This is a genomic window from Streptomyces sp. NPDC014733 (assembly GCF_043083385.1).
GTDB lineage: Bacteria > Actinomycetota > Actinomycetes > Streptomycetales > Streptomycetaceae > Streptomyces.
Genome location: NZ_JBIBYO010000011.1, coordinates 111,979 through 224,825, shown reverse-complemented (window position 1 = coordinate 224,825; position 112,847 = coordinate 111,979). Strand labels below are relative to the sequence as shown.

Sequence of the window (112,847 nt, the reverse complement as noted above, 5' to 3'; positions counted from 1 at the left end):
CAGGGGTGAGCCACCGCGAATCCCGGGTGCTGCGGGTCGGCTCCCTCGCCCGCGTCGAGGGCGAGGGCGCGCTCCACCTGCGCGTACACGACGGCAGAGTCGACCGGGCCCAGCTGCGGATCTACGAACCCCCGCGGTTCTTCGAGGCGTTCCTGCGCGGCCGTTCGTACACCGAACCGCCCGACATCACCTCACGGGTGTGCGGGATCTGCCCGGTCGCGTACCAGATGAGCGCCTGCCGCGCCGTCGAGGACGCCTGCGGTGTGGTCGTCGACGGGCAGATCGAGGCGCTGCGCCGGCTGCTGTACTGCGGTGAGTGGATCGAGAGTCAGAGCCTGCACATCTACCTGCTGCACGCGCCCGACTTCCTCGGGGCGGACGGCGCGATCGGCCTCGCCCGCACCCACCGGTCCCACGTCGAACGGGGGCTGCGGCTCAAACAGGCCGGAAACGCCATCCTCGAACTGCTCGGCGGCCGCGCCATCCACCCGGTCAACGTCCGCCTCGGCGGTTTCCACCGCGCCCCGGCCGTCTCCGAGCTGCGGCCACTGGCCGAACGGCTGCGGCGGGCCCGCGACGACGCCGCCGAGACGGTGCGCTGGGTGGCGGGCTTCGAGTTCCCCGACGCCGGGTGCGACCACCAGCTGCTCGCCCTGGCCGAACCCGGCTCCTACGCCATCGCGTCGGGCACCCCGACCGTGATGGGCGCGCCGAGCGAGGCGGGGCTGCCCGCCGATTCCGCCCGGGCGCTGCCCACCCGCACCTTCCCCGTCGGCCGCTTCGGCGACCACGTCGTCGAGACGCAGGTGCCGTACTCCACCGCTCTCCACTCCGTGCTGGACGGGCGCCGCCATCTGACGGGGTCACTCGCCCGCTACGCGATCAGCGGACGGTGGCTGTCCCCGATCGCCCTTCAGGCGGCGCGGGACGCCGGGCTGGGCGACGCACGCCGCGGTGCGGTGTGCCGCAATCCGTTCCGCAGCATCGTCGTCCGCGCCGTCGAGGTGCTCCACGCGGTCGACGAGGCGCTGCGCCTCATCGACGCCTACACCCCGCCGCCCCGGCCCCATGTGGAGGTGCCCCCGCGTGCCGCCACCGGCCACGGGGCCACGGAGGCGCCGCGCGGGCTGCTGTACCACCGCTACACCCTCGACGCGCACGGCACGCTCACCGACGCGGTCCTGGTGCCGCCGACCGCGCAGAACCAAGGAGCCGTCGAGGAGGATCTGCGCCGCCTGGTGCAGGAACGCCTGGACGCCGGCGGGGCGACCGACGCCGAGCTGACCACCCTGTGCGAACGCGCCATCCGCAACCACGATCCCTGCATCTCCTGCTCCGCCCATTTCCTCGATCTGACCGTCGAGCGTGGCTGACGAGATGCCGCCGGCACCCGCCCCGGCCGTCACCGCCCGGCCCGCGCCGCGTACGGGCTCGTCGCGGCCCCTGCGCGGCAGCCGGGGCGTCCCGCACCGGCCCGCCCGGGGGAAGGCACCGCGGGGGCCGGTGCGCGCCGCGAGGGAGAATGTGAACAAGGTGATCGCCGGGGAGCGCTCCGAGGCGACCGCCGTCCCGCGGTGCGCCGGACGGGCGACCGCCGCCGGTGACACCGCCGCCGACCGCTGCCGCCACACCGCCGAGGACGAGGCGCGGCACGCCGCCGCCCTCCGGCCGGTACGCGACGGCTGCGCCGAGCACCGCGCGGCTCGCCGGCCGGCCGGCCGTGACGGTCCGCCGGCCGGTGCCCGCGCCGTACCGAGCCGAGGTGCGCCATGACCCGAAGCACGTTCACCGCCCGGCTGCGCCGGCTGGCCGCGGCGCTGGTGTCACCGCGGCTCGAACCCGTTCTCCTGGCCGTCACCGCGGCGGCGCTGGCCCTCGGCGGCATCGCCTGGTTCATGGAGGCCCGCGACCGTGCCGACCTCTTCTGGGGGCTCGGCACCCTGGCCGCGGTCGTCCCCGCCGTCGGGTGGATGATCGGCGCCCTGCGGCACGGCCGGACGGGCGTCGACCTGGTCGCCGTGCTCGCGCTCGGCGGCACCCTGGCCGTCCACGAGTACCTCGCCGGCGCGCTGATCGCGCTGATGCTCGCCACCGGCCGCACGCTGGAGGCCGCGGCCCAGCGGCGCGCCTCCCACGACCTGCACGCCCTGCTGGAGCGCGCACCGCGCTCGGCCCGGCGTCGCACCGGCGCCGGGGTGACGACGGTGCCGCTGGCGGAGGTGGCCGTCGGCGATCTGCTCGTCGTCGGTCCCGGCGAGGTCGTGCCCGTCGACGGCCGGGCGGAGAGCGCCGCCTCCCTCGACGAGTCGGTGCTCACCGGTGAGCCGCTCCAGGTCGAGCGGGCGCCGGGCGAGCCGGTGCGCAGCGGCGTGGTCAACGCCGCGGGCGCCTTCGAACTGCGCGCCACCGCCACCGAGCAGGACAGCACCTACGCCGGGATCGTACGGCTGGCCCAGCAGGCCGGTGCGGAGTCCGCGCCCGTCGTGCGGCTGGCCGACCGGTACGCGGCGTGGTTCCTGCCCCTGGCCCTCGTGGTGGCCGGGCTGGCCTGGCTGATCAGCGGGGACGCGGTCCGCGCGGTCGCCGTCCTGGTGGTCGCCACGCCCTGCCCGCTGCTGCTGGCCGCCCCGGTCGCCATCATCTCCGGCCTCTCGCGCGCCTCCCGCCTGGGCGTCGTCATCCGCGACGGCGGGGCGCTGGAGAACCTCGGCCGGGCCCGCACCCTTCTCCTGGACAAGACCGGCACCCTCACCCGCGGCCGCCCCCACCTTCTCGACGTGATCGCCGCACCCGGCGTCAAGCCCGCCGAAGTGCTCCGCCTGGCGGCCTCGGCCGACCAGTACTCGCCGCACGTCCTCGCCCGGGCCGTCGTCGAGGCAGCCCGGAGCCGCGGACTGGCGCTCTCCCTCCCGACGGACGTCACCGAGGAGCACGGCCGGGGGGCCACCGGAACCGTGGACGGGCGCCGGATCTCCGTCGGCCAGATCGACGCCGGCACGCCCCGGCCCGCCTGGGCGAAGGCGGTCGACAACCGCGCCCTGCTGGACGGCGCCGCCATCGCCTGGCTCACCGTCGACGGAGTGCCGACCGGCGCCGTCCTGCTGCGCGACCCCCTCCGCCACGACGCCCCGCGCACCCTGCGTCATCTGCGGTCGGCGGGCATCGACAGGCTGCTGATGCTCACCGGCGACCGCGCCGCGCCCGCGCACGAGGTCGCCGCCGTCCTCGGCCTCGACGGCGTACGTGCCGAACTCACCCCGGCCGACAAGGTCGCCGCCGTACGCGCCGAACGCGCGCACGCGGTCACCGTGATGGTCGGCGACGGCGTCAACGACGCCCCCGCGCTCGCCGCCGCCGACATCGGCGTCGCCATGGGCGCCCGCGGCTCCACCGCCTCCTCCGAGGCCGCCGACATCGTGCTGACCGCCGACCGCGTCGACCGTCTGGCCGACGCCGTCACCCTCGCCCAGCGGGCCCGCCGCATCGCCGTGCAGAGCGCCCTCGGCGGCATGCTGATGTCCCTGGCCGCCATGGTCGCCGCCGCCTTCGGGCAGCTCCCGCCCGCCGCCGGTGCGCTGCTCCAGGAGGGCATCGACATCGCCGTCATCCTCAACGCCCTGCGCGCCCTGCGTGTCGGCCAGGCCGCACGGCCGGCCCTCTCCCCCGCCGCCGAAGCGCTCATCCGCCGCTTCGCCGCCGAGCACGACGATCTCCAGGACGTCGTCGTCTCCGTGCGTGACGCCGCCGACCGCCTCTCCGACAGCCCCGGCCCGACCGCCCTGGGGGCGGTGGAGGAGACCCACCGGCTGCTGACGGAGCGGCTGCTGCCGCACGAGTACGCGGAGGAGCACGAGCTCTACCCCGCGCTCGCACCGACCCTCGGCGGCCCCGAGGCCACCGCCACCATGAGCCGGGCCCACACCGAGATCGAACGCCTCTCCCGCCGCATCGCCACCCATCTGGAACTGGCCCACGCCGACGGGGGCCTCTCCGCCGAGCAACTCGACGACCTGCGCTCCTGCCTGTACGGCCTCCACACCGTCCTGCGCCTGCACTTCGCCCAGGAGGAGGAGAACTACTTCTCCCTCGCCCCGTGACCGGGCGGTGCGGGTGTGCCGAGGATGCGGTGGACGGCCGAACCGTCGACGGTCTCGTGCTCCACCAGGAGCGCGGCCAGCTGCCGCAGCTGCTCGTGATGGTCTCTCAGCAGCCGGGAGGCCCGGCCTTCGGCCTCCGCGAGCAACCGCGCGACCTCGGCGTCGATGGCAGCCTGGGTGGCCTCGGCGAACGGGCGGGAGGACAGGCCGGGCCCACCGCCGGCGCCGAGGAACACCGAGCCGCCCTGCGGGTAGCCGACCGGGCCGAGCGCGGGCGACAGCCCGAACTCGCGGACCATCTTGGTGGCCAGCTCGGTGGCGCCGGCCAGGTCGTCGGCGGCGCCGGTGGAGCCCTGGCCGAACTCGACCAGCTCCGCGGCCCGCCCGCCCAGCCGGACGGTGAGGGTCTCGTGGAGGTAGTCCTCCCCGTACAGATGGCGTTCCACCGACGGGAGCTGTTCGGTGACGCCCAGGGTCTGTCCGGCGGGCAGGATCGTCACCTTGGCCACCGGGTCGGCGTGCGGTGACAGGGCGGCGACGAGGGCGTGCCCGGCCTCGTGGACGGCCACCGCGTGCTTCTCCTCGGGCAGCAGGACGTTGGAGCCCTCCCGGCGCCCCAGCAGGATCCGGTCGCGGGCGGCGTCGAAGTCTCCGGCGGTGAGGACCTCCCGGTCCTCACGGACGGCCACGATGGCGGCCTCGTTGGCGAGGTTCGCCAGGTCCGCCCCGGAGAAGCCCGGGGTGCCGCGGGCCACCACATCCAGGTCCGCGTCCGGGTCGAGGTGTTTGGTGCGGCAGTGCACGGCCAGGATCGCGGCCCGCTCGGCCAGGGTGGGCAACGGGATGACGACCTGCCGGTCGAAGCGGCCCGGCCGCAGCAGCGCCGGATCGAGGACCTCCGGCCGGTTGGTGGCAGCCAGCACGACGATGCCTTCGGCCGCCTCGAAGCCGTCCATCTCCGACAGCAGCTGGTTGAGCGTCTGCTCCCGCTCGTCGTTGGAGACCGCCGCCCCCGTCCCGGTCCGTCGTCCGCCCAAGGCGTCGATCTCGTCGACGAACACGATCGCGGGCGCACGCTTGCGGGCCTCGGCGAAGAGGTCCCGTACCCGGGCCGCGCCGACGCCGACGAACATCTCCACGAAGCTGGAACCGGCCACCGACAGGAACGGCACGGCCGCCTCCCCGGCGACCGCCCGGGCCAGCAGCGTCTTGCCGGTCCCCGGCGGCCCGACCATCAGCACCCCGCGCGGCGTCATCGCCCCGGCCCTGCGGTAACGCTCCGGCCGGCGCAGGAAGTCCACCACCTCGGTGATCTCGCCCTTGGCGCCCTCGTAGCCGGCGATGTCGGTGAACGTGGTGTGCGGGCGTTCGGCGTCGAACAGCTTCGCCTTGGACTTGCCCACCCCCATCGCGCCCTGTGCCTGGCCCGCGGCGCCGAGGGAGATGCGCCGCAGGAACCAGACGACGAAGAGGAACGGCGCCAGGATCACGATCCAGGACACCAGCTGTGACCCGGCCGACGTCGACGACGAGGACGGGGCGGTGGCCCGGACGGTCACCTTGTCGGCCTGCAACCGGTTCAGCAGTCCGGGGCCGGCCAACTGGACGGGGACGGTGGTGGTGTACCGGTGCCCGTCGGTCAGCGTGCCATCGGCCCGGCCGCTGTTCTGCAGCGTGACGTCCTTGATCCGGTGGGCGTCGGCGTCGGCGAGGAACTGCGAGTACGACAGGTTCACCTTCGCCGGTTCGGCGGGCTGGTGCGTCCGGGGTACGACCATCCACAGGACCACCCACAGGAGGACCGACAGGGCGACGGCCACCGGCCACATCAGGTGCCGCCACCGCGGCGGCGGCGCCGGCGCGCCAGGAGTGGGCCGGTCCCCCCGCGGGGGCGGTTGTGCCTTCCTGGTCATCGCGCTCGTCTCCTGATCTCGCCGACGGCGGAGCCCTCACCTCCAGTGTGGAGAACACCTCCCGCTACCGGGCCGAGCCGTCGGGCGGTCCCGCGCCGGGGTGCTCGGCGCCTCACCCGTCACCGCCTCTCCGCCGGCTGGCCGGTGCCCCGTACGACGACGACCGGGCAGGGGGCGTGTGCGGTGCAGTGCCGGCTGACCGAGCCCAGCAGGGCCCCGGAGAAACCACCGCGCCCCCGGCTGCCGACGACCAGCAGGTCGGCACCGCGGGCGGCGTCCAGCAACACCGCGGCGGCCGTGCCGTACGCGACAACCGTCTCCACCCTCGGCCCCGTCCTCGGGTCCACGACGCTCCCCACCGTGTCGGAGAGCGCCTGCCCCGCCGACAGCTCCAGAGTGGCCCGCAGCTCGTCGGGTGCCTCCAGCCAGCCGAGGGAACCGTAGAGCGGCGGGTATTCCCATGCCGTCACCGCGTTGACGGTGGCGTGCGTCAGCTCCGCCTGCCGCACCGCCCAGGCCAGGGCCGCCCGGGACGACTCCGATCCGTCGACGCCCACGACGATGCGGCCGTGCTCCTGTTGCCGGCTCTCCATGACGGCCTCCGCGCGACGGGTTCCGGCGGCTGCCGCCGGACCATGGGTACGCATACAGCTCTAACTCCCAGCCTCCGCCCGGGCGGCGCGTCACGCAGGGGCCGAACCGCCCCGAGCCGCCGCCGAACGGCCCTGCCGGCCGCTCGCCCGGCCGTCGCCAGGGGCCTCGTGGGGCAGGGGGCGGAAGCGGGTGCAGGACACTGATCGCGGCCCGGGCCGGCGGCGATCGGTCGTCCGCGGACGGCTCCCCGCCGACGAGGGCCGCCCGCGGCGCCGCGGCAGGGCCGTCACGGGGCTTCCTCCTCCGGGATCACCGCCACGGGACAGGCCACGTGGTGCATCGCGGCGTGCGCGACGTGCCCCACGCGGGGGAGGAAGAAGGCATGGTGGCGGCGGCCGACCATCAGGAGGACGGCCCCGGGGGCGCTGTGCACCAGGGCGCGGGCGGGGCTCTGCGCCCGCACCGTCATCCGCAGCGCCACCCCGGGGTAGCGCTCCTGCCAGGGCATCAGGCGCTCCCGCAGGGACGCTTCGCCTTCCTCGACGATCTCCTCTGCCACCGAGAGGTCGATCGCCCAGGGGGCGTAGGCGCTGGCGGGCAGGGAACGCCCCTGCACCGCGTGCAGCGGCAGGCCCCGGCGCGCCGCCGCGTCGAAGGCGAAGGAGAGCAGGGCGTCGCAGGGGCCCTTGAGCCCCATGCCGACGACGAGGTGCGGGCCCGGGGCCGGCGCGGCCGCCCCCTCGGTCCCGGGGACGGCGGGCTGCCCGGACCAGCCCTCGCGGACCAGGACGACGGGGCGCTCCGCCCGGCCGACCACCTCCAGGCTGATGTCGCCGAGGACATAACTCTCCCAGGCCATGAGGGCCCGGGAGCCGAGGACGAGCATCCGCGACCCCGCCGCCGCGCCCAGCAGCGCCGGCACCACTTCGGCTCGTACCAGGTCGTCGATGACCCGCACCCGCGGGCGGTGCGCGCGCGCCTGCTGCCGTGCGTGGTCCACGAGGCGCTGCGCGTCGGCGTTCCGCCCGGGTGTCAGTGGGGTGCCGGGCTCTTCGGCGGCCGGCGGGGGCCAGGCGTGCAGGAGGCGCAGCACGGCGTGCCGCCGGTCCGCTTCCTCCGCGGCCCATCGGGCCGCCGCCAGGCTCTCGGGGGTGCCGTCGATCCCCGCGGTGATCACTTCTGGCTCCATGGCCTCCTCCCCCGGGGTGGGGCGGTCCGGCCCGGCGTCAGGGGGTGTCGGGGGGCCGCGCCCGGGTGGCGCGGATCCGCCGGCCGGTGATCCGGTCCGGTTCGAGGACGATCCACTGGGGGCGCTCGCCCACCCAGGGGGCGGAGCGGGCGACCGTCCCCAGCCAGCGGGCATCGGTGTCGCTCGTGACCGTCCGGGCGGGCCCGACGGCCAGGACGCTCCAGCCCTCGCTGAACGCGTCGTCGATGTGGTCGACCTCCAGCGCGGCCCGGCCGCCGGCCGCCGCGGCCGGGCCGGACCCCGGTGCGGTGCGGAACGCGATCTTGTCGCCGGTGACGGTGTAGTTCACGGGGAAGATCGCCGGGCTCCCGTCGACGGTGACCGCGATTCTGCCGACGCCGTGCGTCGAGAGACGTGCCCAGCATTCGGTGGTGCTCAGCGCCAGCACCTCGGGGCGTGCAGCGGCCTCGGCGAGTCCCGGCGGCAGTTCCACGGTCCGTCCCGCGAGTTCGGCGACCGTGGTGTCCAGCGCGTCGGCGAGGCGCAGCAGGAAGGCGATGCCCGGCCGGGCATCGCTCTCCTCCACGTAGCGGAGATAGCCCGGGGAGGCCGCTGCCCGGGTGGCCACCTCCTCACGGGTCAGCGCCAGTTGCTGGCGGCGGGCCCTCGTGCGCCGTCCGAGGTCGCTCCCGGCCGGGGGCGGCGCCGGGCCGGACCCACGCTCCTGAGCGGTCATGGCGCATGTCCTTTCACGGGGCGCGTGCCGTCCGTACGTCCGCCGTTCCCGGCCCGGTCGTGCGGCGGCGCCGCGCGGCTCGGCCTTGGGTGCGCCGGTCCGGGGCGGATGGCTGCCTTCCCGCCCAGCCTCCGGCAGTCCGCCGGTGCGGCGCATGGGCCGGTCGGTCCCCACCTGGGGCGCGAACGGGCCCATCCGCCCCTCCTCGCATCCCGCGGGGCGAGCGCAGACTGGAGGCCGGAGCCGCCGGCTCCGATGCGTGGGCCGCCGCCTCGACCTGGAGAAGACCATGCCCGCCAGCCACCACATCGTCAGCGACGTCATGTCCCACACCGCCATCGCCATCGGCCGCGACGCGCCCTACAAGGAGATCGTCGCGTGCCTGGCCCAGTGGAAGGTGAGTGCGCTCCCCGTCCTGGAGGGGGAAGGGCGTGTCGTGGGGGTGGTGTCCGAGGCGGATCTGCTGGCGAAGGAGGAGTTCTTGGACGATCAACGCCGCGCGGAGGCGTTCGGGGAGGCGGCCAAGGCCGGTGCCGTGTGCGCGGATCAGCTCATGTCCAGTCCGGCCGTGACCGTGCATCCGGACGCGACGCTCGCCGAGGCGGCGCGGATCATGGCCCGGCGGCGGGTGAAGCGGCTGCCGGTCGTGAACGACGTCGGCATGCTGGAGGGCGTCGTCAGCCGGAGCGACCTGCTCAAGGTGTTCCTCCGCGACGACCTGGAGATCGAGGCGGAGATCCGCCACGCCGTCCTCGGCGAGCCCGGCGCGCCCGCGGGGCTGGATGTCACCGTGACGGAGGGCGTGGCGACCCTGCACGGGACGCCGGTCGACCGTGCTCTCCTGCCGCTGCTGACCCGTGCCGTGCGGGCCGTGGAGGGCGTCGTGGACGTCCGCACGGACCTCGGCGCCGGGCCCGGCGGCACCCGCGGCGGCTGATCCGGTCGGGCCCGTACCGCGCGCGGCGGGCTTCGCGGCGCCGTCCCCCGCGGCGCAAGAGCCGGCCGGCCCCCGGGAAGGGTCTCTCGGGCCCTCCGGCACGGTGTCGCCGCGTGCGACGGTGGAGGGCGGCGCGGCTTCCGGAAGGAGGTGGACACGTGGCCGGGACAACCGCCGGGAGCCCCGGTCCGGTGCGGCCGGCGCTGCTCAGTTTCCTGGGTGGCGTGGGAACGGTCACCGGAAGCAAGTTCCTCGTGGAGAGCGACCGCACCCGTCTCCTGGTCGACTGCGGTCTCTTCCAGGGGGTGGCGGATCTGCGGCGCCGCAACTGGGAACGGCTGGCCCGGGACGCCTCCGACATCCGTGCCGTGGTGCTCACCCATGCGCATCTGGACCACTGCGGCTACCTGCCGCGTCTGGTCCGGCACGGCTTCCGGGGCCCGATCCTCAGCAGCGCCGCCACCGCCCGGCTCGCCGGGATCGTGCTGCGCGACAGCGCACGGCTCCAGATGGAGGCCGCGCGCCACGCCAACCGGCACGGCTGGTCCAAGCACCGCCCCGCCAAACCGCTGTACGACGATGCCGACGTCGAGAAGACGCTGGCCTTCTTCGACCCGGTCCCGGTCGGCGCGGACGTGGAGATCATGACCGGCACCACGGTGACGCTCCACCACGGCGGGCACATCCTCGGCTCGGCGTGGGCCCGCCTCACCCTGGAAGACGGCCACACCCTGGCCACCTCCGGGGACCTCGGCCGGCCCGGGCATCCGCTGCTGCGGCCGCCGGAACCGTTCTCGGGCGCCGATGTGCTGCTCATGGAGTCCACCTACGGCAACCGCCACCACGACCAGCGGTCCGCGCGGTCGGCGTTCGCCGCCGTGATCGCCCGGACCGTCGCCCGGGGCGGCACCGTCGTCATCCCCGCCTTCGCGATCGACCGCACCGAAGTCGTCCTGCACGAACTCGCCCGGCTGCGGGACTCCGGCGTCCTGCCCCGCTCGGTCCCCGTGTTCGTGGACAGCCCCATGGCGCTCGCCGCACTCGATGTGTACCGCGACGCGGTACGCGAAGGGTCTCCGGAGCTGCGGCCCGAGATCGTGGCGCGGGGCGGTGCGGACCTCGGCCCGGCGCCGTTCCTCGCGGCCCGCACCGTCCAGGAATCCATCGACATCAACAGCGTGCGCGGCCCCGCCGTCATCGTCTCCTCGGCCGGTATGGCCACCGGCGGCCGCGTCCTGCACCATCTGCGCCGCCGCCTCCCCGATCCCCGCGACGCCGTGGTCGTCGTCGGCTTCGCCGCGGCCGGGACCCGGGCCCGGGACCTGGTGGACGGGGCCCGGGTCCTGAAGATGTTCGGCGAGTACGTCCCCGTACGGGCCGAGGTCGCCAACGTGCCCCACTTCTCGGCCCATGCCGACGCCGGGCAGATCATCGACTGGCTGCGCGGCGCCCCTGCCCCGCACACCACCTACCTCGTCCACGGCGAACCGGACGCCTCCGCGGCCCTGCGCGACCGTATCGACGACGAGTTGGGCTGGACCGCCGTCGTGCCCCGCTCGGGGGAGGCCGTGCTGGTCCGCTGACGGGCGGGCCCCCGGCCCCCGCGGTGCGCGGAAAGGCCGTCGCGGCCCGCCCCGTTCCTGGTGGTGGGCCCCTTCAGGTCCCCTCTCCCCGGTCGGTGGGGCCGGCTCGCTTCACCGGGACGGTCCGCACGGTCGTGGACTTCTCGTCGGGCATCGGGACGCGGATGGTGAGAATGCCGTCCGCGTACGAGGCGTCGACCTCGGCCGCGGGGATCGTGACCGGCAGCCGCAGGGACCTGCGGAAGGATCCGTAGCGGAATTCCGAGTGCTCCTTGTCCTCCTGACTCTCGCTGTGCTCGGCGCGCACCGTGATGAGGTTGTCGTCGACGGTGATGTCGATGTCCTTCTCCGGGTCCATCCCCGGCAGTTCGGCGCGGAGTACGTAGGTGCCGCCGTCGTTGGTCACCTCCACCGGGATGGAGTGGGCAGCCGTCCCGGGGCGCCACCCGGGCAGTCCCGGGAACTCGCGGTTGAACCAGTCGTTGAAGTCGGGGAAGAGGCTGTGCCTCCGTTCCACCTTGTCTCCGGTCATCGTTTTGCTCCTGTGGGTGCCTGATGTCCTGATGTTCTGATGCGTAGGTCCGGGTACCGGCGCAGAGCGCGTCCGGCCGGTCCGGTCAGCGGCAGATCTCCTCGACGAAGTGGCCCACCTGCTTCTCCGGCAGGTGCCGGGCGATGTCCGCCTCGCTGATCATGCCGACCAGGCGGTGGTCGTCGATCACCGGTACGCGGCGGATCCGGTGGTCCTCCATGGTCCGGAGCACCTGCTCGCACTCGGTGTCCGCGTCGATGGTGACCGGCTTCCCCTGAGCGAGGTGTCCGGCGGTCATCCGGTGCGGGTCCTTCCCCTTGGCCAGGCACTTCACCACGATGTCCCGATCGGTGACGATGCCGTGGAGCCGGTCGTCCGGGCCGCAGATGGGCAGCGCTCCGACGTCCAGTTCGCTCATCCGGACGGCGGCGTCCGCCAATGTGTCGTCCTCCTTCACGCAGGTCGCACCGGTGTGCATGATCTCCCGTGCGGTCGTCATGGCCATGTCCTCCTTTTTTCCGTTCCCCCGTGCTTGTCCCAGGTCGGTCCGCGCCGTCAGAGGGGGCCCGGAGCGACCCGGACGGTCTGCACCCGCCGCCAGGGGCGCGCGGGGACCCGGCGGGCTCCGGACCGTGGGGGAAGCCGGTCTCCCGCCGCCCCTCGCGGCGTCCGGGCCGGTGGTTCGCGCGTGGTGTCGGCGCGGCGTCGTCGCTCGCGGCTCATGGTTCCTCCCTGTCCGGTCCGGCGCCGCCGGGGAGCTCCGCCTCCGCCCGGGCCACGTACCGTTTGACCGCCGCGAAGCTGTCCGGGGCCACCGAGACGGAGTCCAGTCCCGCCCGGACGAGGAGCGCGGTGAACGCCGGGTCGTCGCTGGGCCGCTGGCCGCACAGGCCGACCGGGCGGCCGGCCGCGTGGGCGCGGGCGGCGAGCGTCTCGATGCTGCGGACGACGGCCGGGTCGCTCTCGTCGAAGGTGGCGGCGAGCGCCTCGGAGTCGCGGTCGATGCCCAGGGTGAGCTGGGTGAGGTCGTTGCTGCCGATGGAGAATCCGTCGAAGCGCTCGGCGAATTCCTCCGCCAGGATGATGTTGGCGGGGATCTCCGCCATGACGTAGACACGCAGCCCGTTCCGGCCCCGCACGAGGCCCTCCTCGGCCATCACCGCGCATACCCGGTCGGCCTCGCCGAGAGTGCGGCAGAAGGGGATCATCACCACGACGTTGGTGAGTCCCATGCCGTCGCGCACCCGGCGCAACGCCCGGCATTCGAGGGCGAAGCCCTCGCGGTAGCCGTCGCTGTGGTAGCGGCTCGCGCCACGCCACCCGATCATGGGGTTGGCCTCGTCGGGTTCGAAGGGCCTGCCGCCGAGGAGCTTGGCGTACTCGTTGGTCTTGAAGTCACTGGTGCGGACGACGACGGGGGCCGGCCACCGGGAGGCGGCGATGCGGGCGATGCCGCGGGCGAGCCCTTCGACGAAGTACGCGCCGCGGTCGGGGTACCCCTCGGTCATCCGGTCGATGGTCCGCCGGGTGTCGCGGTCGACGCGTTCCGGGTGGAGCAGCGCCATCGGGTGGACCTTCACCTGGTGGGCGACGATGAACTCCAGCCGGGCGAGCCCCACGCCGTCGGCCGGCAGCCGCCACCAGCGGAACGCGGCGGAAGGGTCGGCCAGGTTGAGCATGACGCGCGTACGGGTGGCGGGGAGTTCCGCGAGGTCGGTCAGCGTCTCCTCGTAGGGCAGCAGCCCTTCCAGGACGCGGCCGCCGGTGCCTTCGGCGCAGGAGACGGTCACCGGGGTGCCGTCGGTCAGGACCCGGGTGCCGTTGCCGGTGCCGACCACGGCGGGGACGCCCAACTCGCGGCTGACGATGGCGGCGTGCGAGGTGCGGCCCCCGTGGTCGGTGACGATGGCGGCGGCCCGCTTCATGACCGGTTCCCAGTCCGGGTCGGTGACCCCGGTGACCAGGACTCCGCCCCGGGGGAAGCGGTCGAGGTCGACGGGGGCGCCGAGGGCGACCACCGGGCCCTGGCCGATCGACTCCCCGACGGCGACGCCCACCACGAGGGGTTCGCCCGGGGGGACCGTGAGCCGGCGGCGGGTCAGGGTCGTGGTGCGGCTGCGGCCCTGGACCGTCTCGGGGCGTGCCTGGACGATCCAGAGTTCTCCGGTGAGTCCGTCCTTGGCCCATTCGATGTCCATCGGCGAGCCGTAGTGGTCCTCGATGGCCGCGGCCCATCCGCCGAGCGTACGGACCTCCGTGTCGTCGAGCACCCGGCGGCCGCGTTCCTCGGCCGGTGTGTCGACGGTGCGGGTCAGCCCGGTGTCCGCGTAGACGGTCTTGAGCCGCTTGCCGCCGATCCGTACATCGATCACCGGGTCGAGAGCCGGGTCCTTCATGCTCGGTTTGAACAGCGTGTACTCGTCGGGGTCGACCCGGCCGCCGACGACGGTTTCGCCCAGGCCCCAGGCGGCGCTCACCACGATCACCTCGGGGAAGCCGCTCTCGGGGTCGAGGGTGAAGACGACCCCGGCGCCGGCGAGGTCGGAGCGGACCATGAGCTGGACGCCGACGGACAGCGCGACGGCAAGGTGGTCGAAGCCCATCCGCTCGCGGTAGTCGAGGGCCCGGTCGGTGAAGAGGGAGGCGTAACAGCGGGTGCACGCCTCCAGGAGCCGGTCGGCGCCGCGGACGTTGAGGTACGTCTCCTGCTGCCCGGCGAAACTGGCCTCGGGCAGGTCCTCCGCGGTCGCACTGCTGCGGACGGCCACCTCCGGCGCGGTCCGGCCGGTCTCCTCGGCGAGCCGGTCGTAGGCGGTGAGCACGGCGTCGCGGAGCGGTGCGGGCAGGGGCCGGCCGAGAAACGCGGCGCGGAGGGCCGCCCCGACCTCGTCGAGCGGGGCGCCCGCGTGCAGGCGGTCGATCTGCTCGGCCACCCGGGATCGCAGCTCCCCCGTGCCGAGCAGTTCCCGGTAGGCGTCGGCGGTGGTGGCGAACCCCGGCGGGACGCGGACCCCCGCCGCCCGGAGGTGGCGCGTCAGCTCTCCCAGCGAGGCGTTCTTACCCCCGACGCGTGCGGTGTCGTGCCGGTCCAGTTCGGTGAACGGTACGACGTGGTGCCCGGGTTCCATGGTGTCCTCCCCAGCGTCGGTTCCGGAGCAGGCGTCCGCGGTCGAGCGGTGCGGGGCGGCGCGGTGGGCGGAGCGCAGCTCTGTCAGAGGGGTCGCACCCGGCCGGCGCCGGCGTGGCGCAGCGCCCGGTGGGTCACTGCGCCGAGCCCCGTTCCGCCGCGGTCGTCGCTCTGTCGTGCCCCGAGGTGCGGCGGAAGTCCCTGCCGGACGGCTTCGTCCGTCGTCCGGTCCGCGGCCGAAGGCTCGCGTCGGAGCCGTCGTCCCCCACCACCACGGGAGCTGCCATCGTCCCCACCGCCTTCCGGTTGACGAGGTGGCCTGCTGCCACACTCACGCCGGGAGCGGCGCCCCGGTAGGGCCGATCGGTCCCGGGCGCCTCCCGCCCGGGTACCCGCCCGTGCCTCTCGCAGAAATGCGGTCCGTGCGGCTCTTCGGTCCGTGTCAGAAGGTCCGTGTCAGAAGGGAGGAAGGGCCCATCCGCCTTCGCGGATCCTGATTGCGCGGTGCGCGGCGGTGCCGTTGCTCCGCGTCCTCATGGGGTCCTTCCTCGTCCCCAGACAATCGCGCCCGTCCGGGAAAGCGCCAGGGCCGGTCGGGCACCTCGTGCGGCCGTTCGGCCTCTCACCGCCGGGACCGTACGGGGCCACGCGAGGCGGACCGCGAGGCGAGGACGCCGTCCTGCCGGTCACCGCCCTTGTGCGACGGCCTTCCTCCCGTGCGGCGGGAAGTGCTGGACGTGCGCGTCCGGCCCTGGGAACACCAGCGTGACCCGGCCCGTGTCCGACCAGCGGACGTCATAGGGCGGGGTGCCATCGGCATGGTGCAGCCCGATGATTTCGCCGTCGCGCCCCTCGTCCCCGACGGTGGCGCCGCCCACGACCAGCCGGTCGCCGACGCGTGCCCACACCCCCGCGCGGTGCTCGTCGGAAGGGTGTTCCGTCCGGGGCCGGGCCATGGCTCTCTCCTCCCGGGTGAGCGGCCGGCCGTGACGGTCGCCCTGGCCGCCGCCCCTCCACCCTGCGGCCCCGCCGGCCGCTCCGACAGGGGCCAACGGTCCCGGGGCGGGACCGTTCGGCACCGCCGGCGGGCCCGTCGCGCCCCACCGGCTGCCCGGACGCTACGGGTGGGGGACCACGGCCACCGGGGCCGGGCAGTGGTGGAGGACGGCGTGGGCGACGTGCCCGATGTGCGGCATGTGGGGCCAGGGGGTGCGGCTGCGCCTGCCGACGACGAGGAGCGCGGCGTGCGCCGAGGCGTCCAGCAGGTGCTGCGCGGGTCGTCCGACGAGCGCCTGCGCGGTGACCTCGACCGTGGGGTACCGCTCCCGCCAGGGCCGGAGCGTCTCGTCGACCACTGCCCTCTCCCCCGCGGGCGCCTGTCCGCCGAAGCCGGGTCCACCGCCGTACCGGTGCTGCGGGAGCGGTGTCCAGCCGTGCACCACGAGGAGCGGGGCGGAGCGCAGCGCCGCGGCGTCGAAGGCGAAGCCGATCACTTCGGCACCGGGCCGGCTGAGGTCCAGGCCGAGAACCACGGCGCCGGGGCCGTCGCTCGTGGCCGGTGCCGACGGCATCCCGTGGTCGTCGACGCGCACGAGGACCACGGGACGTGTCGCGTGGGCGACGGTGGCCATGCCGACCGAGCCGAGCAGGAAGCCTCTGGTGCCGCCCACCCCGGCCGTGCCGATCACCAGCAGTGCGGCGTCGGCGGCCGCCCGGCACAGCACCTCCGGGGGTGGGCCTATGACGCGTTCGGCGGTGATCTCCAGGCCCGGGTGGCGCCGCCGGAGGCGATGAGTGACCTCTTGTGGCACGCCCTGCGACCATCTGCGGGCGGCGTCCGGCCCCTCCGGGCCGGCATGGGCGTAGGGCTGCCATTCCCAGGCGTGCACGAGCCACAGGGGCGCATCCCTCAGCAGCGCTTCACGGGCGGCCCATTCCGCGGCGGCGAGTCCGGCCGGCGCTCCGTTCACCCCGGCGGCCACAGGACGGTTCATGCCCTCCTCCTGACGACGCACGGGCGCCGCGCTGCGTCGGCGCTCCCTCGAAAGCCACGGCACCGCGTTCCTCCGCCGTGCGGAGGGCCACGCCACCGCGCATCGAGCATGGCCCGGTGGGGGGCCGCCGCGGTAGGGCCGCTCGGCCCTTGCGCCGTCCGTCCGGCCCGGACGGCGGGCGCGGGGTGCGATCAACCGTGCGGGACGACGGCGACCGGGCACCGCGCGTGGTGGACGGCGGCCTGGACCACGGCCCCCGGGCCCCGTGGCAGGTGATGTCTGCGGTGGCCGACGACCAGCAGGCAGGCGCCCTCGGCCGCCCGCACGACCGTCGTGGAACGGCCCTCCGTGCCGAGGCACACGGCCACCTCCACGTGCGGGTACCTCTTCCGCCAGGGGTACAGCACGTCGTCGAGGCGCCTGCGCGCGGACCGCGCGTCCGCCTCGGCCGGGTCGTGGTCCGTGCCCCGCGGCGGGGCCGGAGGCGGCAGGCTCAGCCCGTGGACGACCCGCAGCGGCGCGCCCCGCGCCGCGGCGGCGTCGAAGGCGAAGGCGAGTACGGAATCGCACGGGCCGCGAAGCTTCAGCGCGACCACGACCGGCGCCGCCGCTGCCGGGGGCGCGCCCTGCCCGTGGGAGGCGGCGGCACGTACCAGGACCAGCGGGCCTTCGGCGCGTGCCATGACGGGCGCGCTGACGCCGCCCAGGAAGAAGCTCTCGTCGGGGTAGAGGCCCTGCGAGCCGAGTACGGTCACCGTCGACTCCGCGGTGGCGCGCAGCAGCGCGCTGCGGGCGTCGTCGGCGACCAGCTCGCCGACGACACGGAGGTCCGGGTGGTCCGCCCGCAGTTCGGTGCGCACGGTCCGGACGAGGCGGCTCGCCGGCTGGTTGTGCTCCTTCTCCGCGGGCACCTGGGTCGGTTCCGGCGCCAGCATGGGCCAGGCGTGGAGCAGGCGCAGGGGGCAGCCGCGCCGTTCGGCCTCCTCGGCGGCCCAGTGGGCGGCGGAGAGAGCGGCGGGTGAGCCGTCGAGCCCCACGGTGACGACGGGTTCCATCGTTCCCTCCTTCCTGCCACGAGGTCCCGCAGCGGGGCGCACATCCGGATGCTGCCGCCTGTCGAGGCCCGTACCGGGCGTGACGGAGGCGACCGGGGCCCGGTCGGTGGCGGAACCGGCGTGGCTCCGCCACCGGGAGAGGGCCATCCGCCTCCAGGAAAGGGCGGCCGCCCGCCACGGCGCCAGGGCCGGTCGGTCCCTGTCCGAGGCCCGACGGCCTCCGGGCGGGCCTCGGTGCCGGCCCGCCCCGTACACCGGCGGCGGGTCACGGTGGTGGCCGCGGCCGCCACATACGGTGCAGGCCGAGCGCCGTGAAGGCGGGGACCTTGACCAGGTCGGCGACGAGCGCGCCCGCGGCCACCACGGTGAGCGCGAGGACGGCGGACGCGGCGGGCAGGGGCGCCATGAGGGTGCCGGTCAGCGCCAGGACGAGCGCGGCGGCGATGTCACCGGCGGACGCGGCCAGCACCCACCGGCCGGGGCGGCTCGTCCAGGCGTGGCGGCGGCTGCGTACCAGGAGGAGGCCGGCCTGGCTGGAGACGACCAGGGTGAGGAAGGCCAAGGTCCGCAGGTGGCTCGGGTCCAGCCGCGGCCACACGTCCCGGCCGGTCCACAGCAGCCCCACCGATACGGCCAGGAGCGGTCCGGCGACGACGAGCGCCCCGGTGACCGTCGCGCGGACACTCCAGCGGTCGGGGCGGCGGGAGTGGTCGGCCCGGTCGGTGGTGATGGCCATGCTGACCACGTCGTTGCCCAGCAGGAGCAGCACCATCAGCAGCGGGGTGAACACGAACTGCCGCCAGGCGAACACACCGATGGCCAGCAGCAGCGGCACCTCGATCTTCTTGACGGACACGTTCAACGCGTAGGTCAGCAGCCGCTGGTGGATCCGGCGGCTCTCCCGGACCAGGTCGACGATGCCGTCCAGGCCCTGCCGGGTCAGCACCGCCCCGGCGGCGGACTTGGCCACGTCGGTGGCGCCGGCCACCGCGATGCCGACCTCGGCCTGCCGCAGCGCGGGGGCGTCGTTGACGCCGTCGCCGGTCATCCCCACCGTGTGCCCGGCGGCCTGCAGCCGCTGGACCAAGTGGTGCTTGTCCTCCGGAAGGACCTCGGCAACCGCCGCGACCCGGGTCTCGTCGGCCCCGCCGCTCCGCAGGTCCCGGGCGCGTGCGGTGGGACCGTGCAGACCGATCCGGTCGGCGATCGCGGCTGCGGTGGCGGCCCCGTCGCCGGTGAGCATCACCACCCGCACGCCGAGCCCGGTCAGCCGGGCGATCAGGGCCGGCGCGTCCGGGCGGGGCGGGTCGGTCAACGCCACCAGTCCGGCGGGGCGCCACCGGTCCCCCGGTGGCCGGGTGGCGACGGCGAGCACCCGGGCCCCGGCAGCGGCCAGGCGCTCCACCCGGGGGTCGACCGGCAGCCCGACCAGTCCGGCGATGGCCCGCGGGGCTCCCTTGGCCACGCGCAGCGGGCCGCCTTCGGTGTGCACGGTGGCCTCGGACCGCCGGGTGACCGGGTCGAACGGCACCACGTCCGCGCGTCGGCTCCCGGGCAGGCCGTGTGCGGCGGCGGCGCGCAGGATGGCCAGGTCGATCGGGTCCTGCGTGGCCGCGTCACACGCGCCCGCGGCCAGCCGCAGCACATCGGTGCCCGTGGGGGCGGCGGGAGGCCGGGCGGCGACCTCGGCGACGGTGAGCCGGTTCTCGGTGAGCGTGCCGGTCTTGTCCACGCACAGCACGTCCATGCCGGCGGCCTCCTGGACGGCCGACAACCGGGTGGTCAGGATGCCCCGTCCGGCCAGGTGCTGCGCCCCCAGCGTGCCCGCCAGCGCGAACGCGGCGGGCAGCGCCACCGGTACCGAGGCCAGCAGCAACACCATCGCGTAGGAGAGCACGTCCTGGCCGGACCCGCCGGTGGCGGCCAGGTAGCCGGAACCGGCGGCGGCGAGGACGAGGTCGACGGCGATGAAGACCCGGACCATGCGGAGCACCACGGCGGCCAGGTGGTCGGCCGACCGGGCCGTTCCCACCAGCTCCGCGGTACGGCCGAAGTAGGTGCGGGCGCCGGTGGCGACGACCTCACCGGTGGCCTCGCCCCGCACCACCGTGGCCCCGGAGTACGCCGTCGCGCCCGGCCCGCACTCCTCCGGTACCGCTTCACCGGTCAGGGTCGACCGGTCCATCAGCACGTTCCCCTCCACGAGCCGCAGATCCGCGGGGACGAGGTCACCCGCCCGCACATGGGCCAGGTCGCCGGGGACCAGTTCCGCCGCCGGCCGCAGCGCCCACACGCCGTCCCGGCACACCCTCGCGTCGACGGCCAGCCGGCGCCGCAGCAGCGCCACCGCGGACCGCGCCCGCCCTTCCTGCACCAGGCTCAACGCGGCGTTCAGCACCAGTACCGTCGCCACGATCGCCGCGTCCGGCCACTTCCCCAGCGCGACCTCCAGGACGAAGGTGGCCTCCAGCATCCACGGCACCGGGGCCCACAGCTTCCGCGCCGCCCGCGCCGCCAGGCCCACCTTCCGTTCCGGAACCGTGTTCGGCCCCACCTCGGCCAGCAGCGCCGCCGCCCGCCGGGACGACAGGCCACCACCCGCGCTCCCGTGCGGTACGGACGCCTCGTCCGGGCAGCGGTCCGCGGCCGCACCGCGGCCGGCACCGGCACCCGGCGGCGCGGCCGACGCCCCCGCGGGCGGATCGGGCCCCGCGCCCCGGCGGGACGCGCCTCGCGGGCGACGCGCACGGCCCTCCATCCCTCCGTCCTCCCGCCGTGGCGGCGGCGCCCGGCGTCCGCCGCTACGGGGCCGGAGAGCCGGCCGCCCAGGCGACGGCGTCGTCGAGGGCGTCGTAGCCGAACCGCCGCACCTCGGCCCGGACGAAGTGGTTCGCGAACTGGGGCATCAGGGCCGCGACCTTGCCGTCGGCCGCCAGCGCGATCTTCCTGACCTTGCGGTGGTGGTCGCGGATGAACCGCACATGACGGATCAGACCGCTGAGGTTCTCCCAGCCGGGAAACTCCCGCACATGGACCACGACACCGGCCAGTTCGGGATGCGTCCCCAGCCAGGTGTCCACGGTCAGGGCGAGGGCGTCGAAGTCCTGGGCGCGCAGCGGCGGTCCGACCTCGACCACGAGGACGTCGGACTCGGTCAGCCGGTGGGAGATGCCGGGCCCCTCGGGCAGCGACGCCAGCCAGCGCAGGGCCTCGTCGCGCTCCTGGCATCCGAAGACGCGCACCGGGCAGGGCGCCAGAAAACTCGACAGCCGGGTGGACTCCCGGATCCAGCCCGCGTCGGTGACGACCGCGCACCCTTCGAACAACCGCATGGCCCCCATGCCGACCTTGAGGTCCTCCCAGGCGGCTCCGGGGGTGAAGGAGGTGAACTCGGGGCCGATCTCGCACAGCAGCCGGATACGGCGGCCCTCGCGCCGCGCGTCGTCGATGAGCGGCTCGACCACAGTCCGGTAGTCGTCCTTCGACACGGTGCCGATCGCTTTCACCGCGTCGACGCCGTCAGGTACGTCCGTGGCTCTCTCCAGCATGGTCTTCCCCTCTCCGAACCCGGTCGACGCGCGGTCCGAGCGGAGGCCGACGCGCGGCCCGGTGAGCACTGATTCGATTTTTCCAGAAAACCCCTTTCCGGGCACTTGAGGGCGGCACGGACAGGCGCTAAACGTGCGGCGGCGGAGGGGGATCCGGAGCCCCGGGCCGGTCGGGGTGGAGCGTCACGCCGATCCAGCAGGCCCAGCCGACCGGCTGGAGCGCCCAGAAGCTGAGGGCCCGGTACAGCAGCGTCGCGGCGATCGCCGACCCCGGCGCCAGGCCGGACCACACGAGCAGCACGGACAGGCTCGCCTCGATCACACCGAGGCTGCCGGGCGTCAGGCGCAGGCTGCCGGGGATCTGCGTGAGCCCGTACGCGAGCAGGATCCCGTGCCAGGGCACGCCGACGCCCAGTGCCCACAGGCAGGCGATCAGGCAGGCCACGTCGAACAGCCAGTTCAGGAGCGCGAACACGGCAGGGCGCAGCCACGTCCGGGGGCCGGGCCGCAGGCTCCGGATCTGCTCCGCCACCCGCGCCAGGGCCCGCTCGGCCCGGTCCACCCGTGCGGACCGCCGTCCGGCCCGGTCCCAGCACCGCCGCAGCGCCGCCCGGAAGCCCGCGAGGCGGGACAGGACGAGCAGCACCAGGCCGACCAGCAGGGCCAGCCCCAGGAGGTCGGCCACCGGGCGCAGCACCGCCGCGGCCCCGGTGGCACCCAGGGTTGCCAGACCGACCACGATCACGATGCCCAGGCCGAGCGCCGAGAGCGCCCCGGCGCAGACCAGTACCGCGGCTGCCAGGGCCGGGTCGACCCCCCGTCGGTGCAGCTGCCGGAACGTCCAGGCGCCGGCGAGGGCGGCCCCGCCCGGCAACGCTCCCGCCACGGCGTTGGCCGCCACGACGATCACCCCGGTCCGCCGCAGGCTCCACCGCACCCCGCCCGCCCGGAGCAGCCGGCGCGGCACGGCCGCGAAGCACGCCATCGACAGGGCCTCGGCCGCCACGGCAACCATCAGCTGCGGGACGCGCACCCGGGCGATGAGGGCGAACGCCTGCGCCAGCTCGTGCCGCCGCCAGACGCCCGCCACTACCGCGGCCGCCAGCAGCAGGACGGCTCCGCACCAGGTCAGCAGGGTCGGCCGACCGAGCAGGCCCGCGTGGTTCCGCCCGGCGCCCGACCACCGTTCAGCCACTTTCCGTCACCACCGGCGGCGGGTGCCCGGGGCGCTTCCGGTCACGGCCGGGCCCGGAACGTCAGCCCCACCTCGGGGCGGAGGGACTCGGCCAGCCCGCGGTCGAAGGGGTCGGTGCCGGGGGTGAGCACCGACGCGGCGGCGACGGCCACGCCCAGCGCGCAGGCGCTGACCGGATCGTCGCCCGCGGCCAGCCGTACGGTGAGCGCGGCCACCATGGTGTCCCCGGCCCCGGCGTCGCTGATCAGGTTCCCCGGCAGCGGCGGTGCCCGCAGTTCGGTGTGGCCGTGCCGGGTCGAGCAGAGGGCGCCCAGTTCACCGATGGTGGTGACGGCGATCTCGGCGGCGCCCGCGGTGAGCAGTTGCTCGTTGACGGCCAGGGCGTCGTCGAAGCCGCGGACGGGCCGGCCGAGGAGCGAGGCGGCCTCGGAGCGGTTGCACCGGAAGAGGAAGACGCCTTCCGCCAGCGCCGGCCGCAGCGCCGGGCCCGAGGTGTCCAGCACCAGCCGGGCTCCGGCCGTCCCGACGCGGCGGGCGACGGCCGCGTAGAAGTCGTCGGGCAGACCGCCGGGCAGGCTGCCGCTGGCCACGACGTACCCGCTGGCGCCGACCGCCTGCTCCAGCACGTCCAGGCACCGTTGCGCCTCCTGGTCGTCGAGGCGCGGGCCGGGCGGGACGATGTGATGGCTGCGGCGCGACGCGGTCTCGAAGAGGACGAGGGCTTCGCGGGTCTCCCCCTCGATGCCGACCGGGATGTGGGCGATGCCCTCCTCGTCCAGCAGTCTGTTCAGGCGGCGGCCGACCTCGCGGCCGGCGGTGTGGACGGCGGTTGCCCGTCCCCCGAGCCGTGTCACGCCGCGGGCGACGTTGATGCCCCCGCCCCCCGCGGTCACCGACCGGACCCGGGCGCGGTTCTTGCCGACGTCGGCTAGGTGGTCGACGTCCCAGCACATGTCGACCGTGGGGTTCATCGTCAGGGTGAGAACGGGGCCGGTCGCGGCCGGGTCCGCTGCCGGCGCGGTCATCGCCGTGGCACCGCCCGGCCCGTGACGGCCCGTGCCCGGCACACCGTCCCGGGGCCGCTCGTCCTCCACCCGGTCACGGGGGCGGCGGCGGAAGCGCGCCCGGTGAGCGCCGGGCGGCCGATGCTGCCGAGCCCGTCGAGGGCAACCCGGGCGGCCATGGTTCGCTCCCCACGTTCTCGGCCGGACCGCGGGCGACGCGCCCCGGCCCGCCTTCGACGCTAGCCCTTCCGGCGATCCGACGCATGTCGTCGGGCCCCCGCGCGTACGGCCGTGCGGCGGGGCGGCGGGCGCCGGGTGCCGTCGGCCGCGGTGGCGCCCGCGGCGTCCCCGGCGGCAGGCCGGATCGCCCTCAGTGGGCGGGCCGTTCGGTGATCCAGCGGGCCGCGGCCAGGCCGGAGACCGCGGTGAGGACGGCGGCGGCGACGACCGTGGCGTTCAGTCCGAGGGTGTCGGCGAGGACGCCGGCGAGGAGGGCACCGGCGGCGTAGCCGATGTCGCGCCAGAAGCGGTACGTGCCCAGGGCGTTCGCGCGCCAGGCGGGGTGGGCGTGGTCGGAGACGGAGGCGATGAGGGCCGGGTAGACCATGGCGGTGCCCAGCCCCAGGGCGACGGCGGAGAGGAGGCCGGCCGGCAGGGGCCGCTCCAGCAGGGCCAGGGCGAGGACGAAGCCCGCTGCCTGGACGAACATGCCGGTGACGATGAGGGGCTTGCGGCCGATCCGGTCGGACAGGTGCCCCGTGGGGATCTGTCCGAGTCCCCACAGGATCGGGTAGAGGCCCTTGATCAGCCCGACGGCGGCGAGGCCGAGTCCGTGATCGGTGAAGAGCAGCGGGAAGACGCCCCAGGTGAGGCCGTCGTTCAGATTGTTGACCAGGCCCGCCTGGCCGGCGCCGCGCAGGGAGCGGTGGTGCCAGGAGGTGCGGATGAACGTGGCCTTCAGGCCGGTGTCCTCGCCGGTGGGCAGCGGCGTGGTGTGGTGGGCGAGTTCGAGGGCGGCATGGGCGGCGGTGTCGCGGACGGCCAGGGCGAGTGCGAGACCGGCGACGACGAAGACGACGCCGATGAGTTCGGGGGCGGGGCGCAGGCCGTAGCCGGTGGCGAGGTAGCCGGTGGCCAGGGCGGTGGCGCCGACCGCGGTGTAGCCGGCGGCCTCGTTCAGGCCCGTGGCCAGACCGCGCCGGGCGGGGCCGACGAGGTCGATCTTCATGTTGACCGTCATCGACCAGGCCAGGCCCTGGTTGAGGCCGAGCAGCACGTTGGCGGCGACGATCCAGCCCCAGGACGGCGCCCAGGCGAGGACGAAGGGGACGGGGACGCCCGACAGCCAGCCGGCGAGAAGGAGCTGCTTGCGGCGGAAGCGGGCGCTCAGGGCGCCGGCGGCGAGGTTGGTCAGGGCCTTGGTGAGACCGAACGCGATGATGAACGAGAAGACCGCCAGACCGCTGGTCAGACCGTAGACATCGGTGCCGAGGAGCGGAACGGTGGTGCGCTCCAGACCGACGAGGGCGCCGACACAGACGTTGACGACGACGAGCAGGGTGAACTGCGGCCAGTTCTCCCGCAGGCCGAGCCGGACGGCGGGCGGCGCTTGGCTGGTGGTCGGGGTCATCTGCGGTCGTCCTTGCGCGTACGGGTTCGGTCTGCTGCCCGTGGCGGGCGGGCCCGGCCCTGCGGAGGAGGCGGGTGGCGGGCGGCCGGGCCGCCGGCGCAGCGCCTCACCGGTCGGGACCGGGGAGGACCGGCCCCTCGGCCCGGGTGAGGGACGCGCCTGGCGGCGGCCCGGCGTCGCGGGTGTCCACGGCTGCGGGTCAGCGGTTGCGCAGTCCGGCCAGCGCGGTGTCGAGGTCGGCCCGGCTGGGCCGGTTCCAGGGCAGCTTGGCGAGCATGGCGGCCATACCGCAGGTGTTGGTCAGCGCGGAGAAGACCAGACCGGCGGCGATACCGGCGGACAGCAGCTGGAAGGCCGGGTGGACGACCAGGCCCAGGAGCAGGCCGAGCAGCACGACGGAGCCGGCGGTCAGACGGACCTGGCGTTCCATGCCCCAGGACGCCTTGGTGCTGCAGGCGGCGCCCTGGGGGTGGTCCAGTTCGTGGCCCTGGGCGGCCCAGGCGCCGGTGCCGCCGGCGAGGGTGGCGGTGCGGATGCCCTTGTCGGCCAGCTGCCGGCAGGCGTTCTCGGAGCGGGCGCCGGAGGCGCAGACGACGAGGACCTCGCCGCGTGCGGCGGCGGTGCGGATGTCGGGCAGCGCGCGGTCGAGCTGGTCGAGGGGGATGTTGAGGGCGCCGGGGAGGTGGCCGCCGGCGTACTCGCCGGGGGTGCGGACGTCGATGACGGTGAGCTCGTGCAGACGGGCCTTGGCCTGGCGGGGGTCGAGGGAGGTGGGAGTGGTCATGACTGGTGTCGTCCTTGTTTCGGTACTGCCGGTCGGGGTTCTTCGTCCCCGTCGGGGGTGGGGGTGAGGAGGGGCGTGGAGCCTGGTCGTGCGTCGCGGCTGCCGCGCCCGGGCCGACGTGGTCAGAGGACCGCGTCGACGAGCATGAAGGCGGCGACGGCGAGCAGGACGTAGGCGAAGAGCCGCTGGAGGGTGTTGCCCTTGAGCTTCTTCGCCTGGCGTTTGCCGTCCCAGGCGCCCAGGACGGCCGCTGCGGTGAACGGTGCGACGGCCGCCCAGTCGAGGTGCGTGCCGGTGCCGGCTCTGGCGCCGAGCGCGGCCAGCGAGTTGACCGTGATGACCAGCAGGCTGGTGCCGACGGCCCGCCGCATGGGCAGGCTCAGCACGCCGACGAGCGCCGGTACGGCGAGGAAGCCGCCCCCCACGCCCAGGAGGCCGGTCACCGTGCCGAGCCCGGCGCCGGCGCCGCCGGCCTTGCCCGGGTGCACCGTGCCGGTGCTCTCGGCGCGGGCGGGCCGCAGCATGTACAGGGCGGCGACCGCGGCGACGATCGCGAAGGCGACGGTGAGCACGCTCTGGGGCACATGGCCCGCGACGGTCCCGGCGAGCATCGCGGGGACGACGCCCGCCGCCGCGAACAGCAGACCGGTCCGCCAGGCCACGTTGCCGTCCCTGGCGTGCCCGACGAGCGCCGTGACGGAGGTCAGGGTGACGATGAACAGGCTGGCGGTGGTCGCCTGTGCCGGGGTGAAGCCGAGCAGGTAGATCAGGGCCGGTACGGCCAGGACGCTGCCGCCTCCGCCGAGGCCGCCCAGGGCCAGGCCGACGACGGCACCGGCGACGAGCGCGAGGATCAGGGTGGTCATGCTATGGAGCCGTGGTTCCCGCGTGCGTCGACGACCGGGTGCCCCGCGGCGGCCCAGTCCTTCATGCCGCCGATGACGTCCACCGCGCTCTCGCCGCGGTCGGCGAGCAGGCGGGCGGCCTTCCGGGAACGGTTGCCGCTGCGGCAGATCACCGCCAGCGGCCGCCCCCGGACGGGCTCCGGCAGGGCCGCCCCCGAGGTCAGTCCGGAAAGCGGCGCGAACACGGCGCCGGGCGCGTGCCCGGCATCCCATTCGCCCTGCTCACGTACGTCCAGCAGGACGGCCGGGGCGTCCGCGCCCCGGGTGAGCCGGTGGGCGTCGTCGGCGGTGACACGGTCCTGACCGTGGTGGAAGGGGGACATCACACAACCTCTCGTACGAAGGGTGGGGGCGTTCGGGCGGCCGGTCAGCGGGAGACGAGGGTCAGCCCGGCATCGGCGGCGGAGTCGAACCCGTCGTCGACGGCCACCACGTCACGCCCCGCGGCGTCGAGGAGCGAGGCGGCGATACCGGCGCGCATGCCACCGGCGCAGTGCACCCACACCGTGCCCGCCGGGACCTCGCCGAGCCGCTTGTGCAGCTGGTGGACCGGGATGTGCACGGAGCCCTCGATGTGCCCGGCGGCCCGCTCGGATTCACGGCGGACGTCCAGGACGACGATGCCGTCCATGTCCTGCTCGGCCAGGCCGGCGAAGGTCGAGCGCGGGAAGGAGGCCAGGGAGGCGCCTTGGGCCACCCACTCCTGCGGCGCTCCGGTCGCGGCGGCCGCGGGCCGGTCGATGCCGACGCGCACCAACTCCCGCTGGGCTGAGGCCAGTTGCTCGGCGGATTCGGCGAGCAGGGTCACCGGCTTGCCCCACGGGATCAGCCACGCCAGGTAGGTGGCGATCTTGCCGTCGGCCTCGAAGTTGAACGATCCGGCGACGTGCCCCTCGGCGAAGGCGATCCGGTTGCGCAGGTCCACGACCCACTCACCGGCCGCGAGCCGGGCGGCGATCTCGTCCGCGTCCGCGACGGCCGGGGGCGTCAGGTCCACCGGCGCGGGGCCGCTCGCGTTGGCCGGGCCCATGTGCGCGTAGTACGCGGGGACGTCCTCCAGTCCGGCGAGCAGCTGGGCGACGAAGGAGTCCACGTCCGTGGTCAGCGCCGCGTTGGCGCCCTTCTCCCTGCCGATGGTGGTGGCGTCCCCCTCGGCCTGCGCCGAGGAGCAGAAGCTGCCGAAGCCGTGCGTGGGCAGCACGGACGTCTCGTCCGGGAGCTGGGCGGCGAGGCGGTGGGCGGAGGCGTGCTGGGCACGGGCCAGCTCCTCGGTCAGGCGGGGCTCCACCAGGTCCGGGCGGCCCACCGTGCCGATCAGCAGCGACCCGCCGGTGAACGCGGCCACCGGCATCCCCTGCTCCCGCAGCACGTACGAGGTGTGGTGGGGGGTGTGCCCCGGGGTGGCCATCGCCCGCAGCTCCAGTCCGTCATCGACCGTGACCGTGTCGCCGTCGGCCACCGGCACCCGCGCGAACGACACACGCGCTCCGGCCGGCACCAGATAGGCGGCGCCCGTCAGCCGGGCCAGCTCCAGACCGCCGGTGACGTAGTCGTTGTGGAGGTGAGTCTCCACCACGTGGGTGATCCGCACCCCGCGCCGGGCGGCGACCGCCAGGACCTGGTCGACGTCGCGCGGCGGGTCCACCGCCACGGCCGCCCGCTCGCCCCCGGCGAGGTAGTGGCGGTTGCCCAGTCCGCCGAGCTCGATGGTGTCGATGAAGAACACGGAGAGGCTCCCTTCCTGAAATTACCCCCCTGGGTATGCAACCGACCGTAACAGGTACCCCAGGGGGTATTCAACGTGCCCGTCGCCACACCCGGCACACCCACACACACCCGCAACCACCGGACCGCGGGAGCCGCCCCGGAACGACATCGCCCCGGGGCACCCTCCAAGACACCAGGACACCGTCCGGCAGGCCCTCCCATACCCACAGGGGTATAGAGTCCTCCAGGCGTGACGGCAGTGCGGTGGCGGGCGGCGGAGCGGAGCGGCGATGAGGCGTTCGGGGACACACCTCGCTGCCCGGGTCGCGCTCGCCCTGCTCGTGGTGGTGACGGCATGGCTGTGCACGGGCCGGCCCACCGCTCCGGACGGGGCCGCCCCCGCGGTCTTCGCGCCGATGGGGCCCGCCGCCGAGCGGGCCGGCCACCTCGCGGACGGTCACACCCGGTCGGTGATCGTGCCGGACCGGCCCGCCCCGCAGCCCTGCGCCAAGAAGGCGATCACCGAAGCGGCCACGTCCCGGGCCGGGGTCTCGGCGGCTTCAGCGGTCCGCGCGCCCGTCACGACGGCCGGCGCCCTGGCCGCCCCTCCGCCCCGTGAGCTCCTGCCTCCGGCATCCGCGGGGCCCTCGCCGCCGGTCCCCCGCGCCGCCCTCTCCGTTCTCCGGGTATAGGCCGATCCACCGATCGCCCCCTTCCCACCTCGCAGAACGGAGCCTTTCCATGCCTTCTTCCCGTTCCTTCCGCGGGGCGGTCGCCGCCCTGCGGAGCTGGACCGCACGCCGGTGGGCGGCCGCCCTGAGCGGCGCCCTCGCCACGGCGGTGGTGACCGGCGTGCCGACGGCGGTCCTGCCGACGCCGTGGTTCTCCCGCTCGGTGCCGGTGCAGTGGTGGAACTATCCCGTGTGGGTGGTCACCGCTGCGCTGGCCGGCGTGGTGCTGGCGACGTACGTGGCGACAGCCCCAACGACCCGGCCCGCGGACCCGCCGGCCGGCCGCCGCCTCGGCTATTTCGGCGGCGCGCTGTCGTTCCTCGCCATCGGCTGCCCCGTATGCAACAAAGTGGTCCTTCTGCTGGTCGGCACCTCCGGCGCCCTGAGCTACTGGGCGCCGCTGCAGCCCCTGGTCGCCGTGGCGTCCGTCGTGCTGCTGGCCGAGGCCGCACTGCGCAGGCTCGCCACCGAAGCGGCCTGCCCCGTCCCGGCCGGCTGACCGCTGCCGGCCGGCCCTCCCCCGTCGCGGAGGCGGGGCGGCGCGGGCGCCTCACAGTGGCAGGAAGGACCAGCCTTCGTGCTGGCGCCGGACCAGGTGCCAGACGGCGGCCGGGACGACGCCGACGCCCTCCGCCAGGTCGTCGGCCGTCAGGCCCCGGCCGCTCAGGGTGTTCGCGCAGGCCAGGAAGCGCACACCGGCCTCCCGCAGCGTGGCGACGGTCCCGGCGTGCGGACCGTCGGCCAGGACGAGGCCGATACCGTCGCCGGAGCAGACCGCCTCCACCTCCAGCGGCAGATCCGCCGCCCTCAGCAGATTGCCGATCGCCCGCGGCGCCCGGTCCACCGCGGGGACCGCCACCACGGCCCGTACCACCTGCTGCGCAGTCATCAGCGTGCCCTCCCGGGAATACGATCATGGAACGCGCCCTCACCCTACCCTTGGGGCGACGGAGGCAGCCGGGTGCCGCGGGGCAGCCGATCAGGGCCCTGGCGCAGCCGGCCGGCCATCGCACGATGGGCGGCGACCTTCTGGACCAGGCCGTAGGCCAGGGCGGCGAGGAGCACGCCCGGCTCCGCGGACAGCAGGGTGGCCGCCAGTACGGAGCTGACGCCGACATTGCTCATACCGCAGGCGAGCGTCACGGTGGCGGCGGCTTCGGGGGGCAGCCGCAGCAGGCGCGCCGCCCGGTGCCCGACCTGGAAGGCCAGCAGACACGCCGCACCGGCGCTGCCGACGGCCAGCAGCGCGGGCACCACCGACGCCGCGGTCAGCAGCGGAAGGGCCGCGGCGGCGTTGACGTAGGTCAGCGCGAGAACGGCGACCATCGCCACCAGCGGCGCCGCCGCGAGCACCCGTCGGCCGACCGTCCGCGGGCCGATCCCCCGGCAGACGATTCCTGCGGCGCACGGCAGCATCACCGTGCCGGCCAGCAGACCGCGGGCGCTCCCCGCCACGGCGTCGCGGAAGGGTGGGAGGCCGCCGTCCAGCAGGCCGGTCGCGTCGAGAAGACCGACGGTGGCGGGCAGGGTCAGCGGACTGAGCAGTGCGGAGCACACCACGATACTGATCATGGCGGCGCCGTCGCCGTTCCCCCTTCCGATCCACACGGTGGCGCCGGCGGCGACCGGGGCGGTGGTGACCAGGACGAGCGCCACGGGCACGAAGTGCGCGGCGCGGGTGGCGCCGGTCGCCGCCAGAAGCGCGGCGGCAGCCGCCACCACCACGAAAGGCGTGGCCAGGTGGGCCACGAGCCCGCCGACGAGGACGGTGGGACGGCGCAGGCCGGCGGCCAGCCGCTGCGGTGTCACCTGGTAGGCCGCCGCGAAGAGGATCGTCACGAGCAGGGCCGCGGGCAGCCCGGCGCGCACACCGGCGAGCTGCACCCCGGCGTCGCGCAGAGCGTTCCCGGGGCCCGGCACGAGGAGAGCGGCCGCGTAGCTGACGAGGGAGGCCCGGCCCAGACGCGCATGGAGCCAGGCGGAGAGTCGGGGCAGGAGAGGTTCTGCGGTTTTCATGGAGGTTTCCCGGCTGGAGAACTGGAAGAGCTGGGCAGCGGCTGCCGCACGGCACGGCCGCGCGGCCCCGGACGGCGACGCGGCGTGACACCCCGGGCAGGGGCCCGCCGGTCGCGAGAAGGCCCGGAGGCCGAAGGAAGAAGTGAGGCCGGACGACTGCGCGCTCCCCCTACGTCCGCGAGGAGAGCCCCCCGGGGACCGCGTGCCGCGCCGGCCGTCAGGTCGCCGCGGTTCTACACCTGCATGCGCTCGTGCCGGGCGGTTCGCCCGTTCTCACCGGGAGCCCGGAGGGGGTCCGGCGGCGGGGAGCCCGGTGCCACCGGGCGGGGCCGGACCGCCTCCTCCGGGACAGCCGGCTGCGGCGCCCGAGGGGCCGGCCGCTCGGACGGGGACGGCTCCGCGACGGCGGCCACGTGTTCCGGGCAGCCCCGTGGCGACACCTCGGCACGACTGCCCGGGGCATCGGCACTCACGGGCACGGCGAAGGCCGCGACGTGGCCGGTCTGCGGCGCCGATCCCACGAGATGGCGCATCGCCGGGCAACCGCCGAGCGCCGCGGTCAGGACGGCACCCATGACGAGCAAGGCCCACAGCGCCCTCGCCCGACGTCCCCGCACCTCTGCCGCCTTCACCCGAATCCGCCGCATATACAGCTTCGGTCACGCTACCGGCACCGTGTGCCGATTTGAGGGACGGCACGGCCGAGCACGGACGGCAACCTCCGGCGGGCCGGGCGGCGCCCGGCCCACAGCTCCCAGCCCTGTACGGGGACAGCCGACGCCATCAGGGGACGCCGCATTCAGATACCCCCGCCGGTATTTGACAGCGACGACCGCACCCCTTTACCGTCGATGACGCAATACCCCAGGGGGTATCAGGACCCCACCTGGCCGCGCCGGACGAAGCGACGGCGCAAGATCTCGACCGCACCCCGGAACGCCGGCACTCCCGCCGCTGCCGCACGGCATCGGCATCGGCATCGGCGCACAGTCAACTCCCTGGCGGCCGCCCGGCCCCACCGCCCCGCCCACCCCCGAGTGGGCCGCATCAGGACCCCACAGATACCCCCCGAGGTATACCGCCACTCGTTACGGAGGTTTCCGTGTTCTTCTCCCAGTACTACCTCGAGTGCCTCTCCCAGGCGTCGTACATGATCGCCGACGAGACCACCGGCCAGGCCGTGGTCGTCGACCCCCGCCGGGACGTGTCCGAGTACCTCGCCGACGCCGAGGCCCGCGGCTTCACCGTGGTCGGCGTCATCAACACCCACTTCCACGCGGACTTCGTCGCCGGACATCTGGAGATGGCCGCCCGCACCGGCGCCTGGATCGGCTACGGACGGCGCGCCGAGACCGAGTACGCGATCCGCGAGCTGGCCGAGGGCGACACGATCAGCCTCGGTGACGTCACCCTGAAGATCATGGAGACGCCCGGGCACACCCCCGAGTCGATCAGCGTGCTGGTCCACGAGCACGGCGACGACGCCGTCCCCTATGCCGTGCTCACCGGCGACGCCCTCTTCATCGGCGATGTGGGCCGCCCCGACCTGCTGGCCTCCGTCGGCGTCAGCGCCGCCGACCTCGGCGCGATGCTGCACGACAGCGTCCAGAACAAGCTGATGAGCCTGCCCGACGAGGTGCGGGTCTTCCCCGCCCACGGCGCCGGCTCCTCCTGCGGCAAGAACCTGTCGGCCGAACGGCAGTCCACGATCGGCGAGCAGCGCACCGCCAACTACGCGTGCGCCCCGATGAGCCAGGAGGACTTCGTCGCCCTCGTCACCGCCGGTCAGTCGGCGGCTCCCGGCTACTTCGCCTACGACGCGGAACTCAACCGCAAGGACCGCGAGCTGTTCGACCCGGCGGCCGCGCCGCGGGCACTGACGGCCGAGGAGTTCACGGCGCTGGGGGCGGCGGGTGCGGTGGTGGTCGACGCCCGGGATCCGCAGGAGTTCGCCGCCGGCCATCTGCGCGGGGCGATCAACGTGCCCGCCGACGGCCGGTTCGCCGAGCAGGCCGGCACCGTCCTGCCGCTCGGCGCGGAGCTGCTGGTGGTGGCGCCGGAGGGCCGCGAGGAGGAGATCGTCACCCGGCTCGCCCGGATCGGCTTCGACCGTGCGGCCGGTTACCTGGACTCCCCCGAGGACGCGATGGCCGCGATGGCCGACGAGGTCGCCCCCGCCAGCCGTCTGACCGCCGCCCAGCTGCGTACGGAGCTGGCGGGCGACAACCCGCCGGTCGTGATCGACGTCCGCAACTGCGGTGAGCGTGGCGAGGCGGGGTTCATCGAGGGAGCCCTGCACCTCGCGCTCGGCGAACTCCCCGGCCGGCTGGACGAGATCCCGCGCGAGGCGCCGCTGGTCCTGCACTGCGCGGGCGGCCACCGCTCCTCCATCGCCGCCAGCCTGCTGCGCCACAAGGGTTTCGGGGATGTCTCCGACGTCCTCGGCGGCTACGCCGCATGGGCCCTGCTGAACACGCCCACAGCCGTCTGACCGGCCGGCCCGGGCGGTGACGGGCCAGGGCCGGCCGGCGAAGACCGCGGCCCCCGGCACCCCGTGCCCTCGCGGATCCGTGTCACCACGGCGGATACGCGAGGGCACGGGGAATGCCACCCGCCCCGCCGCAACCCACCGCTGCCTCCCGGGCCCCCGGCGGCCTGCGGCTTCCGGCCTGCCGGCGACAGCACGCTCTCGGTGGCGCTGAAGGCCGTCTCCGCGCGCGTCGGGTCGCCACCGCATCCCCCTCCACGCCGGACCTCCGCTCCTGTCGCCGTCAGGACACCGTCACATCAGGCACTCGTGGGCTCGTCGGGCGGTACGCGGAGGGCGCCGGGGGTCAGAACGGCGCGCGCCAGGTTGCGTATCAGGGTGATCTCGGGGTGGTCGTGGTTCTGGGCGAACCACGTCAGTGCCATCGTGCACGGCGGCAGGTCGACGACGTCCCGGTAGCGGATGCCGGGGCGCGGATAGAAGGTGCGGGCGGACGCGGGCAGGAAGCCGATAACCTTTCCGAGGGCGACCTGCGCCAACACCTCCTCCACGTCGACCGCCAGCGGGCCGAAGGAGAGGGGAGTGCCGTCCGGGCGCGGATCGATGGCCCAGAAGTCCCGCCACACGCGGGGAGATTCATCCGGCATCGTCACCATGGAGCGCGCGGAGAGGTCGTCCAGGACGATGCGCTCCTTGTCGACCAGGGGGTCGTCGGCCGGGAGGCAGACGACCCGGGGTTCTTCGACGAGGTGCTGGACACGGATGCCGGGAGGAGCGGGCGGACGCAGGAAGGCCACGTCCACCTCGCCGCTGACGAGCGCCTCGTACTGGTTGGCGAAGTTGAGGCTGCGCATCTCGATGGTCAGGCCCGGATGGCGGGTCTGCAGCCCGTCGATGATGGCCCGGGTCTGCGGCATCGAGGGCTCCGCGGTGAGGGTCCCGATGACGACCCTTCCCTCGACCTCCCGAGCACGGACCCGCGCGGTGCGTCGCAGCCCGTCCATGGCCTCCGCGACGGCGCGGGCTTCGGGCAGCAGGGCCTCACCGGACGGTGTGAGCGTCACCGTGCGCGTCGTACGGCTGAGCAACCGCAGGCCGATTCGCTGTTCCAGGGCCCGGATCTGCTGGCTGAGGGCCGACTGCGTCATGAACAACCGGGCCGCCGCGCGCCGGAAATGCAGCTCCTCCGCGAGCGTCACGAACAGCCGTAGCTGATGGACACTGGGCTCCGCACGACCACACCGATCGCTTCCCACAGGCCAACACCCCCTGAATTACCGCCTGGTGGGCACCTGCTGCAACGCTCCGCGCCCATCTTCCACACCCTGTCACACGTGTCGTGCGCATCTCACCTCCCTGCCACGGGACGGGAGGCGACCGAGGTGCTTCACGTCACCTGCCTTCCGCACGACGCCGCGCCCGCCGGCCGTGCTCTCCGCCCCCGGTTCCGGCATCGCCGGACGGTGGGCGCCCTCGGGGTGCGTCCGGCCGACGGTTAGCCTGGGCCGTCAGCAAAGATCACGGAAGGGCTGAGCACATGGCAGACATCGTGGAGACGGCGGCGCGGAAGGTCTTCGAGCGCTACGACATCGACGGGGACGGTCAGGTCACCGCGGAGGAATACCGCAAGGTCGTCGCGGAGTTGGAGGGCTCGGAGATCACCGAGGCGCAGGCGCAGGAGCTGATCGACTCCCTCGACACCGACGGCGACCGCAAGATGTCGTTCGAGGAGTTCTGGGCAGCCATGAATGGCTGACGCACCCGGGTCCGGCACGCGAACGTGCCGGACCCGGTTCGCCGTCCCGCCGATCCGGGGCGATCGGCCGAGGGCGTCTCAGCGCGGCCCGCGCGCCTCGACGCATACGCCCCGTGCCGTCGTTCCGTCCGGCCAGGTCCACCCGGCGACCAGGAGTCCGGACGGCTCCTGCCCGGCGTCCGCGGACCGGAGGACGCGGCGGAGATGGAGGTCCGACCCGTTGTCCGGCCCGTCACCGTGCACGGTGACCGTCGGGTCGGGCACGTCGCTCAGGCTCTGGTGCTGCGGTACCGCCTCACCGCGCAGGAGCGCACCCAACTGCGCCTGCACCACCGGGTCGTGGACGCCGTCGTAGATCCACCGGGTGCCGAGCACCCCGTGCTCGGAGGTGCCGATCAGCGCCTCGTCCGGGGCGCCCTCCAGCGCCGCGGCGCGGTAGCCCATCGGCACCAGATACGCCGTCGGCTCCTGCGCGGTGGCGTCCACCACGATCATGAACTCGATTCCGACCTCACCCTCCGGGTCGTCCAGCCGGAACCCACCGGCCTTGACCAGTTCGGGCGCCGCCGCGTCGCCCGCGTACCAGCTCTGCTTCGGCAGCCACTCGGTGAGCAGCTCCACCTTGGTGGGCGTCATGGTGGTGTGGTGGATGAAGGCCATGCGAGCAAGCTCCCTCACGCGTAGATCCGGGCCCGTTCTCGAACGGGATGGCTCGAACCTATAGGAACAACTGTGCTGACGTGGGCATCTGACGGCCCCGGCCGCCTTCCTCGCCGTGCGACCGGCGCGCCCGTCACACCAGGGCGTTCTTCCTGAACCGGGTGATCCACGCGGAGGTGGCCTCCAGCCCGCCGAACGTATAGAAGTGGACCTTCACGGCGCCGTGGCGTGCGGGGTCGTAGCCGTCGGCCAGGGTGTGCAGGAAGGTGTCCGGTCCCGCGGTGCCCATGAGGTTGGTGAGGGACAGGCCGTACTTCCTGGCGACGGAGGCGCTGGTTCCCACGCCGAAGCGGGCCGCGTAGCCCATGAGGCGTCGCACACCGGCAGGGCCGGGGACGCCGATGCGTACGGGCAGGGTGATGCCCTCGTCGCGGACGCGTTCGATCCAGGCCAGCACCGGCTCGGCGGCGAAGCCGAACTGGGTGATGACGCTGCCGTCGAGACCCTGCGCGGCTATCGCGGCGCTCTTGTCGCGCAGCGCGCTCCACAGCGCCTCGGGGGCGATGGACGGGTGGCCTTCCGGATAGCCGCTGATGCCGATGTGCCGCACACCGTACGCGGCCGGCAGGCCGGACTCGATCAGGGAGAGCGAGTCGGGATAGGGGCCCTGAGGGCTTGCCGGGTCGCCGCCCACGGCGAAGACCTCCGCCCCGGTGGCATCGGAGCGCAGCCCGGCGAGGAACTCCTCGAAGTCGGCCCGGGAGCCGAGGCGGCGGGCCGAGAGGTGCGGGACCGGGCGGAAGCCGAGGCGTTTCACGGCGCGGGCGGCGGCGAGCCGCATCCGCAGATCCTCGTTGCCGAGGTAGGTCACATTGATCCGTGTCCCGGGCGGGACGAGCGGTGCGGCCGCCTCCAGGTTCGGTATGTCCTTGCCGGTCATCTCCAGGGAGAAGTCGTCCAGCAGCGACGCACTCACCGACGGCGAGGCTGAGCAGAGGGGGTTCATCGTGCTCCTCATGGGGCGGGGCGCGCAGGTCAGGCGTCACGACGGTACTCGGTGCGGGCGCCGGCTGAACGGGTGGGCCGCACGGCGGCGGGCACTCCCCCGCGACGTCGGCGGGTGCGCCCGGACGTGAGCGCGTCCGGGCGCACCCGCGGGGCGGTCCGGCCCCAGAACGCGGCGCGGACGCGGTCCGTCAGGCCCCTGATCCGCTTGCTTGGAGTGCACTCCAAGGTCATAGCGTTGAGACGGCTGAACCGAACGCCCAACACGTCGACGCATCATCCCGCACGACCAACTGGAAGGCGACAAGTGGCAGACAGCCAATTCACCACGCATGCAGAACTTTTCGATCTGTGTGGAAAGCGCGCGCTCGTCACCGGCGGCACCCGAGGCATCGGAATGATGATCGCGCGTGGCCTTCTCCAGGCGGGCGCCCGCGTGGTCATCAGCTCACGCGACGCAGAAGCGTGCGCCCAAGCGCAGGAACAGCTGTCCACATTCGGTGAGGTGCGGGCCATCCCCGCCGACCTGTCCCGCCACGACGAGTGCCGGCGGCTGTCCGACCTCGTCACCGCCGACTCGGAGCGTCTCGACATCCTCGTCAACAACGCGGGCGCCATGTGGGACGAGCCGCTGGCGACGTTCCCGGACGCGGCCTGGGACACGGTCGTCGACCTCAACCTGAAAGCGCCGTTCTGGCTGGTCCAGGCACTGCTGCCCGCACTTCGCAGGGCGGGCACCGCCGACGATCCCGCGCGGATCATCAACATCGGCAGCATCGCCGCCATCCACATCCCCCAGCGGCCCAACTATTCGTACTCCAGCAGCAAGGCCGCGCTGCATCAACTCACCAGAGTGCTCGCCAAGGAACTGGGACCGCAGCACGTCGCCGTGAACGCCGTGGCGCCGGGACCGTTCCCGTCGACGATGATGGCAGCAACCCTCGATGAGTTCGGCGAGGCGATCGCGGCGTCGGCCCCACTGCGCCGGATCGGCCGCGACGACGACATGGCGGGTGTCGCCGTGTTCCTCGCCAGCCGGGCAGGCGCATACCTCACAGGCACCGTGATCCCCGTCGACGGCGGCATCGCCACAACCGCGTAGGCCGGCCAGGGCCTGTTCGCGAAAGTTGATCTTGATCGTTGGTGATCACGTACCCCCTGGCGTGATGTGCCGGAACGCCACGGGCCGTGGGACCGGGCCTACGCCGGTTCCTTCGGGGAGCGCCGGGCGAATGCGGGGGCGTGCTCCGGGCGGGGGCCCCAGGCGACCAGGCGGGACGGGAGTTGGCGGAACCCGGGGAGGTGCCGGGCGGCCAGGACCACCGAGGTGGGCGGGCCGATCCGGCGGCCGGTGAGGACCGGGGCGAAGAAGCCGTTGTGCAGCATCAGCTGGACGCGCTGCATGATCACCGTGGGGCGCAGCCGCCGCCGTTGGACCTTCGCCAGGTCGGCGGTGGTCAACCGGCCCGTGCGCAGCGGTCCGGCGAGCAGTGCGGCCGCCGCGACCGCGTCCTGGACGGCGAGGTTGATGCCCACTCCCCCGGCGGGGGACATCGCGTGGGCGGCGTCACCGATGAACAGCAGGCCGTCGGTGTACCAGCGCGGGAGCCGGTTGAGCCGGACGTCGAGGAGATGGACGTCGTCCATGCTCGCCAGCCGGTCGACGCGGTCCGCGTACTGCGGCATCAGACGGGCGATCCGCGACCGGAAGCGTTCGATGCCTTCGCCGCGCAGCCGGGCGTCCGCGCCCTTCGTCGTGAAATAGGCGATCTGGAAGTAGTCGTTCCTGGTCAGGCTCAGGGCGAACTCGCCGGGCCGGAACGCGGGGATCAGCCGGGGCTCCTGGGCCTGCTCCTCGACGTGCCGGGGCAGCCGGAGCCACCAGGTGTCGAACGGGACCGGGAACTCGCGGGGCTCCAGACCGGCTTCCCGGCGCAGCGCGGAGTTACGGCCGTCGGCGGCGACGGTGAGGTCGGCGCGGATCTCGCCCTCTTCGCCGTCCCGGGTGCGGTGGCGGACGCCGACGACCTTGCCGCCCTCCCGGATCAGTCCCGTCGCCGCCGTGTCCATCCGCAGGGTGAACGTCGGCTCCTGCCGGGCTTCCTCGGCCAGCAGGTTGAGCAGGTCCCACTGCGGGATCATCGCGATGTAGTTGTACGGCGCGGGCAGGCCCTCGAAGTCGGTCAGCCGTACCTCGCTGCCGTCCCGCGTGGGCACCTCCATGTTGCCCAGCTTGCTCTGCGGCAGCGCGGCGAGCTTCCGGCCCAGGCCCAGTTCGTCCATCAACCGCACGGTGGAGGCGTGGACCGTGTCGCCGCGGAAGTCGCGCAGGAAGTCACCGTGCTTCTCCAGCACGGTCACCTCGATCCCGGCCCGTGCCAGCAGCAGGCCCAGCATCATTCCGGCCGGTCCGCCCCCGGAGATGACGACGCTCATGGCCCTCTCCCCTCACTCCGATCACCACGGATGAAACCCTCATATACAGAGTCTTTGGAACGGCCTCATATGTCAAGTAGTACGATGTTTCATGTGCGGGAACGGACCATCCGGGAGCAGGACATGCGGGAACAGATGGCGGATCTGGTGGCGGTGGCCCTGGCGGCCGCCAAGGCACGGGGCCGGGACGTCGCGGATGTCCCGCTGACGGCGATCGCCGCGGAAGCCGGCGTCTCCCGCAGCACGCTGCTGCGGCGGCTGGGCGGCTCCCGGGCGGCGCTGGACGAGGCGGTCCGGGCGGCGGGGGTCGACCCCGGCGGGCGGCGGCCGGTCCGCGAGCGCGCGATCGAGGCGACGGCGCAGCTCGTCGCCGAGCGCGGCCTCGGCGCGGTGACCCTGGACGCCGTCGCGGAGCGGGCCGGATGTTCGCTCCCCAGCCTGCACACGGTCTTCGACGGCCGGGACGGTCTGCTCGGCGCCGTCTACGAGCTCCACGGCCCGCTGCCCGACCTGGAGGCGCTGGCCGCCGACCCGCCGGAGCGCCTGGAGGACACCGTGCGGGAGCTCCACAGGGCCGTGCTCACGGCGTTCCGCCGCGAGCCGCGGGTGCTCCCGGCGATCTTCGCGGACCTCTTCAGCCGACCGGGCGGGCCCGCCGCGCGGGCGATGCGGGCCTACCTGCCCCGGCTGTTCGACAGCCTCTCCCGGCTGCTGCTGCCGCACGTGGAGGCGGGCCGGGTCCGGCCGCTGCCGCTGCCGGTCCTGGTCCAGCTGCTGCTGGGCCCGCTCGTCACCCACCTCCTCCTGCGGCCCGTCCTCGAACCCACACTGGGCCCCGGCCTCCCCGGCGTGGACGAGACCTGCGAGCTCTTCGCCGAGGCGTATCTGCGCGCGGTCGCGCCGTCCGGCTGATCCCGGCCCCCGCCGGTGCGACCGCCGCGGCCCGCCGCCCGTGGGGTGGAGCCACGGCGCCGCCGCCTGCGGTCAGGGAAGCCGCACGGCCTGTCCGGCGTAGGCCAGACCGGCGCCGTAGCCGACCAGTACGGCCCATCGGCCGCGGGGAACGCTGCCCGAGGTCACCAGGCGGTCCAGGGCGAGCGGCACCGACGCGGCGCTGGTGTTGCCGGTGGAGCGGCCGTCGTCGGCCACCACGACCGTGTCGGGCACGTCGAGCGCCCGGACGACGCGGCGGATCATCTTCCAGTTGGCCTGGTGCGGGATGAACGCCGCCACGTCGTCCCAGCCGATTCCGCCGGCCGCCAGGATCTCGCGCACCGCGGCGGGAACGGTGGCGCAGGCCCAGCGGGTGACCGCCAGGCCGTCCATGTGCAGCCGCGGATGGACCCTCGCGGCGATCTCCAGCTCCAGCGGGTGCGGGCGCACCTCCAGCGCCGCCGACCGCTGCCCGCACGAACCCCAGACCACCGGTCCGACGCCCGACTCCCCCTCGGTGGCGCGCAGGACCACCGCGCCCGCGCCGTCGGCGAACAGCGGGGCGGTGACCGGATCGTCGGGGTCGATCATGTCCAGCATGCGGTCCGAGCCGATCACCAAAATCGTGTCGCAACCGCCGGCGCCGATCAGCGAACGCGCCACGTGCAGCGCGTAGCAGAACCCCGCGCAGGCGATGCTCAGGTCGAACGCGGCGACCTGGAGTCCGAGGGCCGCGGCCACCTGCGGGGCGACGGCCGGGCAGAGTTGGAGGTTGGACGAGGTGGCCACCAGGACGACGTCCACCGCGTCGGCCGGTAACTCCGCCGCGGCCAGCGCCTTCCGCGCGGCACGGGTGGCCATGGACGTCACGGACTCGTCCGGGCCCGCCACGCACCGGGACTCCACACCCGTCCGGGACAGCACCCACTCCCGCGTCACGCCCAACCGCTCCGCCACCTCCCCCGCGTCGACCGGCGCCGGCCGGTAGGAGCCCGTGGACACGATGCGGCACGGGCGCACGGCGTCGGCGCTCACGCGGTGCCGCGCTCGGCCGCGGCCAGGAATTCGAGCACCGAGCGCGGGGTGGTGAGGTCGCCGGCCTCGTCGTCGCCGATCTCGATCCGGTAGGTGTCACTGATCACCGTCACCATCTCGGCCCTTGCCAGCGAGTCCACGTCGAGTTCTTCGAAATGCCGGTCGAGCGCTTCCTCGGGAAGCCTGATCGCCTTGTCGGGGCCTGCCTTGTCGCCGTGCACCACATTCGTCAGAATCTGCTCGAATTCCTCAAGCGTCACAGCATCTCCATTCATGGTGAAGTCGGGGAGTCCAGCACGCACACAGCACGGAGGCAGGAAAAAGGAGCGAGAAGGGGGCGGGAAGGGAGGTGGAAAGGGGGAGAGGAGGAATGGCGGCTCCACCGGAATTCCGCTCTCGTGGTCGGCCACCTGCCCCGGCAGCATTGCATACATATCCTCCGCTTCGTCACCGGGGAACGGGGGGCGCAGGAAGCGTGAAGGCGGGTACGGAGCGCCGTGGGTACGCGCGGTGCGGCGGGCCGCCGGGAATGCCACCGCGCGCCTCCGGGGCGCGGATTGCGCAACGGTGCGCCGTTTGACGGTAGCCACCGGCCCGCAGGCGCTCCTCGGCCAGCGCCATCGCGGTGGGCGCCATGCCGCCCTCGGCCTCGTCCCGCCAGTGGTCGAGCGCCATCCGCAGACAGGCGATGCCGCACAGCCGCCAGGACCACCACGCGTACTCCTCCGGGCTGTCGGCCCCGTACGCGCGCCACAGCGGATCCTCGGCGGCCGAGATCTCGCGCCGGATGATGGCGGGCACCAGCTCGGCCGAGGCCCCCTGGGCGTGGTACGGGACGGGGTGGATCACGGACGGGTGCGCGGTCCCGCGGAGCGGCGCGTTCAGGTCGTTCGGCGTGTTCGGTATACGGGCCAGCCTTCCGGGCGGGCATGTGAGTGTCCGCCCCGCCCTGGCCTGGGCGCCCTCGTCATGAAGTGGGCGGGTGCGCCGAGGCCGGCGGTCACTCGGCCGGTGCGGGGGTCTTGCGCTGGTTGGCATGGAAGCGCGCCTTCTTCTCGCGGTTCCCGCACGTGTTCATCTCGCACCATCTGCGGGTGCGGCTCCGGCTGGTGTCGAAGAAGGCGGCTCGGCAGGTCGGCGAGGCGCACAAGGCCAGTCGTCCGTCCCGTTCGCCCGCGATGATGCCGATCGCGTCGGCGGCGATCACACCCAGAGCGTCTTCCACGCAAGAGGCCGAGCTGAGGTGCCAGCGCCGAGTGCCCTCGGGCGTCAGGACGGCCGTGGCCCGCCCCTGCGCGCTGCGGTCGTTGATGACCTGGACGGCCGAGGCGGGGAGGGGTTCCTGGATCGCGGCCGCGGTCAAGGTGGCGTGCAGGGATTCCCTCAGCTCCCGGGCGAGTGCGAGCTGGGCGGCGGTGCAGCCCGCCACCACGAGGCCGTTGACCGCCAGCCAGTCGACGAGCCGGTGCGGCACGGGGATGCGCTCCACCGGGTCGCCGCACCGCTCCGTCAGCGTCGCCGTGAAGCTGGTCGCCAGCACCTTGCCGAGACGGAAGTCGGGGAACCGCGTATGCATGGAACCACCTTAGCCGGTTGCGCACCGGCGCCGCGGCACGCTAGAACCGTCTTAGCCGGTTCACACCGGGATCCAGTCGGCTCCACGACCACCAGGAGGCCCCGTGCCCAGCGATGTGCACGCATACGAAGCCCGCGCCACCGACGCCGACCTCGCCGATCTGCGCGCGCGGCTGGCCGCGGCGCGGCTGCCGGAAGCCGAGACGGTCCCGCACGACGCGCCCGGCGCCCGCCGATGGGCGCAGGGCGTACCGCTCGCCGACCTCGTCGCTCTCGTCCACTACTGGCGCACCGGGTACGACTGGCGGAAGTTCGAGGCACGCCTTGACCGGATCGGCCAGTTCCGCACGACCATCGACGGGTTGGGCATCCACTTCCTGCACCGCCGGTCCCCGCGCGCGGATGCCACTCCGCTGCTCCTGACACACGGCTGGCCGGGCAGCATCGCCGAGTTCGTCGACGTGGTGGACGAGTTGGCAGAGCCGGAAAGGGCGGACGCTCCGGCGTTCCATGTCGTGGTCCCGTCGCTCCCGGGCTTCGGTTACAGCGACAGGCCGGCCACCACCGGATGGGGAACGGAAAAGACCGCGGCCGCCTGGGTGGAACTGATGGCGAGGCTCGGCTACGGCACCTTCGTCGCCCACGGCGGAGACTGGGGAGGCAATATCACCACGGTCCTCGCCGGCAGGTTCCCGGCACATGTGCTCGGCATCCACACGACGTTCGCGGAGGGACTGCCCGGGGCCGCGACGGACGGACTGACGGAAACCGAACGCAGGTGGGCCGAGGAGACCCGCCATTTCTGGCGCCACCGCGCGGCGTACGCGAAGCAGCAGGCGACCCGGCCGCAGACCATCGGCTACGCGCTCGTCGATTCACCGGTCGGACTTCTCGCCTGGATCCTCGACAAGTTCGCCGAGTGGTCGGACACGGAGGACAGCCCGTTCGAGACGATGTCCCGAGACCGCATCCTAGACAACGTCACCCTGTACTGGCTGACGCGGACCGGCGCGTCGGCGGCCCGCATCTACCACGAGAGCCACAACGCACTGGACCCCGCGCTGCGGGTCGACGTCCCGTCGGCGATCACGATGTACCCCCGCGACATCGAGAAGTATCCGCGCCCCTGGGCCCAGGAACGGTACCGGCGGATCGTCCGGTGGAACACGCCTGAAGCCGGGGGCCACTTCCCGTCGCTGGAGGTGCCCGGGTATTTCGTCGAGGATCTCCGGGAAGGTCTCGCGGCGGTGCTGGCCGCGCCTCGCTGACCGCGGCCGGACCTGAGTCCGGCCGCGCCGCGGAACAGTCAGGACAGGGCGCGGCACAGCAGGGCGGCGGGGCGGCCCTGCTGGGCGGACTTCCAGGTCATGGCGACGCCGGCGAGGTACTCGGTGTCGGCGCACTGGCCCTTGTAGTCCTTCTCGGACCAGTCGCTGCCCTGGGCGCCGCCGGTGGCGGGCCGGTTGTCGCCGCGGTCGAACCACACGCTGCGGCCCGCGGTGGGCAGCGGGGCGGCGGACGGGGCGCAGAGCAGGGAGACCATGGCGGGGCCCTTCATGCTGTAGCCGACCGCGAAGCTGTTGACCGGGCACTGGAGCTTGTCGTAGCCGACGGCCCAGTCACCCTGCTGGACGTACCGCTCGTCGTCGACCCGCTGCCAGTCGCCCGCCGCCTTGCGCGGCTCGGCGGCGTCGGTGCACAGGCCGCGGCCGTGGCCGTGGCCGAGTCCGATCAGCCGCTCGGTGTCGGGGCAGTTGCCCTTGGAGTTGCCCGGACTCCAGTCCGCCCGGGCGAGCATGGTGCGGGAGAGGTTCCAGTCGCCGTGGTCGAGGAAGACGATGTTCCAGTGGTGGACGGGGGCGATGGGGCCGCTCCTGGAGGGGGCGTTGACCAGCTTGTTCCAGTCGGTGGCCCGCCAGTCGCCGCCGTCCTCGACGCCGGTCCGCCGCCCGGACGCGTCGTACGAGAGCAGCGCCCAGTTGTCGTTGGGGGTGCCCTGGTCGTCGCTCCAGCCCACCAGCGGCCACTGCGCGAAGTCGGTGTCGTTCTTCACCAGGATGTCGGTGAAGTTGGTGAACCATGCCTTCTCCGCGGCGTCCGTGGAGCCGCGTCCGCCGGCGCCGAACTCGCTCACCCAGACCGGGGCGGTGAAGTGCTTGCCCTCCTCGGTGACGAACAGTCCCTCGTCGCGCACGACCTCGGCGAGCTTCTCGGGCGTGAAGTCCTGGTAGCGCGGGTCGTCGGTCGATCCCGGGCCGCTGCCCGCACCGCTGTTGGCCGGGCCGGTGTAGCCGTAGAAGTGCACCGCGTAGACGAGCTTGCCGGAGTCGATGAGGGTGTGGGAGAGGGTGCGGACCGGCTTGAGGTCCGGGCGCTGGTGCGGGAGGCCGTTGGCGGGGATGCCCTGCCAGTTGATGCCCTCCATGATGATCAGCATGTCGGGGTCGGCCTGGAGGATCCTGTTGCCGGCCCGTTCGAAGGCGGTGTACTCGTCGTGGTCGTCGCCCAGGCCCCAGTTGGCGTCGTCCCAGATGTCGCGGCGTACCTCGTTGCGCAGGTCGGCGCCGACCACGCGCTTGTTGTTCCGGTAGCGCTCGGTCATGAACACCCAGTCGTCGATCCACTGCTCGGTCGACTGGCCGCTGTTCCAGCGCTCGTTGCCGTCCAGACCGCAGCAGAAGCGGTAGCTGGTGGTGTGGTTGTTGAGGATCACCGCGAAGCCGTCGGCGGTCAGCGCCTCGATGACGGCGTCGAACACCTCCAGCGGCGTCTCCCCCTTGAGCTGCGGGTTGGCGGCGACCGCGGTGTCCGGTACCGCGTTCTTGTCGTGTACCAGGGCGTTGGCGAACGGCAGCCGGACGCTGTTGATGCCGAGGCGGTGGAAGTCGGCGAGGATCCGGGCGATCGGGGTGCGGTCCAGGCCGAGCGGGATGTTGTGCGACATCTGGTGCGCCTGGTGGTTCGCCACGTCGTCGACGTCACCGCTGCCCGTGTACGTCCCCTGCGCGCCCGCCCAGTTGCCCGACTTGAGCTTGAAGCGGTTGCCTTCGGCGTCGACGATGTACCGGCCCCGGGTGCTGAGCGGGCCGGTCCACGAGGCCGTGCGGGCGTCGCCCGGAGCCGTGGCGGGCGCGGTGTCCGGAGCGGCGACGGCTCCGGGGACGGCGACGAGCATCAGGACGGCGGCGACGAGCAGGGCCGGTATGCCGCGCGTGGCGGAGCGGACGGTGCGCATGGAGCCCTCCGGGTGGTGGGGGGGTGCGGAGCACGGCGAGGGGCATCCCACCACCCGTTGCCGGAGCGGCAGTTGGCGCATCACCGTACACGGCGGCCCGGTCGGCCGCACCACCTGCGCCGGACCTTTGACACCGCCGGTCCGGGGCGTCCCGGCCGGCGGCGGGGCGCCAGGGGCCGGTTCACCATTCCTGCGGCCGGCGCCGCATCAGCATGCTGCCCAGCCCGGCGGCGGCGGCCCGCACCTGCGTGACGTACCGCTCGGGGCGGAAGCGGCCGGTGGGCCCGGCCACGCTGATCGCAGCGACCGCCTCGTCGTCGCCGCCCGGCACCGGCGCGGCCACGCACTGGATCCCGACGGTCGACTCCTCGCGCTCGAACGCGACGCCCGTCTCGGTGATCTCCCGCAACTGGCGGCGCAGCGCGCCCGGCGCGATGAGGGTGTGCGGGGTACGCCGCTCCAGGGGGCCGGTCAGCACCTCCCGCCGCAGCGCGTCGTCGGCGTGGGCGAGCAGGGCCTTGCCGATGGCCGTGCAGTGCAGCGGCATCCGCCCTCCGGTGCGCGAGGGTGCCCTGACCTGGCGGTGTCCGCCGATCTTGGCGACGTAGACGATGTCGTGCCCCTCGCGGACGCCGAGGTGGACGGTCTCGTGGGTGCGTTCGTACAGGTCCTGGAGGAACGGCACCGCGACCTCCAGCAGGCTGCGCTCGGGCGAGGCGAGCATGCCGAGTTCGAAGAGGCCGCCGCTGGGGCGGTAGCCGCCCTCGACCCGGTCGAGCAGCCGGTTGGCGACCAGGGCCGCAGCCAGCCGGTGCACGGTCGCCTTGTGCAGGCCCGTGCGCCGTACGAGTTCGGCGAGCGGCACGGCCCGGTCGTCGGGCCGGAACGCCCGCAGAATGGTGACCGCTTTGCCGAGCACGGTGTCGAGACCGGCCGCTTCCGGGCGGGGGGCTTCCGTCATGCGCCCAGCCTAGGCGGGGCGTATCGCTGAGCGAGACGAAAGACTGGTCCACCCCACGCGACCGGGCCCAAGGTGAGGCCGTGACTGCGAACCCACCGCTCGCCTCCGCGAGCACCTCCGACAACATCGCCGCCGCGGCGGAGCGGCTCGCCGACGCCGCCGCCTCCGGTGTGCCCTGCGCGCCCGTACGCGATCTGATCGGCCGGGACGACCTGACCGCCGCGTACGCCGTGCAGGCCGACCTGACCGCACGGCGCCTCGCCCGGGGCGCCCGGGTCACCGGCCGGAAGATCGGCCTGACCTCGGAGTCCGTGCAGCGGCAGCTCGGCGTCGACCGGCCCGACTTCGGTGTCCTCTTCGACGACATGGCCCATCCGGACGGCGGCACGATTCCCGCCGGGCGGGTGCTCCAGCCCCGTGTGGAGGCGGAGATCGCGTTCGTCCTCCGCGCCGACCTGGCCACCGGCCCCCTCGACACCGCGCAGGTCCGCGACGCGATCGCGTACGGCGTCGCCGCGCTGGAGGTCTGCGGCAGCCGGATCGCCGGGTGGGACATCAGCCTCGGCGACACGGTGGCCGACAACGCCTCCTCCGGCGCCTATGTGCTCGGGGCGGACCGGCGCACCCTCGACGAGGCCGAGCCGGTGGACGCCGGGATGACGATGTGCGTGAACGGCACCGAGGTCTCCACCGGAACCGGCGCCGCCTGCCTCGGCGATCCGGTCGAGGCCCTCCGCTGGCTCGCCCGCACCGCCCGTGAGCTGGGTGCACCGCTACGCGCCGGCCAGGTCGTACTGTCCGGCGCGCTCGGCCCGATGCACGCGGTGTCGCCCGGTGACACCGTCACCGCCCGGCTGACCGGCTTCGGCGGCGTCACGGTCCGCTTCGGCGAGGGAGAAGAGGGAGAGCCGTCATGAGCAGGACGAAGGTCGCGATCATCGGGTCGGGCAACATCGGCACCGACCTGATGATCAAGGTGCTGCGCGGCGCGGAGCACCTGGAGATGGGCGCCATGGTCGGTATCGACCCCGCCTCCGACGGCCTGGCCCGGGCCGCCCGGCTCGGCGTCCCGGTCACCCACGAGGGCGTCGACGGGCTGATCGCCCTGCCCGGCTTCGACGAGATCGACATCGTCTTCGACGCGACCTCCGCCAAGGCGCACGAGGCGAACGCCGCGCGGCTCACCCCGCTGGGCAAGCGCCTGATCGACCTCACCCCGGCCGCCCTCGGGCCCTACGTCGTCCCCGCCGTCAATCTCGACGACCACCTCGACGCTCCCGACCTCAACATGGTCACCTGCGGCGGCCAGGCCACCATCCCGGTCGTCGCCGCGGTCAGCCGGGTCACGCCGGTGGCGTACGCGGAGATCGTCGCGTCGATCGCCTCGAAATCGGCGGGCCCCGGCACCCGCGCGAACATCGACGAGTTCACCGGGACCACCTCGGCCGCCATCGAGCAGATCGGTGGCGCGCGGCGGGGCAAGGCGATCATCGTCCTCAACCCCGCCGAGCCGCCGCTGATGATGCGGGACACGGTCTTCTGCCTGGTCACGGCCCCGGACCCGGATGTTCAGGAGGAGATCCGGCAGTCGGTCGTGAAGATGGCCGACGAGGTCGCCGCATACGTGCCCGGCTACCGCCTCAAGCAGCAGGTGCAGATCACCGAGATCCCCGGGAACCAGCCGGTCAGCACGCTGCTGGCCGACGGAGCAGGCGCCCGGCCCACCCACCAGGTGTCGGTCTTCCTGGAGGTCGAGGGCGCCGCACACTACCTCCCGGCCTACGCCGGGAACCTCGACATCATGACCTCCGCGGCGCTCCGGGTCGCGGAGCGCATCGCCGCAGGGAAGGCAGGCCGCTGATGGGCACCCCGATCTTCGTCCAGGACGTCACCCTGCGCGACGGTATGCACGCCGTACGCCACCGGATCACCCCGGACGACGTCACGCGCATCGTCTCCGCGCTCGACGCGGCGGGTGTGGACGCGATCGAGGTCGCGCACGGCGACGGCCTCGCCGGCGGGTCGGTCACCTACGGCCCCGGCTCGCACACCGACTGGGAGTGGATCGAGGCCGCCGCCTCGGTGCTGGAACGCGCCCGCCTGACCACACTGCTGCTGCCCGGCGTCGGCACCGTGGACGAGCTGAAGCGCGCCTACGACCTCGGGGTCCGGTCGGTCCGCGTCGCCACGCACTGCACCGAGGCCGACATCTCCGCGCAGCACATCGCCGCGGCGCGCGAACTCGGCATGGACGTCTCCGGCTTCCTGATGCTCTCCCACATGGCGCCGCCCGGGGAACTGGCCCGGCAGGCGAAGCTGATGGAGTCCTTCGGCGCGCACTGCGTCTACGTCACCGACTCCGGCGGCCGGCTCACCATGCCCGATGTGGTCGCCCGCGTCCGCGCCTACCGGGACGTGCTGGACGCCGGGACCGAGATCGGCATCCACGCGCACGAGAACCTGTCGCTGTCGGTCGCCAACTCCGTCGTCGCCGTGGAGAACGGCGTCCGGCGGGTCGACGCCTCGCTGGCCGGGCACGGCGCGGGCGCCGGCAACTGCCCGATCGAGGCGTTCATCGCGGTCGCCGACCTGTCGGACTTCACGCACGGCTGCGATCTGTTCCAGCTCCAGGACGCCGCCGACGACCTCGTCCGACCGCTCCAGGACCGCCCGGTGCGCGTCGACCGCGAGACCCTCACCCTCGGCTACGCGGGCGTCTACTCGTCGTTCCTCCGCCACGCCGAGGCGGCGTCGGCGCGGTACGGGGTGGACGTCCGCGCGATCCTCATGGAGTGCGGGCGGCGGCGTCTGGTGGGCGGCCAGGAGGACATGATCGTCGACATCGCGCTCACCCTCGCGGCCGCCGGGCGGCCCGCCTGACGCCGGGCCCGCCGGACCAGGAGACGGGCGGCGGCCGGCGGGACCGGCTCAACCGCTGCGGCCACCGGGCCGTGATCGAGCGCGCCGACGCGTTCAACCACCTGGTCACCGGCTTCCTCACGCACGGCTGACCCGGGGCCGGCCGTCTCCTGCGTCCGCACGGTGCCGCGTGCGGACGCGGGCGGGCCCCTCGGTGGTCACCCGAAGTCGCACCCCGGGTTGGGGACCTCCTGTGCGTAGGGGGCCCCGTGCGGCAGCACGTACAGGACCTCCAGCACGACGTCCGTGGTGCCGCGGTTCTCACCGATGTGCACATGGTCGGCGCCCGCCGGTTCCGTGATCTCGCTGCCCTTCGGATACACACCGTCCGAGGCGCAGGTGGAGTCGAAGTGGCTCAGCGTGCCCTGTTTGACATGGCCGTAGACGGTGCCGTCGTGGTAGTGCCATCCGGTGCCCTGACCGGGAGGAATGGTGATCTCGCGCAGGATGTAGTCCCAGTCGCCGACGGTGGTCCGGGCAATGTCCTTGGCGGTGATCACGGGGCCGCCCGGCGCCGCCTGGGCCGGACCGACGGAGAGGGAGAGAGCGACCAGCACGGCGCCGGCCGTGGCCAGACGTGACAGATTCCGCATCAATGCCCCTTCAGGGGAGATCGGTTGCTGAACGGTAGCCCGGTTCCCGGCCCGGAGTGAAGGGGCGGGGCCGGTTCGTGTCGCGTGCCCGGCGCGCGCCGCGAGCAGCGGTGGGTGCCACGGCCCGCGCCACCGGCGAGGGCGGGTTCCGATGGTAGGTGACGGCGCGACGGGGTAGGTAACGAGCCAATATCTGACTAGGCGTCAATTCTCTTCTCCTCGGAGGCCGTTATGCATCCGCGCCGCGCCTTACCGGTCCTGGCCCTCGGCCTGGCACTGCTCTGCGCCGTCCTCCCCGCGGCGGATCCGGCAGCGGCCGCGCGGGCCGCCGCCGCGCCCGGCCCGGCGGCCGTCCGGGACGCCAGCCCCACCGACCGGCCCGTCCCGTCCGGCACCGTCACCACACCCGGCGGCCGGACCTACCTCGCCGACCGGCAGGGCCGTGCGCTGCGGCTGCGCGGCCTCAACCTCGGCAAGAACGAAACGGTCACCGAGGGGGACCTCGCCCGTCTCGCGGACGACGGCTTCGGCCTGCTGCGGCTCACCATCCAGTGGGAGCGGGTCGAACCGCGCCGCGGCCGCTACGACACCCACTATCTATCGTACCTCGGAAAGGTCCTGAGCTGGGCCGACCGTTACGGGGTGCTGGTCCTCGCCGACTGGCATCAGGACGTCTACGGCCCGGCGTTCGGCCACCACGGCATCCCCGCCTGGGCCACCCGCACCGACGGACTGCCCTTCGAACCCGACCCGGACGACTGGTTCGCCGAGTACTTCCAGCCCGCCGTCCAGGCCGCCTTCACCCACCTCTACGACGACCCCGACCTGCGCGCCGCCCAAGCCGCCGCCTACGCGAAGGTCGCGGCCGCCCTGCGCGGACACCGTTCCCTGCTGGGGTACGACCTGTTCAACGAGCCCTTCGGGCCGGTCCCCGGCGATCCGGCCGACCCCGACGTCCGGATCCGCGCCTCCGCCGCCCTGGAGCGCGGCCGGCTGGCGGCGATGTACCGGCGGTTGATCGGCGCCGTCCGCTCCGCCGACCCCGACGCCTGGCTCTTCGTCGAACCCACCGTCCTCGTCGGCGAGGGCGTGCCCACCAGCCTGCCCGGCTTCACCGACCCCCGGCCCGGCGCGGACCGGCTCGGGTTCGCGCCGCACTTCTACGACACGGCCGTCGAAGCGGGGGGCGACTGGGACACCGGCAGTCACTTCATCGAGGACTACGAGGCAGCCGTCGGCACCTACCCCACCGCCCGCCGGCTGCCGGTTCTGGTCGGCGAATGGGGCCCGCCGCAGGCCCTCACCCCCGGCAACGCGGAGCTTTTCCGGCGCCAGGTGGCCTCGATGGACCGCTTCGCCGCGGGCTGGGCCCTGTGGTACGACTGCCGCGCCCCCGACGGCGGCGGCTACTGCGCCTACGCCCCCGACGGCAGCCCCGCCCCCGGGAAGCAGCCCGCCTTCGCCCCGTACGCGCCGGCCGTCGCGGGCATCCCGGGCACCGAGTCCTACGCCCCGTCCACCCGGACGTACACCCTCACCCTGACCGCCGACCGCACCACGCGGCGCGCCTGGACGCTGCTCTCCCTCCCCGCCGCCACCTTCCCCGACGGGGCGCGGATCTCCGTCACCGGCGCGGGCCCGGCGGTGGTGGTGCGCACCGGACCCGGCAGAGTCCGGCTACGGTTCCCGGCGGCCGCGCCGGGAAGCACGGTGCGGGTCACGGCGACCGCCCGCCCGGCCGCACCCGCTCCCCCGCGGACGACGGAGCAGATCAGCCCGGGAGCCGGACGCGGGTGAGCTTGTCCGGGTCGGGGGTCTCCTCCTGAGGGTGAATCCTCCTCAGGGGAGAAGACCGGGTGGCCCGTCCGGGTGGGACATCCCGCCGGTTCCCGCTGTTCGCGGTCCGCCGCTCGCCCGGCTCCCGGCCTTCGCCGTCAACCCCGTGACGGCGTCGTCGGCTGCCTTCAGCGCATCGATTTTCGGCCCAACACCCCCTTTTCGTACGGCAGTTCGTCCGTCATGGCGGGTGAGGAAGCGGATTAGGGTAAGGCTTTCATTTCTCTGAGCCGAAGGGGTTGGCGTCGTGGGGGACAGCCGGCTGGGACTGGTGATGGTCCACGGAATCATGTCCGGTCCGAAGGTGTGGGAGCCGTTGCGCGGCTTGATCGCCGCGGACCGGGATCTCGGTTTCGTCGAGCCACTGGCTTTCGAGTACGCCACCGGGCTGTTGCCGCTCCATCCGTTGCGGGTCTTTCCGTCGCTCGACACCGTCGCCGACAGCCTGAAGGAGTATCTGGCCACCGAAGCCGGCGCGTTCGACCGGCTGTTGCTGCTCACCCACAGTCAAGGGGGGCTGGTCGCCCAGCGGTATCTGGCCCGGATGCTCCAGGACGGCAGAGGCGCCGAGCTGGCGCGGATCCAGCGGCTGGTCATGATCGCCTGCCCGAGCAACGGCTCCGAGCTGCTGCTGTCGCTGCGCCGGCGCGCCCTGGGCCGGCGTCATCCGCAGGAGAAGGATCTGCGGCCGCTCAGCGATCAGGTCGGCGCGACGCTGCGGACGGTCCTGCGCGATGTCGTGCACGCCACCGAGGTCACCGAGCGGACCTGCCCGATTCCGGTGTCAGTGTACGCGGGTGAGAGCGACGGTGTGGTGTCCCGCGCCTCGGCGCAGTCGGTCTTCCCTGACGCCTCCGCCCTGCCGGGCGATCACTCCAGCATCCTCAAGGCCGACTCGCCCCGGCACCGGACCTTCACCGCGCTGCGCCGTCTCCTGCTCGCCACACCCCACGAGCCGAGCGCCTCCGGCACCGGACCGCCGAACCCGTTCCCGCCGCCGTCCACGCCGTGGACTCCCCCGGACGCGCCCGCCTCCGGCAGGGCGGAACCCGACCGGAAGCGGCGGCGCCGGACGGTCACCGTCGCCGCGGTCGCCGCCCTGGCGGTCGCCGTGCCGGTCCTGCTCTTCGCCCCCCTGCCGTGGAGGTCGACCGCCGACGGCCTCGCCCCCAGCGGCCTCAGCTCACCTGACCCCGTCCTCCCGCCCGACGACAGCACGCCTCTCGCCGAGCCCACCGATACGGGCCCTGCCGATCCGAAGCCGAAGCAGAACGGCGTCACCCCGCCCGGCAGATTCCCGGCCGGTACCGCCTTCTGGCTGGTCGACATCAACCTGGACGGCAAGGCGGATTACGTGGCGGTCGGCAAGGACCAGAAATTCCAGTTCTGGTGGAACGGCGGTATCAAAGGAAAGGACTTGCTGTACGGCGAGAAGGGGCACAACTCCTACACCCCTGATCCCGGAGCGGACGGCGACGCCCTGCGCTTCGGCGACATCGACGGGGACACCTGGCCCGACTGCCTGGTGGCCGACCGGACCGGCAGGGTGAGCGTCCGTACCTGGGTCGAGGGCGCTCCCGGCGGCGCACGCATGTGCGCGAAGAAGCGGGACGCCGTCGCCGACGTCTTCACGGAGGGCTCCACCGGGAGCAGGCTGGACATCAAGAAGACCACCCAGATCCAGTTCGCCGACCTCAACGGCGACAAGAGAGTCGACCACCTGCTGGTGGACAAGGACGGCACGGTGCAGGTCCGGTACAACCAGGGCTTCAAGACCGAGCACGGCCGGACATTCCTGGACTGGTCACCGCCGCAGCAGATCGGCTGGCCCCTCCAGAGTCCTCACCCGTTGAAATTCGCCGACATCAACGGGGACGGATATGCCGACCAGATCCTCATCACCCCCCACGGCGGGGCACGGGCCTGGATCAACAAGGGGTACGAGGCGTCGCAGCACCCCTTCGACATGGGCAGGTTCATGAAGGACACCGGCGCCCCTGCGGAGCGGATCCAGTTCGTCGACGTCGACGGGGATCACAAGGCCGATCTCGTATACATCGACCGGAAGGGCGGCGTCCACGTCCAGCTGAACACGAGTACGGAGAACGACTTCGCCACCTACCACGCCTGAGACCGCCCCGCGGCCACGCCCCCGCATGACCACGCCCCGTACCCGGCATTGGTTCGAGGCACGAAGCATCTGACGGGGAATCGCATCGGTGGGCTGTGGGTCGCGGCGCAGCCGGTGGGCGGCTTACTCAGGCGTCCGCCGCGGGCCCGTCCGGCGCGTGGCAGTCGTCGAGCAGCTTCAGGACCTGGTGTACGGCGGCGTCGGGGCCGTCCGCGCGGTGCACGGCGGCGACCGCGGTCTCCAGGTAGGGGGAATCGCCGTGCAGGGGGCGGTGGACCACGCCCGGGATGCCCAGGGTGCGTATCTGCTCCGGGGCGAGCGCCACGCACAGCCCGGCGGCGACATGGCTGAGCAGCCCCGGCAGGTCATCCGCCCGGCCGCCCGGCCGCGGGGTGAAGCCGGCCTGTGCGCAGGCGAGCGCGATCTGTTCGGAGAGCCCGGGCAGCGCGCCCGGCTTGGGCAGCGCGAACGGTTCCTCGGCGAGTTCCCGCAGGTCGAGGCAGGGTGCGGCGGTGAGCGGATGCTCTTCGGGGAGGACCGCCACCAGCCGTTCCACGCCGATCCGCCGGACGGTCAGCCGGTCCGTGCCGGTGACGGGGAGCCGGACCAGGGCGAGGTCGACCGCCCCGGCCCGGAGCCGGTCGATCAGCTCCGCGGAAGGGTGCTGTCCCAGGTGCAGCCGGAGACCGGGGAGTTCGGCGTGGGTGCGGCGCAGCAGGCGCGGCAGGAGGCCGTAGCCGAGGCTGCTGATGAACCCGAGCCGGAGTTCGCCCTCGTGTCCGGCGGCGATCCGCCGGGCCCGGTCCACGGCCGCCGCCTGCGCGTCGAGCAGCCGCCGGGCGTCCTCGGCGAACGCACGCCCGGCCGGGGTGAGCCGGACGCCGCGGGGAAGCCGGTCGAAGAGGGTGACCCCGAGGCCACGCTCCAGCCGTTGGATCGCCTGGCTGAGGGGTGGCTGCCGGATGGCGAGCCGTTCGGCGGCGCGGCCGAAGTGCTGTTCCTCGGCGAGCACGACGACCTGCTCAAGGAGGCGCTGGGTCAATTCCATAGGTCACAGAATATGGAAGGTGCCGGTAGGAAGTATTGGACGATATGGCATGCGGAGGAATTGACTGTCCATCAACGGGCCGGCGTACGAAGCCGGTCCCGGTGGAGACGGAGACATGCCATGTCAACAGGGTGGGAAGCGGACACCGGCGTCGGTCCGCTGCACGGTGTGCGGGTGGTGGAGCTGGCCGGCGTGATCATGGGCCCGTACGCGGCCCAGCAGCTCGGCGACCTCGGGGCGGACGTCATCAAGGTCGAACCGCCGACCGGTGATCTGACCCGCCACTACCCGCCGACCCGCAGCCCCGGTATGGGGGTGCTGACCCTCAACCTCAACCGCAACAAGCGCAGCGTCACCCTCGACCTCAAGACCCCCGGCGGCCGCGACGCGCTCCTCGCGCTCCTGGCGACCGCGGACATCTTCCTCACCAACGTCCGTCCGCAGGCCCTGCGCCGCCTCGGTCTGACCTACGAGGACGTCGCGGCCGTCACCTCCGGGCTGATCTACCTCAACGCCCAGGGCTTCCGCAGCGACTCCGCCCTCGGCGGCCACCCCGCCTACGACGACGTGGTCCAGGCCGCCTCCGGGCTGGTGTGGCTGAACGAGCAGGTCAGCGGCGTCCCCTCCTACGTGCCCACGGTGCTGGCCGACAAGATCTGCGGTCTGGTGATCGTGCAGTCGGTACTCGCCGCGCTCCACCACCGCGACCGCACCGGCCAGGGCCAGCACATCGAGGTGCCGATGGCCGACACCATGCTGGCCTTCAACCTCGTCGAGCACCTGGCGGCAGCGACCCTCACCCCGCCCGAGGGGCCGATCGGCTACCCGCGGGCGCTCAGCCCGCGCCGCACCGCCTCCCGCACTGCGGACGGCTGGATGTGCATCCTGCCCTACAGCGACCGCAACTGGCGGGACTTCTTCGCCCACATCGGCCGCCCCGAACTGGCCGACGACCCGCGCTTCGCCTCGTACGCCGCACGCGCCCGCAACGCCGACGCACTTTACGACCTGCTGGGCGGGTTGACGGAACGGCACACCTCGGCGGAGTGGCAGGAGTTCTGCGACACGGCCGGGATCCCCGCCGCCCCGGTGCTGAGCCTGGCGGAGGCCGCCACCAGCGCCTACGCCACCGAGGGCGATCTGCTCCAGGAGGCCGAGCACCCCACCGAGGGCGGCTACCGCCTCATCGGCCAGCCCGTGCGCTTCGGGGCCACCCCGGCCGGACTGCACCGGCACTGCCCGCACCTGGGCGAACACACCGACGAGGTACTCGCCGAGATCGGCCACCGGCCGACGGCCTGAGCCGCCGGCGGCCCGCCCTCTCCCCCACCCACGGAACGGATCGAGGACCCGTGAACGAGCAACCCCCCCTGGACGCACCGGACGCACCCGACGAGCGGGAGCCGCTGCGCATCGAGCACCGGCCGAACGGCGTCGCGGTGCTCACCTTCGACGACCCCGCCCGACGCAACCCGATGAGCGCCCGGCTGACCGCACAGTGGCGGCGCGCCATGCGGTCCCTGCGCCAGGACACCGAGCTGCGCGCCGTGGTGGTCACCGGCACCGGCCCCGCGTTCTGCTCCGGCGCCGACCTGGGAGAACTCGCCGATCAGCACGGCCGGGGGCTCACCGACGCCCGGGACCGGCTGTCGGACTTCTACCGGACCTGGCTGGCCGTCCGTGACCTGCCCGTCCCCACCGTGGCGGCGGTCAACGGCCACGCGGTGGGCGCCGGACTGGCCCTGGCCCTCGCCTGCGACCTGCGGTACGCCGCGGCCGAGGCGAAGCTCGGTGCGCCGTTCGTCCGCCTCGGTCTGCACCCGGGCATGGCCACCACCGCCCTGCTCGCGGAGGCCGTCGGCCCGGCTCGGGCCCGGGAACTGCTGCTGACCGGACGGCTGATCAGCGGCGCGCGCGCCGCCGACCTCGGCATGGTGCACGAGGCGCTCCCCGCCGATCAGGTCCTGCGGGCCGCGCTCGACGTGGCCGACGAGATCGCCGCGGCGGCCCCGCTGGCGGTCCGCCTGACCAGGAGCGGCCTGGCCCAGGGGCAGCCCACCGTCGAGCAGGCGCTGGCCTGGGAAGGGCTCGCCCAGTCGGTGACGACGACCACCGACGACTTCCGCGAAGGCGTCCGGGCCCGCCGGGAGCACCGCCGCCCGCACTTCACGGGCGCCTGACCACCACCACACACCACAGATCTCGCCAAGGAGCACCCCATGCCCCTCTCCGCCCTCGATGTCAGGGCCGTACACCTTCCCCCGAGCGTCCGGCAGTTGCGGCAGGAGGTCCGCGACTTCCTCGCCGCGGAGCGCGCCGCAGGCACCGTCCTCGGGCGGCCCGATTCCTGGCTGACCGGCTGGGACCCCGCGTTCAGCCGCCGCCTGGCCCAGCGCGGCTGGGTCGGTATGACGCTGCCGCGGGAGTACGGCGGCGGCGGGCGCAGCACTCTCGAACGCCATGTCGTACTGGAGGAGTTGCTGGCCGCCGGCGCTCCGGTCTCGGCCCACTGGGTCGCCGACCGGCAGGCCGGGCCGACGATCCTGCGCCACGGCACCGAGGCGCAGCGGAACCGCTTCCTGCCCCGGATCGCCGCCGGCAGGTGCTTCTTCTCGATCGGCATGAGTGAGCAGGAAAGCGGTTCGGATCTGGCCTCGGTCCGGACGCGGGCGGAGCGGACCGCCGACGGCTGGCGGTTGACCGGCACCAAGATGTGGACGGGCGGTGCGCACGTCAACGACTATGCGATCGTGCTCGCCCGGACCCAGGAATCGGCGGACCCCCATGCCGGGCTGAGCCAGTTCCTCGTCGATCTGCGCGATCCGCGTGTCCGGGTCGAGCCGATCCGTCTGCTCAGCGGTGAGCACACCTTCAACTCCTGCCACTTGGACGACGTCGAACTCGCCGACGACGCGTTGCTCGGTCGCCCGGGCGACGGCTGGCAGCAGGTCACCGGGGAACTGGCCCTGGAGCGCGGCGGGCCCGAGCGTTTCCTGTCCACGCTGCCGCTGCTGACCGCCCTGGTGGACCAGATCCGGCGGACCGGCGGGGCCGACCCCGCGCAGCAGGCCCGGGTGGGCCGCCTCGTCGCGCGCCTGGCGTCGCTCCGGCAGCTGTCGTCGGGGGTGGCCGCGGCGTCGGCGGCCGGCCGCCCGGCCGACGTGCAGGCGGCGCTGGTCAAGGATCTCGGGACCCGCTTCGAGGGCGAACTCGTCAACGAGGTCCGGGAGATCCTGCCGACCGCCGCCCGCTCCGACGCCACCCCCGGCAGCTTCCCCGAGCTGCTGGCCACCGCGATTCTGCACGCGCCGGGCTACACGCTGCGCGGTGGCACCAACGAGATCCTGCGCGGCATCATCACCCGAGGTCTGGAGCTGTCCCGATGAGCACCGAGTCCCCCGCCCCCGACACCGCCGCCCTGCCGCCGCTCGACACCGCCCCGGCCACCCTGGTGGCCCTGGCCCGGGACGCCGGGTACCGCGGCGCCCCGGGGCCGCTCGCCGAGACGCTGCTCGTCGCCCGGCCGCTGCTGGCCGCCGCCGGGCTCGCCGTCCCGGACGGCCCGCTGACGGTGGCGACCGGCCCGCTGGACGTGCGGTTCGCCCATGTGGACACCGACAGCAGGGTCGGCCCGTCGGGGGCGGCGGGCACCGATGACGCCCTGCGGGTCAGCGGCACGCTGCACCGGGTGCCGTGGGCCCGGGCCGCCGACGCCGCGGTCGTACTGACCGAAGGGCCGCACGGCGGTCCGGTGATCTTCGTCCTCGAAGCGGCCGAGTGGTGGCAGTCGGCGGGCGCGAACCTGGCGGGCGAGCCCCGGGACGACCTCGTGCTCCGCGAGGTGACCGTCCCCGCCGAGCGGGTCCGCCGCGTTCCGGCCGCGCTGGTCCGGGAGGCCGCGTGGCGCTCCGGGCTGGCGCGGGCCGCACTGATCGCCGGAGCGGCCCGCCGCTGTGTCGAGCTGACGGTCGCGCACACCTCCTCCCGCCGGCAGTTCGGCCGGCCGCTGAGCCGTTTCCAGGCCGTCAAGCAGGAGGAGGCGAAGCTCGTCGAGGAGGCGGCCCTGGTCACCGCGGCCGTCGAGGCGGCCGCGTCCGCCCTGGCGGCGCCGGGGTCCGCGGAGTTCCCGGCGTGGGTCGCCGCCGCGCAGGCCGCCGCCTCGGTCGCCGAGATCACCCGCATCGCCCACCAGCTGCACGGCGCGATCGGCTTCACCGAACTCAGCCCGCTCCACCTGGCCACCACCCGCCTGTGGTCCTGGCGCGACGAGGACGGTGGCGAACGGTCCTGGCAGCAGCGGATCGGCCGGTACGTGCTGGACGGCGCCGGTGAGCAGTTGTGGCCGCGGGTGACCGGCGGCTGACCGGCGCGCGAAGGCCCCACGGCTGCCGGACGCGCCGCGGGGCCTTCGCGCGCGGTCCCGGGCCGAGGCGGGCCGCCCTCCGATCATGGGCGCCCCGCCTCGGCCCGTGATCGGCAAGGTCGGCTTCCGGCCTCCGCCGCCGGATGGCCGGGCGCACAGTACAGCACGGCGCCGGAGCCCGCCGGACAAAGCCGTTCACCTGTACGAAGACATATGAAGATGTCTACCCGGACCTTTCCCGTCACCCCCGGCAAGTTACCCGTGACTTACCGGCAACGCTTGTACGGGACAGCGCCCCGACTTTTGAAGCTGGCCGAAAGGTAAGCTGCGTCGCCTCCTGTGAGGGCTGAGACTGAAGAGACACGACATCGCACTGCGGTGATGCCTGCCCCACGGGTCTTTCCTTCCGCCCGGTGGATTCGCATCGCCCGACGGAGGTAGGCGCTGTGAGTGACGGGTCCGGAATACCCCCGGAAGGCGAACAGGCGGAAGACGCCGTGCAGGAGCGGCGTCCGACGGGCGGAAGTCCGCGGGCGGCGGCATTCTTCGATGTTGACGAAACACTCATCACTGCAAAGAGCATGTTTGCATTCCTGCGTCACTGGCTGGCGCGGAACGGGGACGACGGCACGCTGTACCGGCGAAGAGCCGACGCACTGCGGGCGATGGCCGCGCGGATGCCCCGCGAGGAGGGCAACCGTCTCTACTACACCCATTTCGCGGGCGTGCCCGCCGCCGAACTCATGGCCGCCGGCCGCGAGTGGTACGCCGGGTACCGCAAGGGGCCGGACGCGTTCGTGACGGCGACCGTCCGCGCACTCGCCCGCCACCGGGCCGCGGGCGACCGCATCGTCCTGGTCTCGGGCGGCTTCGCGGCCTGCCTGGGACCGCTCGGTGCGGACTTCGGGGTGGACCTGACGCTCTGCTCGGATCCGCTGGTCGGTGAGGACGGCGCGTTCACCGGGGAGATCGGCACGGCGATGATCGGCAAGGCCAAGGCCGTCGCCGTCGAGCGGACGATCGCCGGGTTCGGCCTCGCGGCGGCGGACTGCTGGGCGTACGGGGACCACTCCAGCGATCTCGCCATGCTGTCCTCGGTGGGGCACCCGGTGGCCGTCGGCGACGACCCGGTGCTGGGTGCCCATGTCCGGCGCCACGGCGGGAGCATCCTGCCGGCGACCGGCGGACGACGGGACGGTCCCGGAAGAACGGACCCCTGATCACTTCCCCTTCACGAATTCTCCCTTGCGGAAAGGGGGAAGAAGCGTGACCACGACGTGCATCGCACGTACGGCCCTTGAAGGCACACTCCTCAGCCGTCTCCGACTTCCCGTCGCACACGGCAGGAGCCCCGCCTCACCGGTGCCGCCGGAGCGCCCTTGTCGGCCTCTCCCGGAATTCAATTGACGTACACCGTGCAACGGCGCACGGGTGTTGACGCCTGCCGGCCATGTGCTGAATGGAATTCTCGCATGTCAGAAAGTGAAACGACCACTCTCTTCATCGTCGGCGACCGTTACGACGCCTTTGCCGACCAGACATCCGCCGTTACCGTCTCCCGGTTCATCGACCAATTGCGGGCCGGTGCCTACCGGAATGCGGACGGCGGCGACACCCTGATCCTCGCCGAGGGACAAGGCGTCACCGCCTACGACTGGGACCGTATCCAGGAGGAATTGCGGCGCGGTGACGCCCCCGTGCGCACCGTGATCGAACGCAGCCCGCGGGGGCGGCTGGGCAACCACACCGAGACGCACAAACACCGCGAGAGCAACGTCCTCATCGCGGGGCTGACCCGCCGCTCCGAGACCGCCTTCCGCTCCTCGCTGCGGCTCCACAACGATCAGGAGCTGCAGCTCGATCACCAGGCGAGCCATGTCCAGGGCATGGTCGTGCTGGAGGCCGCGCGGCAGATGTATGTCGCCGTCTGCGAGCGCTACTACACCTGCCACCGTCCGGAACACCGCTACAGCCATGTCTTCGCCCGCCTGGAGACCAGCTTCCGCAACTTCCTCTTCCCGCTGGACGCCACCCTCGACTGCGAGGTGCTCCAGGCCGACCTGACCGACCCCGAGCTGCTGCTCTTCGACATCGAGGTCACCTTCCGGCAGGCGGCCCTGCACGTCGCCTCCGTACGGATGACGGGTACGGCGCTGCCCGCCGCGGTGATGGCGCGCAAGGAGCGCCGCGGTGCCGAGCGGGCCGTGCGGTACGCGCTCAAGCGGCTGCCCGCGCCACCCGAACTCGCGGTCGCCGAGTGAGCCGGCCGGCGCGACCAGCAATCCATTGCCCCGCACGCCATGAAAGGGAACGCCTGCGATGACTTCCCCCCTGCTTCTGGTGACAGAGGTACCCGTCGAAAGAGAGGCCGCCCAGGAGGCGCTCGCCGTCTGGCAGGACCGCAACCGCGCCGCCGGGGACCACGGCAGCGTGCTCTACGAGAGCACGGAGGCGCCGGCCGTCCTGGAGCTGACCCCCCTGACCGGGCTCGCCCATCTCGCCGACCGCACCGACCGCTGGCGTGAGCTGCGCACCGCACTGGCCCCGCTGGCCACGGGCGATGTCCGCCGCCAGGTACTGGAGTTCGTGGGGGCGCCGAAGCCCGCGGCCGAGGAGCTGCCGGACACGCCGTACATCCAGCTGCGCCATGTCGAGGTCAAGCCTCCGGTCCACGAGGAGTACCTGTCGTGGCGGGAGGGGACCATCTTCGCCGAGGTCCTCAAGTCCGAGCGGATCGAGACGTTCCTCGCCTACCACTCCCTGCTGAGCACGGAGCCCGGCGTCATGTTCGTCGCCGGGTTCTCCTGCCCGCCGCAGGAGTACCTGCCGACGTTCGCCTCGGAGCGCTACGCGGAGATCGCCCGGCAGGCACACCCCCGCTTCGTCACCGACGAGGGGCTCTACACCCGGATCTACCGCCGGGCGTCCGGCGGGGAGGCCCGCTGATGACACGCTCCCGGTCGTACGAGCTGAGCATGACGACGCAGGGCCCGCTCTACCCGCCGAGCGAGGTCATGAACGCCGACGGGCACTTCGTGGTCATCGGCGGGATCAACCGGGCCCTGCCCGGTGGCGGGGTGACGACCGGGTGGGGCCGCGCTCTGGTCGCCGCCGACAGTGTGCTCCCGCCCTTCGGCGCCAACGCGCCGTACCGGATCATCCGGGAACTGCCGGACGAACTCTCCGCGGAGGATGAGCAGATGGTGCTCTGCACCCTGCCGCTGCCGCTGCCGTGTTCGAACTACACGGCGGTGATGGCCCCGGAGCAGCAGCCCGATCCGTTCCACGTGGTACGTCCGAGCTATCCGTTCCACCAGGTCCCCATCCCGGACCTGCAGCCGGAGGACGGTCCGAAGGTGACCGAGCCGGTGACGCTGGGCCAGTGGGTCAAGGCGCGCGGGAGCCTGACCGTGACACTGGCGGAGCAGGACACCGCGGCGGACTTCCGCGGGGAGTTCCACGGGCTCATCCCGAACAGCCTCTACACCGTCATGGCCATCCGGCGCCGCGATCTCGACCCGGACGGCCCCTCGCACCCCAGCCCGTTCGGCGTCCCCAATGTCTTCATCGCGGACGAGGCGGGCAACGGCAGCTACCACGCCCGGCTCCCGCACCCCTTCCCGGCGCCCGACTCCCCCGCGGCCGGCAACCGGATCGTCAACTTCGTCGTCCTGTGGATGAGCTACCAGATGAACTACGGCGGCGCCGTGGGCCACCACGGTCTGGGCTCGGACATCCACGCCCAACTGCGGCTGCCCGGCCCGGGTTTCACCGAATTCGTCACCCACGCCTGACCCGGACCGGCACTCCCGAACCGGGGCTCCCCACTTCTCGCAATTCCTTCCCGTCCCTCCCGCGCGCCGGTCCCCGGGCGCGGAGCCGTCACTTCCGTACGGCCGCCCGGAATTCCGGCGGCCGTACGGGATACGGTCCGCGCCCCCGACAGACCGCCCGACGCCCCACGACGGCCGAGCCCCGGTGAATTCCGCAGCCACCCATTCATTGGAATTCCCCTGCCCGCCGTCAGGGAAAAGACGGCCTTTCGCGCTCCGCCACCCCTCTGACTGATCGGAGTTCCCCATGCCGCACGGCCTGATTCCGACGACACGAGACATACCCGGGAAAGAAAGTGCCCCCCGGCCGCAGAATGCCGCGGCCGGTCTCAGACGCCCCGTCGGGATCTTTTCGACCGGGCTCTACGTACCGCCCCGGGTGGTGACCAACGAGGAACTGACCCGGACCCTCGACACCTCCGACGCCTGGATCACCTCCCGTACCGGCATCAAGGAACGGCGTTTCCTCGAACCCGGCATGGCCACCTCGGACATGAGCATCGAGGCGGCCCGGCAGGCGCTGTCCCGCGGCGGCGTCGACCCGTCCGAGCTGGACGCCATCGTGCTGACGACGTTCACCCCGGACCAGCCGCTGCCCTCCACCGCGCTGATGGTCAAACAGGCGCTGGGCGCACACCGCGCCATCCCGCTGGACCTCACCCAGGCGGCCTGCGCCGGCGGGATCTACGCGCTGCTCGTCGCCGCCCACCTCCTGCAGAACGACTCCTACTCCCGCGTCCTGGTCATCGGCGCCGACGCCGGATCGCGCGCCACGGACCCGCAGGACCGCGGCACCCGTGTCTTCCTCGGCGACGCCGCCGGGGCGGTGCTGCTCGGCCCGGGCGCCCCCGGCTTCGGACTGCTGTCCTGGGACACCGGCGACGAACTCTCCTACGACGTGGAGATCCCGGCGGGCGGCTCCCGCCGGCCCACCAGCCAGGAGACCGCCGACGGCCGCGGCCAGTATCTGAAGATGCTGGGCAAGTCCGTGTGGAACATGGCCACCGGCAAGCTGCCGGACAGCATCAGGACGACGGCGCTGCGCGCCGGGGTCGAGCTGGACGAGGTGCGGTACTTCCTGCTGCACCAGGCGAACCTCAACATCATCAACGAGGCGATGCAGAGCCTGGGGGTGCCCGCCAACCGTGCGCCCACGACCGTCGGCCGGTTCGGCAACACGGCCGCGGCCAGCATGTTCACCGTGCTGCACGAGACCATGGCGCGCGGCGTCCGGCACGGTGACCTCCTCATGATGTCCGGGATCGGTGCCGGTTTCCTCTGGGGTTCGGCCTGCTTCCGCCACGACGGGCGGGGGTGAGCATGCTCGCCGTGTCGGCCGTGCGGACCGACGCCCGGGACCCGCTCGGCTGCCTGCACCTCGGCGAGCGGGGCGAGCCCGTGCCCGCCGAGGGCTGGACGACCGTGACGGTCCGCGCCACCGCCCTCAACCGGCACGACCTGTGGACGCTGCGCGGCGTCGGCCCGTCGTACCAGCGCATCCCGGTCGTGCTCGGCTCGGACGCGGCCGGGGTGGACGAGGAGGGCAACCCCGTCCTCGTCCACTCGGTGATCGGGGACGGCGCCCGCCGCGGGGAGGGTTCGGCCCCGCAGTGGTCCGTGCTCGGTGAGCGGCACGACGGCACGTTCGCGGAGCGGGTGGCCGTCCCCCGGGACAACCTCGTGCCCAAGCCCGCCGGCATGTCCTTCGAGGACGCCGCCTGTCTGCCCGGGGCCTGGCTGACGGCCTACCGCATGCTCTTCGACCGGGCGGCGCTGGAGCCCGGCGCGATCGTCCTGGTGCAGGGCGCGGGTGGCGGGGTCTCGACCGCCCTGACCGTGCTGGGGTCGGCCGCCGGGTACCGCGTCTGGGTGACCAGCCGCAGTGCGGAGCGCCGTGAACAGGCCGAGGCGCTCGGCGCCGAGGCGGCCTTTCCGCCGGGTGCGCGGCTGCCGTGCCGGGTCGACGCGGTGATGGAGACGGTGGGCGAGGCCACCTGGCAGCACTCGTTGCGCAGCGTCCGCGACGGTGGCCGCATCGTGGTCAGCGGCGCGACCACCGGAGCGCTGCCGCCCGCGGAGCTGACCCATGTCTTCTTCCGGGAACTGACCATCACCGGCTGCACTCTCGGCAGCCGGGACCAGCTGGCGCGGCTCTCCCGCTTCTGCGCACGGAACCGGCTCGCCCCGGTGATCGACCGGGTGCTGCCGCTGTCCCGGGCGCGCGAGGGCTTCCGGGCCCTGTCCGACGGCGCGGTCTTCGGGAAAGTCGTCCTCACCCCCTGAGAAACACACCCGGAAAGCCTGCCGAAGGGAGGCCGAACCGCTCGTCGCACAGCATTTCTCGCCACCGCCGCCTGCGCATTCCGCACTTCCCCTTTCCCTTTCGGGAACGGGCTGTCAGTCATGCGGCAAAAGCCCACTTCACGGACGGAAGACAGGGCTTGACGGTCAATTATTCACCGGTATAGCTTCCCGTTCGCGGCCGTACCGGTCATCGAATTCCTCTCCAAGGAGCGTGACTTTCCATGGCAGTTCCCTCTCGCACCAAGGAATCCGTCGAAGGATTCGTCATCGATGTGCTGGAGAAACTCGGCATCGAGCGCGACCAGATCACACTCGACGCCTCGTTCGACGACTTAGGGGTGGACTCGCTCCATGTGACGGAGCTGGGCCAGGCGGTCAACAGGGAATTCGACATCGAGGTGCACGCCGCGGATCTGGAGGAGTCCCAGAGCCTGCGGCAGGCGCTGAACGCCATTTACGCGAAGGCCGGCCTTCAGGACAGGTGAGCCATGACCGTCACACTTGCCGGTGCCGGAGCGGCACTGCCCGAGCGGGTCCTGAGCAATCACGACTTCGTTCATCTCGACACCTCCGACGAGTGGATCGTCCAGCGCACCGGCATCCGGGAACGCCGCCGGCTCGCCGAGGACGCGAGCCTCGCGGAGCTGGCCACGGACGCCTGTGACCGGGCGCTGGCGGACGCCGGTGTCGCCCCGCGCGACATCCGCCAGGTGGTGGTGGCCACCTCCACGGCCGACCGGATCAGCCCGGGCATGGCCGTCGAGGTCGCCACCCGGCTGGGCATCGACCGGCCCGCCGCCTTCGACGTCAGCGCGGGCTGCTCCGGGTTCCTGTACGCGCTGGACCACGCGGTGGCGGCGATCGAGTCGGGGCGCGCCGACCATGTCCTGGTCTGCGGCGCCGAGGCGCTGTCCCGGATCACCGATCACACCGACCGCAACACCGCGGTGCTGCTCGGGGACGGTGCGGGGGCGGTCGTCGTGTCGAGGGCGGAGGGCGGGCTGCGGCCGTCCTTCGCGCTCGGCTCCGACGGCAGGCGGATCGACCTGCTCTACGTGCAGCAGGACAAGCTGCTGCGGATGCGCGGGCGGGAGATCTTCGAGAGCGCCGTGGATCTGATGGCCGGGCACACCCAGCTGGTGCTCGAACGGACCGGTCTGGGCCCGGACGATCTCGATCTCTTCGTCGCCCATCAGGCCAACGCCCGGATCATCCATGCGGTCCGTCGGCGGCTCGGCGTCTCCGCCGACCGGGTCTTCCTCAACGTCGACAAGGTCGCCAACACCTCCTCCGCCTCCATCCCGCTGGCCCTCGCCCACGCGGGGGAACAGCAACTGCTGCATCCCGGAGCCGTGTTGGGCCTCGCCGCCTTCGGCGCGGGCCTCTCCTGGGGCGCCGGTGTCATCACCTGGAGGAGCCGAGCCGCCGCGCAGCCGCGGGAAGAGCTGTCCGCCGGCCGGGTCGCGCGGTGAACATCTCGGGCAGCGTCGCGCTGGTCACCGGCGGCACCTCCGGTCTCGGGCTGGCCACCGCGGAGCGGTTCCTGCGGGCCGGCGCCCGCGTCGTCCTCGTGAGTCCGTCGCGGGACAAGGGCCGGGCCGTCGCCGAACGGCTCGGCGACGGGGCCGTCTTCGTCGCCGCCGACGTCGGCGACGAGGCGGAGGTCGGCGCCGCGCTCGACACCGCCCAGGAACTGGGCACCCTGCGTACCGTCGTGAACTGCGCCGGCATCAGCAACGCCGTCAAGACGGTGGGCAGCCGCGGCGCGTTCCCGCTGGCGGAGTTCGCCGATGTCGTCCGGGTCAATCTGATCGGCACGTTCAACGTCATCCGGCTCTTCGCCCAGCGCGTGAGCCGGTCCGAGGAGGTCGACGGTGAGCGCGGTGTCATCATCAACACCGCCTCCGTCGCCGCCTTCGACGGGATGGCCGGCCAGGCCGCCTATGCCGCGTCCAAGGGCGGCGTCGTCGGCCTGACGCTGCCCGTCGCCCGCGATCTCGCCGCCCTGCGGATCCGGGTGGTCACCATCGCCCCCGGGCTGTTCGACACCCCGATGCTCGCGGCCGTACCGGAGACCGCCCGCACCGAACTGGGCTCCCGCACCCCGCACCCCGCCCGGCTCGGCGACCCGGCCGAGTACGCGGAGCTGGCGCTGCACATCGTCACCAACCCCATGGTGAACGGCGAAACCATCCGTCTCGACGGAGCCCTCCGCATGGCTCCCTGAGGAAGCACCGCCCTTGAGCCCCCGACACCCCAGAAAGGCACGGTCCCCCATGAGCGGGAAAGACGGCATGACCGGGAAAGACGGCATTCTGTCCGGCAAGGTGAGCCTGATCACCGGCTCCAGCAGCGGTATCGGCGCGGCCGCGGCGCGGGTCTTCGCACGCGAGGGCTCCGCCGTCGTCCTGATCGCCCGCCGCGAGGAGCGCCTGGCGGCCCTGGTCAAGGAGTTGCGGGAGACGGGCGCGGAGGCGGAGTACGTGGTGGCGGACGTGAGCCAATCCGCCGACATGCGGCGCGCCGTGGACTTCACCGTGGAGCGCTTCGGCCGGCTCGACACGGCGTTCAACAACGCGGGCTACGCCTGCGGCCGCACCCCGCTGCACCTGATGGCGGACGAGGAGTACGACCCCGTCATGGACACCAACGTCCGGGGACTCTTCAACTGCCTGCGCCCGGAGATCGCGGCGATGCTGGCGGGCGGGAACGGCGGCGCGATCGTCAACACCAGCAGCGTCGGCGGGCTGGTGGCCTCGCCGGTCGCCGCCCCGTACGTCGCCTCCAAGCATGCGGTCATCGGGCTGACCAAGGCCGCTGCCGCCGAGTACGGCGGCGAGGGGATCCGGGTGAACGCCATCGCCCCCGGCACCACGCGCAGCGAGCTGGTGGAGGCGTGGTACGCCCAGAACCCCGGAATCGAGCAGGAGCTGCACCGCACGACGCCCCAGCCGCGGACGGCGGACCCCGAGGAGACGGCCCAGGCCGCCGCGTGGCTGTGCAGCGAGCGCAGTTCCTACGTCACCGGTGTGACCCTGCCGGTCGACGGTGGTTTCACCGCGCTGTAGCACCCCCTCTTCTTCTCACCCACTTCCCGTCGTACGAAGGAGGATGTCGTGGTCGGTCGCCTCGAAGGAAAGGTGGCGGTGGTCACCGGCGGCGGTTCCGGCATCGGCAGGGCCGTCGCCGAGCGGTTCGCGGCGGAGGGCGCCGCGGTCGCCGTCTGGGATCTGAACGCGAAGGACGCCGCCGTCACGGTCGATGCGCTGCGGGAGCGTGGCGCGCGGTCCGCGGCGTATACGGTCGACGTCGCGGACAGCGCATCGGTCGGCCGCGCCGTCGAGCGCTCGCTGGCCGCGTTCGGGCAGGTGGACATCCTGGTGAACAACGCGGGCGTCTTCGACCACTATGCGCCCGTGCTCGATACCGACGAAGAGCAGTGGAACCGCGTCCTGGGCATCAACCTCACGGGGATGTTCCTGGTCACCAAGGGGCTGCTGCCCGCGCTTCTCGACGGCGGCGGAACGGTCGTCAACACCTCCTCGATCTCCGGAGTGGTGGCGGGTGGCGGCGGGATCGCGTACACCGCGTCCAAGCACGGCGTCATCGGGTTCACCCGGCAACTCGCCGCCGATTACGGCAAGCAGGGGGTGCGGGCCAACGCGATCCTGCCCGGCGCCGTGGAGACCCCGATGACACGGCCGATCCTGGAGCAGGGCGACGCCGCGATCCTCGAAACCGTCCGGAGCGTGCCCGCCCGGCGCCATGCCCAGCCGGAGGAGATCGCCCACCTCGTGCTCTTCCTCGCGAGCGACGAATCCTCGTTCGTGCACGGCTCCGGCTATGTGATCGACGGGGGCTGGACCGCTCTGTGACGCCGCGGCACCACCGGTCCCGGGGGCCGTGACCGCCACACCGCCGATAAATGGACAGGTAGCCTGAAGAGATATACTGTGCAGGCTACCTGTTCACTTGCCGAAGTGGTGATGACGGACCAATGGATCTGGCAGCGTTGGCCATGGACCTCGATTTCGCGATGCGCCTGCTGCGCGGCCGCATCCGGGCGGAGTCGGGCGTGGAAGCCGAAGGATTGTCGCGTCCCCAACTGACGGCGCTGTACCGCGTGGTGCGCGAGGGGCCGATCACCACGAGCGAACTGGCCGCCCTGGAGTACATGCGCCCCCAGTCGATGGCGCAGACCCTGACGGGGCTGGAGGAAGCCGGCCTGATACGGCGCACCCCCGATGAGAACGACGGCCGTCGCGTTCTGCTCACCGGTACGGAGCGCGGCAGCGAGCTGGTGACCGATCTGCTGGGGCTGCACGCCCGTTGGCTCAGTGCGGCGATCGCGGAAGAGCTCTCCCCCGAGGAGCAGGAGCAGCTGGCGTCGGCCGTGAAGCTGATGGGCCGCCTCGTCGACTCCACCGTCGGCCCGGTCGTGAGCATGCGGCGCCGGGGCGTCCACGGGGGTGCGCGGTGAGCAGTGAGTTAACCCGCGACAAGACCGCGGCGGCCGACGGCACGGTCCGCACACCGGGGTGGCGTCTGGTGGCCCCGCTGCTGGTGGGCTCCGCCCTCAACCCCATCAACAGCTCCATTCTCGCGACCGCGTTGGTGCCCATCGCCCGGTCGCTCCACGTGACCATCGCCGCGACCGCGGTACTGGTGTCGTCGCTCTATCTCGCCAGCGCCATCGCCCAGCCCACCATGGGCAGGCTCGCCGAGCGGTTCGGTCCCCGGCGGGTGTTCCTCGCCGGACTGTGCCTGGTCGGCGCGGGCGGCATCCTGGGCACCCTGGCCCCGAATCTGGCGACGCTGACCGTGGCCCGGGTCCTGCTCGGTATCGGTACGGCCGGGGGGTATCCCACGGCGATGATGATCGTACGGCGGTTCGCCGAGCGCCATCCGGAGGTGAAGGTCGGCGGCACGCTGGGCGCGCTGTCGGCCGCCGGGCTGGTGACCGCGGCCGTGGGCCTGCCGATCGGCGGCGCGCTGGTGGCGGTGGCCGACTGGCGGGCGACCTTCCTCGTCAATGTGCCGATGGCGCTGATCGGCATCGTGACGACCCTCTGCTGGGTCCCGGCCGACGGCGGTTCCGGTGCGCGCGCCTCGGTGTCGCTCCTCAGCGAGCTGGACCCGCCGGGCATGCTCCTGTTCGCCTCCGTGGTCACCTGCGCGCTGCTGTTCTGCGGCGATCTGACCCACCCCAACTGGCTGATGCTGACCGCGGCCCTCGTCCTGGCGGTCGCGCTGGTGCTCTGGGAGCGCCGGGCCCGGCTGCCCTTCATCGACGTCCGGATGCTCGCCCGGAACCGGCCGCTGAGCATGACCTATCTGCGCGTCGGGGCCACCCTGCTGGTGCCGTACTGCATCCTCTACGGCCTGTCCCAGTGGCTGGCGGAGAGCCGGGGAATGTCGGCCATCACGGTCAGCCTCCTGCTGTTGCCGATGTCCTTCCTGGCCTCGGTGGTCACCATCCCCTTCTCCCGGCGGCAGCTCGTCCGCGGCCCGCTGATCGCCGCGGCGGCCGCGGCGCTGGCCGGATCGCTGGCGATGGTGACGTTCAGCCATGACACCCCCCTCGTCCTGATCGCGGCGGTGACGCTGACGTTCGGCGTGACGACCGGCCTCGGCTCGGTGGGCAACCAGACCGTGCTCTACGCTCAGTCCCCCGCCGAACAGGTCGGTGTGGCCTCGGGGTTGCTGCGCACCTCCACCAATCTCGGTGCCATCATGTCCGCCGGCCTGGTGAGTCTGGCGCTCGGCAACACCGCCGGGGACGCGGGGCTGCACGTCCTGGGACTGGCGCTGGCCGGCCTCGCCACCCTGCTGTTGCTGGCCACCGTCCTCGACAAGCTGCCGGCGCACACCCGTTGACCCGGGCGCGGGTCACCGCCCGCGCCCTGGCCCCGCCCGGCGGGCCGTTTCTGTCGGGCCCGCGCCCGACGCCGGGACTGTCGCACGTCCGTAAGAGTGATCGAAAGGAAAGACCACGATGACCGACACCCTCACCTTCACGCCGCAGCGCACGGCGTTGCTGCTCATGGATCTCCAGGCGGGCATCCTCGGCCTCCTCTCCGACCCTTCCGAGTTGGTGCAGCGGGCCAAGCAGGCCCGGGAGGCGGCCGTGGCCGCCGGTATCCAGGTCGTCTATGTGCGGGTTGCCTTCACCGAGGAGGACTACAAGGGCATCTCGGAGTACAACAAGACCTTCGCCCCGGCGGCCGAACACCACCTCTTCGCGGAGGGTTCCCCCGAGACCGTCATCGCTCCCGAGGTCCAGCCCGGGCCGCAGGACAAGATCATCACCAAGACCCGGACCGGCGCGTTCAGCACGACGCATCTCGACGATTTCCTGCGGGAGCGCGGCATCGACACCATCGTGCTGGCCGGTGTCAGCACCACGGGCGTCATACTGTCCACCGTCCGTGACGCGGCCGACCGTGACTACCGGGTGATCGTGCTCTCGGACGTCTGCGCCGACCCCGACACGACCGCCCACCACACGCTGCTCGAATCGGTCTTCCCGTCGCAGGCCGATCTCCTCGACGGCAAGTCCTTCGCCGACAGCCTGGTCGCGGGCCCCGCGGAGGGAGCCGGCCCGGCGCTGTGACCGGCCCGCGTCCCCGGCCCGTGACCGATCGCCCCGCAGCTCGGCACCGTACGAGCGACGGGGGTACGCATCGGGCCTGTGCCGGAGGGCGCGGCTCGGACATGTGACGTCGGCCGGGGGTCTCACGGCCCCTGGCCGGCACCCACTCGCCGGACGTCGTCGCGCCACCCCTCTCCACCGGGACCGCTCTCGCCACCCCCGGCCCGAGGACCGGACTGGGGACCGGACTGGGCAGGCACGGCACGGCGCCGTCGGGCAGGGCACCCAACTACCGTGGAGGCGCCGCATGGCGATCCGGATCAGGATCGGTGATTACGAGCGGGTGACCGGCGACCCACTGAACCGGCACTCGATCGGCTACTTCCCCCGCATGACCGAGAGCGAAGCCTGGGAAGCCGGCCGCGGGGTGTGGCGTCTGGACCTGCGGATGGTCCGGCGCGAGCGGTACGCCCTCATCGTGGGCGAGGGCCGGGTGCGGGCCATCGCCGAGCTCACCGACGTGACCGTCCACGGGACCGACCGCGGCCGGAAGAAGGCCCTGTGGGGCACGCTCCTGACCCCCGGGCACCCGATCTACGACCATTACGTGGACCAGATCGATCCGCTGCACAACGACTCCCGCAACAGCGTCGCCTACGGCGAGCTGCCCGAGGAGGTACAGCTGCGCGCCCGGTACTGCGCCTGCGGCTGCGGGCAGCCCGCGGAGCAGAACTTCGTCCCCGGCCATGCGCTGCGCGCCATCCAGGCGCGGATACGGGAACACTTCGGCGGCTCGGCGCTCTCCTTCCTCGCCTGGCTGGACAACGAGCTCCCGGCCGAGGAGCACTCGTCCCGGCCCTGACCGGCACCCGGCCGGGGCTCCGACGGCCGCCGCCTCGACCGCCGTGCTCCCGTGCTCCGCCGCCCCTCGCCGTCGCACGCCGCCGACACGGTGTCCGTCGGCGTCCGGCCAGGTGACCCGGCGGGCGGGGCTCGACGGCTGCCGTGCCCGCCGCGGTGATGATCGCGGCAGCCGGGCCGGTATCGGTGCGGGCCCGGAGGTCGGGAGGTAGCGGTGCACATCCTGCTGATCGCGAGCGCGGTCAACAGTCTCACCCAGCGGGTCTTCGCCGAGCTGGGCGAGGAAGGCCACTCGGTGGCGGTGGAGTTGGCGCTGGGCGAGGAGTTCCTGCGGGACGCCGTGCGGCGGCACGCACCGGAGGTGATCGTCGCGCCGATGCTCACCACCGCGATCCCGCGGGACGTCTGGTCCGCGTATCCGTGTCTCGTCGTCCACCCGGGCCCGGTGGGTGACCGGGGTCCGTCGTCGCTGGACTGGGCGATCCACGAGGGCGCCCGCGACTGGGGCGTGACGGTGTTGCAGGCCGAAGCGGAGATGGACGCCGGGGACGTGTGGGCCTCCGTGCCCTGTGTGCTGCCGCCCGTCGGCAAGAGCGAGCTGTACCGGGGCGAGGTCGGCGACGCCGCCGTACAGGCGGTGCTCCTCGCGGTCCGGCGGTTCGCCTCGGGCACGTACCGGCCCCGGCGTCAGGACGGTGCCGGGCACCTCCGGCCCTACTTCGACCAGAGCCTGCGGCGGATCGACTGGGCGTCGGACCCCACCGGTACCGTTCTGCGCAAGCTGCGGACCGCGGACTCGCAGCCGGGTGTGCTGGACGCGCTCGGGGGCGCGGAGTGGTATCTGCACGGCGGCTGTGCCGAGGACACGCTGCGGGGCCGCCCGGGCGAGATCCTGGCCACCCGGGCGGGCGCGATCTGCCGGGCGACGGTGGACGGTGCGGTGTGGATCCCCGAGCTGCGGCCCCGCCGGCGCCCGGGCGGCCCGGCCACCGTCAAACTGCCGGCCGCCCGCGCGCTCGGCGAGCGGCTGCCGCCGGTGCCGGAGGTACCCGCCCCGCTCCAGGTCCCCGAGGGCCGGCGGACCTGGACGGACATCCGCTACCGGGAGGACGGCCCGGTCGGCTTCCTGTGGTTCTCCTTCCCCGGCGGCGCGATGAGCACCGACCGGTGCGAGCGGCTGCTCGCGGCGTACCGCTTCGCCTGCTCCCGGCCGACCCGCGTCCTGGTGCTCGGCGGCGGCCGGGACTTCTTCTCCAACGGCATCCATCTGCACGTGATCGAGGCGGCCGCCGACCCGGCCGCGGAGTCCTGGGCGAACATCACCGCCATGGACGACCTGGTGGAGGCGGTCCTGACCACCACCGACCGGCTGGTCGTCGCCGCGCTCGGCGGCAACGCCGCGGCGGGCGGCGCGATGCTGGCGCTGGCGGCGGACGACGTCTGGTGCCGCAGCGGCGCCCTGCTCAACCCGCACTACCGGCTGATGGGCCTGTACGGCTCCGAGTACTGGACGTACACCCTCCCCCGCCGGGTCGGCCACGGTCAGGCGGCGCGTCTGATGCGGCGCGCGCTGCCGGTGACGGCGGCGAAGGCGCTCGGCCTCGGCCTGGTGGACCGCATCGTCCGCTGCGCACCGGAGGAGTTCGGCGCCGAGGTCTCCCGCCTCGCCGCGCGGATCGCCACCTCGTCGCCGGTCCAGCGGCGCATCGAGGCCAAGAAGGCGGTGCGGGAGCGCGACGAGGCCGTCAAGCCGCTCTCCGCCTACCGTACGGAGGAGCTGACGCAGATGCGCCGCACCTTCTTCGACCCCGGCGCGCCCTACCACGCCCTGCGCGCCGATTTCGTCCGCAAGCGGCGCCCGCGGAGCAGCCCGGAGCATCTGCGGGACGCCGCGCTCCGGGGCGGCGCGCACGAGGCGGCGTACGGGCGGCCGGTGGTCGGCGGGTGAGGCCGACGCGGTGGGGCGCTCCCCCGCCGCGCTCCCCCGCCGCGCCTGCGCGCACGCGCCCGCGGCCGGTCCGGGCGACCGGTGCGGGTCCGCGAACAGTTGTCCGGGCCTGCTGTGAGCACCTGCCGGCCGCCTCGCTGTCGTCAGGGGCCCGGCGGCAGGAGCGAGCGCCCAGGTGACATCGCGTCAGATGCGCTGGACGTCGCCCTCTCCGGACGGCTGCGGGGCGCGCTCCGGGTCGGCCAGGCGGTTCTCACCGGTGGCCACGGCGCGCCGGATGCGGCGGAGGTAGACGACGCCCATCACCCCTTCGTACAGGGCGTAGACGACCCAGATCAGCGTCAGGACGCCGGAGTTGCCGCGGTGGGTCAGCACGAGGGCGAGGATGGTGGGGATGCTCAGTACCCAGACGACGCCGATGCGGGTGAGCAGGACGAAGCGGGTCAGGCCGAAACTCTCCAGGACGGCGCCGCCGACCATCGAGAACAGGAACGCCACCGCGTACATCCACACCACCCGCGACGCGGCGACCGCGGTGCCGGTCGTCGCCGCGTCGGCGCCGTCGAGGCCGAACGGGGCCAGCAGCAGCGTCGGCAGGAACACCTGGAAGCAGGCGATGACCAGGACGTATGCCGCGCCGACCGCGAACGTGGCGCGGAGCAGGGACGGGATGCGGGCGTGGCGGTGGTCGCCGAGGGCGTTGCCGGTCAGGACGGAGCAGCCGACGCCCAGGCCGACCAGCGGGATGACCGCCACGTAGTTGAGGGACAGCACGACGTTGTTGGCGGCGAGGGCGACGGGTCCGAGGACGCCGGCGATCCAGACGACGGAGGTGTGGCCCAGTTCCTCCAGCCCGCCGGAACCGCCGGCCGGGGCGCCCTTGCGCAGCCGCCGGCCGAGCAGCGCGGTGAGCGTCCGGACGCGGCCCGCCGCCAGCCGGGCGAAGCCCGCGAAGAAGGTGCGCGGCAGGCACACCAGATAGCCGGCGAGCATCACGGTGACGGCGAGGAACGTCGCGATGCCCGAGCCGCGCATGCCCAGTTCGGGCAGGCCGAAGGCGCCGAAGACCAGGCCGATGTCCAGCACCACGCCGGCGGCCTGTCCGACGAGGCCGACGGCCATCGGGACACGGGTGCGGCGAGTGCCGTTGAAGTACGACGCGAGCGCGGTGTTGACGGTCATCACCGCGCCGAACCGCACCGACCAGGCCAGGAACACCGATTCCAGCGCGGTGCTCGCGGCCGGACGGTCGCTCAGCTGCGGGATGCGGACGATCAGCGGGGTGGTGAGCAGCAGCGCCGCGGCCAGCCCGACGGCGAGGAGGACGCCCGCGGCGCCCTCGTCGGCGGCCCCGTCGCGGTCGCCGCGGCCGTGGGCCTGGGCGACGTAGGAGCGGGTGATCCCGGCGATGCCGGTGACGCACATGATGAGCGTCATACCGGTGAAGACGGCGGGCCCCGACGCCATGAGGGTGGCGTCCGAGTAGCGGGCCAGCGCGATGCGGTCGACCAGCATCATCACCAAATTGCCGGCCATGCCGAACATCAACGGCAGCGAGACCTGGATGACCTCACGGACGAGGGACGGGTCGATCCGGGCCCGGGCCGCGCTCACGCCGCGACGTCCGCGCGCGGTGCGTCCACGGTGACGGCGGAGTGCTGCATGGCCGGACATCCCTGAGGTGTGAGGACGGGACACCCCGCCGGGCCGGCCGGGGCGCGGTCGTACGCGCCGAGCGTAGAGGCAGCGTCGGGTGTCCCGGGGCGAGACGGCGGGCACGGCCGGTGGTGGCCCGGCGGCCACGGGAAAGAGGTTCGCCGCGCGGTGGCCGGCGGGGTTACGCGAAGCGGGCCGGGTCGCCCGCGCCGTGGCGGACGATCTCCGGGGTGCCGCCGGAGAAATCGATGACGGTGGTCGGTTCGGTGCCGCAGTCACCGGAGTCGACGACCGCGTCGACGACGTGGTCGAGGCGCTCCTTGATCTCCCAGCCCTGGGTCAGCGGCTCCTCCTCGTCGGGCAGCAGCAGGGTGCTGGAGAGGATCGGCTCGCCCAACTCGTCGAGGAGCGCCTGCGCGACGGTGTGGTCGGGGATGCGGACGCCGACCGTCTTCTTCTTCGGGTGCTGGAGCTGCCGCGGCACCTCGCGGGTGGCGGGGAGGATGAAGGTGTAGCTGCCGGGCGTGGCCGCCTTGAGCGCGCGGAAGACGTCGTTGTCGATCTGTACGAGCTGGCCCAGCTGCGCGAAATCGCGGCAGACGAGGGTGAAGTGGTGCCGCTCGTCGAGCTGACGGATCGACCGGATCCTGGCGATACCGTCCCGGCTGCCGATCCGGCAGCCCAGCGCGAAGCAGGAGTCGGTCGGATACGCGACGAGCCCGTCGGAGCGGATCAGATCGGCGACGGTGCCGAGGGTGCGGCGCTGCGGGTTGTCGGGATGCACATCGAAATACTTCGCCATCCGGCGAGTGTAGGGGGTGGCGGCGGGACACCGGGGCGCGGCGACCGGCCGGATCCGGCGGGCGCGGCGGGGCCGGCTCACGCCCCCGAGGGCCGGTTCACGCCCCTGCGGCGGGCCGGCCGCTCCCCGGTGCGGTCGCCGCGGCGCTCAGTGTCCGGGCGGCCTCGCCCGACCGGGCGCGTTCCGGTGCACGCCGGTCGGCGGCGCGCCGCGAGGCGGGCGGCGGTCCTACGGTGTGGGGATGGACGAGGCCGAAGCGGGATTCCCGGCGTACCGGGCGGCGCGCTGTACGAGCGTGGCGGAGCTGGACGGGGCGGTGACCGGGTGCCGGGCCTGTCCGCGGCTGGTGGCGTGGCGCGAGGAGGTCGCGGTGGTGCGGCGGGCGGCGTTCCGGGACGAGGAGTACTGGGCGCGGCCGGTGCCGGGTTTCGGTCCGGCGGACGCCTCGCTGGCGGTGATGGGACTGGCTCCGGCGGCGCACGGCGGGAACCGTACGGGGCGGATGTTCACCGGGGACGACGCCGGGGACTTCCTGTTCGCCGCGTTGTACGCCGCGGGGCTCGCCTCGCAGCCGACGGCGACGGGCCGCGGGGACGGGCTGGAGCTGTACGGCGTACGGATCACGGCGCCGGTGCACTGCGCGCCGCCGGAGAACCGGCCGACCCCGGCCGAGCGCGACACCTGCCGCCCGTGGCTGGCGGCGGAGCTGGCGCTGCTGGCGCCGGGGTTGCGGGCGGTGGTGGTGCTGGGGGCGTTCGGCTGGCAGGCGCTGTGGCCGGTGCTGGCGGCCGCGGGGTGGCGGCTGCCGCGGCCGCGGCCGGCGTTCCGGCACGGCGGGCTGGTGACGCTGCCCGGCGGGGGCGGCCGGGGCCCGCTGCACGTCCTGGGGTGCTACCACCCGAGCCGCCGCAACACCTTCACCGGGCGGCTGACCGCGCCGATGCTCACCGAGGTGCTGGAGCGGGGCGCCCGGCTGGCGCGGGGTACGGGGTGAGCGGCCGGTTCCCGGCGGCCGGTCCGTAGGCGACCGGGCGCGGTGTGCGCCGTCCGCGTGCGGAGCGCCGCGGTCCCCCTGATCCTGAAGCAGGGGCCGCCGTCCGGCGTGTGCGCGCCCGCGGTGGCCGGTATCGGATCCGACAGGCAGCATGTCGCGGCACCGTGACAGCGGAACGGACACAGATGAGCGACGGATTCATGGGCCCGGAGGGCTTCGAACCGGACCCGTTCGGCGACTTCCTGGGACGCGTCTTCGGCCGTTCGGGCGGCTCCAGCCGGGCACCGATGCAGGCGGACATCGCCCGGCTGATGAGCGCCGGCGCCCGCGACCTGGTGACCTCCGCGGCGACCTACGCCGCCGATCACGGCAGCGCGGAGCTGGGCACCGAGCATCTGCTGCGGGCCGCGCTCACCGCGGAGCCGACCCGCAGCCTGGTACGGCAGTCCGGCGCGGACCCCGATGCGCTCGCCGCGGACATCGACCGCAGCGCGGGGACGGGGCCGCAGCAGTCCCGGGTGGCGGTGACCCCGGCGGTCAAGCGGGCGCTGCTGGGCGCGCACGACATGGCGCTGGGCAGCGGCGCGTCGTACATCGGGCCGGAGCACGTACTGGAGGCGCTGGCGGCCAATCCGGACTCGGCGGCCGGGCGGATCCTGAACGTCTTCCGGATCGAGGCGCAGCACGCCGCCGAGCGGGGCGCGGCGCCGTCCCACCCGCCGCCCCCGCCGGAGCCGGGCGCCGCGCCACGGCACGAGACGCCGACGCTGGACAAGTACAGCCGCGATCTGACGGACCTGGCGCGCGCCGGGCGGATCGATCCGGTGATCGGGCGCGAGGCGGAGATCGAGCAGACCGTCGAGGTGCTGTCGCGGCGCGGCAAGAACAATCCGGTGCTGGTCGGCGACGCGGGCGTGGGCAAGACCGCGATCGTGGAGGGGCTGGCGCAGCGGATGGCCGACGGCGACGTTCCGGAGACGCTGGCGGGGCGGCGGGTGGTGTCGCTCGACATGACGGGCGTGGTCGCCGGGACGCGCTTCCGCGGCGACTTCGAGGAACGGCTGAACGCCATCATCGAGGAGGTGCGGGCGCACTCCGACTCGTTGATCGTCTTCATCGACGAGCTGCACACCGTGGTGGGCGCGGGCGGTGGTTCGGAGGGCGGCAGCATGGATGCGAGCAACATCCTCAAACCGGCGCTGGCCCGCGGTGAGCTGCACGTCATCGGCGCCACCACGCTGGAGGAGTACCGGCGGTACATCGAGAAGGACGCCGCGCTGGCCCGCCGCTTCCAGCCGCTGCTGGTGCCGGAGCCGGACGTGGCGGACGCGGTGGAGATCCTGCGGGGGCTCCAGGACCGCTACGAGGCGCACCACCAGGTGCGGTACACCGACGAGGCGCTGCTGGCGGCGGTGGAGCTGTCCGACCGGTATCTCACCGACCGGTTCCTGCCGGACAAGGCGATCGATCTGATCGACCAGGCGGGCGCCCGGGTCCGGCTGCGGTCGGGCACCAAGGCGGCGGGCGTACGGGGGATGGAGCGGGAGGTCGAGCAGCTGACGCGGGACAAGGACCAGGCGGTGGCGGCGGAGCAGTACGAGCGCGCCACCGAGCTGCGGGACCGGATCGTGGCGCTCACCGAGCAGATCGGGGCGGGCACCTCCCCGTCACCGGGCGACGACCGGATCGTGGAGGTCACCGCGGCCGACATCGCCGAGATCATCTCGCGGCAGACCGGCATCCCGGTCAGCAATCTCACCGAGGAGGAGCGCCAGCGGCTGCTGGGCCTGGAGGAGCGGCTGCGCGCGCGGGTGATCGGGCAGGACGACGCGGTGGGTGCGGTGGCGGAGGCGGTGCTGCGCTCGCGCGCGGGGCTGGCCGATCCGCAGCGGCCGATCGGCAGTTTCCTGTTCCTGGGGCCGACGGGCGTGGGCAAGACGGAGCTGGCGCGGGCGCTGGCGGAGGCGCTGTTCGGCAGCGAGGACCGGATGGTGCGGCTCGACATGAGCGAGTACCAGGAGCGGCACACGGTGAGCCGGCTGGTCGGGGCGCCGCCCGGGTACGTCGGCCACGAGGACGCGGGGCAGCTGACGGAGGCGGTGCGCCGCCATCCGTACGCGCTGGTACTGCTGGACGAGGTGGAGAAGGCGCACCCCGATGTCTTCAACATGCTGTTGCAGGTGCTGGACGACGGGCATCTCACCGATGCGCAGGGCCGGACCGTCGACTTCAAGAACACCGTCATCGTGATGACCAGCAATCTGGGGTCGGAGGCGCTCAGCGGCGGCCGGGGCACGCTCGGTTTCGGCCTGTCGGGCGGGGACGGCGACGACGGGGCGCGGGAGCGGGCGATGGCGGCGCTGCGCACGCACTTCCGGCCGGAGTTCCTGAACCGGCTCGACGAGATCATCGTGTTCCGCCAGCTCACCGACGCACAGCTGCGGGAGATCACCGCGCTGCTGCTGGATGCCACGAGCCGCCGGATGCGGGCGCAGGACATGGCCATCGAGTTCTCCCCGGAGGCGGTCGACTGGCTGACCCGGCGCGGGCACCGCCCGGAGTACGGGGCGCGGCCGTTGCGGCGGACCATCCAGCGGGAGATCGACAACGCGCTCTCCCGGCTGGTGCTCGACGGGGCGCTCTCCTCCGGCGACCGGATCCGGGTGGAGATCGAGAACGACCGTCCGGCGTTCCGCACCACGCCGGGCGGGGATGCCGCACCGGACACGGCGGCGCCGGGCGGCGGCGCCACGGCGGACGGGAGTCCCGAGGCACCGCCCGCGGGGTGAGGGACCGGCGACCGGAGTGCGGCGGGCCGGGCGCCGCGTGCGGCCCGGTCAACCTTGCCCATTTCCCTACTTCCTCCCAGTTTGTCGGTATTGCGGCCGGGTACCACTCAGGCACGGGCATGCCCCGGTACGAGCACCGGGAGGTCGTCGTGAGCGTTCTCGGTCTGACCCTGCTGGTGCTCGGCCTGGTGACCGGCATCACGGCGCTCTGGGCCGTCGGCGCCGGCCTGTCCGTCCTCGGGGCCGCACTGCACGTGGCCGAAATCCGGCGACGGGCCGTCGGCAAGCCGCGGCGCCACTACTGGTAGGCGACGGCCGGGCGCCCGGGACGCACGCGGAACGCAGCATCGGAGCACCTCATGTTCGTCATCCTCGGACTCGTCCTTCTGATCGCCGCGATCGTCGTCGGCGTCGCCGCGGTGGTCGGCAACGTCGGCGCCGGACACGAACTCCTCATGGCGTTCAAGGTGTTCGGCTACCACCTGACGGGCTCCGCGGGCGCCCTGTTCCTCTTCGGGGTGATCGTCGGCGGGGTGGCCGTACTCGGCCTCGGGCTGCTGGTGGCCGGGGCGGGCCGCTCCTCGCGCCGGGCGCGGGCCGAGCGCCACGACCGTCCGGCGGCCCCCGGCGAACCGCGCCACCGCCACCACCTCTTCGGACACCGCACCGCGCCGCACTGACCGGTGCGGAGCGCCCCCGCCGGAGTACGGACCGGGCCCCGGAAGCCCGCCCGCCCAGTGGCGGCCGCGCCACATCTCCCGTGCCGCGGGCGGGTTTTGGCCATCGATCGCGGAGAGCGCCGCGGCCCGCGGGTGGCCGCGGCGGCGGCCCGGGCGGCCCCGGCGCGGTGCGCAGCCGAAGGTCCGCAGCTCGGCGGGGTGGGCCGGGCCGGGCGGGACGGGCTGCGGCTTTGTGCCCGCCATGGTCGGGATGGGCTTGATTGTGCCAAGTTCCTTTGACATGACCGCGATGGCGGTACTTTTCTGAGGCAGTCCGCGCCGCAGCCGGGGCGGGGCCGGGACCAGCCGGCCGCCGCCGGTCCGTGCTGCGGCCGCGCGGGCGGGAGGGGCCGCGCCGCCCGACGGGCGGGCGGCCCGAATTTCGAGGGGGCTCGACTTTCATGCGTACAGCTCGGATGAAGAGACTTTCGGCCATGGGCGCGGTGTCCGTGGTGGTGGGGGTGGTGGGCGCCGCGCTCCCGGCGTCCGCGGCGTCGGCCGCCGACCGGGAGGGACACGAGGGCCGGGCCGTCGGCTGGCATCTGCGGACCGGCAAGCACACCGCGATGTGGACCGGCACCCACGTCCTGGACGACGGCAGTCACGCCCTCTGCCTGGACCTGGCGCTCTACGGCCCGGACGGCAAGGACAACGGCTACACCCGCACCGGTGCGCCCAAGCAGCTGTCCGAGGACACCAAGGCGCGGCTGGCGGAGCTGGCCTCGCGGTACGGCAAGCTGCCGGACACCGTCGAGGGCCGTAACACCTCGGCCGCCGCCGCGCTGGTCACCTGGGCGCTGGCCGCCCACGACGGCATCGACGAGAGCGGCTACAACGGCGAGAAGATCCCCTGGCAGCGGTGGCTGGACAAGGGCATGCCGAAGGGCGCGGTGGCGGGCTACGGCGGCGACGCGAAGGTGGACACGGCACCGGTCGTCGACCAGTTCAACCGGTTGCGCAAGGAGATCCTGACGGTCGACTCGGCGCCGTACACGCTGAGCGTCGAGGGGTCCGGCAAGACCTACCCCTTCGAGCGCACCCCGCAGGAGAAGGAGCTGACCGTCAAGGTCGCCCAGGGGAAGAAGCCCGCCGAGGGCGTCGCGGTGAACACCACGGAGCTGACCAACGTCGCCCGTCCGGCGCAGCCCGGCACGGTGGGCACCACCGACGCACAGGGCAAGGCGGTCTTCCGCTTCACCCCGGACAAGCCGGGCACGGACGCGGGCGCCGCGTTCGGTGCGGAGGTGTCGGTGAACTCGCCGACGTTCTGGCACACCGACCGCACCGTGCACGGCAAGCCGATGCAGCGGCTGGTGTACTTCGTGGCCGAGCGCAAGCCGCTCAAGGCGTCCGGCGAGATCCGCTTCCAGCCGCCCGCGGTCGTCATCACGGTGAAGAAGGACCGCGCCACGGGCGAGGCGGTCACCTCCCCGGCGACGTACGAGATCCGGGCGGACGACAAGGGCGCGCCGGGTGCGGTGGTCACCACCGTCACCACCGGGAAGGACGGCCGGTCCGAGGCGGTCGAGCTGCCCGCCGGGACGTACTGGGTCGTCGAGACGGAGGCGCCCGAGGGGTACCAGCTCGACAAGGAGCCGCAGAAGATCGAGGCGGTGTCCGGGGAGCGGCAGACCGTGACGGTGTGGGACAACGCGGTGCCCAGCCCGTCGCCGTCCCCGTCGGTGCCCACCACCCCGGCGACGCCGCAGCAGCCGACGCCCAACCACCCGGCGCCCGCGGGCGTCACCGGCGGGTCGCTGGCGCACACCGGCGCCGACAACACGCCGTATCTCGCGGCGGGCGCGGCGACGCTGGTCGTGGCGGGCGCCGGCGCGGTGGCGTTCGCACGGCGGCGCCGGTCGGCGGAACGCGGCTGACCTGCGGGAACGGCTGATGTGAGCCCTCTGGTGGTGGGGCGTGGTCCCGGTGGCCGCGCCCCACCACCGCGTTTCCGGGCCGCCCGCCCCGGATGCGCCTCGTCGCGCCGCGCCCCGTCGTGCCCGGACGGAGCAGCGCGTCACCCGACCGGGCCATCAACCGGGCGGTCGGCGGCGGGCCGGGTGGCGCGGGGGGCCGGAGGCTGATGACGATCGTGCGACGTCCCGTTCCACTCCGGCGGGGCGTGACCGCCGAACGCCGGGGAGACGCCGACATGAGCGCACCGCCTCGCACACCCAAGCTGCTCCATGAACTCTTCGCGGAGTTCCTCGGCACGATGATCCTCATCCTCTTCGGCTGCGGTGTGGTGGCCCAGGTCAACGCCGGTGGCGCGCTGACCGATCCCAAGGGCGGGCTCGGCGGGCACGACAGCATCGCCTGGGCCTGGGGTCTGGGCGTCACGCTCGGCGCCTACGTGGCGGCGCGGATGACCGGCGCCCACCTCAACCCGGCGGTGACGGTGGCGCTCGCCGCGTTCAAGGGCTTCTCGTGGGCGAAGGTGGTGCCGTACGCGCTGGCCCAGACGGTGGGCGCGTTCTGCGCCGCGCTGCTGGTGCGGTGGAACTACACCGAGGTCATCGCGCGGGCCGACCCGACGCACGGCATCAAGACGCAGACGATCTTCTCCACGCTGCCGGGGAACGGCTCCACGGCGGCCGGGGTCCACGAGTGGGGCGCGTTCCGGGACCAGATCATCGGCACCGCCATCCTGCTGATCCTGATCTTCGCCCTCACCGATCTGCTGAACACGCCGCCCGGCGCGAACCTGGCGCCGTTCCTCATCGGCCTGGTGGTCGTCGCGATCGGGATGGCGTTCGGGACGAACGCCGGGTACGCCATCAACCCGGCGCGCGACTTCGGGCCGCGCCTGGCCAGCTTCCTCACCGGGTACCGCAGCGCCTGGCGGGACCAGTGGGGCAACCTCTACTTCTGGGTGCCGATCGTCGCGCCGCTCTGCGGCGGTCTGCTCGGCGGAGCGGTCTACAAGTTCCTCATCGGCGACTTTCTGCGCCGCATCGCGGCCGAACCGGAGCCGCCCGGCCGCATCCCCACGGCCGACGAGACCTGAGCGCGCCGCCGTCGCGGCCGGTCAGAGCGCGGCGCGGATGGCGCGTTCGAACCCCTCGACATGGGCCGCGGCGAGAGCCGCGGCCTTCTCCGCGTCGCCGGCGACCACCGCGCGCAGCAGCGGTCCGTGCTCCCCGATGTGTCCGGCCATACCGGGCAACCGGTCGACGAAGAGGCACCACACCCGGGTGGCGAGGTTGTCGTAGTGGACCAGGGTGTCTTCCAGATACGGGTTACGGGTGGCGGCGTAGACCGCGCGGTGGGCCTGGAGGTCGAGGTGCATCAGCGCGCCGGGGGTGCGGGGCGCGGCCGGGGCGCCCTCCAGGTCGTCCATGAGGGCGGTGAGCGCGGCGCGGTGGGCGTCGGTGGCGCGGCGGGCCGCCTGTCCCGCCGCCATCGGTTCCAGCTCCCGCCGCACCTCGGAGATATGGGCGAGGTCGGTGATGTTGACCTCGGTGGCGAAGGTGCCGCGCCGCGGGTAGACGGCGATCAACCGCTCGTACTGGAGGCGCTTGAGGGCCTCACGGACGGGGGTGCGGCCGACGCCGAGGGACTGGGCGAGCTGGTCCTCGCTGATGGGGGCGCCGGGGCGGATCTCCAGCATGATCAGCCGGTCGCGGAGGGCACGGTAGGCGCGTTCGGCGAGCGAGGGCTCCCCCGCGTCGAGGAGTGACTCCGCCACCCGGTGCTGCTCCATCCGGCCCCCTTGACTGGCTCCCGATCGGTCCCCTACGTTACCGCAAGCTACTGATATATCAGTTGGTTGTCAGCTGAATTTCAGGAAGGTGTGCAGGTCAGAAGGGTCCGGCCGGGCAGCGCAGGCGCGCGGTACGGCGGGATCCCGGCCCTGTGACGCCGCCGCCCGCCCCCGCGAATCGAAGGGAACCGCCGGATGAGCACCCCCCTTCCGGAACACCCCGCGCACCTGTGGCGCACCCCTGAGCCCCGTTCCTCGTACGACGTCGTGATCGTCGGCGGCGGCGGGCACGGGCTGGCCACCGCGCACTACCTCGCGTCCGTGCACGGCATCACGGACGTCGCCGTCCTGGAGAAGGGCTGGCTGGGCGGCGGCAACATGGCACGGAACACCACGATCATCCGGTCCAACTACCTCTGGGACGAGACGACCGCCCTCTACGAGTACGCGCTGAAGCTCTGGGAGACGCTCCCCGCCGAGCTGGACTACGACGTGATGTTCAGCCAACGCGGCGTCCTCAACCTCGCGCACACCCTCCAGGACGTCCGCGACTCCGCGCGCCGGGTGGGCGCCAACCGGCTCAACGGCGTCGACTCGCACTGGCTGGAGCCCGACGAGATCGCCGAGGTCTGCCCGATCCTCAACACCTCGCCACACAGCCGCTATCCCGTACTCGGCGCCACCTACCAGCCGCGCGCCGGGATCGCCAAGCACGACCACGTCGCCTGGGCGCTGGCCCGCAGCGCGGACGCGTACGGCATCGACCTGATCCAGGGGTGCGAGGTCACCGGCTTCGTCACCGACGGCGGGCGGGTCACCGGTGTGGAGACCAACCGCGGCCGGATCCACGCCGGGCGGGTGGGGCTGACCGTCGCCGGGCACAGCAGCGTCCTCGCCGAACGGGCCGGGTTCCGGCTGCCGGTGCAGTCCCATCCGCTCCAGGCGCTCGTCTCCGAACTCCACGAACCGGTCCACCCCACGGTCGTGATGTCCAACCATGTGCACGTCTACGTCTCCCAGGCGCACAAGGGCGAACTGGTGCTGGGCGCCGGGGTCGACGGGTACAACGGCTACGGGCAGCGCGGCGCGTTCCACATCATCGAGCGGCAGATGGCCGCCGCCGTCGAGCTGTTCCCGGTCTTCGCCCGCGCGCATGTCCTGCGCACCTGGGGCGGGATCGTGGACGTCACCCCCGACGCCTCCCCCGTCATCGGCGCCACCCCGCTGGAGAACCTCTTCGTCAACTGCGGCTGGGGCACCGGCGGTTTCAAGGCCACCCCCGCCGCGGGGTGGGCCTTCGCCCACACCCTGGCGACCGGTGCGCCGCACCCGCTGAACGCGCCGTTCTCCCTCGACCGGTTCACCACCGGCGCCCTCATCGACGAACACGGCGCCGCCGCCGTGGCCCACTGAGAGGAGACCCCGTGCTCCAGCTGACCTGCCCGTGGTGCGGGCCGCGCGACGAGACCGAGTTCCACTACGGCGGCCAGGCCCATGTGGCCCGGCCCGCCGACCCGGCGGCGCTCGACGACGCGGCATGGGCCGCGTACCTCTTCTTCCGCGACAACCCCGCGGGGCCGTTCGCCGAGCGGTGGGTGCACAGCCTCGGCTGCCGCCGCTGGTTCCACGCCGTACGGGACACCGTCACCTACGCGGTGCACGCCACCTACCGCCCCGACGCACCACGGCCCGGCCTCGCCGGGCCCCGACCGGACGGAGAGAGCCGATGACCGACCGGCCCGCCCGGCTGCCGCACGGCGGCCGGATCGACCGCACCACCACCTACCGTTTCACCCTCGACGGCCGGGAGCTGACCGGCCACCCGGGCGACACGGTGGCCTCCGCGCTGCTCGCCCACGGCCTCACCGCCACCGCGCCGTCCCTCCACCGCGGCCGGCCACGCGGCATCGTGGGCGCCGGCGTCGAGGACCCCGGCACCCTCCTGCGGATCGAGGGCCCCTGCGCGGAGAGCATGCTGCCCGCCACCACCGTCGAGCTGTACGACGGGCTGCGCGCCACCACCCTCGCCGGACGCGGCCGCCTCGACCCCACGCCGGACCCCGCGGTCTACGACAAGAAGTACGTGCACACCGATGTGCTGGTCGTCGGCGCGGGTCCGGCCGGACTCGCCGCGGCGGCCGCCGCGGGCCGGGCCGGGGCTCGGGTGCTGCTGATCGAGGACCGCCCGGACACCGGCGGCGCCCTGCTCGCCACCGCGCCCGGCGACGGCCCGGAGGCTGCCGCCCTGACCTGGGCCACCGCCACCCGCGCGGCGCTGGACGCGGAACCGGAGGTCCGGGTGCTGACCCGCACCTGTGCCTTCGGCGCGTACGACGGCAACTACGTGCTGGCGCTCCAGCGGCGCACCGACCACCTCGGGGCCGCCGCGCCCGCCGGCATCTCCCGGCAGCGGCTGTGGCACATCCGGGCGCGTCAGGTGGTCCTGGCGACCGGCGCACACGAACGTCCGCTGGTCTTCGCCGACAACGACCGCCCGGGCGTGATGCTCGCCCACGCGGTGCGCACCTACCTCCACCACCACGGGGTGCTGCCCGGCCGCCGCGCCGTGGTCGCGACCACCGGCGACAGCGCGTACGCCACCGCCACGGACCTGGTCGCGGCGGGCTGCGCGATCGCCGCCGTCGCCGACTCCCGGACCGAACTCACCGCCACCGCCCGGGAGTTCCATGACCGTACCGGGGTGCCGGTGCTCACCGGCAGCGCCGTGACCGCCACGTCGGGTACCGACCGGATCGACGGGGTCACCGTCCGCCCGCTGGACGCGGCGGGCCGGCCCGCAGGCCCCGGCACCGCGCTGACCTGCGATCTGCTGGCCGTCTCGGGCGGCTGGAGCCCGGTTGTGCACCTGCACAGCCAGCGCCGGGGCGCCCTGCGCTGGGACACCGGCCGCGCCGCGTTCGTCCCCGGTGCGGCGGTGGACGGGCAACACCTGGCCGGGGCGGTGCGCGGTACGTACGACACCGCCGGCTGCCTCGCCGAGGGGGCCCGGGCCGGGGCGCTGGCCGCGTCCGCCGCGGGGCTCACGGCCGCCGTCCCGCCCCCGCACCGGCCGCAGACACCGGCGCCCGTCCGGCCACTGTGGCTGGTACCCGGTGACGGCGACGACCCGGCCGCCTGGGACACCCACTTCGTCGACCTCCAGCGGGACGTGACCGTCGCCGATCTGCACCGCGCGGCGGGCACCGGGATGCGCGGCGCCGAGCACATCAAGCGGTACACCACGCTGGGCACCGGCCACGACCAGGGCCGCACCGCCGGCGTCAACGCGCTCGGCGTGCTCGCCACGCTCCAGGGCGCGGACTCGCCCGGGGCGCTGGGCACCACCACCTACCGGGCGCCGTACACCCCGGTCGCGTTCGCCGCGCTGGCCGGGCGGGAGACCGGCGCGCTCCTCGACCCCGTGCGCCGCACCGCGATGCACGAGGGCCATGTGGCGCGCGGCGCGGTCTTCGAGGACGTCGGGCAGTGGAAGCGGCCCCGCTACTACCCGCTGCCCGGTGAGGACATGGCCGCGGCGGTGGCTCGGGAGTGCCGGGCTGCGCGGGAGGGCGTCGCCTTCATGGACGCCTCCACGCTCGGCAAGATCGAAATCCGCGGCGCGGACGCCGGGGAGTTCCTCAACCGCGTCTACACCAACGGCTTCAAGAAGCTCCGCCCCGGTCTCGCGCGCTACGGCGTGATGTGCGGGGAGGACGGCATGATCGTCGACGACGGTGTCACCCTGCGCCTCGCCGACGACCGGTACTTCATGACGACGACCACCGGCAATGCCGCCGCCGTCCTCGACCGGCTGGAGGAATGGCTCCAGACCGAGTGGCCGGAGCTGGACGTGGTCTGCACCTCCGTCACCGAACAGTGGGCCACCGTCGCCGTCGTCGGCCCGCGCTCCCGCGACGTCGTCACCCGCCTCGCGCCCGGACTCGACGTCAGCCGGGAGGGGTTCCCCTTCATGGCGGTCCGCGAAACCGTCCTCGCCTCCGGCGTCCCCGCACGGATCTGCCGGATCTCCTTCTCCGGCGAACTCGCCTACGAGATCAATGTGTCCGCGTGGTATGGGCAGGCCGTCTGGGACCAGGTCGAGGAGGCGGGCCGCCCCGAGGGCATCACCCCGTACGGCACGGAGACGATGCATGTGCTCCGCGCCGAGAAGGGGTTCCTCATCGTCGGCCAGGACACCGACGGCACCGTCACCCCGCTGGACGCCGGGATGGAGTGGGTGGTCTCCCGCCACAAGGACTTCATCGGCAAACGGTCGCTGTCGCGCCCGGACACCGCCCGCGCGGACCGCCGGCACCTCGTCGCCCTGATCCCCGCCGACCGCCGCACCCTGCTGCCGGAGGGCACCCAGATCGTCGACCGGGGCGTGCCGCTGACCCCGCAGGACGGGCCGGTGCCGATGCTCGGCCACATCACCTCGGGCTACCGCAGCCCGGCGCTCGGGCACCCCTTCGCGCTGGCGCTGCTCACCGGCGGGCGCGACCGGATCGGTGACGAGGTCGTCGCCGTCGTCGACGGCACCCCGGTGCCCGTGGTGGTGTCCTCCCCCGTCCTCTACGACCCCGAAGGGACCAGGCGTGATGGCTGATCCGACCGCACCGGGCCCCGCCGCGCTGCGCCGCGGCCCGCTGGCCCACCTCTCCGGCGCGCTGCGCGCCGCCACCGTCACCGGACCGCGCGCGGTGGCCCTGACCGAACTGCCCTGCCGCACGATGACCGCGCTGCGCGCCGCCCCGGGCGGCCCGGCCGGCGCCCGGCTGGCGAAGGCGCTGGGCGCGCCGCTGCCCACCCGGTGCGGGGAGACGGCCGGCACCGACCACGGCACCGCGCTCTGGCTGGGGCCGGACGAATGGCTGCTGGTCGCGGAGGACGGCTCACCGGCGCCGCTCGCCGCCCTGGACGGGGCGCTGGGCGACGCGCCGGGCCAGGTCGTGGACGTCTCCGCCCAGCGCACCGTCCTGGAGCTGCGCGGCCCGTCGGCCCGCGACGTCCTGGAGAAGGGGTGCGCGCCGGATCTCCATCCGCGTGCCTTCCCGCCGGGACGGGCCGTCACCACCGCCGTCGGCCAGGTCCCCCTCGTCCTGTGGCACCCCGCCGCCGGCACCTACCGCCTGCTGCCCCGCTCCTCGTTCGCCGAACATCTGGCGCACTGGCTGACGGACGCGATGGGCGAGTACGGGCTGCCGGAGGTGGACTGAGGCCGCCGGGCGGGAGCTACCCCACGTCCCTCGGCGCGGTCCGTACCGGCGGTGACTGGTCCGGCCAGGCGACCGCGTACGTGGGGTCGCCTCCGCGCCGTATCCGCACATGGCGGAGCAGCTCGCGCACGATCCCGGCGCTGCCCGATCCCCAGCCGGTGTGCGGTGCGAGGAGGCTCGGGGTGGCCCGGTGTTCGACGTGGCACCAGCGCACTCCGCGGGAGTCGCGGGTCGCGCGGGAGAGGAGGTCCGCGACGAGGCGGTGGGCGAAGCCGGGGCGGTCGTCCCGCTCGACGAGGCGGTCGCAGGCGAGCGCCAGCACCCCGGCCGTGCCGCAGCACCGCCCGCTGTTGTCCCAGAACCCGGGCCGCAGCCGACGCGGCAGACCGGACCGGGTGACGGTGGACCAGCACCGGTCGGCGAGCGCCTGCCACCGGGAATCGTCGAGGACGTCCCCGAGCAGCCGGAAGACCTGGGCGTCACCGGACGGGCCGTGGCACCAGGTCCAGGGCGCGCACCGCGGCACCGGCCGGGGTGCCGAGCTCGTCGTGGACCGCCCGGAGGACGAGCGCCATACCGGTCAGGCCGAAGTACAGGGAGGCGTTCTCCTGATGTTCGACGGCGGCCGACACGCTGCGGGCGGCGCGCACCGCGGCGTCGCCGTACCGGTCGTCGCCGAAGTGCCGCCATGCCTCCAGGAGTACGGCGATGACGCCTGCCGTCCCGAAGTAGAAGGTGGGGTCGGTCTCGTCCCCGGAGGGTGTGGCGGTCCAGGCCAGGGCGCTGTCCCCGGTCTCCCGTGCGCTGTCGAGCAACCAGCGCAGGGCGTCCGCCGCCAGCGCCTCGGCCTCGTCCACCGCCGCGCCCGTCGCATCGGTCGCATCCGTCGCCGTCATGGCGCCCCACTGTGGCAGACCGTACGGCGCGCGCCCAGACCGCTGCCGCGGGCGGTGCGCGGGACGCCTGCCGGCCGCGCGCCGCCCGCCCCGTCACTGCGTGAAGCGGATCTCCGTCTCCGGCGCGAGCCCCAGCTCGGGGCCGGTGCACGGGGCCGGCACGGTGAGCAGGATGTTGTAGTGGTTGGGGAAGTGGCAGGCGTCGAAGCCGAGGACGGTGCCGACGCGGCGGCCGCCGGCCCAGACCGTGTCGCCGCGGTCGAGGACCCCGCCACACTCCAGTTCCACGAAGCCCAGGAACCCCACCCGGTCCACCGGCCCCTCCGCCGCGGTCCCGGTGTGGTCCGTGGTGACCAACTCATGGACCTCGCCGGCCCGCACACAGCGGGAGGCGAACGGTTCCAGGGTCATCCCGCGGTCGTCACGCCGGTGCGTGAGGACCTTCACCAACCGTCCGTGCACCGGCCGCTTGCCGCCGTCCTCCGCCGGGTTCATGACCGGGCCTCCTGCCGGGCGCCGCGGGCGTAGGCGTCGGCGACGAGTTCCGCCGTGACCAGGCCGTCCGGCGCCGTCGGGCCGCCGCTCGCCCCGGCGCGGACGGACCGGGAGAACTCCCGCAGCACCCCCTCGTACTCGTGCCAGAGCGAGCCCTTGAACTCCGGGTGTCCGGCGAGCATGTCGGCGTGGTCGGTGCGGCCGTCCGCGAGCCGCACCTCGACGGTCTTCCGCTCCCCCGGGTACGACCAGTCCAGCACGATCCGGACGGCGGTACCGGCGGGCGTCTCCAGCAGGATCTGCGCCGAGCGGTCCACGCCGTGGGCGTCGAGGCGCAGGTCGGCGCCGGTGACGTGGACGTCGCCGAGGAGGAGGCGGGCGACGTCGAGGGCGTTGGGCCCGTTGTCGGCGAGGCAGCCGCCGCCGCAGCGCGCCGGGTCGAGATACCAGCGGTCCCGCCCGGCGTGCTCCTCGATCAGCTCCTCGTACCGCACCGTCAGCGAGGCGACCGGCACACCGCGGGGCAACCGGTCGCGGAGTGCGAGGACCTCGGTGTTGTAGCGGCGGTGGAAGGAGGTGAAGAGCACGGCGCCCCGCTCCCGCGCCAGGGTGACCAGGTGCCGGGCGTCCTCGACGCCGTTGGCGAGCGGCTTCTCCACGCAGACGGAACGCCCGGCGGCGAGCGCGTCGCGGCAGACGGGGAAGTGCAGGTCGTTGGGGACGTTGACGACGACGGCGGCCACGTCGGCGGTGGCCAACAACTCCCGGTGGTCGGTGTGGCGGGCGATCTGCGGCGGCAGACCGCGGTGGGTGGCGGTGTCCGGGTCGCAGACCGCGACGAGCTCCGCCTCCGGGGAGCGGTCGAGGGCGGCGAGGTAGAAGCGGGAGATGACGCCGAGGCCGATGATGCCGATGCGCAGGGGTGTCATACGGCGCCTCCGGCGGGGACGGTGTCGGGGAAGGAGAGACCGGCGGCGTCCGCGACGGCGCGGAGTTCGGCGTGGAGCGCGGGGGCCAGCGGGACGCCGTGGGCGGTGCGTGCGCGGGTGCGGCGCTGTTCGTGCCAGCCCGGGTAGCGGACCGGGTCACCGGGATCGTGCGGCGGGCAGGCCAGCAGGGCGCCGAAGAGGCCGGTGGCGGTGGTGGCGACGTCGGCCGGGGAGCGCAGCGCGGCCGGGGCGACGGCGAGCAGGAAGTAGCCGACGTCGTCGTCGGGCCGGGCGGTCGGCACCTTCCCGGCGGCGGGCTGCGGCCCCACCCCGGAGCCGGAGACCAGCGCGGACAACACCTCGACCAGCAGCCCGAGCCCGAAGCCCTTGTGGGCGCCGTGCTCCGGGTCGCCGCCCAGCCACTGCAGCTGGGCCTCACCGCGGTCGTACGCCGCGGGGTCGGTGACGGGGGCGCCGTCGGCGCCGGCGAGCCAGCCCGGCGGGATCGTTTCCCCGGCCCGGGCGGCCGCGCGGATCCGGCCGGTGGGGACGACGGTGGTGCTCATGTCGAGGGTGAACGGCGGATGGTCGCCGGCCGGGGCGGCGAGCGCGAGCGGGTTGGTGCCGAGCATCGGGGCGGCGCCGCCGGGCGGCGGGACGAGGCGCTGGTGGCCGCAGTTGGCGGTGGCCAGGCCGATCATGCCGTGCTCGACGGCGCGCAGCGCATGGAATCCGGCGCAGCCGAAGTGGGTGCCGCCGCGGACCGACACCATCCCGATGCCATGGGTACGGGCGCGTGCGGCCGCGAGGTCCATCGCCTCGGCGGCGGCCCACAGCCCGAGGCCGCGGTGTGCGTCGAGCAGGACGGCGGCGCCGGTGTCGGTGACGATCTCCGGTTCGGCGTGCGGATCGCAGCGCCCGGAGTCGAGGAGCGGGAGGTAGAGCCGGGCGAGGTTGGTCAGGCCGTGGGTGGTGAAGCCGGTGAGGTCGCCGTGGCACAGGGCCCGGGCCGCGGTGGCGGCGCGTCCGCCGGGCAGGCCCCGGGCGCGCAGCACATCGGTGGCGAAGGTGAGCAGCGGGCCGTACGGGACGCGGATCGCGTCGGCGCGGTCCTCGGTGGTGTCCGGGGCGCGGCCGGTGGCCGGTGCGGCGGGGGTCGGGGGCATGGGGGTCCTCTCGGTGTGGGGGTGGGACGGGGTCAGCGGGGCGCGCTGGGGTGGGCGCGCCGCCGGGCGGCGAAGGCGGTCAGGACACGGGCGACCTCCTCGGCGTAGCGGTCGAGGTCGGCGAGGTCGGCGAACTCCCCGTCGGCGTGGGCGTGGTTGGCGCCGAGGTCGCCGGGGCCGAGGACGGCGGTGCAGGTGTCGGGGAGGTCGGCCATCCAGATGGCGTCGCAGGTGAAGGCCGGTTCGGTGTCCGGCCAGCGGGTGAGTCCGGCGTCCTCCGTCAGCAGCTCGTCGGCCCAGGTGGCGCGGCTGTCCAGGGCCGGCAGAGCGCGTTTGTGCCAGCGGACGGAGGTGAGCGCGGCGGCGTCCTCGACGGTCCGGGCGAGGGTGGGTTCGGCGGCGGCCGAGGCCCGGAAGGCGTCGATCCCCTCCCGTACGGCCGTGTGCAGCGCGGCTTCGGCGGCGCGGGCGGTGGCACGGCTGCCGTAGGAGAGGTTCAGCAGCAGGCGGCCGGTGCCGTAGACCTTGTTGTGGCGGTCGCCGGTGTGGAGTCCGGCGACGCAGACGCCCGCGCCGGGCACCCGCCCGGGCAGCACGGTGGCGAGGTGGTGGGCGAGGTGGCCGAGGAGTGCGGTGGCGTTGTGTCCGGCGGCCGGGCAGTCGTCGACCGCGTCGACGCCGTCGACCTGGATACAGGCGGTCATCGCGGCGGTGGCGCGCGGCAGAAAGCGGTGCCGGGTCGGTTCGCAGAAGAGGTTGAGGGCACCGGTGAGCCCTTCGCGGACGAGCGGCCGGGTGCCGTAGGTGCCCATGGCGCCGCCCTCCTCGCCCGCGACCGCCTGGACGAGCACGGCGATGTCGGTGCCGACGGCCGGGTCGCGGGCCATGGCCGCGCGGATCCCGGCGAGCAGGGCGACGGCCGGGCCCTTGGCGTCGATGGCGCCGCGGCCGCGGAAGCGGGTGCCGTCGAAGGTGGCGGGCCACCAGCCACCGACGGTGTCGAGGTGCACGTTGAACATCACGGTGTCCGCCCGTGGCAGCGGCGGCCCCAGCCGCAGGACGAGCGAGGGCTGGCAGGCGAGGAAGTCGGGACGCCCGGCGGCGGCCTCGCGGACCGTCAACGGCACGTCGTCCAGGTCGAGTTCGGCCGGATCGGGCGCGGCGTGGCGCACGGTGGCCAGGCCGAGCGGGGCGGCGGCCGCGGCGTAGGCGCGTCCGGCGTCCCACAGGCGGACGCCGGTGGTGTCGCCGCCGTTCTCCAGCGGTCCGGCGGTGGGCGTGTCGAGGAGGCGGAGCAGCAGGTCGCGATCGGCGGGGCCGAGGTGGGCGGGGTAGGGGGCGGTCACGGGCGGCCGCCGCGCGCCGCCGGGGACACCGCGGGGCGGACCTCGCGCTCCACCAGGCGCTCCAGGGCCTGGCCGTACGCGGTGAACGCGGCGATGCCGTCCAGTTCGCGGTGGTCCGTGCCGTCGTGCGGGCGCAGCCGGGTGTGCGGTTCGATCGACCAGGTGCCCTGCCAGCCGCGGCGGGCCAGGGTGGTGAGGCAGGCGGCGACGCCGGACTGTCCGTGGCCGGGGAGGGTGTAGACGACATCGCCGTCCGGGCCGGCCGTGGCGTCCTTGACGTGGACGTGGGCGACGTGGTCGACGACGGCGTCGAGCAGGGTGGCGGCGTCGTAGCCGTGCGGGACGCCGTTGCCGATGTCGAAGAGCAGCCGCAGCGCGGGGCTGGCGACATGGTCGAGAAGGGCGAGCATCCGGTCGGCGCGGGTGCCGGCCCAGCCGTGGCAGTTCTCGTGCAGGAGAACGAGGCCGTGGTCCTCGGCGAGGCGGGTGAGGGTGGTCATCCGGTCGAGGACCCGGCGGCGCCACTCGTCCTCGGGGAGCCCGCCGTCGGGGTAGGACATCACGCGGACGTGGCGGGTGCCGAGGGTGGCGCAGCGGGCGGCGAGGGTCCGCAGTTCGGCGAGGTCCTGCTCTAACGGATCGGTGGCCGGGCGGCTCCAGTTGGCGATCCGGGAATCGACGCAGACGACATCGGTGTGCGTGGCGGCCAGCCGTCCGGCGAGGGCGTCGAAGGCGTCGGGCGCCAGGTCGGCGAGGGCGGTGCCGTCGACGGAGCGGAGTTCGACGGCGCCCCAGCCGAGGCCGTGGACGGCGGCGAGCTGCCCCTCGGCGTCGGATGCCGCCTCGTCGCCGATGCCCGCGTAGCGGATGCCGGGCGCGGCCCATCCGGTGCCCGGGCCCGGCTGCGGGTGGGGGGTGTGTCGGACGGACTCAGCCGGCATGACCGGCCACCTCTTTCCGGTCGGTGGTACGGGGAGGGAGCGGCGGGACCGTGGCGGCCAGCCGCCGGGCGTCGTCGAGGAGTTCGACGGTGCGGATGTGCAGGCCGAGATCGCCCGGCCCGCCGGGGAGCGCCCGCTCGTCCGGGGCGGTGCGGCCCGCGGCGTGGCGGTAGGCGCGGACCAGGCAGCGGGTGAGGGCGTCGTCGGGGAGCAGTTCCCGGGTGATGGTCGTGGGGCCGCCGCGGGGCCGGCGTTCGATGAGGAGTTGGGCGACGTCGTCGTCCTCGCTGACCGGGTAGTCACCGGTCAGGCGGGCGCGGTCGGTCTCGATGACGATGCGGCGGCGGCGGACGGGCGAGGTGAGGTCGGAGTACACCTCGCTGTGGCCGCCGGTGGCGTGGGCCAGCCGCAGCCGGGCGGTGCCCAGGCGGGGGGCGACGGCGTCGCCGAGGCGGACGTCGCTCCAGGAGGCGTCGGCGGCGCAGGCGTCGCCGAGCAGCCGCAGCAGCACCCCGACGGCGTGCGGGACCTCGACCTCGAAGGCGCTGGTGTGGCTGGATGCGGTCAGGGAGCGGCGGAAGCGGGGTTTGTGCTGGGTGACGCCGATGTGCCGGACGGCGCCGAGCGATCCGTCGCCGAGGAGTGCGGCGAGGCGGTCGGTCAGCGCGCTGTGCAGCCAGGGCGCGACGACGGTGACGTCCAGGTGGTGACGGTCGACGGCGGCACGCACCCGGTGGAGCGCGGCGCGGTCGGCGGCCAGGGGTTTCTCGACGACGAGGCGGCGGAAGCCGAGGGCCGCGGCCTCTTCCAGCACGCCGTCGCGGACGGCGGGCGGGGTGCAGAGGTGGACGACGGTGGCGTCCGGGTCGAGGAGGCGGCGGGCAGCGCGGAGGTCGGCGGCGACGGTGAGGCCGTCGGGGGCGTCGGCGGGGGTCCGGCCCGGGTCCACGCCCACGACCGGTCCCGTGGCGAAGAGCCCGGGCTCGGCGCTGCGGGCGCGGAGCAGGACCGGCAGATGAAGCCCCGTTCCGGACCTGCCGAGCCCGACGAGCAGGGTGCGCAGCACGGTGGGTGTGCCTCCTTCGTGTGTTCGGGCGCCCCGGGCGGGGACCGTTCCCTTTTCCGGCGGGCGCCGTTTTCCTGGTATGCCCTGCCCACTGTCCGTTTTCCGGCGGATTTTCCGCCGGGCGTACGGTGCGGGCCTCCGGCAGGAAGGCGGGTGGCACGTTTCCACGCCGAATCATCCGACGGAAAGGAAAACGTGTTGTCACTCCATGACGAGTCGTCACGGTACCTCTCGGTCACGCTCTCCCTCTCCCCCGGGAAAACAATTGATCACATTCGACGGACCGTGATCGCCTGTGCCGAACGGCGACCATCGTCGGCCGACTTGAGAGTGACCGCGAGCGAGACTGAGCACTTTCACCAATCTGAGTGAACCCCCTTCCGCTGCCCCCTTCGAGCGATTCCGCTCATTTAAGGTTGAGCCGAAAATCGGGGGATCGTACGGAAGTCCGTACGAAACTCGCAGCGTGAGGAGAGATGGTGGAAAGACTGGCCGTGATCGGCCTCGGTTACACGGGGCTCCCGCTGGCGCGTGAAGCGTGCGCCGCGGGGATGCGGGTCACCGGGATGGACACGAATCCGGCCGTGACGGCGACGCTGGAATCCGGCCGCTCACCGCTGCCGGACGTCACGGAAGCCGAGGTCACGGCCATGCGCGCCGCCGGCTTCCACGCCACCACCGACCCCGGCGTACTGGCCGAGGCATCCGCCGCCGTCCTCTGCGTCCCGACCCCGCTGGACGAGGCGGGCGGGCCGGATCTGACGCATGTGAAGGACGCGGCGCGGACGCTGGGCGCCCATCTGAAGCCGGGCACACTCGTCATTCTGGAATCCACCTCCTTTCCCGGCACCACGGACGGACCGGTCCGCGCGATTCTCGAAGAGTCCTCCGGCCTCACCGCAGGCCCGGATTTCTCCCTCGCCTTCTCACCGGAGCGCATCGACCCCGGAAATGACACCTTCGGCGTCCGGAACACCCCGCGCGTGGTCGGCGGTTACACCCCCGCCTGTACGGATGCCGCCCTCGCTTTCTTCCGGCGGTTGTGCGACCGCGTGGTCCGGGCCCGTTCCGCGCGTGAGGCGGAGCTGTCCAAATTGCTGGAGAACGTCTACCGCAGCGTGAATATCGCCCTGGTCAACGAAATCGCGGTGACCGCCCGCGCCTGGGGAATCGATGTCGCCAATGTCATCGACTGCGCCGCCAGCAAACCCTTCGGATTTCAGGAATTCCGCCCCGGCCCCGGCGTGGGCGGCCACTGCATTCCCGTCGACCCGGCTTATCTGACGCACTGGGCGCGCGAGATCGGCTCCCCGCTGCCGCTCGTCGAGCTGGCCCAGCGGATCAACTCCGCCATGCCGTCCCATGTCGTCCGCCGCGCCGGGCAGCTCCTGAGCGGTGTCGGCAAGGAGCTGGCCGGCTCCCGCGTCCTGCTCGTCGGTGTGACGTACAAGCGCGACAGCCGCGATCTGCGGTCCACGCCCGCCGCACCGCTCGCCCGGCTGCTGGACGAGGCCGGGGCCCGGGTGACGTACCACGATCCGCTCGCCGACGGCTGGGCCCCCGGCGGCACGGTCTGTCCCGCCGAGCCGGATCTGCACCGGGCCGCGACCACGGCGGATCTGACGATCCTGCTCCAGGACCACCGGGTGATCCCCGTCGAGGCGCTGCCCGGCTGGTCACCGCTGCTGCTCGACACCCGGGACCGGCTCCGCGGCACCACCGCCCAACCGCTCTGAGCCGGCCACGCGGGCCTGCGGGCGCTCCCGGACGGTGGTCCGCCCGGGAGCGCCCGCAGGCCGTACGCGCCCGGCGGACGTCATGTCCACCGGCCGGTGCCCAGCGGTTCGGCGGCCCGTGGACGTACCAGGCGGCGCAGTTCCAGACGGCGCACCTTGCCGGTCTCGGTACGCGGGACCTCGTCCCACTCCCGTACCAACGGCTCCGCCATCGCCGGCAGATCGCGTACCGCCACGGCCCATGCCTCCGGATCGAGCGAGCCGTCGGCGGTCACCAGCACCGGCAGCAGCTCCGGGCCCGGCACGCCCAGGACGGTGCATTCGACGACCTCGGAGAGCCGGTCCTCGATGACGTCCTCCAGTTCCACACAGCTCGCGCCGGGGACGGTGTCGACCTCCCGGTCGGTGAGGATCAGGCTGCCGGAGCGGGTGAGCACCCCGATGTCGCCGGTGTTCCACCACGGCCCGTCGGCCTTGGCCGCCCAGCGGTCCTGCTCGCCGACGTACCCCACGCACCGCGCCTTGGTCCGGGCGAGGACCAGCCCGGGCCGGCCCCGGCCCACCGGGCGCAGGGTCTGCGGGTCGACCACCCGCAGCCGGGTCCGTCCGGGCACCGGCCGTCCCAGGTCGCGGGTGGTGGGGTGGCGTTCCCCGGTGTGCTCCAGGGATTTACGGGTCAGCAGCCGGAACGTCAGCGGGCCGGTCTCGGTCTGGCCCCAGCCCTGGAGCCAGCGCGGCTGCCGGTGCCGGGAGGCCGCCAGGAAGCTGCGGACGGTCGGCGGGTGGACGGCGTCGAAGGTGGAGACGTAGAGCCGGAGGTCCTGGAGGGCGGCGCTGCGACGGGCGGCCAGATCACGCCAGGTGACGAAGGTGGCCGGAGAGGCCTCCAGCGTGGTGGGCGGGGTGCGCAGCAGCGTCTGCTCCGCCGTCCGCGGGTCGTGGTCGGCGAGGAGGACGATCGCGCGCGGCTCCAGGTGGAGCACGCTGATCGTCCAGGGCACCGCCCGGCCGTGGGTGAACGGATCGGCGGTCGCCACCGTGTCGGAGCGACGGCTGGAGAGCACCGGCACCCGGTTGCACTCGAAGTGCGCGAGGCGGTGGACGATCGTCCGGGTCGAGTGCGCCACCAGCTTCGGCAGCCCGGTCGTCCCGGAGGTGTGGTGAATGACCACGGTGTCGTCGAGCGCCCGCGAGACCACCGGCGGGACACCGTGCCCGTCGACGTCCTCGGGCGTCAGGATCTCCCCGGCGGCGGGCCCGTCGTACGGGACGCCGCCGACGACAAGGGTGCGCGCCGCGTGCGCGGTGAGATCGGTGCCGGGGCGGGCGGTGAGCGTGCTGGCCGAGGTCACCAGCAGCGCCGGGTCGAGCCGTTGCAGCAGGTCGCAGAGGGCGTCGCCGCGCAGCCGCGAGGAGAGCAGCGCCGGTACGGCGCCGAGGCGGGAGGCGGCGCAGGCCAGCAGGACGGTGTCCCAGTGGTTGGGTTTGACGACGGCCACCCGGTCGCCGGCGCGGACACCGGAGGCGGCCAGCCGCGCGGCGGTCTGCCGCACCAGGTCGGCGACCTGCTCGATGCCGTACTCCGTCGGGCCGTCCGGCGCCAGGTCGAAGGGGCGGCTCAGGTGCACGGCGGTGCGGCTGCCGCGGTCGGCCAGCAGATCGAAGAGGGTGCCGAGAGCGGGGGGTTTCACGGTGCCGTACGCACCTTTCCGAGGGGGTCGGAGGCGGGCCGGCGTCCGTGGACGGTGACCATCACCTGGGAGAGCCAGCAGTGGGCGGGGTCGGTGAGCTCCACCTGGGCGCGGGCGAGGCGTTCCTCGGTGACCGCGCCGCGGGCGAGCATCGCGGGTGCCAGGTGCTCCAGCCAGAGCGCGAACCAGCGCGCCGCGTCACCGCCGCCGCGCACCACCGCGGAGCGCCCTTCCGCGACGATGTCCACCAGCCCGGCGTCGGTGGCGAGTTGGACGTCGAGCAGTCCGCAGCGGGGGTGGTAGCCGGAGGCGCACATCACGTCGTAGGCGGCGCGTTTGACATCGCTCAGGAAGTCGTCCTGGGCGGGGTGGCTGAAGAGGGAGGCCGTGTCGGTGTCCTCCAGGACCAGATGGCCGCCGGGCTTGAGGGCGCGGTGGAGACGGTCCACGGCCTGCTGCCGGTCGCCGACGTGCTGGAGGACGAGGCGGGCGTGGATGAGGTCGAAGTGGGCCTCGGGGAGTTCGTCGGTGACGACGTCGTGGCGGTGGACGGTCACCCCGCGGCCGGTCAGCCACTTCAGACGCTCGGTGTCGAGGTCGGCGGCGACCACCTCGCCGGTCGGCCCGACCCGGTCGGCGAGCCAGGCGGCGACGGAGCCGCGCCCGGCGCCGATCTCCAGACAGGACCAGCCGGGCCCGACGCCGGTGGCGGCGAGCCGCTCCCGAGTGCCCGGGTCCCAGAGCGCCTCCCCCAGGGCGAGACGTTCCTCCTCGCGGGCGAAGGCGGTGGCGAAGACATAGCGGTCAGGGGTGGGTGTCATCGGCGGGCCCCTTCCGTGGCGAAGGCACAGACGGCGTCGGCGACGTGCTCGACCTGCGCGTCCGTCAGATGCGGGTGGACGGGCAGCGCCAGTTGCCGGGTCGCGGCGCGCTCGGCGTGCGGCCAGCGCCGCCCGGCCGGGGCGTACGGGGCGAAGGCCGGCTGCCGGGGCAGCGCCCGCGGGTAGTAGACGTGTGAGGCCACGCCGTGCTCGGCGAGGTGGTCGCGGAGCGCGTCGCGCCGCTCGGCGAGGAGCGAGTAGACGTAGTAGCAGCGACCGTTGCGGCCGGGCGGCGGGGGCAGGACCCCGGCGTCGCGCAGCGGGGCGAACCGCTCGGTGTAGTACGCGGCGATGCGGGCCCGGCGTTCGAGGCGGGCGGCGAGTCCGGGCAGCCGGTGGAGCTGGAAGGCGGCGAGGATCTCGTCGAAGCGGCTGTTGAGGCCGAGGCGCTGGTGGACGAAGCGCGGGCCCTCCTGACCGTGGTTGCGCAGCGCCCGCACGGTGCGGCCGAGCGCCGGGTCCGAGGTGAGGACGGCGCCGCCCTCCCCCGCCGTGCCGAACGTCTTGACCTGGACGAACGAGAAGACCCCGGCGTCGCCCCAGGTGCCCGCGGCGCGGCCGTCGAGGACGCCGCCCTGGGCGACGGCGGAGTCCTCGACGAGGCGGACGCCGCGGTCGTCGGCGATCTTGCGGAGCGCCGGCATGTCGGCCATCACGGAGAACATGTGGGCAGGCATCAGCGCCTTGGTGCGGGCGGTGACCGCGTCGTCCATCGCCTGGGGGTCGGCCACCATCGTCCAGGGGTCGATGTCGGCGAAGACCGGGGTGGCGCCGAGCCCCGCGACGGTGCTGGCGAGCGGTGCGCAGCCGTAGGCGGGGACGACGACCTCGTCGCCGGGGCCGATGTCCATGGCCCGCAGCACGAGGGTGAGGGCGGAGGTGCCGCTGGAGCAGGCGATGACGTCGCCCGCGCCGTACAGGGTGCGCAGCGCGTCCTCGAACGCGGCGGTGCGGGTGCCGAGGATGAACTTCTGGTCGGGCGTGGTGCCGATCTCGTGGACCAGGTCGATGAGGACCTCGCGGTCCTGCTCGAAGAGGTCCGGTGGGAAGAAGGGGATCAACGGGCGGCCCTCCCGGTGGCGAAGCGGCGGATGAGGTCACAGACCCGGTCGACGTCGTCGGTGCCCAGGTCCGGGTAGAGGGGCAGCGCGACGGTCCGCCCGCAGGCCCGTTCCGCGTGCGGGAACTGCCCCCGGCGGTACCCGAGGTGGGCGAAGCAGGGCTGGAGGTGGAGCGGGACGGGGTAGTACGTCTCGGTGCCGACGCCGTGTTCGGTGAGGTACGCGACGAGTGCGTCGCGGCGCTCCACCTCGATCAGGTAGACGTAGAAGACCGGCTCGGTGGGCACCTCGTGCGTCACGAGGGTGGGCAGGCGGAGTACGCCGGGGACGTCGCGGAGCCGTTCGGTGTAGGCGGCGGCGAGGGCGGCGCGGCGGCGGATGTCCTCGGCGAGGGCCGGGAGTTTGCCGAGGAGGACGGCGGCCTGGAGGTCGTCCATCTTGCTGTTGACGCCGATGAGATCGGTGGGGCGGTTGATGCCCGGGAAGTGGCCGAGGGTGCGGCCGTGGCGTCCGTGGTGGCGCAACGCCGCGACGGTTTCGGCGAGTTGCGGGTCGTCGGTGAGGAAGGCCCCGGCGTCGCCGAGCGCGCCGAGCGTCTTGGTCGGGAAGAAGGAGAGCACCCCGCCGGCGCCCAGCAGCCCGGCGTGGACGCCGCCCCAACGCATCCCGATCGCCTCGGCGCTGTCCTCCAGAACGGTCAGGCCGTGGCGTTCGGCGACCCGGGCCAGGCCCCCCATGTCGGCCATCTGGCAGAAGAGGTGCACCGGCATCAGCGTCCGGGTGCGCTCGGTGACGGCGGCGTCCGCGGCGGCGGGGTCGAGGCCGTAGCCGACGGGGTCGATGTCGGCGAAGACGGGCGTTCCGCCGGCGAGGGCCACGGCGGAGGCGGTGGCCATGAAGCTGAAGGCGGGGACGACGACCTCGTCGCCGGGGCGCAGTCCCATGGCGCGCAGCGCGAGGACGAGGGCGTCGGTGCCGCTGTTGACGCCGACGGCGTAGCGGGCGCCGGTCCAGGCGGCCAGTGCCTGCTCGAAGCGGCCCACTTGGCTGCCGTGGGAGAACTTGCCGTCGTCGGCCACCTCGGTGAGACGGTCGCGGATGGCGGGCCAGCGCTCCTCGAAGGAGCGGGCGTGGGTGAAGAAGGGAACCGGGCGGGGCGGGGCGTCGGGCGCCCCGGTGCGGCCGGTTGCGGTGTGGTGGTCCATGGGTCCTCGGGGTCGGTACCGGCGGGGCGGGCCGGTGGCGGGAAAGGGCCGGGCCCCGCACCCGTCGGCGAGGTGCGGGGCCCGGGGCGGGTCACAGCAGGGCGACGTCGAGCTCGCCCGCGTGGTACTTGTGCACGGCCTGGACCAGCTCCTCGACGGTCAGCCTGCCGTCGCCGTCGGCGTCGATGGCCTCGAACGCGGTCTCGGCGGTCTCCTCGGGGCTGCCGATCGCGCGGATCCAGGAGCGGAACTCCTTGGGGTCGACCTGGCCGTCGCCGTCGGTGTCGCAGAGCCCGACGATGGAGCTGATGGTCGGGCGCAGCACCTCGTTGAAGCCCTCCGCGCCGCGGTCGAGGACCTGGCGGCCGGCCAGCTCACGGAACTGGTCGAGGCCGAGCGAGCCGTCCTTGTCGATCCCGGCGTGACCGGCGAGGTAGTCCCACATGCCGAGGTAGGCCGTCAGCACGGCCTCACCGCGGTCGGAGGACGGGGCGGTGTCGAAGGCGCGGAGGATGCGCTGCGCCTCCTCGTCCCAGTCGCTGCGGTCGATACGGCCGTCGCCGTCCCGGTCCCACAGCTCGAACCGGCGCTGGAGTCGCTCTGCCTGGATGTCATTGGTCATGGGGGAATTCCTTCTCAAGAGAGGGTCACTGATAGGGCACGGGGGTGTGCACGGCTGTGCCGTGGTCGCCCCCGCGGCGGGCCGAGGCCCACAGGAGGTACAGCGCGACGACGACGGGCAGCACCAGCGTGATCAGCTGGGCGACGACGTCGGCGGGCGAGAACATCGCCAGATGGTGCAGATGGAAAAGAAGGTGCGGCACGGAGAAGACGAGTTGTGCCAGTGCGGCGGCCCGGACGAGGGGCGGTCGCGGCGCGCGGGCGGCGCAGAGCAGCACCACCGCCAGCGCCACCACGAGGGAACCGAAGTCCCGGACCAGATGCTCGTTGTACGGGGCGAACACGGCCACCCACCGGCGGCCCGGCAGCGGGAAGTTCCGGAAGAAGCTGTGGGGCAGGAAGAGCGCCCACGCGCCCGGAACTCCCTGGGCCAGGGCCGACAGGAGCAGCGCCGCCCGCATCCGTGCCGTCCGTGGGCCGGTCCGGCCCACACGCAGTGCGGGCCGGAAGGACCGGACCGCACCACGGGCTGGGAACACCAGGGTCAGGCGCCGAGCAGCGGGGCGTCCAGCTCACCGGCGTGGTAGCGGCCGACCGCGTGGACGATCTCCTGGACGGAGAGCTGTCCGTCGCCGTTGGCGTCGACGGCCTGGAAGGCGGCGTCGGCGTCGGTGTCGGCGTTGATGGCCTGCAGCCACTTCGCGAACTCGGGCGGGCTGATCTGGCCGTCGCCGTCGGTGTCGGCGAGGTGCACCATGGCGTGGATGCTGGGCTGCAGAACGCGCGCGAACCCGACCGGCCCCTCGGCGAGCACCTGCTCCTCGGCGACCTGGAGGAACTGGTCCTTCGTCAGCGTGTCGCCGGCGCCGGCCTTCTCGCTGAGGAAGTCGAACAGCATCGGGTAGGCGTGCAGCAGCAGCTGGGCGCGGGGCGAGTCGGCCGACTCGCCGAACGCCTCGACGATGCGGCGCGCCTCGTTCTCCAGGTCCGCGCGGCTGATCTGGCCGTCGTTGTCCGTGTCGTACAGGGCGAAGCGCTGCTGGAGGCGTGACTGCTGCAGGTCCTTGTTGGACATGACACTCCTTGAGGAATGAATGACGGGTGGAACGAGTGACGAAGGACGTCGGAAATGCGGCCGCGGAAGAATGACGCGGAGAACTTGCGTCGCAGGCATGACTGACGCGAGGAACGGAGTCGTGAAATACGCACGACGCCTCTGGGAAACCCACCGCTCTCACGGCGCTTCGTGCAATCCAAGAATGTCCCAGCGGGGCCGACGTATGCACCGGATGGAGCAAGGACGATCCGTACGAGTGACATCGGCGCCCGATTCCCGCCACCGGCCCATTTTTGGACAGAGGGGTAGGAGAAACGTTCTGAGCTGGCGATGGGGATTCGTCAGCCCTATCGGCAGGCCATCCGGGCAGCGCGGTCCGTCCGAAGGCGCGCCTTGAAAACGATCACCTGATCTGATGAACATGCACAACTGGCCTCTCAGTGGGTTCGGGACGTCTCATACCGTCACTTCCGATTGATATTCGGCAGGCCGATTTCGAGGCCTGCCGTGACCACGGAGAGTTCTGTGACCCACGATTCCCATGGCGCCGTAGCGATTGCGCCACCCGTCTCCTCGGGGAAATTCGCTGCTTATTGCAGACTGGCCAAACTCGACATCTTCGACTACTACCTCAGCCTCGCCGTCGCCTGGAGCCTGCTGGCCGCGCCGCTGCGCGCGGACTCCACGACCCTCGCGGTGCTCGCGCTCTTCGGCCTCGGCATGCTCTGCCTCGTCGCCGCGATGACCACGTTCGACGACGTGACCGGCCTGCGCGACGGCAGCGACGCGGCCAACTACGGCCCCGACGCGCCGCTGCGCAAGATCCGCCGCAAGCCCCTGCTGGCCGGCACGCTCACCGAACGGGAGGCGATCCGCTTCGGCTGGGCCACGGCCGCCGGGTGCGTACTGCTGTGGGGCGCGGCCGTCGCCGTCGCCCCGCACGCCCCGTGGTGGGCGGTGGCGACCGCCGCGCTCTGCCTGGTCACCTCGGTGCAGTACTCCTACGGCTTGAAGATCAGCTACCACGGCTGGCAGGAGATCTTCATGGTCGCCCTGGGCCTCGGCCTGGTGGTGGCGCCGTACGGGCTGCTCGCCGGGCGGATCACCGGCTTCGCGCTGGTCCAGGGCGCGCTGTTCGGTCTGGGGCCGCTGCTGTTCGGCGTCTACTCCAACACCAACGACCGGGCCGGCGACGCCGCGGTGGGCCGTCCGACGGTGGCGGTGCTGACCACCGAGCGCGGCAACAAGGTCTTCATCGGCGCGGTCTCCGCGGTGGAGAGCGTGCTGATCGCCGCGGCGGCCCTCACCGGCCTGGCCCCGTGGTGGTTCCCGCTGGCGATGCTCCCGGTCGTCGCGCTGCGCGTCGCCCAGTTCGTCACGGGCGTGGTCCGCGGCCGGATCCTCACCGCCCGCAAGCTCGGCACGTACACCCACCGCGTCTCGGTCGTGGCGCTGGTGGTCACCAATGTGCTGCTCGCCGCAGCGGCCGGCGGTGGGGTGTGAGCACCGCCCACGACGTCGTGGTCGTCGGTGCGGGGATATCGGGGCTGGCGGCCGCGGACACGCTGCGGCGGGCGGGCCGTTCGGTCACCGTGCTGGAGGCGGCCGACACCGTCGGCGGGCGGATGCGCACCCACCGGGCGGACGGCTATGTCATGGACACCGGCGCCGAGGTGCTGTCCGTCGCCGGATACGACGCGACCTGGCGGCTCATCCGCCGTACGGGGCCGGGCCCGGCGGAGACGACGCGGATCCCGCATCCCGTCGCCACCTGGCGCGACGGCCGGGTGCACCGCCATGTCGGCGCGCCGCGGGCGCTGCTCAGCGGCGGCGGCCTCTCGCTCCGCGGCCGCGCCTCGCTCGCCCGCTTCATGGCGACGGAGGGCCGCCGCCGGGCCGCCTACGACCCGGATCTGCCGGAGCGCACCCCGCTGGGCACCCTGACGCTGGCGGAGTACGCGCGCGGCTACCGTTCCGAGCTGCACGACTTCCTGTTCCAGCCGATCGCCGGCTGTTTCTTCGGCTGGGACACCACGCGTTCGGCCGCCGCTCCCTTCGTCACCAACATGCTGGCCTGCGGCTCGACCGCCCGCTGGCGCAGCTACACCGACGGCATGGACACCCTCGCCCGCCATCTGGCGCGCACGGTGGACGTCACCACCGGCTGCGCCGTCCACGAGGTGCTCACGGCCGCGGGCCATGCCCGGGTGGTCACGACCACCGGTACGCTCACCGCCCGCGCGGTGCTGCTCTGCGTCCCGGCACCGGTGGCGCTGCGGCTGCACGTCAACGCGCCGGAGGCGGCGGTCCCGTACCTCGCGGCCTGCGGCTACGTCCCGCGCCTGAAGGTGAGTTACACGCTCGACCGGCCGCTGGCACCGCGCGGCGGCGAGTCGGCGTACGCGGTGCTGCTGCCCGCGGCCACGGAACCGGATCTGTCGGGCGTGATGCTGGAGCACAACAAGGGCTGCGGCCGGGCCCCGGAGGGCCGTGGTCTGGTGTCGCTGATGGCGGCGCCCGAGGCGGCCCGGGAGCTGATCGATGCGCCCGAGGGCGAGATCCTGGCCCGGATCGGGGACGCCGCCGCCCGCTATCTTCCGGAGCTGCGCGCGGCCACGCTCCGTACGTTCGTGCACCGCTGGCCGCACGGTATCCCGGAGGCCACCCCGCGGGCGCTGGCGCACCGCGACGCCTTCCTCGCCCGCGACGCCGCGCCCGTCGAGTACGCCGGCGACTGGCTGATGCTCCGCCCGAGCAGCGAGGGGGCGGTGCGCTCCGCGGAGTTGGCGGCGGCGCGCGTCCTGTCACGGCTGCCGCACACGGCGCCGGCCCTGCCGGGCCGCTCCCGCTGACCCGTCGTGCGCCCGCCGCTCCGGCCCGGGGCGGGCGGACGGCGCACGCCACCGGGCCGGCCTTCCCCGTCCGCCGTCCGGCACCGCCGTGCCGGACACCACCGTCACCCTGTAAAGGACCCTCATGACCAGCACCGTCGAAGAGAACCTCGGCGAAGCCAACCCGGTCGTCCGCAACGCCTACGAGCAGCAGCTCCAGGGGTACTGGGACACCAAGACCACCGACGACATCAATCTCCTCCTCGGCGCCGAAGACGGGCTGTACCACCACCACTACGGCATCGGTGACTACGACCCGGCCGTGCTCGCGGCGCCGCCCGAGCAGCGGGAGGCGCTGATCCTGCGGGAGATGCACCGTATGGAGAACGCCGAGACGGAGCTGATCCTCGATGCGCTGGGCGACGTCCCGGCCGGTGCCCGGGGTATGGACGCCGGGTCGGGCCGCGGCGGCACCTCGTTCATGGTCGCCGAGCGGTTCGGCTGCCGGATGGACGGCGTCAACTTCTGTGCCCACCACATCGCGTTCGCGGAGCGCGTCGCCAAGGAGCGCGGCTGGGACGACCGGGTGCGGTTCCACTTCGCGAACATGCTCCAGACGCCTTTCGCGGACGGCTCGTTCGACTTCGTCGTCAGCAACGAGACGACGATGTACGTCGATCTGCACGATCTTTTCGCGGAGTTCGCTCGGCTGCTGCGGCCCGGCGGCCGGTACGTCTGCGTCACCTGGTGCCGCAACGAGACGGTCGCGGACCGCTCGGACGCCTCCCGCCGGATCGACGAGCACTATGTGAGCCGGATGCACCGGCGCGGCACGTACTTCGACGCGATGGCGGCCAACGGGCTGGTGCCGTTCCACGTCGGACGGCACACCGCCGAGGCGATCCCCTACTGGGAGCTGCGGGACCACTCGGAGCGGCGTACCGGTGTGGAGAAGCCGTTCCTGGAGGGCTACCGGGAGGGCAGCATGGACTATCTGGTGATCGGGTGTGAGCGGGTGCGCTGACCCGGTCCGGCCGGTGGGCCGGGCCCGTTCCGGCCGGCGTCGTCGCCTTGTGCGGCGGCGCCGGCCGGCGTGGTGCCAGGGGCCGGCGCGAGGGCAGTCGCGTTGACAGATAGCGGGTGGCTACCCGTTAATTGGGCCCGGTGGCGCGTGGCACCGGCCAAAGAGCAGTGGGCCGGCCGGTGGCCGGGCGTGCACCCCGATCGTGAGGGGCCTGCCGTGAGCATGTACACCACGCCCTGTCCGTGACGTAGTACCGCCGCCGGTCGGCGCCTTCCGTGGCGTCCCCCGTGCGGCCGTCGCGTCGAGCTGTTCTCCTTCGTTTTGCCGCGCCGCGGCCTGCGGGGCCGCGCCCCGTGCCGCCGCGCCGCGTTCCCGCCGGGCCGTCCCGCGTTCCTCCCGGGGCGCCGGTCTCCGTCTCCGCGGCCGAAGCCGCCCGTATTTCCCGGAGTCATATCCGTATGTCCTCGTCCTTCCACCTTTCCGTCATCGAGGAGTTCCGTGCCCACGGCGGACGCGTCGGTGGCCCCTTCGAGGGTGGCGATCTGCTGCTGTTGACGACCACCGGCGCCCGCTCGGGGCTGCCCCGGACGACGCCGCTCGGCTACGTCCGGCACGGCGGCGCGCTCCTGGTCGTCGCCTCGAATCTCGGTGCGCCGCGCCATCCGGCCTGGTACCGCAATCTGCTCGCCCGTCCCCTCGTCCGGGTCGAGGTCGGCACCCGCGCGTTCGAGGCGCTGGCGGTGCCCGCCGAGGGGCCGCGGCGGGCGGAGCTGTTCCGGGAGGTGGTGCGGGTGGCGCCCGGGTACGGCGACCATCAGGCGGCCACCGCGCGGGAACTGCCGGTGGTCGAGTTGGCGTCGGCGGAGCCCGCGGGCTGGGCGGGGCCGCGGGAGGTCCGCACCCTGGCCGACAAGATTCTTGAGGTGCACGCCTGGCTGCGCGGGCAGCTGCGGCAGGTGACGGCGGAGACCGAGGCGTATTTCACGGCACGGGAGGCGCGGCAGGGGGCCGGTGCGCCGCCGGTGCCGGGGCTCGGGTTGCAGATCCGGCAGCGGTGTCTGGCCTTCTGCCAGACGTTGCGGTTCCACCACGACGGCGAGGACGGCCATGTCTTCCCGGTCATGGCCGGCCACCATCCGGAGCTGGCGGAGGTGTTCGCGCGGCTGGGTGCGGAGCACCGGGCGATCGCCGGTGTCCAGGAGCGGCTGGCGGCGTTGCTGACCGGCGTCGGGGTGGCGGAGCCGGAAGTCTTCCGCACCGAACTGCGGCGGATGTCGGCGGAGTTGCTGGCGCATCTCGCGTACGAGGAGGAGACGGTCGTACCGCTGCTGGCGGGGGTTCCCTGGCCGCCGACGCCCGGTGGGAGGGGGTGACGGGCCCGGTGGGAGGGGGTGACGGGCCCGGCGGGAGGGGGTGGCGGCGCCCGGACCGCTGCGCGCGGTGGGCGCCGGTTTCCGGTCATTGCGGGGCGCTGTGGACTGGTCGGGGACGGCGGAGGGTACGTCGGTTCTTCAAGCAGGCGACGCAAAATCGCTGGGCAGCTGGCGCATCTGCACATATCATGCACATCATGTGCTCAACTTCTGCACCTGGGGCGTTCCACGCCCGGTCCCTGACCGAGGTGAACGCCGCCATAAGGGCGTTCATGACGGCACGGGCCGGACGGTCGCTGGGGCCCGAGGAGCAGGCCGAGTACGAGCAGCTGCTCGCGGCCTGGTCGGCCGCCGTGGCGCGGACACCGGACGCTTCCCGTACGGAGCGCCCGGCGTCCGCCCCCCTCACACCGTGACGCCCCGGGGCCGCAGGCGGGCCGCCGCGGTGCCCAAGCCGGTGGGCCCGCCGAGGCGCCGGCCGTGGGGGGCGACGGGGCGGCGCAGCTCCGCCTCGTCGTAGCGGTGGCAGCCCTCGTGCCAGATGAGGATCCCGGCGAGCCAGTGCTTCAGCTCCTCCGCGTAGCCGGTGAGCGTGGCGCGGGCCGCCGCGTCGAGGCCGAACTCGTCGAAGAGTGCCGGGAGCTCGACGGCGAGGAGATGCTCGAACTCCCGCATCCGTGAGGTCATCAGATCGTTGACGATCTCCAGCGCCTCCCGCGTCCCGCAGCCGAAGAAGTTCTCCACGACGAGGACGGCGTTGTGCACCTCGCCCTCGAACTGGATCTCCTTCTGGTACGAGAACAGGTCGTTGAGGAGCCCCGCGTAGTCCGCGGCGGCGTTCTCCATCGCCTGGACAGGCC

At 73.6% G+C, this 112,847-nt stretch carries 106 protein-coding genes (2 of these 106 only partly in view); 54 read left to right on the top strand and 52 right to left on the bottom strand.

Translation table 11 applies throughout. The annotated features are described in order from the left end of the window. The 4 genes from ACF1BH_RS23820 to ACF1BH_RS23805 form a co-directional block, all read left to right on the top strand. Positions 1-9, top strand: the final stretch of a protein-coding gene (locus tag ACF1BH_RS23820) for an oxidoreductase (RefSeq protein WP_391645331.1). Its footprint begins 801 nt before the window's first position; 9 of the gene's 810 nt are visible here — the last part of the coding sequence; its start codon lies beyond the left edge, outside the window; it ends in the stop codon at positions 7-9. Then, the gene (locus ACF1BH_RS23815; RefSeq protein ID WP_391645329.1) at positions 6-1,373 is read left to right on the top strand and encodes a Ni/Fe hydrogenase subunit alpha; all 1,368 of its coding nucleotides are present in this window, start codon (positions 6-8) and stop codon (positions 1,371-1,373) included. Before ACF1BH_RS23820 ends, ACF1BH_RS23815 begins: the two co-directional genes overlap by 4 nt. 151 nt (positions 1,374-1,524) lie before the next feature. Continuing rightward, positions 1,525-1,773 carry a hypothetical protein gene (locus ACF1BH_RS23810; protein WP_391645327.1) on the top strand — a complete coding sequence of 83 codons (249 nt, stop codon included), beginning with the start codon at positions 1,525-1,527 and terminating at the stop codon, positions 1,771-1,773. Next, positions 1,770-4,097 carry a heavy metal translocating P-type ATPase gene (locus tag ACF1BH_RS23805; RefSeq protein WP_391645325.1) on the top strand — a complete coding sequence of 776 codons (2,328 nt, stop codon included), beginning with the start codon at positions 1,770-1,772 and terminating at the stop codon, positions 4,095-4,097. Before ACF1BH_RS23810 ends, ACF1BH_RS23805 begins: the two co-directional genes overlap by 4 nt. Here ACF1BH_RS23805 and ftsH read toward each other — a convergent pair. The 4 genes from ftsH to ACF1BH_RS23785 all read right to left on the bottom strand — a co-directional run bounded on the left by ftsH (position 4,076) and on the right by ACF1BH_RS23785 (position 8,529). Beyond that, positions 4,076-5,926 carry an ATP-dependent zinc metalloprotease FtsH gene (gene ftsH / locus ACF1BH_RS23800; protein ID WP_391645353.1) on the bottom strand — a complete coding sequence of 617 codons (1,851 nt, stop codon included), beginning with the start codon at positions 5,924-5,926 and terminating at the stop codon, positions 4,076-4,078. The two genes, ACF1BH_RS23805 and ftsH, sit on opposite strands and share 22 nt — an antisense overlap. A 203-nt stretch (positions 5,927-6,129) precedes the next feature. Continuing rightward, positions 6,130-6,603, bottom strand: a complete 474-nt coding sequence (locus tag ACF1BH_RS23795) for a universal stress protein (RefSeq protein WP_391645323.1) — start codon at positions 6,601-6,603, stop codon at positions 6,130-6,132. A 287-nt stretch (positions 6,604-6,890) separates the two neighbouring features. After that, on the bottom strand, positions 6,891-7,793 hold the full coding sequence (locus ACF1BH_RS23790; protein ID WP_391645321.1) for a universal stress protein: 903 nt from the start codon (positions 7,791-7,793) through the stop codon (positions 6,891-6,893). A 37-nt stretch (positions 7,794-7,830) separates the two neighbouring features. Then, complete coding sequence (locus tag ACF1BH_RS23785) at positions 7,831-8,529, bottom strand: helix-turn-helix domain-containing protein (RefSeq protein WP_391645319.1); 699 nt, start codon at positions 8,527-8,529, stop codon at positions 7,831-7,833. Between the two features lie 289 nt (positions 8,530-8,818). Here ACF1BH_RS23785 and ACF1BH_RS23780 point away from each other — a divergent pair, with 289 nt between their 5' ends. Both ACF1BH_RS23780 and ACF1BH_RS23775 read left to right on the top strand, forming a co-directional pair. Continuing rightward, entirely contained in the window at positions 8,819-9,466 is a 648-nt protein-coding gene (locus tag ACF1BH_RS23780) for a CBS domain-containing protein (protein ID WP_391645317.1), read from the top strand. Between the two features lie 158 nt (positions 9,467-9,624). Further along, on the top strand, positions 9,625-11,049 hold the full coding sequence (locus tag ACF1BH_RS23775) for an MBL fold metallo-hydrolase RNA specificity domain-containing protein (protein WP_391645315.1): 1,425 nt from the start codon (positions 9,625-9,627) through the stop codon (positions 11,047-11,049). Positions 11,050-11,122: 73 nt separating this feature from the next. Here ACF1BH_RS23775 and ACF1BH_RS23770 read toward each other — a convergent pair whose 3' ends face one another. The 15 genes from ACF1BH_RS23770 to ACF1BH_RS23700 all read right to left on the bottom strand — a co-directional run bounded on the left by ACF1BH_RS23770 (position 11,123) and on the right by ACF1BH_RS23700 (position 28,549). Continuing rightward, a complete protein-coding gene (locus tag ACF1BH_RS23770; protein ID WP_391645313.1) occupies positions 11,123-11,581 on the bottom strand; it encodes an Hsp20/alpha crystallin family protein in 459 nt (152 codons plus the stop codon). Between the two features lie 85 nt (positions 11,582-11,666). Next, positions 11,667-12,080 (bottom strand): CBS domain-containing protein, encoded by a 414-nt coding sequence (locus ACF1BH_RS23765; RefSeq protein ID WP_391645311.1) that lies wholly within the window; start codon positions 12,078-12,080, stop codon positions 11,667-11,669. Positions 12,081-12,300: 220 nt separating this feature from the next. Beyond that, positions 12,301-14,709, bottom strand: coding sequence for a phosphoenolpyruvate synthase (ppsA, locus tag ACF1BH_RS23760; RefSeq protein WP_391645309.1), 2,409 nt, complete (start codon positions 14,707-14,709; stop codon positions 12,301-12,303). 685 nt (positions 14,710-15,394) lie between these two features. Beyond that, positions 15,395-15,664 carry a DUF1918 domain-containing protein gene (locus tag ACF1BH_RS23755; protein WP_391645307.1) on the bottom strand — a complete coding sequence of 90 codons (270 nt, stop codon included), beginning with the start codon at positions 15,662-15,664 and terminating at the stop codon, positions 15,395-15,397. A gap of 162 nt (positions 15,665-15,826) precedes the next feature. Continuing rightward, positions 15,827-16,702 carry a universal stress protein gene (locus ACF1BH_RS23750; protein WP_391645305.1) on the bottom strand — a complete coding sequence of 292 codons (876 nt, stop codon included), beginning with the start codon at positions 16,700-16,702 and terminating at the stop codon, positions 15,827-15,829. Between the two features lie 191 nt (positions 16,703-16,893). Then, positions 16,894-17,757: a universal stress protein gene (locus tag ACF1BH_RS23745; protein ID WP_391645303.1), complete on the bottom strand. Its 864-nt coding sequence runs from the start codon at positions 17,755-17,757 to the stop codon at positions 16,894-16,896. A 265-nt stretch (positions 17,758-18,022) separates the two neighbouring features. After that, the gene (locus ACF1BH_RS23740) at positions 18,023-20,515 is read right to left on the bottom strand and encodes an HAD-IC family P-type ATPase (RefSeq protein ID WP_391645301.1); all 2,493 of its coding nucleotides are present in this window, start codon (positions 20,513-20,515) and stop codon (positions 18,023-18,025) included. 43 nt (positions 20,516-20,558) lie between these two features. Then, positions 20,559-21,305, bottom strand: a complete 747-nt coding sequence (locus tag ACF1BH_RS23735) for an STAS/SEC14 domain-containing protein (RefSeq protein WP_391645299.1) — start codon at positions 21,303-21,305, stop codon at positions 20,559-20,561. A 127-nt stretch (positions 21,306-21,432) separates the two neighbouring features. Further along, the gene (locus ACF1BH_RS23730) at positions 21,433-22,500 is read right to left on the bottom strand and encodes a YbhN family protein (protein ID WP_391645297.1); all 1,068 of its coding nucleotides are present in this window, start codon (positions 22,498-22,500) and stop codon (positions 21,433-21,435) included. Positions 22,501-22,541: 41 nt separating this feature from the next. Further along, the gene (locus ACF1BH_RS23725; protein ID WP_391645295.1) at positions 22,542-23,525 is read right to left on the bottom strand and encodes a 1-phosphofructokinase family hexose kinase; all 984 of its coding nucleotides are present in this window, start codon (positions 23,523-23,525) and stop codon (positions 22,542-22,544) included. A gap of 349 nt (positions 23,526-23,874) precedes the next feature. Next, positions 23,875-25,134, bottom strand: a complete 1,260-nt coding sequence (locus tag ACF1BH_RS23720) for an MFS transporter (protein WP_391645293.1) — start codon at positions 25,132-25,134, stop codon at positions 23,875-23,877. A 199-nt stretch (positions 25,135-25,333) separates the two neighbouring features. Further along, a complete protein-coding gene (locus ACF1BH_RS23715; RefSeq protein ID WP_391645291.1) occupies positions 25,334-25,918 on the bottom strand; it encodes a rhodanese-like domain-containing protein in 585 nt (194 codons plus the stop codon). A 122-nt stretch (positions 25,919-26,040) separates the two neighbouring features. After that, complete coding sequence (locus ACF1BH_RS23710) at positions 26,041-26,784, bottom strand: sulfite exporter TauE/SafE family protein (protein ID WP_391645289.1); 744 nt, start codon at positions 26,782-26,784, stop codon at positions 26,041-26,043. Further along, entirely contained in the window at positions 26,781-27,146 is a 366-nt protein-coding gene (locus ACF1BH_RS23705; RefSeq protein WP_391645287.1) for a rhodanese-like domain-containing protein, read from the bottom strand. Before ACF1BH_RS23705 ends, ACF1BH_RS23710 begins: the two co-directional genes overlap by 4 nt. 44 nt (positions 27,147-27,190) lie before the next feature. Then, positions 27,191-28,549, bottom strand: a complete 1,359-nt coding sequence (locus ACF1BH_RS23700; RefSeq protein WP_391645285.1) for a rhodanese-like domain-containing protein — start codon at positions 28,547-28,549, stop codon at positions 27,191-27,193. A 271-nt stretch (positions 28,550-28,820) separates the two neighbouring features. Between ACF1BH_RS23700 and ACF1BH_RS23695 the strand changes: the two genes are divergently transcribed. Then, positions 28,821-29,222: a hypothetical protein gene (locus tag ACF1BH_RS23695; RefSeq protein WP_391645283.1), complete on the top strand. Its 402-nt coding sequence runs from the start codon at positions 28,821-28,823 to the stop codon at positions 29,220-29,222. Between the two features lie 49 nt (positions 29,223-29,271). Then, the gene (locus tag ACF1BH_RS23690) at positions 29,272-29,760 is read left to right on the top strand and encodes a hypothetical protein (protein ID WP_391645281.1); all 489 of its coding nucleotides are present in this window, start codon (positions 29,272-29,274) and stop codon (positions 29,758-29,760) included. Between the two features lie 51 nt (positions 29,761-29,811). Here ACF1BH_RS23690 and ACF1BH_RS23685 read toward each other — a convergent pair whose 3' ends face one another. Further along, on the bottom strand, positions 29,812-30,150 hold the full coding sequence (locus ACF1BH_RS23685) for a DsrE family protein (RefSeq protein ID WP_391645279.1): 339 nt from the start codon (positions 30,148-30,150) through the stop codon (positions 29,812-29,814). 44 nt (positions 30,151-30,194) lie between these two features. Next, complete coding sequence (locus ACF1BH_RS23680; protein WP_391645277.1) at positions 30,195-31,277, bottom strand: sodium-dependent transporter; 1,083 nt, start codon at positions 31,275-31,277, stop codon at positions 30,195-30,197. A gap of 1,102 nt (positions 31,278-32,379) precedes the next feature. On the opposite strand from ACF1BH_RS23680, the gene ACF1BH_RS23675 reads away from it, so the two are divergent. Further along, positions 32,380-33,768 carry a rhodanese-like domain-containing protein gene (locus tag ACF1BH_RS23675; protein ID WP_391645275.1) on the top strand — a complete coding sequence of 463 codons (1,389 nt, stop codon included), beginning with the start codon at positions 32,380-32,382 and terminating at the stop codon, positions 33,766-33,768. Positions 33,769-34,064: 296 nt separating this feature from the next. Here the strand turns inward: ACF1BH_RS23675 and ACF1BH_RS23670 are convergent, their stop codons facing one another. Then, the gene (locus ACF1BH_RS23670; protein ID WP_391645273.1) at positions 34,065-35,021 is read right to left on the bottom strand and encodes a LysR family transcriptional regulator; all 957 of its coding nucleotides are present in this window, start codon (positions 35,019-35,021) and stop codon (positions 34,065-34,067) included. 281 nt (positions 35,022-35,302) lie between these two features. On the opposite strand from ACF1BH_RS23670, the gene ACF1BH_RS23665 reads away from it, so the two are divergent. After that, complete coding sequence (locus tag ACF1BH_RS23665; protein ID WP_391645271.1) at positions 35,303-35,521, top strand: EF-hand domain-containing protein; 219 nt, start codon at positions 35,303-35,305, stop codon at positions 35,519-35,521. 78 nt (positions 35,522-35,599) lie between these two features. On the opposite strand, the gene ACF1BH_RS23660 is transcribed toward ACF1BH_RS23665, so the two are convergent. Beyond that, entirely contained in the window at positions 35,600-36,181 is a 582-nt protein-coding gene (locus ACF1BH_RS23660) for a 1,4-alpha-glucan branching protein (RefSeq protein WP_391645269.1), read from the bottom strand. A 133-nt stretch (positions 36,182-36,314) separates the two neighbouring features. Further along, positions 36,315-37,187 (bottom strand): methylenetetrahydrofolate reductase, encoded by an 873-nt coding sequence (locus ACF1BH_RS23655; protein ID WP_391645267.1) that lies wholly within the window; start codon positions 37,185-37,187, stop codon positions 36,315-36,317. 306 nt (positions 37,188-37,493) lie between these two features. On the opposite strand from ACF1BH_RS23655, the gene ACF1BH_RS23650 reads away from it, so the two are divergent. Continuing rightward, entirely contained in the window at positions 37,494-38,288 is a 795-nt protein-coding gene (locus ACF1BH_RS23650) for an SDR family oxidoreductase (RefSeq protein ID WP_391645265.1), read from the top strand. Between the two features lie 98 nt (positions 38,289-38,386). Here the strand turns inward: ACF1BH_RS23650 and ACF1BH_RS23645 are convergent, their stop codons facing one another. Then, positions 38,387-39,622: an FAD-dependent oxidoreductase gene (locus tag ACF1BH_RS23645; RefSeq protein WP_391645263.1), complete on the bottom strand. Its 1,236-nt coding sequence runs from the start codon at positions 39,620-39,622 to the stop codon at positions 38,387-38,389. Positions 39,623-39,715: 93 nt separating this feature from the next. Between ACF1BH_RS23645 and ACF1BH_RS23640 the strand changes: the two genes are divergently transcribed. Then, positions 39,716-40,534: a TetR/AcrR family transcriptional regulator gene (locus ACF1BH_RS23640; RefSeq protein ID WP_391645261.1), complete on the top strand. Its 819-nt coding sequence runs from the start codon at positions 39,716-39,718 to the stop codon at positions 40,532-40,534. Between the two features lie 72 nt (positions 40,535-40,606). Here ACF1BH_RS23640 and ACF1BH_RS23635 read toward each other — a convergent pair whose 3' ends face one another. The 4 genes from ACF1BH_RS23635 to ACF1BH_RS23620 form a co-directional block, all read right to left on the bottom strand. Next, positions 40,607-41,590, bottom strand: a complete 984-nt coding sequence (locus ACF1BH_RS23635; RefSeq protein ID WP_391645259.1) for a 3-oxoacyl-ACP synthase III family protein — start codon at positions 41,588-41,590, stop codon at positions 40,607-40,609. Next, positions 41,587-41,850 carry an acyl carrier protein gene (locus ACF1BH_RS23630; protein WP_391645257.1) on the bottom strand — a complete coding sequence of 88 codons (264 nt, stop codon included), beginning with the start codon at positions 41,848-41,850 and terminating at the stop codon, positions 41,587-41,589. Before ACF1BH_RS23630 ends, ACF1BH_RS23635 begins: the two co-directional genes overlap by 4 nt. Positions 41,851-42,037: 187 nt before the next feature. After that, complete coding sequence (locus ACF1BH_RS23625) at positions 42,038-42,439, bottom strand: hypothetical protein (RefSeq protein ID WP_391645255.1); 402 nt, start codon at positions 42,437-42,439, stop codon at positions 42,038-42,040. A 151-nt stretch (positions 42,440-42,590) separates the two neighbouring features. Then, on the bottom strand, positions 42,591-43,166 hold the full coding sequence (locus ACF1BH_RS23620) for a CGNR zinc finger domain-containing protein (RefSeq protein WP_391645253.1): 576 nt from the start codon (positions 43,164-43,166) through the stop codon (positions 42,591-42,593). Between the two features lie 103 nt (positions 43,167-43,269). Between ACF1BH_RS23620 and ACF1BH_RS23615 the strand changes: the two genes are divergently transcribed. Continuing rightward, positions 43,270-44,433: an epoxide hydrolase family protein gene (locus ACF1BH_RS23615; RefSeq protein ID WP_391645251.1), complete on the top strand. Its 1,164-nt coding sequence runs from the start codon at positions 43,270-43,272 to the stop codon at positions 44,431-44,433. 38 nt (positions 44,434-44,471) lie between these two features. On the opposite strand, the gene ACF1BH_RS23610 is transcribed toward ACF1BH_RS23615, so the two are convergent. Together ACF1BH_RS23610 and ACF1BH_RS23605 are read right to left on the bottom strand one after the other, a co-directional pair. After that, a complete protein-coding gene (locus ACF1BH_RS23610; protein WP_391645249.1) occupies positions 44,472-46,400 on the bottom strand; it encodes a glycoside hydrolase family 5 protein in 1,929 nt (642 codons plus the stop codon). A gap of 181 nt (positions 46,401-46,581) precedes the next feature. Then, the gene (locus ACF1BH_RS23605) at positions 46,582-47,361 is read right to left on the bottom strand and encodes an IclR family transcriptional regulator (protein WP_391645247.1); all 780 of its coding nucleotides are present in this window, start codon (positions 47,359-47,361) and stop codon (positions 46,582-46,584) included. Between the two features lie 80 nt (positions 47,362-47,441). On the opposite strand from ACF1BH_RS23605, the gene ACF1BH_RS23600 reads away from it, so the two are divergent. The 3 genes from ACF1BH_RS23600 to dmpG are packed head-to-tail and all read left to right on the top strand — an operon-like array spanning position 47,442 to position 50,241. Then, positions 47,442-48,278 carry a 2-keto-4-pentenoate hydratase gene (locus tag ACF1BH_RS23600; protein WP_391645245.1) on the top strand — a complete coding sequence of 279 codons (837 nt, stop codon included), beginning with the start codon at positions 47,442-47,444 and terminating at the stop codon, positions 48,276-48,278. After that, entirely contained in the window at positions 48,275-49,222 is a 948-nt protein-coding gene (locus tag ACF1BH_RS23595; RefSeq protein ID WP_391645243.1) for an acetaldehyde dehydrogenase (acetylating), read from the top strand. The genes ACF1BH_RS23600 and ACF1BH_RS23595 overlap by 4 nt, the downstream gene beginning before the upstream one ends. Continuing rightward, complete coding sequence (gene dmpG, locus ACF1BH_RS23590) at positions 49,222-50,241, top strand: 4-hydroxy-2-oxovalerate aldolase (RefSeq protein WP_391645241.1); 1,020 nt, start codon at positions 49,222-49,224, stop codon at positions 50,239-50,241. The genes ACF1BH_RS23595 and dmpG overlap by 1 nt, the downstream gene beginning before the upstream one ends. Positions 50,242-50,438: 197 nt before the next feature. On the opposite strand, the gene ACF1BH_RS23585 is transcribed toward dmpG, so the two are convergent. Further along, positions 50,439-50,873: a cupin domain-containing protein gene (locus ACF1BH_RS23585; protein WP_391645239.1), complete on the bottom strand. Its 435-nt coding sequence runs from the start codon at positions 50,871-50,873 to the stop codon at positions 50,439-50,441. 231 nt (positions 50,874-51,104) lie between these two features. Between ACF1BH_RS23585 and ACF1BH_RS23580 the strand changes: the two genes are divergently transcribed. Together ACF1BH_RS23580 and ACF1BH_RS23575 are read left to right on the top strand one after the other, a co-directional pair. Further along, positions 51,105-52,670 carry a cellulase family glycosylhydrolase gene (locus tag ACF1BH_RS23580; protein WP_391645237.1) on the top strand — a complete coding sequence of 522 codons (1,566 nt, stop codon included), beginning with the start codon at positions 51,105-51,107 and terminating at the stop codon, positions 52,668-52,670. A gap of 286 nt (positions 52,671-52,956) precedes the next feature. Beyond that, on the top strand, positions 52,957-54,840 hold the full coding sequence (locus ACF1BH_RS23575) for an FG-GAP-like repeat-containing protein (protein WP_391645235.1): 1,884 nt from the start codon (positions 52,957-52,959) through the stop codon (positions 54,838-54,840). Positions 54,841-54,967: 127 nt separating this feature from the next. On the opposite strand, the gene ACF1BH_RS23570 is transcribed toward ACF1BH_RS23575, so the two are convergent. Continuing rightward, the gene (locus ACF1BH_RS23570) at positions 54,968-55,888 is read right to left on the bottom strand and encodes a LysR family transcriptional regulator (protein WP_391645233.1); all 921 of its coding nucleotides are present in this window, start codon (positions 55,886-55,888) and stop codon (positions 54,968-54,970) included. Positions 55,889-56,008: 120 nt separating this feature from the next. Here ACF1BH_RS23570 and ACF1BH_RS23565 point away from each other — a divergent pair, with 120 nt between their 5' ends. The 20 genes from ACF1BH_RS23565 to ACF1BH_RS23470 all read left to right on the top strand — a co-directional run bounded on the left by ACF1BH_RS23565 (position 56,009) and on the right by ACF1BH_RS23470 (position 75,789). Continuing rightward, entirely contained in the window at positions 56,009-57,190 is a 1,182-nt protein-coding gene (locus ACF1BH_RS23565; protein WP_391645231.1) for a CaiB/BaiF CoA transferase family protein, read from the top strand. Positions 57,191-57,240: 50 nt separating this feature from the next. Next, entirely contained in the window at positions 57,241-58,068 is an 828-nt protein-coding gene (locus ACF1BH_RS23560; RefSeq protein ID WP_391645229.1) for an enoyl-CoA hydratase/isomerase family protein, read from the top strand. A gap of 39 nt (positions 58,069-58,107) precedes the next feature. Beyond that, entirely contained in the window at positions 58,108-59,274 is a 1,167-nt protein-coding gene (locus ACF1BH_RS23555) for an acyl-CoA dehydrogenase family protein (protein WP_391645227.1), read from the top strand. Continuing rightward, positions 59,271-60,251, top strand: coding sequence for an acyl-CoA dehydrogenase family protein (locus tag ACF1BH_RS23550; RefSeq protein ID WP_391645225.1), 981 nt, complete (start codon positions 59,271-59,273; stop codon positions 60,249-60,251). The genes ACF1BH_RS23555 and ACF1BH_RS23550 overlap by 4 nt, the downstream gene beginning before the upstream one ends. A 446-nt stretch (positions 60,252-60,697) precedes the next feature. Then, the gene (locus tag ACF1BH_RS23545) at positions 60,698-61,471 is read left to right on the top strand and encodes an HAD family hydrolase (RefSeq protein WP_391645223.1); all 774 of its coding nucleotides are present in this window, start codon (positions 60,698-60,700) and stop codon (positions 61,469-61,471) included. A 252-nt stretch (positions 61,472-61,723) separates the two neighbouring features. Continuing rightward, complete coding sequence (locus ACF1BH_RS23540; RefSeq protein ID WP_391645221.1) at positions 61,724-62,512, top strand: AfsA-related hotdog domain-containing protein; 789 nt, start codon at positions 61,724-61,726, stop codon at positions 62,510-62,512. A 58-nt stretch (positions 62,513-62,570) separates the two neighbouring features. Then, the gene (locus tag ACF1BH_RS23535; protein WP_391645219.1) at positions 62,571-63,197 is read left to right on the top strand and encodes a hypothetical protein; all 627 of its coding nucleotides are present in this window, start codon (positions 62,571-62,573) and stop codon (positions 63,195-63,197) included. Continuing rightward, positions 63,197-64,045 carry a hypothetical protein gene (locus ACF1BH_RS23530; RefSeq protein ID WP_391645217.1) on the top strand — a complete coding sequence of 283 codons (849 nt, stop codon included), beginning with the start codon at positions 63,197-63,199 and terminating at the stop codon, positions 64,043-64,045. Before ACF1BH_RS23535 ends, ACF1BH_RS23530 begins: the two co-directional genes overlap by 1 nt. Positions 64,046-64,331: 286 nt before the next feature. Further along, positions 64,332-65,402, top strand: coding sequence for a 3-oxoacyl-ACP synthase III family protein (locus ACF1BH_RS23525; protein ID WP_391645215.1), 1,071 nt, complete (start codon positions 64,332-64,334; stop codon positions 65,400-65,402). 2 nt (positions 65,403-65,404) lie between these two features. Continuing rightward, on the top strand, positions 65,405-66,367 hold the full coding sequence (locus ACF1BH_RS23520) for a zinc-binding dehydrogenase (protein WP_391645351.1): 963 nt from the start codon (positions 65,405-65,407) through the stop codon (positions 66,365-66,367). A gap of 242 nt (positions 66,368-66,609) precedes the next feature. After that, the gene (locus tag ACF1BH_RS23515) at positions 66,610-66,873 is read left to right on the top strand and encodes an acyl carrier protein (protein WP_391645213.1); all 264 of its coding nucleotides are present in this window, start codon (positions 66,610-66,612) and stop codon (positions 66,871-66,873) included. A 3-nt stretch (positions 66,874-66,876) separates the two neighbouring features. After that, the gene (locus tag ACF1BH_RS23510; RefSeq protein ID WP_391645211.1) at positions 66,877-67,860 is read left to right on the top strand and encodes a beta-ketoacyl-ACP synthase III; all 984 of its coding nucleotides are present in this window, start codon (positions 66,877-66,879) and stop codon (positions 67,858-67,860) included. Further along, a complete protein-coding gene (locus tag ACF1BH_RS23505; protein ID WP_391645209.1) occupies positions 67,857-68,615 on the top strand; it encodes an SDR family NAD(P)-dependent oxidoreductase in 759 nt (252 codons plus the stop codon). The genes ACF1BH_RS23510 and ACF1BH_RS23505 overlap by 4 nt, the downstream gene beginning before the upstream one ends. Before the next feature lie 67 nt (positions 68,616-68,682). Then, a complete protein-coding gene (locus ACF1BH_RS23500) occupies positions 68,683-69,456 on the top strand; it encodes an SDR family NAD(P)-dependent oxidoreductase (RefSeq protein ID WP_391645207.1) in 774 nt (257 codons plus the stop codon). Positions 69,457-69,504: 48 nt separating this feature from the next. Beyond that, positions 69,505-70,263, top strand: coding sequence for an SDR family NAD(P)-dependent oxidoreductase (locus ACF1BH_RS23495; protein WP_391645205.1), 759 nt, complete (start codon positions 69,505-69,507; stop codon positions 70,261-70,263). 122 nt (positions 70,264-70,385) lie between these two features. After that, entirely contained in the window at positions 70,386-70,868 is a 483-nt protein-coding gene (locus ACF1BH_RS23490) for a MarR family winged helix-turn-helix transcriptional regulator (RefSeq protein ID WP_391645203.1), read from the top strand. Continuing rightward, positions 70,865-72,265 carry an MFS transporter gene (locus tag ACF1BH_RS23485; RefSeq protein WP_391645201.1) on the top strand — a complete coding sequence of 467 codons (1,401 nt, stop codon included), beginning with the start codon at positions 70,865-70,867 and terminating at the stop codon, positions 72,263-72,265. The genes ACF1BH_RS23490 and ACF1BH_RS23485 overlap by 4 nt, the downstream gene beginning before the upstream one ends. A gap of 118 nt (positions 72,266-72,383) precedes the next feature. Further along, positions 72,384-73,001 carry a cysteine hydrolase gene (locus ACF1BH_RS23480; RefSeq protein ID WP_391645199.1) on the top strand — a complete coding sequence of 206 codons (618 nt, stop codon included), beginning with the start codon at positions 72,384-72,386 and terminating at the stop codon, positions 72,999-73,001. Positions 73,002-73,287: 286 nt separating this feature from the next. After that, the gene (locus ACF1BH_RS23475; RefSeq protein WP_391645197.1) at positions 73,288-73,842 is read left to right on the top strand and encodes a hypothetical protein; all 555 of its coding nucleotides are present in this window, start codon (positions 73,288-73,290) and stop codon (positions 73,840-73,842) included. Between the two features lie 213 nt (positions 73,843-74,055). Beyond that, on the top strand, positions 74,056-75,789 hold the full coding sequence (locus tag ACF1BH_RS23470) for an enoyl-CoA hydratase-related protein (RefSeq protein WP_391645195.1): 1,734 nt from the start codon (positions 74,056-74,058) through the stop codon (positions 75,787-75,789). Positions 75,790-75,975: 186 nt separating this feature from the next. Here ACF1BH_RS23470 and ACF1BH_RS23465 read toward each other — a convergent pair whose 3' ends face one another. Both ACF1BH_RS23465 and ACF1BH_RS23460 read right to left on the bottom strand, forming a co-directional pair. Then, on the bottom strand, positions 75,976-77,403 hold the full coding sequence (locus tag ACF1BH_RS23465) for an MATE family efflux transporter (protein WP_391645193.1): 1,428 nt from the start codon (positions 77,401-77,403) through the stop codon (positions 75,976-75,978). Positions 77,404-77,626: 223 nt separating this feature from the next. Next, a complete protein-coding gene (locus ACF1BH_RS23460) occupies positions 77,627-78,247 on the bottom strand; it encodes an L-threonylcarbamoyladenylate synthase (RefSeq protein ID WP_391645191.1) in 621 nt (206 codons plus the stop codon). A gap of 241 nt (positions 78,248-78,488) precedes the next feature. Here ACF1BH_RS23460 and ACF1BH_RS23455 point away from each other — a divergent pair, with 241 nt between their 5' ends. The 6 genes from ACF1BH_RS23455 (at position 78,489) to ACF1BH_RS23430 (ending at position 85,756) form a co-directional block, all read left to right on the top strand. Beyond that, the gene (locus ACF1BH_RS23455; protein ID WP_391645189.1) at positions 78,489-79,241 is read left to right on the top strand and encodes a uracil-DNA glycosylase; all 753 of its coding nucleotides are present in this window, start codon (positions 78,489-78,491) and stop codon (positions 79,239-79,241) included. 185 nt (positions 79,242-79,426) lie between these two features. Then, positions 79,427-82,030, top strand: a complete 2,604-nt coding sequence (locus ACF1BH_RS23450) for an ATP-dependent Clp protease ATP-binding subunit (protein WP_391645186.1) — start codon at positions 79,427-79,429, stop codon at positions 82,028-82,030. Positions 82,031-82,179: 149 nt separating this feature from the next. Beyond that, on the top strand, positions 82,180-82,338 hold the full coding sequence (locus ACF1BH_RS23445; RefSeq protein WP_391645184.1) for a hypothetical protein: 159 nt from the start codon (positions 82,180-82,182) through the stop codon (positions 82,336-82,338). A gap of 51 nt (positions 82,339-82,389) precedes the next feature. Then, a complete protein-coding gene (locus ACF1BH_RS23440; RefSeq protein WP_391645182.1) occupies positions 82,390-82,710 on the top strand; it encodes a hypothetical protein in 321 nt (106 codons plus the stop codon). Between the two features lie 455 nt (positions 82,711-83,165). After that, positions 83,166-84,626: a prealbumin-like fold domain-containing protein gene (locus ACF1BH_RS23435; RefSeq protein ID WP_391645180.1), complete on the top strand. Its 1,461-nt coding sequence runs from the start codon at positions 83,166-83,168 to the stop codon at positions 84,624-84,626. A 275-nt stretch (positions 84,627-84,901) separates the two neighbouring features. Further along, positions 84,902-85,756, top strand: coding sequence for an MIP/aquaporin family protein (locus ACF1BH_RS23430; protein ID WP_391645178.1), 855 nt, complete (start codon positions 84,902-84,904; stop codon positions 85,754-85,756). Positions 85,757-85,777: 21 nt separating this feature from the next. On the opposite strand, the gene ACF1BH_RS23425 is transcribed toward ACF1BH_RS23430, so the two are convergent. Then, complete coding sequence (locus ACF1BH_RS23425; RefSeq protein ID WP_391645176.1) at positions 85,778-86,452, bottom strand: GntR family transcriptional regulator; 675 nt, start codon at positions 86,450-86,452, stop codon at positions 85,778-85,780. Positions 86,453-86,647: 195 nt separating this feature from the next. Between ACF1BH_RS23425 and ACF1BH_RS23420 the strand changes: the two genes are divergently transcribed. Genes ACF1BH_RS23420 through ACF1BH_RS23405 form a run of 4 tightly spaced genes read left to right on the top strand, consistent with a single transcriptional unit; the run spans position 86,648 to position 91,668 of the window. After that, on the top strand, positions 86,648-87,865 hold the full coding sequence (locus ACF1BH_RS23420; RefSeq protein WP_391645174.1) for a sarcosine oxidase subunit beta family protein: 1,218 nt from the start codon (positions 86,648-86,650) through the stop codon (positions 87,863-87,865). Between the two features lie 11 nt (positions 87,866-87,876). Then, positions 87,877-88,182 carry a sarcosine oxidase subunit delta gene (locus ACF1BH_RS23415; RefSeq protein ID WP_391645172.1) on the top strand — a complete coding sequence of 102 codons (306 nt, stop codon included), beginning with the start codon at positions 87,877-87,879 and terminating at the stop codon, positions 88,180-88,182. Further along, positions 88,179-91,058: a 2Fe-2S iron-sulfur cluster-binding protein gene (locus ACF1BH_RS23410; protein ID WP_391645170.1), complete on the top strand. Its 2,880-nt coding sequence runs from the start codon at positions 88,179-88,181 to the stop codon at positions 91,056-91,058. Before ACF1BH_RS23415 ends, ACF1BH_RS23410 begins: the two co-directional genes overlap by 4 nt. After that, positions 91,051-91,668 carry a sarcosine oxidase subunit gamma gene (locus ACF1BH_RS23405; protein ID WP_391645168.1) on the top strand — a complete coding sequence of 206 codons (618 nt, stop codon included), beginning with the start codon at positions 91,051-91,053 and terminating at the stop codon, positions 91,666-91,668. Before ACF1BH_RS23410 ends, ACF1BH_RS23405 begins: the two co-directional genes overlap by 8 nt. Before the next feature lie 16 nt (positions 91,669-91,684). Here the strand turns inward: ACF1BH_RS23405 and ACF1BH_RS23400 are convergent, their stop codons facing one another. The 8 genes from ACF1BH_RS23400 to ACF1BH_RS23365 all read right to left on the bottom strand — a co-directional run bounded on the left by ACF1BH_RS23400 (position 91,685) and on the right by ACF1BH_RS23365 (position 98,507). Continuing rightward, complete coding sequence (locus ACF1BH_RS23400; RefSeq protein WP_391645166.1) at positions 91,685-92,194, bottom strand: lanthionine synthetase LanC family protein; 510 nt, start codon at positions 92,192-92,194, stop codon at positions 91,685-91,687. Continuing rightward, a complete protein-coding gene (locus ACF1BH_RS23395) occupies positions 92,148-92,564 on the bottom strand; it encodes a lanthionine synthetase LanC family protein (RefSeq protein ID WP_391645164.1) in 417 nt (138 codons plus the stop codon). Before ACF1BH_RS23395 ends, ACF1BH_RS23400 begins: the two co-directional genes overlap by 47 nt. A 93-nt stretch (positions 92,565-92,657) precedes the next feature. After that, the gene (locus tag ACF1BH_RS23390; RefSeq protein WP_391645162.1) at positions 92,658-93,059 is read right to left on the bottom strand and encodes a DUF6917 domain-containing protein; all 402 of its coding nucleotides are present in this window, start codon (positions 93,057-93,059) and stop codon (positions 92,658-92,660) included. Beyond that, positions 93,056-93,988, bottom strand: coding sequence for a Gfo/Idh/MocA family protein (locus ACF1BH_RS23385; protein ID WP_391645160.1), 933 nt, complete (start codon positions 93,986-93,988; stop codon positions 93,056-93,058). Before ACF1BH_RS23385 ends, ACF1BH_RS23390 begins: the two co-directional genes overlap by 4 nt. Continuing rightward, complete coding sequence (locus ACF1BH_RS23380; protein ID WP_391645158.1) at positions 93,985-95,154, bottom strand: Ldh family oxidoreductase; 1,170 nt, start codon at positions 95,152-95,154, stop codon at positions 93,985-93,987. The genes ACF1BH_RS23385 and ACF1BH_RS23380 overlap by 4 nt, the downstream gene beginning before the upstream one ends. A gap of 32 nt (positions 95,155-95,186) precedes the next feature. Further along, positions 95,187-96,500, bottom strand: a complete 1,314-nt coding sequence (locus ACF1BH_RS23375) for a M20/M25/M40 family metallo-hydrolase (RefSeq protein ID WP_391645156.1) — start codon at positions 96,498-96,500, stop codon at positions 95,187-95,189. Beyond that, positions 96,497-97,441: a sugar phosphate isomerase/epimerase family protein gene (locus ACF1BH_RS23370; RefSeq protein ID WP_391645154.1), complete on the bottom strand. Its 945-nt coding sequence runs from the start codon at positions 97,439-97,441 to the stop codon at positions 96,497-96,499. Before ACF1BH_RS23370 ends, ACF1BH_RS23375 begins: the two co-directional genes overlap by 4 nt. After that, positions 97,431-98,507 (bottom strand): hypothetical protein, encoded by a 1,077-nt coding sequence (locus ACF1BH_RS23365; RefSeq protein ID WP_391645152.1) that lies wholly within the window; start codon positions 98,505-98,507, stop codon positions 97,431-97,433. The genes ACF1BH_RS23370 and ACF1BH_RS23365 overlap by 11 nt, the downstream gene beginning before the upstream one ends. Positions 98,508-98,983: 476 nt before the next feature. Between ACF1BH_RS23365 and ACF1BH_RS23360 the strand changes: the two genes are divergently transcribed. Beyond that, complete coding sequence (locus ACF1BH_RS23360) at positions 98,984-100,243, top strand: nucleotide sugar dehydrogenase (RefSeq protein WP_391645150.1); 1,260 nt, start codon at positions 98,984-98,986, stop codon at positions 100,241-100,243. Positions 100,244-100,323: 80 nt separating this feature from the next. Here the strand turns inward: ACF1BH_RS23360 and ACF1BH_RS23355 are convergent, their stop codons facing one another. The 7 genes from ACF1BH_RS23355 to ACF1BH_RS23325 form a co-directional block, all read right to left on the bottom strand. Then, positions 100,324-101,934 (bottom strand): class I adenylate-forming enzyme family protein, encoded by a 1,611-nt coding sequence (locus tag ACF1BH_RS23355; protein ID WP_391645148.1) that lies wholly within the window; start codon positions 101,932-101,934, stop codon positions 100,324-100,326. Then, a complete protein-coding gene (locus tag ACF1BH_RS23350) occupies positions 101,931-102,755 on the bottom strand; it encodes a methyltransferase domain-containing protein (RefSeq protein ID WP_391645146.1) in 825 nt (274 codons plus the stop codon). Before ACF1BH_RS23350 ends, ACF1BH_RS23355 begins: the two co-directional genes overlap by 4 nt. Continuing rightward, positions 102,752-103,876, bottom strand: a complete 1,125-nt coding sequence (locus tag ACF1BH_RS23345; protein WP_391645144.1) for a DegT/DnrJ/EryC1/StrS family aminotransferase — start codon at positions 103,874-103,876, stop codon at positions 102,752-102,754. The genes ACF1BH_RS23350 and ACF1BH_RS23345 overlap by 4 nt, the downstream gene beginning before the upstream one ends. Beyond that, complete coding sequence (locus ACF1BH_RS23340) at positions 103,873-105,081, bottom strand: DegT/DnrJ/EryC1/StrS family aminotransferase (protein ID WP_391645142.1); 1,209 nt, start codon at positions 105,079-105,081, stop codon at positions 103,873-103,875. The genes ACF1BH_RS23345 and ACF1BH_RS23340 overlap by 4 nt, the downstream gene beginning before the upstream one ends. Before the next feature lie 91 nt (positions 105,082-105,172). Then, entirely contained in the window at positions 105,173-105,703 is a 531-nt protein-coding gene (locus ACF1BH_RS23335) for an EF-hand domain-containing protein (protein WP_391645140.1), read from the bottom strand. Between the two features lie 25 nt (positions 105,704-105,728). Next, positions 105,729-106,163, bottom strand: coding sequence for a hypothetical protein (locus ACF1BH_RS23330; protein WP_391645138.1), 435 nt, complete (start codon positions 106,161-106,163; stop codon positions 105,729-105,731). A gap of 83 nt (positions 106,164-106,246) precedes the next feature. Next, positions 106,247-106,777: an EF-hand domain-containing protein gene (locus ACF1BH_RS23325; protein ID WP_391645136.1), complete on the bottom strand. Its 531-nt coding sequence runs from the start codon at positions 106,775-106,777 to the stop codon at positions 106,247-106,249. A gap of 507 nt (positions 106,778-107,284) precedes the next feature. On the opposite strand from ACF1BH_RS23325, the gene ACF1BH_RS23320 reads away from it, so the two are divergent. The 5 genes from ACF1BH_RS23320 to ACF1BH_RS23300 all read left to right on the top strand — a co-directional run bounded on the left by ACF1BH_RS23320 (position 107,285) and on the right by ACF1BH_RS23300 (position 112,403). Further along, positions 107,285-108,262, top strand: a complete 978-nt coding sequence (locus ACF1BH_RS23320) for a UbiA family prenyltransferase (protein ID WP_391645134.1) — start codon at positions 107,285-107,287, stop codon at positions 108,260-108,262. Next, positions 108,259-109,611 carry a protoporphyrinogen/coproporphyrinogen oxidase gene (locus tag ACF1BH_RS23315; protein ID WP_391645132.1) on the top strand — a complete coding sequence of 451 codons (1,353 nt, stop codon included), beginning with the start codon at positions 108,259-108,261 and terminating at the stop codon, positions 109,609-109,611. Before ACF1BH_RS23320 ends, ACF1BH_RS23315 begins: the two co-directional genes overlap by 4 nt. Positions 109,612-109,735: 124 nt before the next feature. After that, positions 109,736-110,614, top strand: coding sequence for an SAM-dependent methyltransferase (locus ACF1BH_RS23310; RefSeq protein WP_391645130.1), 879 nt, complete (start codon positions 109,736-109,738; stop codon positions 110,612-110,614). A 458-nt stretch (positions 110,615-111,072) separates the two neighbouring features. After that, positions 111,073-111,987: a nitroreductase/quinone reductase family protein gene (locus ACF1BH_RS23305; RefSeq protein WP_391645128.1), complete on the top strand. Its 915-nt coding sequence runs from the start codon at positions 111,073-111,075 to the stop codon at positions 111,985-111,987. A gap of 197 nt (positions 111,988-112,184) precedes the next feature. Next, positions 112,185-112,403 carry a hypothetical protein gene (locus ACF1BH_RS23300; protein WP_391645126.1) on the top strand — a complete coding sequence of 73 codons (219 nt, stop codon included), beginning with the start codon at positions 112,185-112,187 and terminating at the stop codon, positions 112,401-112,403. Here ACF1BH_RS23300 and ACF1BH_RS23295 read toward each other — a convergent pair. Then, on the bottom strand, positions 112,393-112,847 hold the 3' end of the coding sequence (locus tag ACF1BH_RS23295; RefSeq protein WP_391645124.1) for a family 2 encapsulin nanocompartment cargo protein terpene cyclase. Its footprint extends 1,795 nt past the window's final position; the window shows 455 of its 2,250 coding nt (coding positions 1,796-2,250); its start codon lies off the right edge, out of view; its stop codon occupies positions 112,393-112,395. The two genes, ACF1BH_RS23300 and ACF1BH_RS23295, sit on opposite strands and share 11 nt — an antisense overlap.

Coding starts and splice junctions, on each gene's coding strand:
- ACF1BH_RS23805 (WP_391645325.1), top strand. CDS start 1,770: ATGACCCGAAGCACGTTCACCGCCCGGCTGCGCCGGCTGGCCGCGGCG.
- ftsH (WP_391645353.1), bottom strand. CDS start 5,926: ATGTGGCCGGTGGCCGTCGCCCTGTCGGTCCTCCTGTGGGTGGTCCTG.
- ACF1BH_RS23795 (WP_391645323.1), bottom strand. CDS start 6,603: ATGGAGAGCCGGCAACAGGAGCACGGCCGCATCGTCGTGGGCGTCGAC.
- ACF1BH_RS23790 (WP_391645321.1), bottom strand. CDS start 7,793: ATGGAGCCAGAAGTGATCACCGCGGGGATCGACGGCACCCCCGAGAGC.
- ACF1BH_RS23785 (WP_391645319.1), bottom strand. CDS start 8,529: ATGACCGCTCAGGAGCGTGGGTCCGGCCCGGCGCCGCCCCCGGCCGGG.
- ACF1BH_RS23780 (WP_391645317.1), top strand. CDS start 8,819: ATGCCCGCCAGCCACCACATCGTCAGCGACGTCATGTCCCACACCGCC.
- ACF1BH_RS23770 (WP_391645313.1), bottom strand. CDS start 11,581: ATGACCGGAGACAAGGTGGAACGGAGGCACAGCCTCTTCCCCGACTTC.
- ACF1BH_RS23765 (WP_391645311.1), bottom strand. CDS start 12,080: ATGACGACCGCACGGGAGATCATGCACACCGGTGCGACCTGCGTGAAG.
- ppsA (WP_391645309.1), bottom strand. CDS start 14,709: ATGGAACCCGGGCACCACGTCGTACCGTTCACCGAACTGGACCGGCAC.
- ACF1BH_RS23755 (WP_391645307.1), bottom strand. CDS start 15,664: ATGGCCCGGCCCCGGACGGAACACCCTTCCGACGAGCACCGCGCGGGG.
- ACF1BH_RS23750 (WP_391645305.1), bottom strand. CDS start 16,702: ATGAACCGTCCTGTGGCCGCCGGGGTGAACGGAGCGCCGGCCGGACTC.
- ACF1BH_RS23745 (WP_391645303.1), bottom strand. CDS start 17,757: ATGGAACCCGTCGTCACCGTGGGGCTCGACGGCTCACCCGCCGCTCTC.
- ACF1BH_RS23740 (WP_391645301.1), bottom strand. CDS start 20,515: ATGGAGGGCCGTGCGCGTCGCCCGCGAGGCGCGTCCCGCCGGGGCGCG.
- ACF1BH_RS23735 (WP_391645299.1), bottom strand. CDS start 21,305: ATGCTGGAGAGAGCCACGGACGTACCTGACGGCGTCGACGCGGTGAAA.
- ACF1BH_RS23725 (WP_391645295.1), bottom strand. CDS start 23,525: ATGACCGCGCCGGCAGCGGACCCGGCCGCGACCGGCCCCGTTCTCACC.
- ACF1BH_RS23720 (WP_391645293.1), bottom strand. CDS start 25,134: ATGACCCCGACCACCAGCCAAGCGCCGCCCGCCGTCCGGCTCGGCCTG.
- ACF1BH_RS23715 (WP_391645291.1), bottom strand. CDS start 25,918: ATGACCACTCCCACCTCCCTCGACCCCCGCCAGGCCAAGGCCCGTCTG.
- ACF1BH_RS23710 (WP_391645289.1), bottom strand. CDS start 26,784: ATGACCACCCTGATCCTCGCGCTCGTCGCCGGTGCCGTCGTCGGCCTG.
- ACF1BH_RS23705 (WP_391645287.1), bottom strand. CDS start 27,146: ATGTCCCCCTTCCACCACGGTCAGGACCGTGTCACCGCCGACGACGCC.
- ACF1BH_RS23695 (WP_391645283.1), top strand. CDS start 28,821: ATGAGGCGTTCGGGGACACACCTCGCTGCCCGGGTCGCGCTCGCCCTG.
- ACF1BH_RS23690 (WP_391645281.1), top strand. CDS start 29,272: ATGCCTTCTTCCCGTTCCTTCCGCGGGGCGGTCGCCGCCCTGCGGAGC.
- ACF1BH_RS23685 (WP_391645279.1), bottom strand. CDS start 30,150: ATGACTGCGCAGCAGGTGGTACGGGCCGTGGTGGCGGTCCCCGCGGTG.
- ACF1BH_RS23680 (WP_391645277.1), bottom strand. CDS start 31,277: ATGAAAACCGCAGAACCTCTCCTGCCCCGACTCTCCGCCTGGCTCCAT.
- ACF1BH_RS23665 (WP_391645271.1), top strand. CDS start 35,303: ATGGCAGACATCGTGGAGACGGCGGCGCGGAAGGTCTTCGAGCGCTAC.
- ACF1BH_RS23660 (WP_391645269.1), bottom strand. CDS start 36,181: ATGGCCTTCATCCACCACACCACCATGACGCCCACCAAGGTGGAGCTG.
- ACF1BH_RS23655 (WP_391645267.1), bottom strand. CDS start 37,187: ATGAACCCCCTCTGCTCAGCCTCGCCGTCGGTGAGTGCGTCGCTGCTG.
- ACF1BH_RS23645 (WP_391645263.1), bottom strand. CDS start 39,622: ATGAGCGTCGTCATCTCCGGGGGCGGACCGGCCGGAATGATGCTGGGC.
- ACF1BH_RS23620 (WP_391645253.1), bottom strand. CDS start 43,166: ATGCATACGCGGTTCCCCGACTTCCGTCTCGGCAAGGTGCTGGCGACC.
- ACF1BH_RS23610 (WP_391645249.1), bottom strand. CDS start 46,400: ATGCGCACCGTCCGCTCCGCCACGCGCGGCATACCGGCCCTGCTCGTC.
- ACF1BH_RS23605 (WP_391645247.1), bottom strand. CDS start 47,361: ATGACGGAAGCCCCCCGCCCGGAAGCGGCCGGTCTCGACACCGTGCTC.
- ACF1BH_RS23595 (WP_391645243.1), top strand. CDS start 48,275: ATGAGCAGGACGAAGGTCGCGATCATCGGGTCGGGCAACATCGGCACC.
- dmpG (WP_391645241.1), top strand. CDS start 49,222: ATGGGCACCCCGATCTTCGTCCAGGACGTCACCCTGCGCGACGGTATG.
- ACF1BH_RS23585 (WP_391645239.1), bottom strand. CDS start 50,873: ATGCGGAATCTGTCACGTCTGGCCACGGCCGGCGCCGTGCTGGTCGCT.
- ACF1BH_RS23580 (WP_391645237.1), top strand. CDS start 51,105: ATGCATCCGCGCCGCGCCTTACCGGTCCTGGCCCTCGGCCTGGCACTG.
- ACF1BH_RS23570 (WP_391645233.1), bottom strand. CDS start 55,888: ATGGAATTGACCCAGCGCCTCCTTGAGCAGGTCGTCGTGCTCGCCGAG.
- ACF1BH_RS23565 (WP_391645231.1), top strand. CDS start 56,009: ATGTCAACAGGGTGGGAAGCGGACACCGGCGTCGGTCCGCTGCACGGT.
- ACF1BH_RS23555 (WP_391645227.1), top strand. CDS start 58,108: ATGCCCCTCTCCGCCCTCGATGTCAGGGCCGTACACCTTCCCCCGAGC.
- ACF1BH_RS23550 (WP_391645225.1), top strand. CDS start 59,271: ATGAGCACCGAGTCCCCCGCCCCCGACACCGCCGCCCTGCCGCCGCTC.
- ACF1BH_RS23540 (WP_391645221.1), top strand. CDS start 61,724: ATGTCAGAAAGTGAAACGACCACTCTCTTCATCGTCGGCGACCGTTAC.
- ACF1BH_RS23535 (WP_391645219.1), top strand. CDS start 62,571: ATGACTTCCCCCCTGCTTCTGGTGACAGAGGTACCCGTCGAAAGAGAG.
- ACF1BH_RS23530 (WP_391645217.1), top strand. CDS start 63,197: ATGACACGCTCCCGGTCGTACGAGCTGAGCATGACGACGCAGGGCCCG.
- ACF1BH_RS23525 (WP_391645215.1), top strand. CDS start 64,332: ATGCCGCACGGCCTGATTCCGACGACACGAGACATACCCGGGAAAGAA.
- ACF1BH_RS23520 (WP_391645351.1), top strand. CDS start 65,405: ATGCTCGCCGTGTCGGCCGTGCGGACCGACGCCCGGGACCCGCTCGGC.
- ACF1BH_RS23515 (WP_391645213.1), top strand. CDS start 66,610: ATGGCAGTTCCCTCTCGCACCAAGGAATCCGTCGAAGGATTCGTCATC.
- ACF1BH_RS23510 (WP_391645211.1), top strand. CDS start 66,877: ATGACCGTCACACTTGCCGGTGCCGGAGCGGCACTGCCCGAGCGGGTC.
- ACF1BH_RS23500 (WP_391645207.1), top strand. CDS start 68,683: ATGACCGGGAAAGACGGCATTCTGTCCGGCAAGGTGAGCCTGATCACC.
- ACF1BH_RS23490 (WP_391645203.1), top strand. CDS start 70,386: ATGGATCTGGCAGCGTTGGCCATGGACCTCGATTTCGCGATGCGCCTG.
- ACF1BH_RS23480 (WP_391645199.1), top strand. CDS start 72,384: ATGACCGACACCCTCACCTTCACGCCGCAGCGCACGGCGTTGCTGCTC.
- ACF1BH_RS23475 (WP_391645197.1), top strand. CDS start 73,288: ATGGCGATCCGGATCAGGATCGGTGATTACGAGCGGGTGACCGGCGAC.
- ACF1BH_RS23460 (WP_391645191.1), bottom strand. CDS start 78,247: ATGGCGAAGTATTTCGATGTGCATCCCGACAACCCGCAGCGCCGCACC.
- ACF1BH_RS23455 (WP_391645189.1), top strand. CDS start 78,489: ATGGACGAGGCCGAAGCGGGATTCCCGGCGTACCGGGCGGCGCGCTGT.
- ACF1BH_RS23450 (WP_391645186.1), top strand. CDS start 79,427: ATGAGCGACGGATTCATGGGCCCGGAGGGCTTCGAACCGGACCCGTTC.
- ACF1BH_RS23440 (WP_391645182.1), top strand. CDS start 82,390: ATGTTCGTCATCCTCGGACTCGTCCTTCTGATCGCCGCGATCGTCGTC.
- ACF1BH_RS23435 (WP_391645180.1), top strand. CDS start 83,166: ATGAAGAGACTTTCGGCCATGGGCGCGGTGTCCGTGGTGGTGGGGGTG.
- ACF1BH_RS23430 (WP_391645178.1), top strand. CDS start 84,902: ATGAGCGCACCGCCTCGCACACCCAAGCTGCTCCATGAACTCTTCGCG.
- ACF1BH_RS23425 (WP_391645176.1), bottom strand. CDS start 86,452: ATGGAGCAGCACCGGGTGGCGGAGTCACTCCTCGACGCGGGGGAGCCC.
- ACF1BH_RS23420 (WP_391645174.1), top strand. CDS start 86,648: ATGAGCACCCCCCTTCCGGAACACCCCGCGCACCTGTGGCGCACCCCT.
- ACF1BH_RS23410 (WP_391645170.1), top strand. CDS start 88,179: ATGACCGACCGGCCCGCCCGGCTGCCGCACGGCGGCCGGATCGACCGC.
- ACF1BH_RS23405 (WP_391645168.1), top strand. CDS start 91,051: ATGGCTGATCCGACCGCACCGGGCCCCGCCGCGCTGCGCCGCGGCCCG.
- ACF1BH_RS23395 (WP_391645164.1), bottom strand. CDS start 92,564: ATGACGGCGACGGATGCGACCGATGCGACGGGCGCGGCGGTGGACGAG.
- ACF1BH_RS23390 (WP_391645162.1), bottom strand. CDS start 93,059: ATGAACCCGGCGGAGGACGGCGGCAAGCGGCCGGTGCACGGACGGTTG.
- ACF1BH_RS23385 (WP_391645160.1), bottom strand. CDS start 93,988: ATGACACCCCTGCGCATCGGCATCATCGGCCTCGGCGTCATCTCCCGC.
- ACF1BH_RS23380 (WP_391645158.1), bottom strand. CDS start 95,154: ATGCCCCCGACCCCCGCCGCACCGGCCACCGGCCGCGCCCCGGACACC.
- ACF1BH_RS23370 (WP_391645154.1), bottom strand. CDS start 97,441: ATGCCGGCTGAGTCCGTCCGACACACCCCCCACCCGCAGCCGGGCCCG.
- ACF1BH_RS23360 (WP_391645150.1), top strand. CDS start 98,984: ATGGTGGAAAGACTGGCCGTGATCGGCCTCGGTTACACGGGGCTCCCG.
- ACF1BH_RS23350 (WP_391645146.1), bottom strand. CDS start 102,755: ATGACACCCACCCCTGACCGCTATGTCTTCGCCACCGCCTTCGCCCGC.
- ACF1BH_RS23340 (WP_391645142.1), bottom strand. CDS start 105,081: ATGGACCACCACACCGCAACCGGCCGCACCGGGGCGCCCGACGCCCCG.
- ACF1BH_RS23335 (WP_391645140.1), bottom strand. CDS start 105,703: ATGACCAATGACATCCAGGCAGAGCGACTCCAGCGCCGGTTCGAGCTG.
- ACF1BH_RS23330 (WP_391645138.1), bottom strand. CDS start 106,163: ATGCGGGCGGCGCTGCTCCTGTCGGCCCTGGCCCAGGGAGTTCCGGGC.
- ACF1BH_RS23325 (WP_391645136.1), bottom strand. CDS start 106,777: ATGTCCAACAAGGACCTGCAGCAGTCACGCCTCCAGCAGCGCTTCGCC.
- ACF1BH_RS23310 (WP_391645130.1), top strand. CDS start 109,736: ATGACCAGCACCGTCGAAGAGAACCTCGGCGAAGCCAACCCGGTCGTC.
- ACF1BH_RS23305 (WP_391645128.1), top strand. CDS start 111,073: ATGTCCTCGTCCTTCCACCTTTCCGTCATCGAGGAGTTCCGTGCCCAC.
- ACF1BH_RS23300 (WP_391645126.1), top strand. CDS start 112,185: ATGTGCTCAACTTCTGCACCTGGGGCGTTCCACGCCCGGTCCCTGACC.